Annotated in this window: 91 protein-coding genes, 1 pseudogene and 1 riboswitch; of the genes and pseudogenes, 45 read left to right on the plus strand and 47 right to left on the minus strand. The window is 66.9% G+C overall.

The window, feature by feature from the left end:
• Positions 1-292, minus strand: a 292-nt coding sequence (locus ACFQPB_RS16260) for a transposase (protein ID WP_382225470.1), incomplete at its 3' end; no start/stop codon positions are given.
• Positions 293-374: 82 nt separating this feature from the next.
• Positions 375-1,274, minus strand: coding sequence for a LysR family transcriptional regulator (locus tag ACFQPB_RS16265; protein ID WP_382225473.1), 900 nt, complete (start codon positions 1,272-1,274; stop codon positions 375-377).
• A gap of 114 nt (positions 1,275-1,388) precedes the next feature.
• On the opposite strand from ACFQPB_RS16265, the gene ACFQPB_RS16270 reads away from it, so the two are divergent.
• From ACFQPB_RS16270 to ACFQPB_RS16290, 5 genes are all read left to right on the plus strand, one after another.
• A complete protein-coding gene (locus tag ACFQPB_RS16270) occupies positions 1,389-2,789 on the plus strand; it encodes an MFS transporter (protein WP_382225475.1) in 1,401 nt (466 codons plus the stop codon).
• A gap of 127 nt (positions 2,790-2,916) precedes the next feature.
• On the plus strand, positions 2,917-3,651 hold the full coding sequence (locus ACFQPB_RS16275; RefSeq protein WP_382225477.1) for an ABC transporter ATP-binding protein: 735 nt from the start codon (positions 2,917-2,919) through the stop codon (positions 3,649-3,651).
• A 4-nt stretch (positions 3,652-3,655) separates the two neighbouring features.
• Positions 3,656-6,025 carry an ABC transporter permease gene (locus ACFQPB_RS16280; RefSeq protein WP_382225481.1) on the plus strand — a complete coding sequence of 790 codons (2,370 nt, stop codon included), beginning with the start codon at positions 3,656-3,658 and terminating at the stop codon, positions 6,023-6,025.
• The gene (locus ACFQPB_RS16285) at positions 6,022-7,248 is read left to right on the plus strand and encodes an efflux RND transporter periplasmic adaptor subunit (protein ID WP_382225483.1); all 1,227 of its coding nucleotides are present in this window, start codon (positions 6,022-6,024) and stop codon (positions 7,246-7,248) included. The genes ACFQPB_RS16280 and ACFQPB_RS16285 overlap by 4 nt, the downstream gene beginning before the upstream one ends.
• The gene (locus tag ACFQPB_RS16290) at positions 7,245-7,829 is read left to right on the plus strand and encodes a flavin reductase family protein (RefSeq protein ID WP_382225485.1); all 585 of its coding nucleotides are present in this window, start codon (positions 7,245-7,247) and stop codon (positions 7,827-7,829) included. The genes ACFQPB_RS16285 and ACFQPB_RS16290 overlap by 4 nt, the downstream gene beginning before the upstream one ends.
• On the opposite strand, the gene ACFQPB_RS16295 is transcribed toward ACFQPB_RS16290, so the two are convergent.
• Positions 7,816-10,074: a xanthine dehydrogenase family protein molybdopterin-binding subunit gene (locus tag ACFQPB_RS16295; protein WP_382225488.1), complete on the minus strand. Its 2,259-nt coding sequence runs from the start codon at positions 10,072-10,074 to the stop codon at positions 7,816-7,818. The two genes, ACFQPB_RS16290 and ACFQPB_RS16295, sit on opposite strands and share 14 nt — an antisense overlap.
• Positions 10,075-10,087: 13 nt before the next feature.
• Complete coding sequence (locus tag ACFQPB_RS16300) at positions 10,088-10,561, minus strand: (2Fe-2S)-binding protein (protein ID WP_382225491.1); 474 nt, start codon at positions 10,559-10,561, stop codon at positions 10,088-10,090.
• A 167-nt stretch (positions 10,562-10,728) separates the two neighbouring features.
• Here ACFQPB_RS16300 and ACFQPB_RS16305 point away from each other — a divergent pair, with 167 nt between their 5' ends.
• Together ACFQPB_RS16305 and ACFQPB_RS16310 are read left to right on the plus strand one after the other, a co-directional pair.
• Positions 10,729-11,670, plus strand: a complete 942-nt coding sequence (locus ACFQPB_RS16305) for an AraC family transcriptional regulator (RefSeq protein WP_382225494.1) — start codon at positions 10,729-10,731, stop codon at positions 11,668-11,670.
• A gap of 70 nt (positions 11,671-11,740) precedes the next feature.
• Positions 11,741-12,061, plus strand: a complete 321-nt coding sequence (locus tag ACFQPB_RS16310) for an Mpo1-like protein (protein ID WP_382225497.1) — start codon at positions 11,741-11,743, stop codon at positions 12,059-12,061.
• A 3-nt stretch (positions 12,062-12,064) separates the two neighbouring features.
• On the opposite strand, the gene ACFQPB_RS16315 is transcribed toward ACFQPB_RS16310, so the two are convergent.
• Genes ACFQPB_RS16315 through ACFQPB_RS16325 form a run of 3 tightly spaced genes read right to left on the minus strand, consistent with a single transcriptional unit; the run spans position 12,065 to position 13,616 of the window.
• Entirely contained in the window at positions 12,065-12,235 is a 171-nt protein-coding gene (locus ACFQPB_RS16315; protein WP_382225500.1) for a response regulator, read from the minus strand.
• Complete coding sequence (locus tag ACFQPB_RS16320; protein WP_382225503.1) at positions 12,235-12,369, minus strand: hypothetical protein; 135 nt, start codon at positions 12,367-12,369, stop codon at positions 12,235-12,237. Before ACFQPB_RS16320 ends, ACFQPB_RS16315 begins: the two co-directional genes overlap by 1 nt.
• A 35-nt stretch (positions 12,370-12,404) precedes the next feature.
• Complete coding sequence (locus tag ACFQPB_RS16325) at positions 12,405-13,616, minus strand: YihY family inner membrane protein (protein WP_382225506.1); 1,212 nt, start codon at positions 13,614-13,616, stop codon at positions 12,405-12,407.
• A 22-nt stretch (positions 13,617-13,638) separates the two neighbouring features.
• Between ACFQPB_RS16325 and ACFQPB_RS16330 the strand changes: the two genes are divergently transcribed.
• The 7 genes from ACFQPB_RS16330 (at position 13,639) to ACFQPB_RS16360 (ending at position 18,647) form a co-directional block, all read left to right on the plus strand.
• Positions 13,639-14,076 (plus strand): DUF2069 domain-containing protein, encoded by a 438-nt coding sequence (locus tag ACFQPB_RS16330; RefSeq protein ID WP_382225509.1) that lies wholly within the window; start codon positions 13,639-13,641, stop codon positions 14,074-14,076.
• Positions 14,073-15,491, plus strand: coding sequence for an FAD-binding oxidoreductase (locus ACFQPB_RS16335; RefSeq protein ID WP_382225512.1), 1,419 nt, complete (start codon positions 14,073-14,075; stop codon positions 15,489-15,491). Before ACFQPB_RS16330 ends, ACFQPB_RS16335 begins: the two co-directional genes overlap by 4 nt.
• A 2-nt stretch (positions 15,492-15,493) precedes the next feature.
• Positions 15,494-16,195, plus strand: a complete 702-nt coding sequence (locus ACFQPB_RS16340; RefSeq protein ID WP_382225515.1) for a glutamine amidotransferase — start codon at positions 15,494-15,496, stop codon at positions 16,193-16,195.
• A gap of 107 nt (positions 16,196-16,302) precedes the next feature.
• Positions 16,303-16,602 (plus strand): type II toxin-antitoxin system CcdA family antitoxin, encoded by a 300-nt coding sequence (locus tag ACFQPB_RS16345; RefSeq protein ID WP_382225517.1) that lies wholly within the window; start codon positions 16,303-16,305, stop codon positions 16,600-16,602.
• A gap of 4 nt (positions 16,603-16,606) precedes the next feature.
• Complete coding sequence (locus tag ACFQPB_RS16350) at positions 16,607-16,921, plus strand: CcdB family protein (RefSeq protein WP_382225519.1); 315 nt, start codon at positions 16,607-16,609, stop codon at positions 16,919-16,921.
• Position 16,922: 1 nt separating this feature from the next.
• A complete protein-coding gene (locus tag ACFQPB_RS16355; RefSeq protein WP_382198849.1) occupies positions 16,923-17,741 on the plus strand; it encodes a thymidylate synthase in 819 nt (272 codons plus the stop codon).
• Entirely contained in the window at positions 17,742-18,647 is a 906-nt protein-coding gene (locus ACFQPB_RS16360) for a DMT family transporter (RefSeq protein WP_382225522.1), read from the plus strand.
• Positions 18,648-18,661: 14 nt separating this feature from the next.
• Here the strand turns inward: ACFQPB_RS16360 and ACFQPB_RS16365 are convergent, their stop codons facing one another.
• The 6 genes from ACFQPB_RS16365 to ACFQPB_RS16390 all read right to left on the minus strand — a co-directional run bounded on the left by ACFQPB_RS16365 (position 18,662) and on the right by ACFQPB_RS16390 (position 23,621).
• A complete protein-coding gene (locus ACFQPB_RS16365) occupies positions 18,662-19,696 on the minus strand; it encodes a hypothetical protein (RefSeq protein WP_382225525.1) in 1,035 nt (344 codons plus the stop codon).
• Between the two features lie 48 nt (positions 19,697-19,744).
• Entirely contained in the window at positions 19,745-20,116 is a 372-nt protein-coding gene (locus ACFQPB_RS16370; RefSeq protein ID WP_382225528.1) for a cupin domain-containing protein, read from the minus strand.
• A 3-nt stretch (positions 20,117-20,119) separates the two neighbouring features.
• Entirely contained in the window at positions 20,120-20,692 is a 573-nt protein-coding gene (dcd, locus tag ACFQPB_RS16375) for a dCTP deaminase (RefSeq protein ID WP_382198845.1), read from the minus strand.
• Positions 20,693-20,773: 81 nt separating this feature from the next.
• Positions 20,774-21,391, minus strand: a complete 618-nt coding sequence (locus ACFQPB_RS16380; RefSeq protein ID WP_382198844.1) for a LysE family translocator — start codon at positions 21,389-21,391, stop codon at positions 20,774-20,776.
• Positions 21,392-21,412: 21 nt separating this feature from the next.
• Positions 21,413-22,711, minus strand: a complete 1,299-nt coding sequence (gene guaD / locus ACFQPB_RS16385; RefSeq protein ID WP_382225531.1) for a guanine deaminase — start codon at positions 22,709-22,711, stop codon at positions 21,413-21,415.
• A 55-nt stretch (positions 22,712-22,766) separates the two neighbouring features.
• Complete coding sequence (locus tag ACFQPB_RS16390) at positions 22,767-23,621, minus strand: phytanoyl-CoA dioxygenase family protein (protein WP_382225534.1); 855 nt, start codon at positions 23,619-23,621, stop codon at positions 22,767-22,769.
• A 125-nt stretch (positions 23,622-23,746) separates the two neighbouring features.
• Here ACFQPB_RS16390 and ACFQPB_RS16395 point away from each other — a divergent pair, with 125 nt between their 5' ends.
• Entirely contained in the window at positions 23,747-24,511 is a 765-nt protein-coding gene (locus tag ACFQPB_RS16395; RefSeq protein WP_382225537.1) for an AraC family transcriptional regulator, read from the plus strand.
• Positions 24,512-24,515: 4 nt separating this feature from the next.
• On the opposite strand, the gene ACFQPB_RS16400 is transcribed toward ACFQPB_RS16395, so the two are convergent.
• Complete coding sequence (locus ACFQPB_RS16400; RefSeq protein ID WP_382225540.1) at positions 24,516-25,598, minus strand: BMP family ABC transporter substrate-binding protein; 1,083 nt, start codon at positions 25,596-25,598, stop codon at positions 24,516-24,518.
• A 153-nt stretch (positions 25,599-25,751) separates the two neighbouring features.
• Here ACFQPB_RS16400 and ACFQPB_RS16405 point away from each other — a divergent pair, with 153 nt between their 5' ends.
• Positions 25,752-26,264 carry a MarR family winged helix-turn-helix transcriptional regulator gene (locus ACFQPB_RS16405; protein ID WP_382225543.1) on the plus strand — a complete coding sequence of 171 codons (513 nt, stop codon included), beginning with the start codon at positions 25,752-25,754 and terminating at the stop codon, positions 26,262-26,264.
• Between the two features lie 12 nt (positions 26,265-26,276).
• Here ACFQPB_RS16405 and ACFQPB_RS16410 read toward each other — a convergent pair whose 3' ends face one another.
• Genes ACFQPB_RS16410 through ACFQPB_RS16420 form a run of 3 tightly spaced genes read right to left on the minus strand, consistent with a single transcriptional unit; the run spans position 26,277 to position 29,307 of the window.
• Positions 26,277-27,377: a quaternary amine ABC transporter ATP-binding protein gene (locus ACFQPB_RS16410; RefSeq protein WP_382225546.1), complete on the minus strand. Its 1,101-nt coding sequence runs from the start codon at positions 27,375-27,377 to the stop codon at positions 26,277-26,279.
• The gene (locus tag ACFQPB_RS16415) at positions 27,370-28,257 is read right to left on the minus strand and encodes an ABC transporter permease (protein WP_382198837.1); all 888 of its coding nucleotides are present in this window, start codon (positions 28,255-28,257) and stop codon (positions 27,370-27,372) included. The genes ACFQPB_RS16410 and ACFQPB_RS16415 overlap by 8 nt, the downstream gene beginning before the upstream one ends.
• Before the next feature lie 3 nt (positions 28,258-28,260).
• Positions 28,261-29,307, minus strand: a complete 1,047-nt coding sequence (locus ACFQPB_RS16420; protein WP_382225549.1) for an ABC transporter substrate-binding protein — start codon at positions 29,305-29,307, stop codon at positions 28,261-28,263.
• A 288-nt stretch (positions 29,308-29,595) separates the two neighbouring features.
• Here ACFQPB_RS16420 and add point away from each other — a divergent pair, with 288 nt between their 5' ends.
• Positions 29,596-30,600, plus strand: coding sequence for an adenosine deaminase (gene add / locus ACFQPB_RS16425; protein WP_382225551.1), 1,005 nt, complete (start codon positions 29,596-29,598; stop codon positions 30,598-30,600).
• 3 nt (positions 30,601-30,603) lie between these two features.
• Here add and ACFQPB_RS16430 read toward each other — a convergent pair whose 3' ends face one another.
• The 8 genes from ACFQPB_RS16430 to ACFQPB_RS16465 all read right to left on the minus strand — a co-directional run bounded on the left by ACFQPB_RS16430 (position 30,604) and on the right by ACFQPB_RS16465 (position 39,803).
• The gene (locus tag ACFQPB_RS16430) at positions 30,604-31,638 is read right to left on the minus strand and encodes an adenosine deaminase (protein WP_382225554.1); all 1,035 of its coding nucleotides are present in this window, start codon (positions 31,636-31,638) and stop codon (positions 30,604-30,606) included.
• On the minus strand, positions 31,635-32,609 hold the full coding sequence (locus ACFQPB_RS16435; RefSeq protein ID WP_382225557.1) for a Rieske 2Fe-2S domain-containing protein: 975 nt from the start codon (positions 32,607-32,609) through the stop codon (positions 31,635-31,637). The genes ACFQPB_RS16430 and ACFQPB_RS16435 overlap by 4 nt, the downstream gene beginning before the upstream one ends.
• Positions 32,610-32,682: 73 nt before the next feature.
• Complete coding sequence (locus tag ACFQPB_RS16440) at positions 32,683-33,825, minus strand: BMP family ABC transporter substrate-binding protein (protein WP_382198832.1); 1,143 nt, start codon at positions 33,823-33,825, stop codon at positions 32,683-32,685.
• A 45-nt stretch (positions 33,826-33,870) separates the two neighbouring features.
• Entirely contained in the window at positions 33,871-34,791 is a 921-nt protein-coding gene (locus ACFQPB_RS16445; protein WP_382225560.1) for an ABC transporter permease, read from the minus strand.
• Between the two features lies 1 nt (position 34,792).
• The gene (locus ACFQPB_RS16450) at positions 34,793-35,857 is read right to left on the minus strand and encodes an ABC transporter permease (protein ID WP_382225563.1); all 1,065 of its coding nucleotides are present in this window, start codon (positions 35,855-35,857) and stop codon (positions 34,793-34,795) included.
• Positions 35,844-37,388: an ABC transporter ATP-binding protein gene (locus ACFQPB_RS16455; RefSeq protein WP_382225565.1), complete on the minus strand. Its 1,545-nt coding sequence runs from the start codon at positions 37,386-37,388 to the stop codon at positions 35,844-35,846. The genes ACFQPB_RS16450 and ACFQPB_RS16455 overlap by 14 nt, the downstream gene beginning before the upstream one ends.
• A gap of 106 nt (positions 37,389-37,494) precedes the next feature.
• Positions 37,495-38,796, minus strand: coding sequence for an NCS2 family permease (locus tag ACFQPB_RS16460; protein ID WP_382225568.1), 1,302 nt, complete (start codon positions 38,794-38,796; stop codon positions 37,495-37,497).
• A 56-nt stretch (positions 38,797-38,852) separates the two neighbouring features.
• Positions 38,853-39,803 carry a LysR family transcriptional regulator gene (locus tag ACFQPB_RS16465; protein WP_382225570.1) on the minus strand — a complete coding sequence of 317 codons (951 nt, stop codon included), beginning with the start codon at positions 39,801-39,803 and terminating at the stop codon, positions 38,853-38,855.
• A gap of 95 nt (positions 39,804-39,898) precedes the next feature.
• Here ACFQPB_RS16465 and xdhA point away from each other — a divergent pair, with 95 nt between their 5' ends.
• The gene (gene xdhA / locus ACFQPB_RS16470; RefSeq protein ID WP_382225573.1) at positions 39,899-41,407 is read left to right on the plus strand and encodes a xanthine dehydrogenase small subunit; all 1,509 of its coding nucleotides are present in this window, start codon (positions 39,899-39,901) and stop codon (positions 41,405-41,407) included.
• Positions 41,404-43,710: a xanthine dehydrogenase molybdopterin binding subunit gene (xdhB, locus tag ACFQPB_RS16475; protein ID WP_382225576.1), complete on the plus strand. Its 2,307-nt coding sequence runs from the start codon at positions 41,404-41,406 to the stop codon at positions 43,708-43,710. The genes xdhA and xdhB overlap by 4 nt, the downstream gene beginning before the upstream one ends.
• 14 nt (positions 43,711-43,724) lie before the next feature.
• Here xdhB and ACFQPB_RS16480 read toward each other — a convergent pair whose 3' ends face one another.
• Entirely contained in the window at positions 43,725-44,558 is an 834-nt protein-coding gene (locus tag ACFQPB_RS16480; RefSeq protein ID WP_382225579.1) for an NAD(P)H-binding protein, read from the minus strand.
• Between the two features lie 111 nt (positions 44,559-44,669).
• Here ACFQPB_RS16480 and ACFQPB_RS16485 point away from each other — a divergent pair, with 111 nt between their 5' ends.
• Positions 44,670-45,620, plus strand: a complete 951-nt coding sequence (locus ACFQPB_RS16485; protein WP_382225582.1) for a helix-turn-helix transcriptional regulator — start codon at positions 44,670-44,672, stop codon at positions 45,618-45,620.
• Between the two features lie 10 nt (positions 45,621-45,630).
• Here ACFQPB_RS16485 and ACFQPB_RS16490 read toward each other — a convergent pair whose 3' ends face one another.
• Positions 45,631-46,269 carry a LysE family translocator gene (locus ACFQPB_RS16490; protein WP_382225585.1) on the minus strand — a complete coding sequence of 213 codons (639 nt, stop codon included), beginning with the start codon at positions 46,267-46,269 and terminating at the stop codon, positions 45,631-45,633.
• Positions 46,270-46,318: 49 nt separating this feature from the next.
• Between ACFQPB_RS16490 and ACFQPB_RS16495 the strand changes: the two genes are divergently transcribed.
• The gene (locus ACFQPB_RS16495; RefSeq protein ID WP_382225588.1) at positions 46,319-47,242 is read left to right on the plus strand and encodes a ketopantoate reductase family protein; all 924 of its coding nucleotides are present in this window, start codon (positions 46,319-46,321) and stop codon (positions 47,240-47,242) included.
• Between the two features lie 335 nt (positions 47,243-47,577).
• Here the strand turns inward: ACFQPB_RS16495 and ACFQPB_RS16500 are convergent, their stop codons facing one another.
• Positions 47,578-48,558: a Bug family tripartite tricarboxylate transporter substrate binding protein gene (locus tag ACFQPB_RS16500; protein WP_382225590.1), complete on the minus strand. Its 981-nt coding sequence runs from the start codon at positions 48,556-48,558 to the stop codon at positions 47,578-47,580.
• Positions 48,559-48,656: 98 nt separating this feature from the next.
• On the opposite strand from ACFQPB_RS16500, the gene ACFQPB_RS16505 reads away from it, so the two are divergent.
• On the plus strand, positions 48,657-49,604 hold the full coding sequence (locus tag ACFQPB_RS16505) for a LysR family transcriptional regulator (RefSeq protein WP_382225593.1): 948 nt from the start codon (positions 48,657-48,659) through the stop codon (positions 49,602-49,604).
• A 2-nt stretch (positions 49,605-49,606) separates the two neighbouring features.
• Here ACFQPB_RS16505 and ACFQPB_RS16510 read toward each other — a convergent pair whose 3' ends face one another.
• Both ACFQPB_RS16510 and ACFQPB_RS16515 read right to left on the minus strand, forming a co-directional pair.
• Positions 49,607-51,208 carry a sulfatase family protein gene (locus ACFQPB_RS16510; protein ID WP_382225595.1) on the minus strand — a complete coding sequence of 534 codons (1,602 nt, stop codon included), beginning with the start codon at positions 51,206-51,208 and terminating at the stop codon, positions 49,607-49,609.
• Between the two features lie 5 nt (positions 51,209-51,213).
• Positions 51,214-52,194: a Bug family tripartite tricarboxylate transporter substrate binding protein gene (locus ACFQPB_RS16515; protein WP_382225598.1), complete on the minus strand. Its 981-nt coding sequence runs from the start codon at positions 52,192-52,194 to the stop codon at positions 51,214-51,216.
• Positions 52,195-52,587: 393 nt separating this feature from the next.
• A riboswitch (TPP riboswitch) is annotated at positions 52,588-52,696 on the plus strand.
• A gap of 93 nt (positions 52,697-52,789) precedes the next feature.
• Here ACFQPB_RS16515 and thiC point away from each other — a divergent pair.
• From thiC to ACFQPB_RS16560, 9 genes and pseudogenes are all read left to right on the plus strand, one after another.
• Entirely contained in the window at positions 52,790-54,697 is a 1,908-nt protein-coding gene (gene thiC, locus ACFQPB_RS16520) for a phosphomethylpyrimidine synthase ThiC (RefSeq protein WP_382225601.1), read from the plus strand.
• Between the two features lie 3 nt (positions 54,698-54,700).
• A complete protein-coding gene (locus ACFQPB_RS16525) occupies positions 54,701-55,774 on the plus strand; it encodes an FAD-dependent oxidoreductase (RefSeq protein ID WP_382225604.1) in 1,074 nt (357 codons plus the stop codon).
• Positions 55,767-55,973, plus strand: a complete 207-nt coding sequence (thiS, locus tag ACFQPB_RS16530; RefSeq protein ID WP_382225607.1) for a sulfur carrier protein ThiS — start codon at positions 55,767-55,769, stop codon at positions 55,971-55,973. Before ACFQPB_RS16525 ends, thiS begins: the two co-directional genes overlap by 8 nt.
• A gap of 5 nt (positions 55,974-55,978) precedes the next feature.
• Positions 55,979-56,764 (plus strand): thiazole synthase, encoded by a 786-nt coding sequence (locus tag ACFQPB_RS16535; RefSeq protein ID WP_382225610.1) that lies wholly within the window; start codon positions 55,979-55,981, stop codon positions 56,762-56,764.
• Positions 56,765-56,768: 4 nt separating this feature from the next.
• Positions 56,769-58,337 carry a bifunctional hydroxymethylpyrimidine kinase/phosphomethylpyrimidine kinase gene (gene thiD / locus ACFQPB_RS16540; RefSeq protein WP_382225613.1) on the plus strand — a complete coding sequence of 523 codons (1,569 nt, stop codon included), beginning with the start codon at positions 56,769-56,771 and terminating at the stop codon, positions 58,335-58,337.
• Positions 58,338-58,369: 32 nt separating this feature from the next.
• Positions 58,370-58,981 (plus strand): DNA-3-methyladenine glycosylase I, encoded by a 612-nt coding sequence (locus tag ACFQPB_RS16545; RefSeq protein WP_382225615.1) that lies wholly within the window; start codon positions 58,370-58,372, stop codon positions 58,979-58,981.
• Positions 58,982-59,026: 45 nt separating this feature from the next.
• Positions 59,027-59,251 (plus strand): annotated as a pseudogene (locus tag ACFQPB_RS16550) (DUF1653 domain-containing protein); the annotation flags it as partial.
• 57 nt (positions 59,252-59,308) lie between these two features.
• Positions 59,309-59,509 (plus strand): oxidoreductase-like domain-containing protein, encoded by a 201-nt coding sequence (locus ACFQPB_RS16555; RefSeq protein ID WP_382225695.1) that lies wholly within the window; start codon positions 59,309-59,311, stop codon positions 59,507-59,509.
• 93 nt (positions 59,510-59,602) lie between these two features.
• Positions 59,603-61,294, plus strand: a complete 1,692-nt coding sequence (locus ACFQPB_RS16560; protein WP_382225618.1) for an AMP-binding protein — start codon at positions 59,603-59,605, stop codon at positions 61,292-61,294.
• Between the two features lie 31 nt (positions 61,295-61,325).
• Here ACFQPB_RS16560 and ACFQPB_RS16565 read toward each other — a convergent pair whose 3' ends face one another.
• Positions 61,326-61,985 (minus strand): FMN-dependent NADH-azoreductase, encoded by a 660-nt coding sequence (locus ACFQPB_RS16565; protein WP_382198813.1) that lies wholly within the window; start codon positions 61,983-61,985, stop codon positions 61,326-61,328.
• A 121-nt stretch (positions 61,986-62,106) separates the two neighbouring features.
• On the opposite strand from ACFQPB_RS16565, the gene ACFQPB_RS16570 reads away from it, so the two are divergent.
• The 4 genes from ACFQPB_RS16570 to ACFQPB_RS16585 all read left to right on the plus strand — a co-directional run bounded on the left by ACFQPB_RS16570 (position 62,107) and on the right by ACFQPB_RS16585 (position 68,204).
• Positions 62,107-63,066 (plus strand): LysR substrate-binding domain-containing protein, encoded by a 960-nt coding sequence (locus ACFQPB_RS16570; protein ID WP_382225621.1) that lies wholly within the window; start codon positions 62,107-62,109, stop codon positions 63,064-63,066.
• A 52-nt stretch (positions 63,067-63,118) separates the two neighbouring features.
• A complete protein-coding gene (locus ACFQPB_RS16575; RefSeq protein ID WP_382225624.1) occupies positions 63,119-66,019 on the plus strand; it encodes an HD domain-containing phosphohydrolase in 2,901 nt (966 codons plus the stop codon).
• Positions 66,020-66,085: 66 nt separating this feature from the next.
• Positions 66,086-67,021: a hydroxymethylglutaryl-CoA lyase gene (locus tag ACFQPB_RS16580; protein WP_382225627.1), complete on the plus strand. Its 936-nt coding sequence runs from the start codon at positions 66,086-66,088 to the stop codon at positions 67,019-67,021.
• Entirely contained in the window at positions 67,014-68,204 is a 1,191-nt protein-coding gene (locus tag ACFQPB_RS16585) for a CaiB/BaiF CoA transferase family protein (RefSeq protein ID WP_382225630.1), read from the plus strand. The genes ACFQPB_RS16580 and ACFQPB_RS16585 overlap by 8 nt, the downstream gene beginning before the upstream one ends.
• Before the next feature lie 3 nt (positions 68,205-68,207).
• Here ACFQPB_RS16585 and ACFQPB_RS16590 read toward each other — a convergent pair whose 3' ends face one another.
• The 8 genes from ACFQPB_RS16590 to ACFQPB_RS16625 form a co-directional block, all read right to left on the minus strand.
• On the minus strand, positions 68,208-68,699 hold the full coding sequence (locus tag ACFQPB_RS16590) for a thioesterase family protein (RefSeq protein WP_382198808.1): 492 nt from the start codon (positions 68,697-68,699) through the stop codon (positions 68,208-68,210).
• Positions 68,700-68,965: 266 nt separating this feature from the next.
• Positions 68,966-70,135 (minus strand): acyl-CoA dehydrogenase family protein, encoded by a 1,170-nt coding sequence (locus tag ACFQPB_RS16595; protein ID WP_382225633.1) that lies wholly within the window; start codon positions 70,133-70,135, stop codon positions 68,966-68,968.
• Positions 70,132-72,198 (minus strand): acetyl/propionyl/methylcrotonyl-CoA carboxylase subunit alpha, encoded by a 2,067-nt coding sequence (locus tag ACFQPB_RS16600; RefSeq protein WP_382225636.1) that lies wholly within the window; start codon positions 72,196-72,198, stop codon positions 70,132-70,134. The genes ACFQPB_RS16595 and ACFQPB_RS16600 overlap by 4 nt, the downstream gene beginning before the upstream one ends.
• Positions 72,195-73,367 (minus strand): acyl-CoA dehydrogenase family protein, encoded by a 1,173-nt coding sequence (locus tag ACFQPB_RS16605; protein WP_382225639.1) that lies wholly within the window; start codon positions 73,365-73,367, stop codon positions 72,195-72,197. Before ACFQPB_RS16605 ends, ACFQPB_RS16600 begins: the two co-directional genes overlap by 4 nt.
• A gap of 16 nt (positions 73,368-73,383) precedes the next feature.
• Entirely contained in the window at positions 73,384-74,517 is a 1,134-nt protein-coding gene (locus tag ACFQPB_RS16610) for a DNA alkylation repair protein (RefSeq protein WP_382225642.1), read from the minus strand.
• A 3-nt stretch (positions 74,518-74,520) separates the two neighbouring features.
• The gene (locus ACFQPB_RS16615) at positions 74,521-76,137 is read right to left on the minus strand and encodes an acyl-CoA carboxylase subunit beta (RefSeq protein ID WP_382225644.1); all 1,617 of its coding nucleotides are present in this window, start codon (positions 76,135-76,137) and stop codon (positions 74,521-74,523) included.
• Entirely contained in the window at positions 76,134-77,015 is an 882-nt protein-coding gene (locus ACFQPB_RS16620) for an SDR family oxidoreductase (RefSeq protein ID WP_382198927.1), read from the minus strand. The genes ACFQPB_RS16615 and ACFQPB_RS16620 overlap by 4 nt, the downstream gene beginning before the upstream one ends.
• A gap of 2 nt (positions 77,016-77,017) precedes the next feature.
• Entirely contained in the window at positions 77,018-77,677 is a 660-nt protein-coding gene (locus ACFQPB_RS16625) for a TetR/AcrR family transcriptional regulator (RefSeq protein WP_382225647.1), read from the minus strand.
• 166 nt (positions 77,678-77,843) lie between these two features.
• Between ACFQPB_RS16625 and ACFQPB_RS16630 the strand changes: the two genes are divergently transcribed.
• The 3 genes from ACFQPB_RS16630 to ACFQPB_RS16640 all read left to right on the plus strand — a co-directional run bounded on the left by ACFQPB_RS16630 (position 77,844) and on the right by ACFQPB_RS16640 (position 81,327).
• On the plus strand, positions 77,844-79,271 hold the full coding sequence (locus ACFQPB_RS16630; RefSeq protein WP_382225650.1) for an FAD-binding oxidoreductase: 1,428 nt from the start codon (positions 77,844-77,846) through the stop codon (positions 79,269-79,271).
• Positions 79,272-79,339: 68 nt separating this feature from the next.
• Entirely contained in the window at positions 79,340-80,329 is a 990-nt protein-coding gene (locus ACFQPB_RS16635; protein WP_382225653.1) for a tripartite tricarboxylate transporter substrate-binding protein, read from the plus strand.
• A 5-nt stretch (positions 80,330-80,334) separates the two neighbouring features.
• On the plus strand, positions 80,335-81,327 hold the full coding sequence (locus ACFQPB_RS16640; RefSeq protein WP_382225656.1) for a TauD/TfdA family dioxygenase: 993 nt from the start codon (positions 80,335-80,337) through the stop codon (positions 81,325-81,327).
• 18 nt (positions 81,328-81,345) lie between these two features.
• Here the strand turns inward: ACFQPB_RS16640 and ACFQPB_RS16645 are convergent, their stop codons facing one another.
• Positions 81,346-82,041, minus strand: a complete 696-nt coding sequence (locus tag ACFQPB_RS16645) for a DUF599 domain-containing protein (protein ID WP_382225659.1) — start codon at positions 82,039-82,041, stop codon at positions 81,346-81,348.
• 21 nt (positions 82,042-82,062) lie between these two features.
• Positions 82,063-82,764, minus strand: coding sequence for a pirin family protein (locus ACFQPB_RS16650; RefSeq protein WP_382225662.1), 702 nt, complete (start codon positions 82,762-82,764; stop codon positions 82,063-82,065).
• A 117-nt stretch (positions 82,765-82,881) separates the two neighbouring features.
• Between ACFQPB_RS16650 and ACFQPB_RS16655 the strand changes: the two genes are divergently transcribed.
• Genes ACFQPB_RS16655 through trmB form a run of 4 tightly spaced genes read left to right on the plus strand, consistent with a single transcriptional unit; the run spans position 82,882 to position 86,619 of the window.
• Positions 82,882-83,829: a LysR family transcriptional regulator gene (locus ACFQPB_RS16655; RefSeq protein WP_382225665.1), complete on the plus strand. Its 948-nt coding sequence runs from the start codon at positions 82,882-82,884 to the stop codon at positions 83,827-83,829.
• A 44-nt stretch (positions 83,830-83,873) separates the two neighbouring features.
• Complete coding sequence (locus tag ACFQPB_RS16660) at positions 83,874-84,986, plus strand: NAD(P)/FAD-dependent oxidoreductase (protein ID WP_382225667.1); 1,113 nt, start codon at positions 83,874-83,876, stop codon at positions 84,984-84,986.
• Positions 84,983-85,870 (plus strand): tRNA glutamyl-Q(34) synthetase GluQRS, encoded by an 888-nt coding sequence (gluQRS, locus tag ACFQPB_RS16665; protein WP_382225670.1) that lies wholly within the window; start codon positions 84,983-84,985, stop codon positions 85,868-85,870. Before ACFQPB_RS16660 ends, gluQRS begins: the two co-directional genes overlap by 4 nt.
• Before the next feature lie 35 nt (positions 85,871-85,905).
• A complete protein-coding gene (gene trmB, locus ACFQPB_RS16670; protein WP_382225673.1) occupies positions 85,906-86,619 on the plus strand; it encodes a tRNA (guanosine(46)-N7)-methyltransferase TrmB in 714 nt (237 codons plus the stop codon).
• Between the two features lie 7 nt (positions 86,620-86,626).
• Here the strand turns inward: trmB and ACFQPB_RS16675 are convergent, their stop codons facing one another.
• Entirely contained in the window at positions 86,627-87,871 is a 1,245-nt protein-coding gene (locus tag ACFQPB_RS16675) for a GGDEF domain-containing protein (protein ID WP_382225676.1), read from the minus strand.
• Positions 87,872-87,874: 3 nt separating this feature from the next.
• Positions 87,875-88,981, minus strand: a complete 1,107-nt coding sequence (locus ACFQPB_RS16680; protein ID WP_382225679.1) for an ABC transporter substrate-binding protein — start codon at positions 88,979-88,981, stop codon at positions 87,875-87,877.
• Between the two features lie 112 nt (positions 88,982-89,093).
• Between ACFQPB_RS16680 and ACFQPB_RS16685 the strand changes: the two genes are divergently transcribed.
• Entirely contained in the window at positions 89,094-90,050 is a 957-nt protein-coding gene (locus ACFQPB_RS16685; RefSeq protein ID WP_382225682.1) for a pseudouridine synthase, read from the plus strand.
• Here ACFQPB_RS16685 and ACFQPB_RS16690 read toward each other — a convergent pair.
• The 4 genes from ACFQPB_RS16690 to alaS all read right to left on the minus strand — a co-directional run bounded on the left by ACFQPB_RS16690 (position 90,040) and on the right by alaS (position 95,364).
• The gene (locus ACFQPB_RS16690) at positions 90,040-91,176 is read right to left on the minus strand and encodes a transglutaminase-like domain-containing protein (protein WP_382225685.1); all 1,137 of its coding nucleotides are present in this window, start codon (positions 91,174-91,176) and stop codon (positions 90,040-90,042) included. The two genes, ACFQPB_RS16685 and ACFQPB_RS16690, sit on opposite strands and share 11 nt — an antisense overlap.
• Before the next feature lie 70 nt (positions 91,177-91,246).
• A complete protein-coding gene (locus ACFQPB_RS16695; protein ID WP_382203051.1) occupies positions 91,247-91,765 on the minus strand; it encodes a TlpA family protein disulfide reductase in 519 nt (172 codons plus the stop codon).
• 26 nt (positions 91,766-91,791) lie between these two features.
• A complete protein-coding gene (locus tag ACFQPB_RS16700) occupies positions 91,792-92,673 on the minus strand; it encodes a bile acid:sodium symporter family protein (RefSeq protein WP_382203050.1) in 882 nt (293 codons plus the stop codon).
• A 69-nt stretch (positions 92,674-92,742) separates the two neighbouring features.
• Positions 92,743-95,364 carry an alanine--tRNA ligase gene (alaS, locus tag ACFQPB_RS16705; RefSeq protein WP_382225688.1) on the minus strand — a complete coding sequence of 874 codons (2,622 nt, stop codon included), beginning with the start codon at positions 95,362-95,364 and terminating at the stop codon, positions 92,743-92,745.
• A 110-nt stretch (positions 95,365-95,474) separates the two neighbouring features.
• Here alaS and ACFQPB_RS16710 point away from each other — a divergent pair, with 110 nt between their 5' ends.
• Together ACFQPB_RS16710 and ACFQPB_RS16715 are read left to right on the plus strand one after the other, a co-directional pair.
• Complete coding sequence (locus ACFQPB_RS16710) at positions 95,475-96,287, plus strand: aldolase/citrate lyase family protein (protein WP_382225690.1); 813 nt, start codon at positions 95,475-95,477, stop codon at positions 96,285-96,287.
• Between the two features lie 78 nt (positions 96,288-96,365).
• Positions 96,366-96,584: aldehyde dehydrogenase family protein (locus tag ACFQPB_RS16715; RefSeq protein ID WP_382225692.1), on the plus strand; the 219-nt coding region annotated here is incomplete at its 3' end.

Genomic DNA, 96,584 nt, shown 5'->3' on the forward strand with positions numbered 1-96,584 from the left:
TGTTCAGGCCCACGAACCAGCGGTACAGCAGGTTGTAGTTGACCGCCTCGACCAGCTGGCGTTCGCTGCGGATGGAGAACAGGATTTGCAGCAGCAAGGCCTTGAGCAGCATCTCCGGCGGCACCGAGGGGCGGCCACGGCGGGCGTACACCGCTTCGAACTCGCGGTTCATGCTCGACAGCAGCGCATCCACCACGGCGCGCAACTTGCGCAGCGGGTGTGCCGCTGGCACTCTTTCTTCAAGGCTGATGTAGCTAAACATCGCCCCCTGGAAGTCTTGGTTGCCTCTCATCTTTATCGTCGCAGTTGTTGCGGGATGACTTCAGATCGTAGCGGCCGACGCGGACGCTCGCAGGGGATTTTTCAACGGCCTGTTAGCCCATCACACAAACCTCCCCCACCACCCCCCTAAACCACCCATGCCCCCCATCCCCCTGAAACCGGGGATGCCAGAACATGGCGATGCTGAATTCGGGCGTCGCAAACGGCAGGGCAAAGGTGTGCAGGCCGTCGCGCAAATGCTCGGTGTGCCGCTCGGGCACACAGGCCACCACATCGGTGCCACGCGCCAGCGCCAGGGCAGCAACAAAGCCGCCGGCAATGGCGGCCACGTTGCGCTCCAGGCCGAGTGAGGCCAGGGCTTCGTCCACGGGGCCGCCCAGCACACCCCGGCGCGAGGCGATGACGTGGCGGCTGTGGGCAAACACCTCGGGCGTGAGCGCCGCGCCGGCCTTGGCCAGGGGGTGGCTGGGGCGCACCACGCCCACCCAACGGTCGCGGAACAGGGCCTGGGTGCGCAGTTCGGGGCCCATGTTGGCGCCCAACACGCCGGTTTCCAGGTCCACGGTGCCGTCGCGCAGGGCGGTGCTGTCTTTGTCGGTTTTCTGAACGAAGCGCAGGCGCACGCCGGGGGCCTGGGCGGCGGCGCGTTCAACCAGGGCGGCGCCGAAGTTTTCAACAAAACCTTCGCTGCAGCGCAGGGTGAAGGTGCGTTGGAGTTCGGCCAGGTTGAGGGCTTGCAACGGGCGCAGCACGGCTTCGGCCTCGTGCACCAGGGGGCCTATGCGTTCGCGCAGGGCCAGGGCGCGGGGCGTGGGCACCAGGCCGCGCCCCGCGCGCACCAGCAGCGGGTCGCCGGTGGTTTGGCGCAGGCGGGCCAGGGCGCGGCTCATGGCCGAGGGGCTCAGGCGCAGGCGTTGGGCGGCGCGGGCCACGTTCTGCTCGGTCAGCAGCACGTCCAGCGTGACGAGGAGGTTGAGGTCGGGCATGGTCATCACAACACCATACGCTGGTATGGCGTTTGGTGCACTGATTCATTGCACGCCGTGCGTCTTCCGCCATGGGTGCCGCGTTCCTAGCATCGGCTCATCCCCTCAACGGAGCCATTCATGGACACAACAACCCCCCTTCCCTCCACCCCGGCGCCGCGTGGCGTGCTGGCCGGCCTGGGCCTGGCCATGCTGCTGCCGGCGCTGGGCACCAGCATCGCCAACGTGGCGCTGCCGGCCCTGGCGCGGCAGTTTGTGCTGCCCAGCACCCACGTGCAGTGGGTGGTGATTGCCTACCTGCTCACGCTCACGGCGGCGGTGGTGGCCGCCGGCCGCCTGGGCGATGTGTGGGGCCGGCGCCGGCTGCTGCTGGCCGGGCTGGCGCTGTTTGCCCTGGCCTCGCTGGCGGCGGGCGCGGCGCCCGGCCTGGGCTGGCTGATTGCCGCGCGGGTGGCGCAGGGCCTGGGCGCGGCGGTGATGATGGCGCTGACCCTGGCCCTGGTGGGTGAGGTGGTGCCCAAGGCACAGGCCGGCAGCGCCATGGGGCTGCTGGGCACGCTGTCGGCCGTGGGCACGGCGCTGGGCCCCAGCCTGGGCGGGCTGCTGCTGGCCACCTGGGGCTGGCAGGCGGTGTTCTGGGTGAACGTGCCGCTGGGCCTGGCGGCGCTGGCCCTGGCCTCGTGGCAGTTGCCGCTTGACCGCGCCACCCCGGCGCGCAACGTGCGCTTCGACCACCTGGGCACCGCCCTGCTGGCGCTGAGCCTGACGGCCTACGCCCTGGCCATGACCTTGCAACCGGGCGCCTGGGGCACGCTCAACACCGGCCTGCTGTTGACAGCGGCGCTGGGCCTGGCCGCCTTTGCCTGGGTGGAAACGCGCGCCCCCGCCCCGCTGCTGCGCCTGCAAACCCTGCGCCTACCGGCCGTGGCCACGGGCGTGGCGGTGAACGCGCTCATCACCACGGTGGTGATGGCCACCCTGGTGGTGGGCCCCTTCTACCTGGCCGGTGGCCTGGGGCTGGACGCTGCGCGCATGGGCCTGGTGATGACCACCGGCCCGGCGGTGGCCGCGCTGGCGGGCGCACCCGCCGGCAAGCTGGTAGACCGCCTGGGCGCCACCCGCGTCACCTGGGCGGGCCTGCTGTTGATGCTGGCCGGCAGCGCCGCCCTGCCCTGGGCCTCGGCCACCTGGGGCGCGCTGGGCTACGCCGCCGCGCTGGCCCTCATCACCGCCGGCTACGCCAGCACCCAGGCGGCCAACAACACCGCCGTGATGGCCAGCGCCCCGGCGGACCAGCGGGGCCTGGTGTCGGGCCTGGTCAACCTCTCGCGCAACCTGGGGCTGATCACCGGGGCATCGGCCATGGGCGCGGTGTACCAGTGGGGCGCCACCGCAACCACGGCAGCCGGTGGGCTGGATGCCCTGGCCGGGCTGCGGCTGGCGTTTGGGGTGGCAACAGGCCTGTTGGTGTTGGCCATGGTGGTGGGCGCCATGGGCATGCGGGTGACGCACCGTGGATAAACACCGCCAAACGCTGATACTGCTGCTGCTGGCGCAGTGGTGGCCAAGCCGCCACATGGGTGCATGACACACCACCTTCTTGACGCGCGTCATCCTTCTGAATAGGCAGCCTGCCCATAATGGTCTGATGCCAACCCCGACGCCCGCCACATGCGTTTTCACTGCCCGTTCCCTGACCAAAACCTATGGTGAGGGCGACACGGCGGTGCTGGCGCTGCGGGGCGTGGACCTGGACATCGTGCGCGGCGAATTTGTGGTGCTGCTGGGCGCCTCGGGCAGCGGCAAGTCCACGCTGCTCAACATTCTGGGTGGGCTGGACACCGCCACCAGCGGCTCGGCCCGGTGGACCCACAACGGCCAGACCCATGAGCTGATTGGCGCAGACGACGCCGAGCTCACCCGCTACCGGCGCGAACACGTGGGCTTTGTGTTCCAGTTCTACAACCTGATCCCCAGCCTGACCGCTGAGGAAAACGTGGCCCTGGTGACCGACCTGGCCGACGACCCCATGGACCCGGCCGACGCGTTGGCGCTGGTGGGTTTGACGCCCCGCAAACACCACTTTGTGTCGCAGCTTTCGGGCGGCGAACAGCAACGCGTGGCGATTGCCCGCGCCATTGCCAAGCGCCCAGCGGTGTTGTTGTGCGACGAGCCCACCGGCGCGCTCGACTGCGCCACCGGCATCATGGTGCTGCAGGCCATCGAACGGGTGAACCGCGACATGGGCACCACCACCGTGGTCATCACCCACAACGCGCCCATTGCCGACATGGCCGACCGCGTGCTGCGCCTGGCCGATGGCCGCATCGTCGACAGCCACACCAATGCGCACAGGCAGCCGGCATCGGCGCTTTCATGGTAGCGCCGTGACCGCGTTGCAAACCAAACTCTGGTGCGATGTCGCCCGCCTGCGGGCGCAGGTCATCACCATCGCGGTGGTGGTGGCCATTGGCGTGGCGGGGTTTGTGGGCATGTTTGCGGTGCACGATTCACTGCAAAGCTCGCGCGACGCGTTCTACCGCGACAACCGCCTGGCCGACCTGTTTGCCGGCGTCAAGCGCGCGCCGGCATCGCTGGGCGCGCGCATTGAAGCCCTGCCCGGTGTGGCCGAGGTCAAGCTGGGTGTGGTGTTCGACGCCCAGGTTGACCTGCCCGGCGTGCTGCAGCCAGTCACCGGGCGCTTCATCGGGCTGGACCTGCCCAGCGTGCATGCCAACCGCCAAGGCCTCAACCGGCTGACCCTTCGCGCCGGCCGCTGGCCCGAGCGTGACGGCCAGATCGAGGCGCTGGTGAGCGACAGATTTGCTGCAGCGCGAAACCTCCAGCCCGGCGATGTGGTGCACGCCATCCTCAATGGTCGGCTGCAGCGCATCCACCTGGTGGGCACGGCGGTCACACCCGAGTACGTGTTTGCCTCGCAAGGTGGCGCCCCCGACGACACCAGCTTTGGCATCTGGTGGATAGACAGCCAGCGCATGACCGAGGCCTTTGACATGCAGGGCGCCTTCAACCAGGTGGCGCTGCGCTTGCACGCGGGTGTGCCAGAGCAGGCGGTGCTGAACGCGCTGGACCACCTGCTGGAACCCTACGGCAGCCTGGGCGCCGTTGGCCGCGACCGCCAACTCTCGACCAAGATCGTCACCGACGAACTGGCCCAGCTCCAGGTCATGGGCACGGTGCTCCCGGCCATCTTCCTGGCCGTGGCCATGTTCATCCTCAATGTGGTGCTCAGCCGACAGGTGGCCACCCAGCGCAGCCAGATTGCTGCGCTCAAAGCCCTGGGCTACGGCGACGTCGCCATCGCCTGGCACTACACGCAGCTTGCGCTGCTGATTGCCGGCCTGGGCGTGGCGGTGGGGCTGGCCTTGAGCCAGTTCATTGGTCGCGGCATGCTCAGCCTGTACGACGAGGTGTTCCGCTTCGACCGACTGGCGTACGCCACCGACACCGGGCTGGTGCTGGTATCGGCGCTGGTGGCCGCACTGGCCGCTGCCGCTGGCACCTGGACAGCCATCCACGCGGTGGTGCGGCTGCGCCCTGCGCAGGCCATGTTGCCGCCGGCGCCACCGGCCTACACCGCCACGCTGCTGGAGCGCCTGGGCCTGGGGCGCTTCATGTCCACCGGCGCGCGCATGGTGGTGCGCAACCTGGAGCGCCGACCGCTGCGCGCGGTGTTCACCGTCACCGGCATCGCGTTGGCGGTGGCGCTGCAGATATCGGGGGCCTTCTGGCTCGACGCGATCGCCCACATCGTGGACGTGCAGTTCCGGCAGGTTCAGCAGGGTGACGTGCTGGTCAACTTCCACCGGCCGGTGCCCCTGGACGCGGTGCGAGACCTGCGGCGCCTGCCCGGTGTCATTGACGCCGAAGGCTACCGCACCGAGGCCGTGAAAATCACGCTGCGTGGCACCACCAAAGACACCGCCGTCATGGCACTGCGTGGCGATGCGCGGCTGATGCGACTGGTGGACGAAAAACGTGGCGCGCTGGCGCTGCCTCCCGAAGGGGTGGTGCTTTCGGGCCTGTTGGCGCAGGCGTTGGGCGCGCGTGTGGGCGACCGGGTGCAGATCCGGTTTCGGCTGTGGAGCCAGCGCACGGTGGAGGTGACGGTGGCAGACATCGCCCACACCATGTTTGGCCAGTTGCTGTACATGAACCTGGACACGCTCAACCCCCTGGCAGGTGACGGCAACGGCGTGGCCGACGCCGCCCTGCAAGTGGACCCGCAGGCGATGGACGCTTTCTGGGCTGCGGTGAAGACGGCACCGCTGATCAACTCGGTGTTCGACAAGGCCAGCACACTGACCGAATTCACCCACCGCACCCAGCGCAACATGGGCGTGTTCAGCGGCATCCTCACACTGTTTGCGGTGGCCATGGCAGTGGGCATCATCTACAACGCGGCGCGCATCTCGCTGTCTGAGCGCGCCTGGGAACTGGCCAGCCTGCGCGTGCTGGGCATGACGCGGGCCGAGGTCTCGGTGCTGCTCTTGGCAGAGTTGCTGGCCGAACTGCTGTTGGCCCTGCCTTTGGGCGCGCTGCTGGGCTGGGGCCTGGCATCGCTGATGATGCGGCTGATGGCCAGTGACGCGATCGATTTTCCCGTGGTCATCGAACCCGCCACCTACGCGTCGGCCGCGCTCATCGTGCTGGCCGCCGGCGTGGTGAGTGCCCTGCTGGTGCGCCGCCAGATCGACCGGCTGGACCTGGTTTCCGTCTTGAAAGTGCGTGAATGAACAACAACTCTCACAACGGCGGCGCCAGACGCCGCTGGCTCATCGGTGGCCTGGCCGTGGTGGCCCTGGCCGCAGTGCTCTGGGCCGCCTACCGGCCCCGCCCGCTGGTGGTGGAAACCGCCACCGTGGCCGAGGGCCGGTTTGAACAGGTCATCGAGGAAGACGGCCGCCTGCGCCTGCTGCAACGCTACACCGTCACTGCGCCCACGGCGGCGCAGCTGCAGCGCCCCACGCTCAAGGTGGGCGACGTGGTGCGGGCGGGCGACGTGGTGGCGGTGTTGGCGCCTTCTGCCCCGGCCATGATCGACACGCGCACCCGCAGCGTGTTGCAGGAACGTGTGGGCAGCGCCGACGCGGCGTTGGCAGCCGCAGCCGCCAACGCTCGGCGCCTGCAGGCGGCACTGGCCCAAGCCACACTGGAGGCCGAGCGTGCCAGCCAACTCGCCCGAGACAACTTCATTTCGCCCTCTGCCCGTGACCAGGCCCAACTGGGACGCGAGGCCGCACAGCAAGCACTGCGCGCCGGCCAGGCCCAGCAAGCTGCGGCCGCGCATGCCCTGGGCGAGGCCCGGGCCGCCCTGCAGCGCGCGCAGCCCAGCGCCCCCACAGGCCCCGGCCTGTGGTCACTCACCAGCCCTGTCGCCGGCCGAGTGCTCAAACTGCACAAGGAAAACGCCGAACCGGTGAACGTGGGCCAGCCCCTGCTGGACATTGGTGACACGGCCGCGCTGGAGGCGGTGGTGGACGTGCTCTCGGGCGACGCGCCTCGCGTCGCACCTGGCGCCGCAGTGCAATTGGCCACCGGCCGCAACCAGCCGCCTCTGGTCGGCCGGGTGGCCCGCATCGAACCACAAGCCTTCACCAAAGTGTCGGCGCTGGGCATTGAGGAGCAGCGCGTCAACGTGGTGGTGGCGCTCGATGCCAACCCGGATGCTTTGCAGCGTCTGGGTGACGGCTTTCGGGTGGACGCGCGAATCACTGTGTCGGCCCAGGACGGGGCGCTGCTGGTGCCCTCGGCCGCGCTGGTGCGCCAGGGCGATGGCTGGCGCGTTTTTGTGGTGGAAGGCGGCACGGCACGCGCCCGTGTGGTGCGCTTCAAAGACCGCCACGCCGACAGCGCCTGGGTGCAAGATGGCATCCAGGCGGGAGACACGGTGGTCTTGTACCCCGGCAACACCCTGACCGACGGGCAGCGGGTGCGCGTGCGAGGCCAAACACCATGACCCACTTTGCCCCCGTTGCCCTGCCCCACGCCAACCGCCTCATCAACCACGGCCCCACGGTGCTGATCACCAGCGTGTTTGAGGGCCGGCGCAATGTGATGGCGGCGGCCTGGTCCATGCCGGTGGAGTTTTCACCGCCGCGTGTGGCGGTGGTGATCGACAAAAGCACCTTCACCCGCGAGCTGCTCACCGCCCACGGTGGCTTTGGCCTGTGTGTGCCGGCCACGGCAGCCATTGACCTGACTTACGCGGTGGGCAGTTGCTCAGGGCGCGAGGTAGACAAGTTCGCGCAGTGGGGGATTGAGGCCACGCCCGGCCCGGTGCTGGGCGTGCCGCTGATCGAGGCCAACTGCCTGGCCTGGATGGAATGCCGGCTGATCCGCGAGCCCCACACCGAGGACGCCTACGACACCTGTTTTGCCGAAGTGGTGAGCGCCGCCGCCGACAGCCGCGTGTTTGCCCACGGGCACTGGACGTTGAACGGCAGCAACGCCGCGCTGCGCAGCATCCACCACCTGGGGGGTGGGCTGTTTGCGCGCGCGGGCGAAGGCATTCAGGCGCAGGCCCTCAAGCCAGCTTGAACGGCAGCTCGCGCAGCGGCTTGCCGGTGAGGCGGCTCACGGCGTTGGCAAACGCTGGCGCCAGCGGCGGCAGGCCGGGTTCACCCATGCCGGTGGGCGGCTCGGCGCTGGGCACGGTGTGCACGCTGATGGCCGGCATGTCGGTGATGCGGGCCACGGTGTAGTCGCCAAAGTTTTGCTGCTCAACCACGCCATCTTTCAAGGTGATGGCCGCGCCGGGCAGGCACATGCCCAGCCCCATGAGCGCGGCGCCCTGCACCTGCGCTTCCACCGTGCGCGGGTTGACCACCAGGTTGCAATGCACCCCGGCCGTGACCTGGTGCAGCACCGGCTGGCCGTCCTTCACCGAGGCTTCGACCACATAGGCCACCACCGACTCGAACGACTCGTGCACCGCCACGCCCCAGGCGCGGCCGGCAGGCAGCGTCTTTTTGCCGTAGCCGCTCTGGTCCACCGCCAGTTGCAGCGCGGCGCGGTGGCGCGGGTGGTCGTTGCCAAACAGCTTCATGCGGTAGGCCACGGGGTCTTGGTTGGTCTCGCGGGCGATCTGGTCGATCAGCGTTTCCATGACAAACGCTGTGTGTGTGCTGCCCACGCTGCGCCACCACAACACCGGCACATTCACCTTGGGGTGGTGCACCGTGAGCCGCATGGGCAGCGGGTACGGGGCGCGCATGCCTTCCACGGCGGTGATGTCGATGCCGTTCTTCACCATCATGCCCTCGAAGGGCGAGCCGGCGACGATGGACTGGCCGACGATGACGTGGTCCCACGCCAGCACCTGGCCGCTGGCGTCAAAACCCACCTGCGCGCGGTGCAGGTGCATGGGGCGGTAGTAGCCGCCCTTGATGTCGTCCTCGCGGCTCCACAGCGTGCGGATAGGGGCACGCACACCGGCGGCCTGCGCGGCCTTGGCGATGGTGCAGGCCTCGACCAGGTAGTCGCTGGTGGGAATGGCGCGGCGGCCAAAGCCCCCGCCGGCCGATTGCACCAGCACCTTCACCTGCTCGGGCTTGAGGCCCAGCGTGCGCGCAGCGGCCATGCCGTCCAGCCCCGCCATTTGCGAGCCCACCCACAGCGTGGCGCCCTGCTCGCTCAGCTCCACCGTGCAGTTCAGCGGCTCCATGGGCGCGTGCGCCAGGTAGGGGAAGACGAACTCAGCTTCGATCTTTTTGGGCGCGTTCGCCAGGGGCGCCATGTCGGCGTCGAAGTGTTTGGCACCAGGCTGGCCGGCCAGCGCGCGGTACTGCGCCAGCTGCGCCACGCTGTCCACCTTTTCCACCGCGCCGCTGTCCCATTCCAGCTTGAGCGCATCGCGTGCCGTCTTGGCGGGCCAGTAACCGTCGGCCACGATGGCCACGCCCTCGGCGCCACGGTCCAGCGGCACACGCAGCACCGCCTTCACACCTTTGATCGCGCGGGCCGCCGTGTCGTCCACCGACTTCAGCTTGGCGCCAAACACCGGCGGGCGCGCAATGACGGCGGTGAGCTGGCCGGGGCGGCGCACGTCGATGCCGAAGTCTTGCTGGCCGCTGCTTTTGGCGGCGGCGTCCAGCCGCGTGGTGGGCTGGCCGATGAGGCGGAACTGCTTGGGGTCTTTGAGGGTGACGGTGGCGGGCACCGGCAAGGCCTTGGCGGCATCGGCCAGCTCGCCATAGGCGGCGCGGCGGCCACCGGGGCCGATCACGACGCCGCCTTCGGTGCGCAGGCTGCTGGCGTCCACCCCCCAGCGCGCGGCGGCGGCCTGCACCAGCATGGCGCGGGCGCGGGCGCCCAGTTCGCGGTACTGGGTGAAGCTGTTCTTGATGGAGTTGGAGCCGCCGGTGAGGTGCATGCCAAACAGCGGGTCGGCGTAGGCCATGTCGTTGGTGCCCAGCTGGCTGCGCACTTTGCCCCAGTCGGCGTCCAGCTCCTCGGCCAGCACCATGGGCAGCGCGGTCTGCACGCCCTGGCCAAATTCGAGGCGGTTGACGGTGACGGTGACGGAGCCGTCGGTGGCGATGGCCACAAAGGCACCGGGCAGTTGGGTGGGCTTGAGCGCGGCGGGCACGGCAGCGGCCCCTTGGGCGTGCGACAGTAGCGGGAACACCCCCAGCGCAAAGCCGCTGGCGGCGCCGAGCTTGAGGAAGCTGCGGCGCGGCAGTGCGGCGACGGTTTCGACTTCGAGGGCTTGCTCACGCGCCAGCAGTTGCTGCAGGGCGCGTGGGAGTTCTTGGGCGTGGTCGGTGATGGCGTGGCTGAACATGGTGCGGGCTCCTTCAGGCCAGGGTGCGGGCGGCGTCGGCCACGGCGGCGCGGATGCGGGCGTAGGTGCCACAGCGGCAGACGTTGCCGGCCATGGCGCCGTCGATGTCGGCGGCACTGGGCTGTGTGCCCTTGGGCAGCGATTTGAGGAAGGCGGTGGCGCTCATGATCTGGCCGCTCTGGCAGTAGCCGCACTGGGCCACGTCGTGTTTCACCCAGGCATCGCGCACGGCCTTGCCGACGCGGTCATCGCCGCCGGTGACGGCTTCGATGGTGGTGATCTGCCGGCCTCCCACGCTGCCGATGGGGGTGACGCAGGAGCGGGTGGCCTGGCCGTCCACGTGCACGGTGCAGGCGCCGCACAGGGCCGCGCCGCAGCCGAACTTGGTGCCGGTCAGGCCGAGCGAGTCGCGCAGGGCCCAGAGGATGGGCGTGGAGGGATCGACGTCCAGCCGCTGGGCGCGGCCATTGACTTGCAAGGTGGTCATGGTTTCTCCTGGGGTTTTTGTGGCACCGTGATGGGGCCGAAGTGTCCTGTCAAACGGCCAGCGGCGCTAGCCAAAACATGCGCCATGCTTGCCCAATCCTGCGCGTGCGCCACACAAACAGGCAAGCCCGGCTACCATGCGGCCCCATGCCACCCAGCGCCCAGGCCATGCCCGATCCTTCCGCCCCCGACGCCCTGCGCGACACCCGCACCTCGCTGGCCCGGCGCATTCTGGAGCGCGTGGAAGTGGGTGATGGCGCCCCCCTGCAGCCGCCCGAGATGCCCGGGCTGATGATGATCCGGCTGGACCAGCCCATCCTGAACACCTGCAGCGTCTACGAACCGTGTGTGGCCTTGATCGTGCAAGGGGGCAAGCGTGTGCTGCTGGGCGACGAGACGCTCACCTACGGCGAAGACCGCTACCTGATCGCGTCGATGGACCTGCCGGTCAAAACCGCCGTGATGCAGGCCAGCCCCGAGCGACCGTACCTGGGCGTGGCACTGCGGCTGGACTGGCGCGAAATTGCCTCGTTGATGCTGGAGATGCCGCCCGCCGCGCCACGCAAGGTGGAGCCCGACAGCCGCGCCATGACCACCGGCGCGGTGACGGCACCGCTGCTGCAGGCCTTCGACCGCTTGTTGGCACTGCTGGACCAGCCAGACCACATCGCGGTGCTGGCGCCGCTCATACGGCGCGAGATCCACTACCGGCTGCTGGCGGGCGAGGCCGGCGCACGGCTGCGCCAGATCGCCACGGTGGACACGCAAAGCCACCAGGTGGCCCGCGCCATCGCACAACTCAATGCGCGTTTTGCCGAACCGCTGCGCATCGAGGCGCTGGCGCGCGATTCGAGCATGAGCCTGTCCACCTTCCACCACCACTTCAAAGCCCTCACGGCCATGAGCCCGCTGCAATACCAGAAGCAATTGCGCCTGGCCGAAGCGCGCCGGCTGATGCTGTCGGAGCGGGTGGACGCCTCGACCGCTGCCTTCCGCGTGGGCTACGAAAGCCCTTCGCAGTTCAGCCGCGAATACCGGCGACTGTTCGGCGCGCCGCCATCCAAGGACATCGCCGGCATCCGCCTGGCGCCCACACCGGCGCGGGTGTGAGCGCGCTACAGTGGGGCACCGAGCGTCCCCGCAGAGGCGCCGCAGCAACACCCCACCAGAGGAGACACACATGACACCAACCGCCAACCCCGCGCAAATGCACAGCTTTGCCGAGTTCTACCCCTTTTATCTGAGCGAGCACAGCAACCGCACCTGCCGGCGGCTGCACTTTGTGGGCTCGACGCTGGGGCTGGTGTGCCTGGGCACGGCCCTGGCCACGGGCAACGCCTGGTGGGTGCTGGTGGGCCTGCTGTGTGGCTACGCCTTCGCGTGGATGGGCCACTTCGGCTTTGAGAAGAACAAGCCCGCGTCCTTCAAGCGCCCGCTCTACAGCTTCATGGGCGATTGGGTGATGTACAAGGACATCTGGACCGGGCGCATCCCGTTCTGACACTCAGGACTCGGGCGGCAGCACGTGCAGGCCCGGCGGGGCGTCGCTTTGGTTGAGCACGCGGGTGATGCGTGCCTCAAGCTGTGCGGCCGAAAACGGTTTGAGGATGAAGTCCGTCACGCCGCCGCTGATGGCGCTGTGGACCTGCTTGGTGCTGTTTTCGCCGGTGATCATCACAAACGGCAGGGGCGCCAGTTGCGCACCGCGCGTACCTGCTTGAAGCCCAGCGCCTGCAACAGCCGCACCAGGATGCTGCGCATCTCTTCCATGTCCTCGGCCACCAGCACGCGTATCGAAGCGAAGTCCATGCCCGTCCTGCTGAAAATGATGGGCCGATTGTCGCTCAGACCGCGGCATCCAGGGCGGCATCCAGGGCCTGCTGCAGGCGCATCTGGGGCAGCAAACCCTGGTCCCAGATGAAATCGGTCGAGCGCCCCGGACCCAGCAGCAGGCGGCGCATCAGCGGCTCCAGCGTGGTGTCGACGGGGTCAATCAGCAAAGCGTAGCCGCCGCCGTCCTCCAGCCGCCCCACCCAGCCCAGTGCGGTGAGGGCATCGAACACATCCTGCAGTTGCAGCGACTCCACATGCAGGCGGCGCGCCAGGGTGTCCACCTTCACCACCGCGCGGCCACCGCGTCGCGCGATCGCCAGCTGGCGCAACACCTCCAGCGACAGCTGGAACGCCGCGCCGGGCGTGTCACCCCGCCAGGCGATACCGCCCAGCAGCGTGGGCAGGTAGGCGGCGATCACCGCCCCCAGCAGCAGCACCACCCACATCAGGTAAATCCACAGCAACAGGATGGGCAGGGCCGAAAAGGCACCGTACACCGCCGAAAACGTGGGCACGGCCTTGATGTAGAGCACCAGCAAGCGTTTGGCGATGTCCAGCCCCAGCGCCACAAACAGGCCACCAGCCAGGGCGTGGCGCCAGCGCACCGCCGTGTTCGGCACGTAGTGGTACAGCGCGGCCGCGACCAGCACCGACAGGCCGAAGTCGATCAGGTCCAGCAGCAGTTGCAAGCTGTCGGGCATGGCGGCCACCAAACCGCGCGAGACCGACGCCACATAAGAGGTGAGCGCAATGCTCCCGGCCAATGCCAGCGGCCCCAGGGTGAGCACGCCCCAGTAGATGAGCACGCGCTGCCCGAGCGGGCGTGGCTGGCGCACACGCCAGATGGCGTTGAAGGTGCGGTCGATGGTGAGCACCAGCGACACGGCCGTGACCACCAGCACCCCAAAACCCACCCAGCCCAGGCGGCTGGCCTTGTTGGCAAATTGTGTGAGCGCGCCAATCACCTGTTTGGCGATGGGATCGGGGATGAGGTTGGCCCCCAGCCACTGCTGCAGGCTGACCTGCAATTTGCCGAACATGGGAAAGGCCGAAAACACGGCCAGCACCACGGCAAACAGCGGTACCAGAGAAATCAGGGTGGTGAAGGTGAGGCTGCTGGCGGTGTTGCCCAGGCGGTCTTCGCGGAAGCGCTGCAGCAGCGTGCGCCCGGTGTTGCGCCACGGGAAGTCCTGCAAGGCCCGGATGGCGTCATCGACTTTCATGGGCCGGTATCATGCCACCACGATGATCGAGCCCCCTGCGTCCCCCTCCCCGGCACCCGCCTCTGCCACCCCTCCAACACCCCCTGCCGCCCACGTTGGCCAAAGCCGCACTGCCGCCGTGGCCAGCCTGCTGGGCCTGATCGTGCTGGGCCTGGCCTGGGAGCTGTGGCTGGCGCCGCTGCGCCCGGGCGGCTCGTGGTGGGTCATCAAAATTGTGCCGCTGCTGCCCGCCCTGCCCGGCCTGCTGAAAAACCGCATGTACACCTACCGCTGGCTCAGTCTGATGGTGTGGCTGTATTTCACCGAAGGTGTGGTGCGCGCCACCAGCGAAAGTGGCCTCAGCGCCGGGCTGGCGACCCTTCAAGTGGTGTTGTGTGTGGCGTTGTTTGTGGCCTGCACCCTGCACATCCGCCTGCGCCTGCGCGACGCCAAAGCCTTGAAAACCGACACCGCCGCATGAGCACACTGATCGCCCATCTCCGCAGCACCGTGGGCGCCGCCCACGTGTTGACGCACGACGACCCAACCACCGACCTGAGCGCGTGGGAGCAAGACTGGCGAAAGCGCGCCCATGGCCGCGCGATGGCCGTGGTGCGCCCAGGCAACACCGCTGAGGTGGCGGCGGTGGTGAAGGCCTGCGCGGCGGCCGGTGCGAGCATCGTGCCCCAGGGCGGCAACACCGGCCTGGTGGTGGGCGGCGTGCCCGACAACAGCGGCACCCAGGTGCTGCTGAGCCTGACCCGCCTGAACCGCGTGCGTGCCATCGACGGCGCCAACCTCACCATGACGGTGGACGCCGGCTGCGTGCTGCAAAACCTGCAGACCGCCGCGGCGCAAGCGGGCTTCCTGTTCCCGCTGAGCCTGGCCGCCGAAGGCAGCTGCACCATCGGCGGCAACCTGGCCACCAACGCCGGCGGCACCCAGGTGCTGCGCTACGGCAACACGCGCGACCTCTGCCTGGGCCTGGAGGTGGTGACCGCCCAGGGCGAGGTGTGGGACGGCTTGAGTGGCCTGCGCAAGGACAACACCGGCTACGACCTGCGCGACCTCTTTGTGGGCAGCGAAGGCACGCTGGGCATCATCACCGCCGCCACGCTCAAGCTCTACCCACAGCCGGCCGCCAAACTCACCGCCTGGGCTGCCGTGCCCTCCATGCAAGCGGCGGTGGAATTGCTGGGCCTGGCCCAGCAACGCCTGGCCGCCGGCCTCACCGGCTTCGAGGTCATGGGTCAATTCGCGCTGGGCCTGGTGGACAAACACTTCCCCCAACTGCGCGTGCCGCTGTGGCAGGACACGCCTTACTGCGTTCTCTTGGAAAACAGCGACTTCGAAAGCGAGGCCCATGCGCGAGGCTTGTTCGAGTCGTTGCTGGAAACCGCGTTCGAACAAGGCACCGTGACCGATGCCGTGGTGGCCGAGAACCTGACCCAGGCCAAGGGCCTGTGGCACATCCGCGAGAGCATCCCGCTGGCCCAGGCCGAGGAAGGCCTGAACATCAAGCACGACATCAGTGTGCCGGTGTCAAGCATTCCCGCTTTTTGTGAGGCCACCGACGCCGAGCTGCAGCGCGCCATCCCTGGCATGCGCCTGGTCAACTTCGGCCACCTGGGCGATGGCAACCTGCACTACAACGTGCAGGCGCCTGAAGGCGTGGACGGCAAGGCCTTTTTGCGCGACGAAGAAGAACGCATCAACACCCTGGTGTTCGACGCCGTGGCGCGCTTTGGCGGCTCCATCAGCGCCGAACATGGCGTGGGCTCCCTCAAGGCGACCAAGCTGCCGCACTACAAAAACCCGGTGGCGCTCAGCCTGATGCGCGCCATCAAAACCGCACTCGACCCCCAAGGCCTCATGAACCCCGGCCGGGTCATCTGAACATGACCGCCTCCCTCACCAAGCCGCTGCTCATCCTCAAGGTGGGCAGCACGCACCCCCACATCGCCGCCGAACTGCAGGACTTCGAGCACTGGATTCAGGCCGGCCTGCAAGACCCGGCCCTGCCTGTGACCGTGGTCGATCCACGCGCGGGCCAGGCCTTGCCGGCCCAGGCCGACATTGCCGGCGTGGTCGTCACCGGTTCGCACAGCATGGTCAGCGACCGCGAACCCTGGAGCGAAGCCGCCGCCGCCTGGCTGCGCGACGCTGTGGCCGCCGAGGTACCCGTGTTGGGCATCTGCTACGGCCACCAGTTGCTGGCCCACGCGCTGGGCGGCAAAGTGGGCTACCACCCCCAGGGCATCGAACTGGGCACCGTGCCAGTGAGCTTGCATGACGCTGCGCAGGATGACCCGCTGTTCGCCGGTCTGCCCACCCAGTTCGACGCCCAGGCCGCCCACCGCCAGAGCGTGCGCCGCCTGCCCGACGGCGCCACCCTGCTGGCCGGCAACGATTTTGAACCCCACCATGCGTTTCGTTTTGGCTCGCGTGCCTGGGGCGTGCAGTTCCACCCCGAGTTCGGCGAAGCCGCCACCCGTGCCTACCTCGCGACGCTCAACGACGACGCACCCGAAGGCGCGGTGCGCCCCACCGACGTGGCGGCCTCGGTGTTGCCGCGTTTTGCAAGCATCGTGAGGGGCTGAGGCACAACAAGCCGTGTCGAATGGCCCAACTGGCTGGCCCCGCAACAGACGCGCCACACAGCCGCCATGCGCATAAAATCTGCGCATTCCATCCGCTGGAGCCCGCCATGATCCACTTCGAGAACGCGCCCAAAAAGGCCACCAACCTCACGCTCAACGCCAAGGTGCTGGAGATGGCCAAGTCCATGGGCATGAACATCTCGCAGACGGTGGATGCGTTGTTGGCCAAAGAAGTGGAGAGGCGCTATTGGGAGCGCTGGAACGAGGACAACAAGGAGGCGGTGGCGGCGTACAACGAGCGCATCCGCCGTGATGGCATTTGGGGTTCGCAATACCGCAGCTTTGCCCGCGGCCTGGGCGACGGGCGTGAAACTGACGAAGCCCCTTCCAGCCAGAAGGCGGCCTGAGCCCATGGCGCGCTACGACGTCTACGCCAACCCCGACAAAACCGAACACCGGCACACGCCTTTTGTGCTGGACGTGCAAAACGACCACATCGACGCGGTTGAAACGCGCATCGTGATCCCGTTGCGCGATGCCCGGGTGCACGGTGCCCGGTTGGACCGCATTCACCCGCTGTTCCGCATTCAGGAGCGCGACGTCGTGCTAGACACCCCCACCATGGCCACGTTTCCGCGCGGCTGGCTTCACCAACCCGTGGCCAGCCTGCGCAGCGAACAAAGCCTGGTGCAAGATGCGCTGGACGCCCTTTTTGGCGCTTATTGACATGACCCACCCCCGCCCCATCCGCTCCCAATACGAAGACTTCATGCGCCATGTGCACACACACGGTGTGTTCAAGGCCGACCGCACCGGCACCGGCACACGCAGCGTGTTCGGCCACCAGATGCGGTTTGACCTGAACGAGGGTTTTCCGCTGGTGACGACCAAGAAGGTCCACCTCAAGTCCATCATTCAAGAGTTGTTGTGGTTCCTCACCGGCTCCAGCAACAACCACTGGCTCAAGGAGCGCGGCGTCAGCATCTGGGATGAGTGGGCCGACCCCGAAACCGGCGACCTGGGGCCCGTGTACGGCGTGCAGTGGCGCAGCTGGCCCACGCCAGACGGCGGGCACATCGACCAAATTGCCGAAGTCGTCAAGACGCTCAAGACCAACCCCGATTCACGCCGCATCATCGTGAGCGCCTGGAACGTGGCCGAGCTGAGCAAGATGGCGCTGATGCCTTGCCACGCGTTTTTCCAGTTCTACGTGGCCGACGGCAAGCTCTCTTGCCAGCTCTACCAACGCAGCGCCGACATCTTTTTGGGTGTGCCCTTCAACATCGCCAGTTACGCGCTGCTCACCCACATGCTGGCGCAGCAGTGCGACCTGGCCGTGGGCGATTTCATCTGGACCGGGGGCGATTGCCACATCTACAGCAACCACACCGAACAAGTTGAATTGCAGCTGAGCCGAGCGCCCTACCCCTACCCCACGCTGCACATCAAACGCCGCCCCGATTCCATCTTCGACTACCAGTACGAAGACTTTGAGGTGCTGGACTACCAGTGCCACCCGGCCATCAAGGCACCGGTGGCCGTTTAAGTGCTCACCCGCAAACAACTCTGGGTGCTGGTGGCCCTCACCCTGATGTGGGGTGTCAACTGGCCGATGATGAAGCTCTCGCTGCGGGAGCTGTCACCGCTGTACTTCCGCGCGCTCACCATGACGGGCGGCGCGCTGTGGCTGTTTTTCTTCTTCCGCGCGCGTGGTGTGCGCATGTGGCCACGTTGGTCGGCGGGTGGCGGCGAGTGGCGCAGCGTGGTGTGGCTGGGCCTGCCCAACATCCTGGGCTGGCACACGCTGTCCATTCTGGGTGTGCGGGAGCTGGCCTCGGGCCGCGCGGCGGTGCTGGGTTTCACCATGCCCATCTGGACGGTGTTGCTGGGCGCGGCCTTTTTTGGCCAGACCCTGACGCGGCGCGTGCTGCTGGCCGTGATCGCCGTGAGCGCGGCCATCGCCCTGCTGCTGGCCGACGAGCTGGCCTCGCTTTCGGGCCGGCCCATGGGCATTGTGTGGATGGAGCTGGCCGCCATCTGCTGGGCCTTGGGCACGCTGATGATGCGCCGCGCCCAACTGACGCTGCCGGTGGAGGCGCTCACGGTGTGGATGATGGGCACCTCGGCCGCCGCGCTGTGGGTGATGGCTGCGCTGCTGGAACCTTGGCCCAGTTGGCAATTCAGTCCGGTGATGTGGGCCGCCCTGGCCTTTGGCGTGTTCATCAACTACGGTGTGGCACAAATCATCTGGTTCGGCCTGGCACGTCACCTGCCCGCGTCCACCAGCGCCATGAGCATCATGGCCATCCCGGTGATTGGCACGCTGTCGGCCACCTTCATCACCGGCGAGGTGCCGGGCTGGCAAGACGCGCTGGCGGTGGTGTGTGTGGTGGTGGCCATTGCCGCCGTGCTGGCGCCTGGCCGCACCGCCGAAGCCCGGGCACCGGTTTGACGCGCGCTGGCGCCTCACTGGACCGGTTCAAGCAACCCTGGGTATTGGCGCAAGAGGCGCTCTCGGCCTTCGGCAAGCCCTGCGCACATGCGCAGCGCAGACACCTCCTGCCCAGGCACGTTTTGCCCGGCCTGCGCCGTTGACGTGGGTTCACACGCCACCCGGCGTGCGTGGTAGGCGGTCACCTCCTCCGGCCTGCCCGCAGGTTGGGCGGCGCGCGCCGCCATCAGGCGCTCTTGAAAGCTGAGGTGCCGATCAAAACAAGCTTGCGGTTGGCCGCCACGCAACCACAGCGGCGGGGTGCCGTCTTCATACAGACACAGGGTCTGCCTTGCGCGGACCGTCTCCATGCGTTGGGCCGCTTCATGGCTGTCAGCGAACAGCACCGCCGTGTCGTCCGCGTTCAAGTCCCTGCTGGGGTGGTAACGATCGGCCCAGGCCAATGCGCGGGCCTGAAAGTCAGGCGCCTGCATGTCGAGGCGGGTGTAGATCATCAACACCTCGTCGCCTCTGACATCGCCAGGCCGGCTGTGCCCCATCAAAAACGGCTCGGTCACCAGGCCAGACCGGGCGGTCATGGCAATGGGCGCCACCAGCGGCAAGGCAAGAAGCACGGCGGCCACAGGGTCGCGCAGCAACGACAGGCTTGGCCAGCGCGCCGTGACCAACAAAGCCAGCGTCGCATCACACAACAAGAACAAGCCCATCGGGTTGCTGGCCCACTGCCAGCCCGGCCAATTGCCGCCGGAGCGCCACGAGACCCACATGCCGTCCAGGCGCAGCAGCCACAGCAGCCCCGCCAGCGCCAGGCCCAGCAGCAAGGCCTGCAAGCGTGCAGCGACGCGGTCGCTGGCGCCGGGGATGAGTTTGACCAGCACCGCGCACAACACAAACGAGGGCACATGCAAGGCACCACCCGCCACGGGCAACGGCCACAGCAGATCGGGCAAGGCCGCTCCACCCCACAGGCCCGACCACCCCAGCGCGTGGCCCAGCAGCGCTGGCAGCAACCAGGCCAGCGGCAACCAGATCAACAGGTGGGGGCTCATGCAGCGGTCACGGTGGCCTGTGCGGGGAAAAGCGCCCGGACGACGCGCCTACTCGCAGATGACGTAAATCTTGCTCAAGGTTTCCAGCACCTCGAACGAGCCGGTAAAGCCCGGCGGGATGTGGATGGCCTGGCCCGGCCCGGCCTCCTGCACCTGGCCATCATCGCCATGCACCCGGCAACGCCCTTCGACCACGGTGAACACCTCTTGTTCGGTCGGCCCCATGGCGATGCGCCAGTGGCCGACCTCGCTGCGCCACACGCCCGAGTAGAAACGGCTCGCGCCCGCCAGATCGGTCTCGACCGCGCTCCAGGTGTCGCGGCGGGGGTTGCCACTGATGAGGCGGTCGGTCTGGGGATGGGACACCTCGGGCTCCCCCGTCACCGGCAAACCGAAGCCGCTGAGTTTCAAGCTGGACATGGCTCAGGCCCTCGGCAGCGTGACACCGTGCTGGCCCTGGTACTTGCCACCCCGGTCCTTGTAGCTGACCTCGCACACATCGTCGGCGTCGCTCTCGAAAAACAGCACCTGGGCACAGCCCTCACCCGCGTAAATTTTGGCTGGCAGCGGCGTGGTGTTGCTGAACTCCAGCGTCACATACCCTTCCCACTCGGGCTCGAACGGGGTGACGTTGACGATGATGCCGCAGCGCGCGTAGGTGCTTTTGCCTAGGCAAATGGTCAACACGTTGCGCGGAATGCGGAAATACTCCATGGTGCGCGCCAACGCAAAGCTGTTGGGCGGGATCACACAGACATCCTTGTTGATGTCCACAAAGCTGTTTTCGTCAAAATTCTTCGGGTCCACCACGGTGCTGTGGATGTTGGTAAACACCTTGAATTCGGGCGCGCAGCGGATGTCGTAGCCGTAGCTGCTGGTGCCGTAGCTGATGACCTTCTGGCCGTTCACCTGCCGCACCTGGCCCGGCTCGAACGGCTCGATCATGCCGTGCTGCTCGGCCATGCGGCGTATCCACTTGTCGCTCTTGATGCTCATGGGGTGTCTTTGCGTGTTGCGGTGTGCGGTGGCCACGATTGTAGGCACAGCGCCTGCCTGCCGGCGCCCCGCGCACAGACCTCAGGCCGCGCGTTTGGCCATGGCCAGGCCCAGGCCAAAAGCCACAAACGTGGTCCCTGCGAGCCGGTTCACCTGGCGCCCACCGCGTTCCGTTCGCAACCACCGCTGGGCGCCACGTGCGAACAGCGCGTACCCCGAATGAATCAGCACCACCAGGGCGCTGTAGGTCATTACCAGCGACACGAACTGCGGCGCGTAGGGCTGCGCCGGATCGATGAATTGCGGAAACACAGAGAGAAAAAAGAAGATGGCCTTGGGGTTGGTGAACTGCAAAGACAGCCCCTCGGCAAACCGCCGCCCAAAAGACCCAGCGGGCGACGACGAGGTGGTGAACACAAAGGGCGGTGAACGCCAGAGCTTGATGCCCAGGTAAATCAGGTAGGCAGCACCGACCAGCTTGAGCACAGTGAAGGCCAGCGCAGAGGAGGCCAGCAGCGCACCGGCGCTGGTGGCAGACACTGCCGCCACCACCGAGGCGCCGGTGGCAATGCCCATAATGCCACCCAGCGCCGGCCTGAAGCCAAACCGCAAAGCATTGCTCAGCGTCATCACCACGCCAGGGCCGGGGCTCAAAACGGTCACGGCGGCCATGGCCACAAACAAGGCGTACAGCTTCATGTCGGGAGGCAGGATAAAGTTTCAGCGCCCAGCGATCACCGTGCGCTCGATCAGCCGGTCGTCGCCCAGCACGATCAATGCGAACAGCAATTCCTCCAGCGAGTTGGCCTGCGCCGTCTTGCGCGCCAGCAGCGGCGTGGCGTCGGGGCGGATGACCACGAAGTCGGCCTCGTGCCCGGGCGTGAGGTTGCCCACCACACCACCCAAACCGAGGGCGCGCGCGGCGCCGGCCGTGTGCTGCCACCACAGCTGCGAGGGTTTGAGGCTGATGCCCTGCTTGAAGGCGCCGCCACCGGTGACACCCGCGCGGCCCACGTGGTAGGCCGCCAGCATCGTGTGGAAGGGGCTGAAGCTGGTGCCACCGCCCACGTCGCTGGCCAAGCCGTAACCCATGCCGGCGCGGTCGGCCGCGACAAAATCGAAAAAGCCGCTGCCCAGGAACAGGTTGCTGGTGGGGCTGACAGCCGCCACAGCGCCGGTGTCGCGCATCAGCGCGCGGTCGTTGTCGTCGAAGTGGATGCAGTGGGCGTAGACCGCGCGTTCGCGCAGCAAGCCAAATTCGCGGTACACGTCAAGGTAGGAACGCGCCTGCGGGTACAGCTCGCGCACCCACTTCACTTCGTCCAGGTTCTCGGCCACGTGTGACTGCACCCACACGCTGGGGTGGGCTGCGGCCAGCTCGCCCGCGCCGCGCATCTGCGCATCAGAGCAACTGGGGGCAAAACGCGGTGTGATGGCGTAGCCCAGGCGGTCCACGCCGTGCCACTTGTTGATCAGGGCCTCGGTGTCGAGCAGGCTTTGTTCGGTCTGGTCACGCACACCGTCGGGCGAGTGGCGGTCTTGCAGCACCTTGCCAGCGATCAGGCGCAGGCCACGTGCTTGTGCCTCGGCCATGAGCGCATCGACCGACTGGGGGTGCGAGGTGGCGAAGCTCAGCGGCGTGGTGACACCGTTGCGCGCCAGTTCGTCGAGAAAAAAACGCGCCACATCGGCCGCATAGGTGGGGTCGTGGAAGCGCGATTCGTGTGGGAAGGTGTAGTTCTCAAGCCAAGGCAGCAGGCCCTCGGCGGGCGAGCCGATGACGTCGGTCTGGGGGTAGTGGATGTGCAGGTCCACGAAGCCGGGGGCGATCAGGCGCCCCGGCAGGTGCTCGATGGCGACGCCGGGGAAGCGGTCCTTCAAAGCGTTGAAGTCCCCTGCGGCGCGCACCACCTGTTGGCCCTGGGCGTCGGGGCCGAGCACCAGCAGGCCATCGGCGTCGTACAAGGGGGTGTGGTCGTCGTCGGAAAAGCGCAGCAGCGCGGCACGGTAGGCTTTCATGACGGCGAGCGTAGCGCAAGACCGCCGCGCCGACATGCGCCAGGCGGCATAGTGGCTATAGGGCTGAGGGGCTCGGCACAGGGAACAGCACGGGGAACAGCGGGTGGTCCATGGGCGCGCCGGCGGGCAATTCGGCCTCCAGGCCGGGAAAGGCCGGCGAGGTCTTCCAGGGCCGGGGCGCATGCCGCATGTCATCGCCCAGCATGCGCACCGAGAACACGCGCCGGCGCCGGCCCGGCTCCACGCCCGCCGAGGCGTGCAGCGTCAGCATGTTGAAGGCGATGGCATCGCCCGGCTCCACCGCCCAGCCGACGATGTCATGGGCGCTGCGGTTGGCCTCGATGTCGGGCAAGTCGGCCAGGCTGCCCTCGGGGAACCACTTGGCCTCGTGGGTCATGAAGGAACGCGGCATGAGCCAAGGCCCCTTGTGCGAACCCGCCACAAACTCCAGCGTGGCTGGGCGCGACACCGGATCGACCGGTATCCAGAAGCTCACGTTCTGGCTGCCTTCGACGTTGTAGTAAGGCTGGTCCTGGTGCCAGGGGGTGCGCTGCACCGTGCCGGCTTCCTTGGTCAGCATGTGGTCGTGGTAGAGCCGGACCGTGGCGCTGCCGGTGAGCCGTGCCGCCACGGCGGCCAGGGCGGAGGTGGTGATGACCTCCCGGTAAGCGGCGTTTTCCTGCCAGTTGCAGAAGTCTTCGATGAACAGGCCTGGGTCGTCCGGCCGGCTGGCCACCTTGGCGCGTGGGCTGGGCGCAGCCAGGTTGGCGTCAAGCCCTTCACGCAAGCGCTGCACCTCGTGCGGTTTGAGCACGCCCCGTAGGCACACCACGCCGTCGCGCTCAAAAGCGTGGGCGAGTTCGGGCGATACCACGGCATCGACGAAGGCATTGGGTGGGGAAGTGTTCATGCTACGTGTCTCCTCAGGGTCAAAACGACCGGTTGGCGGCCGGTTGGATCGGATGACGCAGTCTAATTTGTCTGCCTGTATTCAAATACGCCTGTTCAGACAACCCGTGAAGCGATAGCGACAACATGACTCCGCCCGCCCCCGCCCCAGCACTTGAATTCAAGGTCGTCCACGTGCGTGCCGGCCATGAGGATGCGCCCGCCACCCACGACACCGGGCAGTTTGTGCACGCCATCTCGGGCGTGATCGAAGTGGGCATGGGCGGGCGCGTGCTGCTGGCACCGCCGCAATACGGGGTATGGATTCCACCGGGGCTGGAACACGTCTCCAGCAACCGCCACGAGGCCAGCTACGCCACGCTGTACGTGCCGCAGCCGTGGTGCGCCGAACTGCCTGCCCAAGCCTGCACCTTGGCGGTGAACCCGCTGATGTTGGCCCTGCTGGACAGCTTGCGTGAAGGCACGACGACATGGCTGCACGCGGCCAAGGCGCAGCGCCTGTTGTGGGTGCTGCTGGACCAGCTGACCGAGGCGCCGCCGCACGACAGCTACCTGCCCATGTCGCAAGACCCGCTGCTGGCGCAGGTGCTGCACGCGCTGCAGGCCCAGCCTTGGGACACACGCTCACTGGCAGACTGGGCCGGCAGCGTGCACACCACCGAGCGCACCCTGGCCCGGCGCTGCCAGCGCGACCTCAACATGCCCTTCAACGAGTGGCGCCAACGCCTCAAGGTGCTCAAGGGCATCGCCCTGCTGGAGGCGGGCCACGCGGTCAAACGCGTGGCCATGGACCTGGGCTACAGCGCGCCGTCCGCGTTCATCAGCATGTTCCAGCGTCAGGTGGGCCTCACCCCGCAGGCCTACATGCAGCACAAACGCGCGACGCGTTAGGCGCTCACTTGGGCAACTTGCTCAACACGCCTTCGGCCAGCCAGTTCATGTTGAGGATGGCCTCGTCCGTCAGGGTCTGCCCTTTGGCGATCACCACACGGCCCTCGTTGTCCTTCACGTCGATGCGGGCCGCAAACGGGTGCAGCTTGCCGGCGGCGATGTCCTTCTGACGCGCCAACACCTCTTCGCGCACCGCGGCAGGCACCTTGGGGCCGAAGTGATCGACCCGGATCATGCCGTCCTTCACCCCGCCCCACACACGCTCGCTTTTCCAGGTGCCGTCCAGCACCGCCTTCACGCGCCGCGTGTAGTAGTCGCCCCAAAGGTGGGTGACGGCGGCCACTTGCGCGTCGGGCGCCACTTTGCGCATGTCGGAGTGGTAGGCCACGGCCAGCTTGCCGCGCTCCTGCGCGGCCACCATCACCGCCGTGCTGCCGGTGTGAAAGGCCAGCACCTCCGCCCCCTGGTTCATCAGCGTCATGGCCGCGTCGCGCTCGCGCGGCGGGTTGAACCATTCGCCCAGAAACACCACCCGCAATTCCGCCTTGGGGTTGACCGAGCGCATGCCCAGTGTGAACGCGTTGATGCCTTGCAGCACCTCTGGGATGGGGAAACCCGCCACGTAGCCGGCCTTGGACGCCAACCGCCCCGCTGCCACTCCGGCCAAGTAGCGGCCTTCGTAGTAACGCGCGTTGGACACCGCCACGTTGGCCGCCGTTTTGTAGCCGGTGACCGACTCGAACTTCACGTTCGGAAACGACGCTGCCACTTTGAGCGTGGGCTCCATGTAGCCAAAGCTGGGGGTGAAGATGATCTGGTGGCCCTGCTGCGCCAGGTCGCGGATCACACGTTCGGCGTCCGGTCCTTCGGCCACGTTTTCCACATAGGTGGTCGTGACCTGGTTGCCCAGCGCGGCTTGCACGGCCTTGCGCGCCTCGTCGTGCTGGCGCACCCAGCCGGCATCGGTGAGCGGCGCGACATACACAAATGCGGCCTTCAGCGGCGCTTGTGCAGGTGCGGGGGATTGGGCGAAAACGGGGGAGAAACAACAAGCGGCCACGAGTGTGGCTGCGAGGTTTTTGTACATGGTAGTCCTCTACATGGCGCCGAGACAAAGAAAAACCCAGACCACCGGCACAATGGTCTGGGGGCCCACATTCTAAGGCAGTGCCTGTTTTTGCAGACGCGGTGCGGACGCGGGGCTGGCATGATGATGCCCCTGCCCCCACAGCTTTGTCCCGTGCGAAAACCGGTCACACCCCCCTCCACCGCCCCGTCCGAGGCGCCCGCCGCCCAGCGCACCCGCGTGCTGCGCCAATTCCGCGTGGTGTTTGGCGCGGTGCGACAGCACTTCCACCAGATCGAGAAACAGGCCGGTGTGGGCGGCGCCATGGTGGCGGCGCTGGGTTACATCCAGGGTCAACCGGGCATGCGTGTGTCCGAGTTGGCGCAGGCCATGGACGTGCACCAGTCCACCGCCAGCAACCTCATCAAACAGCTGGTGCAGCGCGGTCTGATCAGCTCTGAAAAAGGCGAAGAAGACCGGCGCAGCGTGCGCCTGCAGGTGTTGCCCGCCGGGCAGGCGGTGCTGGCCAAGGTGAGTGGCCCGCGCGAGGGGGTCTTGCCGCGTGCCCTGGGCACCTTGTCCGACGACGCCTTGTCGCACCTGGAACAAGGCCTGGAAGCGCTGCTGGCACAACTGCCGGTGGACCAGGAAACGCCGGCCGCGCGCACGCCGCTGGCCGACTTGTAAGCCCGTCGCGCCTCAGCCGGCGTCGCTGCGCGGCGGCACCATGGCGGCAATGATGTCGGCCATGGCGATGGTGCCCAACACCCGGCCTTTGGCATTGACCACGTTGGCCAGTTCCCTGCCCTCGGCGCTGAGCAGGCGCGCGGCTTCTTCGATCACCAGGCCGCTGTCCACACGCGGGCCTTGCACCGGCGCGCCGGCACGCATCAAGGTGCGGCAGCGGATCACGCGGCCGCGGTTGACGTCGCGCACAAAACTGGCGATGTAGTCGTCCGCCGGTTGCAGCACGATCTGCTGGCCCGTGCCCTGCTGCACCACCTCGCCGTCGCGCAGGATGGCGATGCGGTCGCCCAGGCGCAAGGCTTCGTCCAGGTCGTGGGTGATGAACACGATGGTCTTGCCAATCTCCTGCTGCAGGTCGAGCAACACACTTTGCATGTCGGCGCGGATCAGCGGGTCCAGCGCCGAAAAGGCCTCGTCCATCAACAACACGGGCGCGTCGTTGGTCAGCGCGCGCGCCAGGCCCACACGCTGCTGCATGCCACCCGAAAGCTGGCTCGGATAGTGCGACTCGTAGCCGCTCAGGCCCACGCGCTCGATCCAGCGCATGGCCTGTTCGCGCCGCGCCTTGCGGGCCACGCCCTTGATCTGCAGACCGTATTCGGTGTTCTCCAGCACGGTGAAATGCGGGAACAGCGCGAACTTCTGGAACACCATGGCGGTGCGCTCGCGGCGAAAGGCGCGCAGGCGCTTCTCGTCCATGGCGGTCACGTCGTCCGCACCCACTTGAACCAAGCCAGCGGTGGGATCGATCAGGCGGTTGATGTGGCGGATCAGCGTGCTTTTGCCCGAACCCGACAGACCCATGATGACCTGGATCTGCCCGGCCGGCATGTCCAGATCGATGTGGCGCAGGCCCAGCACGTGGCCGGTCTGCTCCAGCAACTGCGTTTTGCCCATGCCTTCCATCACCAGCGGCAGGCACGATTGGGGGTGGGGGCCAAACACCTTGTACAGCCCCTTGATGGACACACCCACGGCGCTGCTGCTGTGGGCGGTGGTCTCGCTGCCGGCGGGCGCCATCGCGCCCATCGACAAGGTGGCGGCTTCAGACATGGCTTCCCTCCCGGTTTTTTTGCAGGCGCAGGCCGTAGGCTTGCGAGACGCGGTCGAACACAATGGCGATCACCACGATGGCCAGGCCGTTGAGCAGGCCCATGGCAAAGTACTGGTTGGTGATGGCACGCAGCACCGGTTGCCCCAGGCCTTGCACACCGATCATCGAAGCCACCACCACCATGGACAGCGCCAACATGATGGTCTGGTTGACACCGCCCATGATGGTGGGCAAGGCCATGGGCAGCTGCACCTGGCGCAGCTTCTGCCAGGCCGAGGAACCGAACGCGTCGGCGGCTTCCAGCAGGTCGTCGCGCACCATGCGGATGCCCAGATCGGTGAAGCGGATGATGGGCGGCACGGCGTAAATCACCACCGCAATCAGGCCCGGCACGCGCCCAATGCCCAGCAGCATGACCACCGGGATGAGGTACACAAAACTGGGCATGGTCTGCATCACATCCAGCGCCGGGCCAATGATCCGGCGCACGCGGTCCGAGCGGCTCATCAGCACGCCAATCGGCAACCCAAGCACCAGCGCCACCACCGTGCACACGAAGATCATGGAGATGGTCTTCATGGTGTCGTCCCACATACCCAGGGCACCCACACCCAGCAGCGCGAGCATGGAGGCGACCGCAATCTTCCACGAGCGGCTGGCCAGCCAGGCCAGCAGCCCAATGCCGCCCACCACCAGGGGCCAGGGCGAGGTGGTCAGCAGCCGCTCGCTGGCCAGCAGGAAGTCGCGCAGGGGGTTGAACAAGGCCTCCATCGCCTCGCCATGGGTGCGGGTGAAGGCACGGAACTCGCTGTCGATGAACAACCGCAGCGCGCGCAGCTTGTCCTCATCGATGGCGGGAAATTCAAGCAACACGTTCATGGCTCACTCGCCCACGGCCGCACGCACCTTGGCCGCCACCTCGGCGCTGACCCAGGGCTCCCACACGGTTGGCTGGGTTTTGAGGAAGTGGCGCGCGGCGTCGGCACCGTTGGCCTGCTTCTCCGTCATCCAGGCCAACAAGCCGTTGACCGTGTTGTTGGACCAGCCGCGCTGGCTCAGGTAGTCGTAGGCCGGGCCGGCTCGCTTGCGGAACTCATCGGTCACCACGGTAAAAACCTCGGCGCTGGCCCAGTCGGTGCGCACCGGCGCGGCGCAGTCGGCACGTGTATTGCACGCCTCGAACGCGGCCTTGTCGTGGGGCACCCCGGCGTCGAGCTTGACCATCTCGTACCGGCCCAGAATCGCGGTGGGCGCCCAGTAGTAACCCAGCCAGCCCTGCTTGCGCTCGTAGGCCTTGGCAATCGAGCCGTCCAGGCCGGCGGCAGAACCCGTGTCCACCAACACAAAGTTCTTGTCCTTGGCGCCCCAGGCCTTGAAGGCGTTTTCGGTGGTGATCTGGCAGTTCCAGCCCGACGGGCAGTTGTGCACGGCACCTTTGCCCTTGGCCTCGGGGGCGGGGAACAGCTCGGGGCGCTTGAGCACATCGTCGATGGTCTTGATGTCGGGGTGCTGGTCGGCCACGTATTTGGGAATCCACCAGCCCTCCACGCCGCCATCGGGCAGCGAGCGCGCGGCGTAGTGCAGGCGGCCCTCTTGCACCGCCGCATCCAGCGGCTGGCGCACTGCGTTGATCCACGCCTCGGGCGCCACGTCCGGCTGGCCCTTTTCCATCATCGAGGTCAACGTGGGCATGGTGTCGCCCGGCACCAGCTCCACCTCACAACCGTAGCCGGCGCTCAAGATGATCTGATCGACGTTGGCCAGCACCTCGGCCGACTGCCAGTTCATGTTGGCCACCTTCACGCGGCCACAGGTCGGTTCGCTCGTGGCCGCAGCGGTGGTGGCCACCGGCGGCGACTCGGATTTGCTGCAGGCGCTCAGCGCCAACACACAGGCTGCGGTGGTGGTCAGACGGGTGGAAAGTTTCATGGGTCCTCCTGATGAATGAGGTCTGATGCGCCTGCGAACTGCGGCGCCCACCCTGCGTGCCGGGCTGTGCGGCGACGGGGGCAAAGACGGGTATCGGACAAGCCACGCGTGGCGCGCGACCAAGAAAAGCGGTGGCATGGCGCCACCTGAGCGCTGTAATTATATTTGCACAAATGTAATTAAGTCAAGCCAGATGGCAGAAGCGTTGGCATGCTGGACAGGTGAGCACCATGGGTTTCATACGGGTGCGCGTATGTCCTGCCCTTCTCCGGCACCGATGATGGCGCGATGGAAACGATCCCCACACTGCAACGCCTGACGGCCCTGCCTAAAGCGGAGGTCCACGTCCACCTGGAAGGCACCTTCGAGCCCGCCACCCTTGCGCACTGGGCGCGCGAGGCCAAGGTGCCCATGCCGCGCCCGCGCGAGCGGCTGCTGCAGTTCGAAGGGCTGGCCGACTTCCTGTACTTCCTGGACTGGGCTTGTGGTCTGGCCAACACGCCAGAACGCGTGGCCACGCTGGCACGGGCGTTCTGCGAACGCCTGGCCGCCGACGGCACCGGCTACGCCGACCTCATCGTCAACCCCACACACTGGAGCGCCTGGCACGGGCGCCTGCGTGCCTTCATCGATGCGCTGGACGCAGGCTTTCGAGAGGCCGAGCAAATGGGCCTGCCCCGCGTGGGCCTGTGTGTGAGCCTGCTGCGCACCCAGACTGCGGACGAAGCCACCGAACTGGTTGGGCTGCTGGCGGGCTGGCGCCACCCGCGTGTGGTGGCCTTGTCGGTGGACGGCAACGAGGCCACGGCCGGCCGCACCGGCCCGCGTTTCGCCGACGCCTTCCGCCGCGCCGGTGAAGCGGGCCTCAAGCGCACCGTGCACGCGGGCGAATCCAGCGGTGCGGAGGGCGTGCGCGACGCCATCGAACTCTTGCAGGCCGACCGCATCGACCACGGCGTGCGCGCCATCGACGACCCGGCCGTCGTTGGCCTGCTGGTGGACACCGGCATCCCGCTGGGCGTGTGCCCCAGCTCCAACCTGGTGCTCAAGGTCTATCCCTCGCTGGACGCCCACCCGGTGGAGCGCCTGCGCGCGGCCGGGGTGCGGCTCTCGCTCAACACCGACGACCCCAGCCTGCTGGGCACCACACTGCCACACGAATACGCGCTGTGCGCCAAACACTTCGGCTGGGGCGACGACACTCTGCGCGCACTGGCCGGCACGTCAATTGCCGCGAGTTTTGCCGACGCCGACACGAAGGCACGGCTGCACGCGCAGCTCGCGGCCTGGTGAGGCTCAGGCCAGGAAGGCGGCGTCCACCCGGTCCAGCATGGCCCGCTTGGCCGCTGGCGCCAGGAAGCTGGCCTCGAAGCTGTTGCGCATGAGCGTGTAGGCGTGCTGAGCCGTGAGGCCGGTGGCGGCGAAGGTCTGCAGGAAGTTGTCGTTCATGTAGCCGCCGAAGTAGGCCGGGTCGTCGGAATTGACGGTGGCGCACAGACCGGCGTCCAGCAGGCGGCCCAGGTTGTGGTCGGCCAGGTTGGGGAACACACACAGCTTCTGGTTGGACAGCGGGCACACGGTGAGCGGGATGCGCTCGGCCGCGAGTCGCTTCATCAGCGCGGCGTCGTGGGTGGACTGCACGCCGTGGTCGATGCGCTCGACCTTGAGCACGTCCAGCGCGCTCCAGATGTACTCGGGCGGGCCTTCCTCGCCCGCGTGGGCCACCAGGTGCAGGCCCAGCTCGCGGCAGCGCGCGAACACGCGGGCAAACTTTTCGGGCGGATGGCCGAGCTCGCTCGAATCCAGGCCCACGCCGATGAACTGGTCGCGGTGCGGCAGCGCATCTTCCAGCGTGGCGAAGGCGTCTTCTTCGCTCAGGTGGCGCAGGAAACACAGGATCAGGCTGGCGCTGACGCCCAGCTTCGCTTGCGCGTCCTGGCAAGCGCGGTACAGGCCGTCGATCACGGTCTTCATCGCCACACCGCGCGCGGTGTGGGTCTGCGGGTCGAAGAAGATTTCGGTGTGGATGACGTGGTCGGCCTGCGCCTTGAGCAGGTAGGCCCAGGCCATGTCGTAGAAGTCCTGTTCGGTGATCAACACGCTGGCACCGGCGTAGTAGATGTCCAGAAAGCTCTGCAGGTTGCTGAAGGCATAGGCACGGCGCAATTCGTCCACGCTGGCGTAGGGGATGGCGATGCCGTTGCGCTGGCTCAAGGCAAAGATCAGTTCAGGCTCCAGCGAACCTTCGATGTGGATGTGCAACTCGGCCTTGGGCGCGGTGCGCAGCAGGTCCACCAGACGTTCTGCGGAGATGGGGGGCAAGGTGTTCATGCGATGACTCCAAAGGTGATGCCACTGTCGCGCAGGAAGCGGCGGTAGGCAAGCGACACGCGGTCGGCCGTGGTGTGTTGCTCGGCGCGCGGGTCCAGCGGCAGGCACTTGGGGTGTTGCGACTCCAGCACCGGCTGGTCCTGCGTGAAGATGGTGTGCTGGAACGCCCGCAGCGCCTCGTCGCTGGAAGCAAAATCAGCCACAGCCAAACGGAACCAGACCCGGCTGGTCTCGGGCGTGAGCGGGCAGATGAACAGGCCGATGGCCTCACGGTAATCCCCCAGCGCCGGGTCGTCCGGGCGTTTGGTGAGCACCGCGCTGAAGGGGCCGGTCACCTCGTAGGTGTAGTCCACCATGGCGCCGCCGCTGGACAAGCGGTTGGACTGCGGCTGCCAGGCCTGGCAACCGGTGGCGATCAGCCCGGTGGGCGTGCGCTCCACCGGGTGGTCGTGGTGGGCGGCATGGCCACGTTCGCCCAGCCATCCCTCGTGCACAAACGCAAAGTGGGTCATGTCGAGGAAGTTCTCGACGATGCGTGGTGCGCTGGTGGCCACGTCATACGGACCACAGTTCAGCTTGCGCAGGCGGCTGTCGCTTTCGGTGGAAAACGCGGGCAAGTCCCCGCTATCGCCATCCACGCGCACCCAAATCAGGCCGTGCGCTTCTCGCACACCCACGGTGCGCAAACGCTGGCTGGCGGGGGGAACGAAGTCCGGCAGCGCGGGCACATGGCGGCAGGGGCCATCGGCGTCAAAACGCCAGCCGTGGTACGGGCACTCCAACTGACCGTCACACACGCGGCCGAGGGACAGGCGGGCACCCCGGTGTGGGCAACGGTCGTGGGCGGCCGCCAGGTGCCCGTGCCCGTCGCGCCAAAGCACCAGCGCCTGCCCCAACAGGTGCACGGCATGTGGCCGTACTTCAACATCGGTGCTTTGCGCCACGGGCAGCCAATGGGTGTATTCGTTCATGTGAGCCTGGAACAAAAAGGGCCACCCCGAGGTGGCCCGTTCGCGGCAAAGGCGCGCTCGGCGCCCTGCCCGCTTATTGCGGCACCTTGCCTTCCACGCCCTTGACGTAGAACTTGATGCCACCCAGGAAGGCGTCATCGGCCTTGGCGTCCTTGGCCAGCACTTCCTTGCCGTCCTGGCCCACGATCGGGCCGGTCCAGGGGTGGAAGCTGCCGTCCTTCAGGCCGGCCTTGACAGCGTCGACCTTGGCCTTGACCTCGGCGGGCACGTCCTCAGCGACGGACACCATGTCGATGGCGCCTTCCTTCACACCCCACCACACCGAGCCGGTGGACCAGGTGCCGTTGAGTGCATCGCCCACGGCCTTCTTGTAGTAAGGGCCCCAGTTGATGACGGCCGAACCCAGGTGGGCCTTGGGGCCGTAGGCGGTCATGTCCGAGTCCCAGCCAAAGGCGCGTTTGCCCATCTTCTCGGCGGTTTGCAGCACGGCGCTGGAGTCGGTGTTCTGGAACAGCACATCCACCCCCCCGTTGATCAGCGAGGTGGCGGCTTCGGTTTCCTTTGGTGGGTCGAACCAGCTGTTGACCCAGACCACCTTGGTCTTGATCTTGGGGTTGACCGACTGCGCACCCAGCGTGAAGCTGTTGATGTTGCGAATCACTTCCGGGATGGGGATGGAGCCGACCACACCCAGGGTGTTGGTCTTGGTCATGCTGCCCGCGATCACGCCCGCCATGTAGGCACCTTCGTAGGTGCGGCTGTCGTAGGTGCGCATGTTGTCGGCGGTTTTGTAGCCGGTGGCGTGCTCGAACTTCACGTTTTTGAAGTCGGCGGCGACCTTGAGCATGGGCTCCATGTAGCCGAAGGTGGTGCCGAAAATCAGCGTGTTGCCTTGTTGGGCCATGTCGCGGATCACGCGCTCGGCGTCAGCGCTTTCAGGCACGCTCTCGACGAAGCTGGTTTTGACCTTGTCGCCGAACTCGGCTTCCATCGCCTTGCGGCCGTTGTCGTGCGCGAAGGTCCAACCGCCGTCGCCCACCGGGCCGACATAGGCGAATGCAATCTTCAGCGGCTCGGGCTTGGGCGCCTCGGCCACCGGGGCCGGTGCGGGCGCAGGCGCCGGCTCTTCCTTCTTGCCGCAACCGATCAGCACCGCGCTGGTGAGTGCCGAAAGGGCCACCGTTTTGAGGATGGTGCGTTTCTTTTGGTCTGTCATGTCGACTCCTGAGGGACGTGGGTTGAAAAACACAAAAACAGCAGATTATGAGCCTGGGTAGAACGGCTTGCCGATGGAGGTGGGCATGTTGACGCGAATCCACGCCGGGTTGCGCGAAATCAGCACCAGCACCACCACCGTGGCCAGGTAAGGCAACATGGTCAGGAACTGACTGGGCACGTTCACGCCAATGCCTTGCAGGTGGAACTGCAACATGGTCACACCACCGAACAGGTAGGCTCCCAGCAAGACCCGTGCCGGGCGCCAGGTGGCGAAAGTGGTGAGCGCCAACGCGATCCAGCCCTTGCCGGCAATCATGCCCTCCACCCACAGCGGCGTGTAGACGGTGGACACATAGGCCCCCGCCAAGCCGCACAAGGCGCCACCGGCCACCACCGCCATCAGGCGGATGCGGCGCACCGGGTAGCCCAGCGCGTGGGCCGACTCGGGGCTTTCGCCCACGCTGCGCAGCACCAGGCCCGCGCGGGTGCGGTACAGGAACCAGATCAGACCGAGCGTGAGCGCCACCCCGACGTACACCATGGGGTGGTGTTTGAAGAGCGCATTGCCCAGGAAAGGGATGTCGGACAGCAGCGGAATGGCGTGCTGGGCCTGCTCGGGCAACTTGGCCTGCACGTAGTTGATACCGGCAAAGGCCGAAAACCCGCCGCCAAACAGGCTGAGCGCCAAGCCCGTGGCGTACTGGTTGGTGTTGAGCCAGATCACCAGCAGGCCAAAAATGGCCGCCAGCACCGCGCCGGCCGCCATGCCGGCCGCAAAGCCCAGAGCGGTGCTGCCGGTGGTGGCCACCACCGCGAAGCCGGCCAGGGCGGCACACAACATCATGCCTTCGGCCCCGAGGTTGACGATGCCGGCCTTCTCGTTGATGAGCAGCCCCAGGGCCGCAATGGCCAACACGGTGCCGGCGTTGAGCGATGCAGCGATCAAAAGTGCGGTGGATTCCATCTCAGACTTTCTTCGCAATGAACTTGATGCGGTAGGCAATCAACGTGTCGGCCGCCAGCAGCGAGAACAGCAGCAGGCCCTGGAACACGCCAGTGATGGATTTGGGCAGCCCCAGGCGCGACTGCGCCAGTTCGCCACCGATGTAGAACATGCTCATGAGCAGGGCCGAGAACACAATGTCGACCGGGTGCAGCCGCCCCACAAAGGCGACGATGATGGCCGCAAAGCCGTAGCCGGCCGGTATGTAGGGCGTGAGCTGGCCAATGGGCCCGGCCACCTCCAGCGCGCCCGCCAGACCCGCTGCGGCACCCGAGGTGAGCAGCGCAATCCACAGCGCCGTGCGTGACGAAAAACCGGCGTACCGCGCCGCCGCTGGCGCCAGCCCACCCACCTGCTGGGCAAAACCCGAATAGGTGCGGAACAGGAACAGCCAGGCACCTGCGACACCGGCCAGCGCCAGCAGCAGGCCGATGTTGACGCGGGAACCGTCGATCAGGCGCGGGATTTTGGTCACCGCGTCAAAGGTTTTGGTCTGCGGGAAGTTGTAGCCCAATGGGTCTTTCCAGGGGCCGTACACCAGGAAGTTGAGCACCTGCACCGCCACGTAAACCAGCATCAGGCTGACCAGGATTTCGTTGGCGTTGAAGCGGTCGCGCAGCAAGGCGGTGATGCCCGCCCAGAACATGCCACCCAGCACCCCGGCCAGCAAGATGGCAGGCACGATCCAGGGGCCCGTCGTCTTGTCGGCCAGCAAGGCCACACCACCGGCGGTGATGGCGCCGATGATGAACTGGCCTTCGGCGCCGATGTTCCACACGTTGGAGCGGAAACACACGGCCAGGCCCAGGGCGATGATGAGCAGCGGCGTGGCCTTGACCATCAACTCGCCAATGGCGTAGACGTTGCGAATCGGCTCCCAGAAAAACACCTGCAGACCACGCACCGGGTCTTTGCCCAGCGCCACGAACAGGATGACCCCAATGACCACCGTCACCAGCAGGGCCAGGATGGGCGAGGCGTAGCCCCAGAAGCCGGAGGGCTGGGCGCGCGCTTCAAGCTTGATCATGGGCCACCTCCGCTTGCACGGCCGCCGCAGCGCCCTGGTTCCACAATCCCGACATCCATTCCCCGATCTGCGTCACCGACGCCTTGCTGCGGTCCACGCTGGGCGACAGCCGCCCTTTCGCCATCACGTACAGGCGGTCGCAAATTTCGAACAGCTCGTCCAGCTCCTCGCTCACCACCAGCACCGCACAGCCGGCGTCGCGCAGGGCCAGGATTTCACCGCGTATCTGGGCCGACGCGCCCACGTCCACGCCCCAGGTGGGTTGGCTGACGATGAGCAGCTTCGGGCGGGCCTCGATCTCGCGGCCGACGATGAACTTCTGCAGGTTGCCACCCGAAAGCGACTTGGCCGCGGCGTCCGGCCCGGCCGTCTTGACCTTGTAGCGGGTGATGATGTCTTGTGCCTGCTCACGCAACACGCCCAGCTTGAGCCAGCCGCCGGCGCCAATGGCGTCACGGCGCGACAGCAGCAGGTTGTGTGCCAGACCCAGGGTGGGCACCGCGCCACGGCCCAGGCGTTCTTCCGGCACAAAGTGCAGGCCCAGCGAACGGCGCTTGCCCGGCCCGAAACGCGACACGTCCGTGCCGCTCACGCTGATGCTGCCGGCCGGCGCGCGGCGGTCTTCGCCCGACAGGCAAAACAACAGTTCGCCCTGCCCATTGCCCGACACGCCCGCAATGCCCACCACCTCGCCCGCGCACACGGTGAGCTGCACGCCTTCCAGGTCGGTGCCAAACGGATCGTCGCTTTTCAGGCTCAGACCACGCACCTGCATCACGGCGACACCGGGCCGCTGCTCGCGCAAGCCCAAGGCCGGCGGTTCGGCCCCGATCATGAGGCGGCTGAGGGACGCGTTGCTCTCCTGCTGGGGGTTGCACACACCCGTGACCTGGCCACCGCGCAGCACCGTGCAGGCGGTGCACAGCTCGCGGATTTCGTGCAGTTTGTGGCTGATGTAGAGGATGCTGCAGCCCTCGGACGCCAGCTTCTTGAGCACCACAAACAGCTTTTCCACCGCCTGTGGCGTGAGCACCGAGGTGGGTTCGTCAAGAATGAGCAACTGCGGCTGGGTGAGCAGCGCACGGATGATCTCGACCCGCTGCATCTCGCCCACGCTCAGGGTGTGCACCGGGCGCTCGGGCGCGATGTCCAGGCCGTACTCGGCGGCCTTGGCGCGGATGCTTTCGGTCACCTCCTCCAGCGTCAGGCTTTTGTCCAGACCGAGCCACACGTTTTCCGCCACGGTCAGCGTGTCGAACAGGCTGAAGTGCTGGAACACCATGCTGATGCCCAGCGCCCGCGCCTCTTGGGGGTTGCGGATGTGCACCGGTTTGCCGTTGAACAACACAGCGCCTTCGTCGGGTTTGACGGAGCCGTAGATGATCTTCATCAGCGTGGACTTGCCCGCGCCGTTTTCGCCCAGCACGGCGTGGATTTCCCCGGGGGCGACGGTCAGGTGCACGTCCTTGTTGGCCACCACGCCGGGGTAGCGTTTGGTGATGCCCGTCAGTTGCAGTCGCGATGTGGTCAATCAGTTCTCCTCGAACTCAGATTCTGCTCAAAAGTTCAGGGCGGCATTGTCGCCGCCCTGATGGATAGCACCTAGCAAACACCGGGCCGTTGGCAAACGGCCCTGCTCAGTGCCCTCCGATGTAGACGAATTTGAACAGGAACACGCCACCGATGGCCCACACCATCTTGTGCACTTCCTTCGCCTTGCCGGTGAACAGCTTGAGCACGGCGTAGGTGATGAAACCAAAAGCCAGGCCGTTGGCGATGGAGTAGGTGAAGGGCATGACCAGCGCGGTCACGGCGGCGGGGATCACCTCGGTGGTGTCGTCCCAGTCGAGTTCGGTGAGGTCGCGCAGCATCAGGCAAGCGACAAAAAACAGCGCCGGTGCCGTGGCGTAGGCCGGCACCACGCCGGCCAGCGGCGCAATGAACAGACAGGCCAGGAACAGCACCGCCACCGTCAGCGCCGTGAGGCCCGTGCGGCCACCGGCTTGCACACCCGAAGCACTTTCAACGTAGGCCGTGGTGCTCGACGTGCCCAGCAGCGCACCGGCAAAGATGGCACCACTGTCGGCCAGCAGCGACTTGTTCAAGCGCTCCATCTTGCCAGGCACCAGCAAGCCGGCGCGTTTGGCCACGCCCATCAGCGTGCCCGTGGCATCGAACAGCTCGACCAGGAAAAACACCAGCACCACGTTGACCAGCCCCACCGACAGCGCGGCCTTGATGTCCAGTTGCAAAAAGGTGGGCGCGATGGAAGGCGGCATCGAAAACACGCCGCGGAACTCGTTGCCGGCGAAAAAGAACGATGCGACGGTCACCGCCACAATGCCGATCAGGATGGCGCCTGGCACCTTCAGCTTGTCCAGCACCACGATCAACATGAAGCCGAGCACGGCCAGCACCACCGGTGGCTTGTGCAGTTCGCCCAGCGTCACGAAGGTCGCGGGCGATGGGGCCACGATGCCCGCGCTCTTGAGCGCAATCAGGGCCAGGAACAGCCCGATGCCCACCGTGATCGCGTAGCGCAGCGAATGGGGGATGCCTCGGATGATCAACCCGCGCAGCCCCAGCAGCGTGACCAGCAGGAACAGGCAGCCCGACACGAACACCGCGCCCAGCGCCGCCTGCCAGGTGAAGCCCATGTTCACCACCACCACGTAGGCGAAATAGGCGTTGAGCCCCATGCCCGGCGCGAGTGCGATCGGGTAGTTGGCGTACAGGCCCATGATGGTGGTGCCCAGCGCCGCAATCAGGCAGGTGGCCACAAACACGGCGTCCTTGGGCATGCCCGCATCGCCCAGGATGGATGGATTGACGAAGATGATGTAGGCCATCGTCAGGAAGGTGGTCAGGCCCGCCACCAGTTCGGTGCGCACCGTGGTGCCGTGTTCCTGCAGTTTGAACACGCGTTCGGTCCAGTTCATGGGTTGTGTCTCCTCTTTGTTGTATGTTTTTGGTCAGGGGTGCGGCCAGGTGGTGGCTACGCAGCCGCCTCATGCGGCGGCGCGCGCAGCGAGGCCGCCACCGCCTTGATCTGCTCGCGCAGCCAACGCCCGGCCTTGGACGCATGGGTGCGCTCGTGCCAGAGCTGGTAATACATCATGCGAGGGAATTCCACCGGGCAAGGCAGAACGCGCACGGGCAGGCTGGCGGTGAAACGTTCGCAGTACTGGCGGCCCGTCGTCAACACCAGCAGGCTGCCGGCCACCATGGCCGGGATGAGTGCGAAATGGGGGCAGCGCGCGGTGATGTTGCGCGCCAAACCTTGTGCGGCCAGGTGGTCGTCAATGAAGCCCCGTGCACCGGGATGGGTGGGCGTGGGGGCGATGTGTTCGGCGGCGAGCCACGCGGTTTGGTCCCAGCCACGGCGCACCGCCGGGTGGTGTTTGGCCACCAGGCACACCACCTCGTCGCCAAACAGGCTGCCCAGGTGCAGGTCGTCTGGCGGTTTGGGCCAATTGCCAATCACCACTTCGTAGTGCCCCTGGGCCAGGTGGGTGCGGTAGTCGGCGTCGGCCGACAAGGGGTGGATCTCGATCTGGCAACCAGGTGCCAGGGCCTTGATCTGCGTGACCAATTGGGGCAGGAAGGCGGGGTCGAGGTAGTCGCTGGCGGCCAGGCTGAAGGTGTGGCGGGCGGTGGCCGGGTCGAAGGCGCGCGCATCGGAAAACAGCACCTCGGCGCTGCGCAGGATGTCGGCCGCTGGCGCGATCATGCGCAGGCCGGCTTCGGTGGGCACCATGCTGGCGCCGGAACGCACCAGAAGGGGATCACCCGCGAGTTCGCGCAGGCGCTTGAGCGCCGCACTGACCGCCGGCTGGTACATGCCCAGACGCAGCGCCGCACGCGACACGCTGCGCTCGGTGAGCACGGTGTGCAGCACGCGGATCAGGTGCAGGTCAATCTTGTCGAACATGGGCATGTATTTCATACCTGGACACTGTATGCGTTGATCGTGTTCTGAACATTCCCGTCATATGCCTGAGCATATGTTGTGCCACGGAGCGGGACGCTATGCTGGCGTTCATGAAGCCTCAAACCTCCGGACAAACCCTGAGATTCGTGCGCCGCGGCGAGACCGTGACGCTGAATCACGTCGCACCCGACCGCACCCTGCTGGACGTGTTGCGCGAAGACCTGCACCTCAGCGCCACCAAAGAGGGCTGCGGCGAAGGCGACTGCGGCGCCTGCACCGTGGTGCTGGGCGAACTGGTCGATGGCCAGCTGCGGCACAGGGCCATCAACAGCTGCATCCGAATGGCGCATTCGGTGGATGGCATGGCGGTCTATACCGCCGAGGACATCGCAGCGCCCACCGGCGAACTGCACCCGGCACAAGAGGCGATGGTGCAATGCCACGGCAGCCAGTGTGGCTTCTGCACACCGGGCTTCGTGATGAGCCTGTTCGGCATGTACCAGAACACCGACAAGGGCCAAGGCATCACCCGCGAGCAGGCCCAAGTCGATCTCTCGGGCAACCTGTGCCGCTGCACCGGCTACCGCCCCATCCTGGATGCGGCGCAACAGATGGGCGATCTGCCCCTGCCTGCCGGCTGCGCGGTGGATGTTGGCGCCACGGTGGCCGCGCTCAAGGCACTGAAGAAAAAACCGGCCGCCGACACCCCTTACCTGCGCCCCACCACACTGTCCGCTTTGTTGCAGGCGCGCGCCGCCCGCCCCAAGGCGCAGGTGGTGGCCGGCTGCACCGACGTCGGCCTGTGGGTGACCAAACAGCACAAACGTTTTGAGCAGGTGCTGGACGTGACCGCCGCGCGCGAGCTGCAACGCGTCGAAACCTACAAACACCACATCGCCATTGGTGCGGCCGTGTCGCTCACCGACGCCTTCGCCGCGCTGGTGAAGGAACGCCCGCAACTCAAGACCTTCAGCCAGCGCTTCGCCGGCCTGCCGGTGCGCAACTCGGGCACGCTGGGCGGCAACGTGGCCAACGGATCGCCCATCGGCGACTCCATGCCACTGCTCATCGCGCTGGGTGCCAGCGTGGTGCTGATGCGCTGGAAAAAGACCGCCGCCGGCGGCGAGATCGCCCACCGCGAATTGCGCCTGGAAGACCTCTACACCGGCTACCGCACCAACGTCATGCGGCCCGACGAACTGGTGGCCTGGATCAAGGTGCCCCGTCCCACCCAGGACGAAAAACTGGCGGTCTACAAGATCAGCAAACGCTTCGACGACGACATCTCGGCCATCTGCCTGGCCATCCGGCTGGAGATCGCAGGTGGCGTGGTGCGAAGCGCGTCCATCGGCGCCGGCGGCGTGGCCGCCACACCCGCCCGTGCACGGCACACCGAGGCCGCTCTTTTGGGCCAACCCTGGACCGAGGACACGGTGATGGCCGCCATGGACACCCTGCGCGGCGAGTTCCAGCCCATTTCCGACATGCGCGCCAGCGCCGCTTACCGGCACACCGTGCTGGGCAACCTGCTGCGCCGCTTCTGGCTCGAAAGCCAAGGCCAACAGGCCATCAACCTCGAACAACTGAACGGTCTGAAAAGCCTGGAGGTGACGGCATGAACGCCCCCGATCTCAAACTGGTTGCCGACAGCACCCGCGCTGCTGGCGTCTCGCGTTTCCACGAAAGCGCGCGCGCCCAGGTGGCGGGCACCGCCACCTACATCGACGACATCCCGGAGGTGCGCGGCACCCTGCACGCGGCACCGGTGTGCTCGCCCATCGCCCACGGCAAGCTGAAAGGCCTGGACGCGAGCGCGGCCCTGGTCCTGCCCGGCGTGCAAGGCTTCGTCAGTGCGGCCGACATTCCCGGTGACCCCATCCTGGCCGCCTTCGGCCACGACGAGCCCGTGTTCGCGCAGGACAAGGTGTTGTTCATCGGCCAGGTGGGCGGGCTCATCCTGGCCGACGACGCCATGACCGCGCGCCGCGCCGCGCGCCTGGTCAAGTGGGACATCGAGACGCTGCCGCCGGTGCTCACCCCCCAGGAAGCCCACGCCGCGCAGAGCTATGTGCTGCCGCCAGTGCACGTCAAGCGCGGTGATGCCGCCGCCGCGCTGGCGCGTGCACCGCACACGCTGGAAGGCCGTTTCGAGGTCGGTGGGCAGGAACACCTCTACCTCGAAGGCCAGATCGCCTACGTGCTGCCGCTGGAACAAAACCAGTGGTGGGTGTACTCCAGCACCCAACACCCCGGCGAGGTGCAGCACTGGGTGTCGCACGTGCTGGGCTTGCACAACCACGCGGTGAAAGTGGAATGCCGACGCATGGGCGGCGGCTTCGGTGGCAAAGAAACCCAGGCCGGCCACCTGGCGGTGTGGGCCGCCGTGGCGGCGCAAAAGCTCAAGCGCCCGGTCAAGCTGCGGCTGGACCGCGACGACGACTTCATGATCACCGGCAAGCGCCACCCCTTTGCCTACAGCTACCAAGTGGGCTTTGACGACAGCGGCCTGCTGTGTGGCCTGAAACTGGAGATGCTGGCCAACTGCGGCTTCTCGGCCGACCTGTCCGGCCCCGTGGCCGACCGCGCCATCTTCCACGCCGACAACGCCTACTTCCTCGAAGACGTGGCCGTCAGCAGCTACCGCTGCAAGACCAACACACAGAGCCACACCGCCTTCCGTGGCTTCGGTGGCCCGCAGGGTGTGATCGTGATCGAACGCATCATGAGCGACATCGCCCGCCACCTGGGCCTGGACGCACTGGACGTGCGCCTGCGCAACCTGTACGGCATCGAGAACCGCAACGTCACCCACTACCAGATGCAGGTGGAGGACAACATCCTGGAGCCGCTGATGACCACGCTGGCGCAGACCAGCCGCTACCGCGAGCGCCATGAAGCAATAGCCGAGTGGAATGCGAGCAGCTCGGTCATCAAACGCGGCATCGCGCTCACGCCGGTCAAGTTCGGCATCAGCTTCACCGCCACGCTGTTCAACCAGGCCGGCGCGCTGGTGCACGTTTACACGGACGGCAGCGTGCAGGTCAACCACGGTGGCACCGAGATGGGCCAGGGCCTGAACACCAAGGTGGCCGCCATCGTGGCCGACGAGCTGGGCGTGCCCTTCGAGCGCGTGCTCTCCACCGCCAGCGACACCAGCAAGGTGCCCAACGCCAGTGCCACCGCCGCCTCCAGCGGTACCGACCTCAACGGCCGCGCGGCCCAGTTCGCTGCCCGCAACGTGCGCGACAACCTGGCCAGCTTTGTGGCCGGTCTCGACGGCTGCGGCGCGGGTGCGGTGCGCTTCGTCAACGGACAGATCATCAGCCCGAGCAAAACCCGACAGTGGGAGGACGTGGTGGGCGCGGCCTATGCCAACCGCATCCAGCTCTGGAGCGATGGCTTCTACCGCACGCCCAAGATCCACTACGACAAGGTGACCATGCTGGGGCGGCCCTTCTACTACTTCTCGTACGGTGCGGCCTGCACGGAAGTGGCCATCGACACCCTCACCGGCGAATACCGCGTGGTGGCGGTCGACATCCTGCACGACGTGGGCCAGAGCATCAACCCGGCCATCGACATCGGTCAAATCGAGGGCGCGTTTGTGCAGGGCATGGGCTGGCTGACCACCGAGCAACTGGTGTGGAACAACAAGGGCTACCTGCAAACCCACGCACCCAGCACCTACAAAATCCCGGCCACCGGCGACGTGCCCGAGCACTTCAAGGTGGCCCTGTGGCCCGAGCCCAACCGCGAGGACAACGTGTTTGGCAGCAAGGCCGTGGGCGAGCCGCCCTTCATGCTCGGCATCAGCGTGTACGAGGCCCTGCGCGACGCGGTGGCCCAGGCGGGCGGGCAGCCCGATGCGATGAACGCACCCGCCACCGCCGAGGAAGTGCTGCGCGCCGTGCAGGGCTTTTGACGCCCTGCTGAACCTCAGGCCCAGTGGGCCTTGAAGTCCTGTGCGTACCGCTCCAGGCGGATGGGCGCCTGGCCGGTGATGCGCTGGACGGCATCGGTGGTGCGCTCGGCATAACCGGCCTTGAATGCGCCCAGGATCACCAGCAGGAACTCGGCGTAATCGGCTGGCAGGCCCGCGCCCAGCAAGCCTTGGCGCATCGCGTCTTCGGGGATGTCGGTGTAGCCGATGGCGCGGCCCGCTGCCTGCGAAAGGATGGCCGCCACCTGGTGGTGGTCAAACGCCTCGCTGCCCGTGAGGTCGTGGGCCGCGTTCACGAAGCTGTCTGACGACAACAGCTTCGCGGCCACGGCGGCCACGTCACGGGTGTCGATGAAGCTGCCTTTGGCATCACCCACGGGCAAGAAGATCTGGCCCTGGCTCTGGATGCCGTGCAACCAGAAGGTGTGGAAGTTCTGCATGAACCAGTTCGGGCGGATCACGTTCCACGCCAGGCCCGAGCGCTCCAGGTGCAGTTCGGCTCGGCGCAGGGGGATGCTGTCGTCGGCATTGGCCCCCATGGCCGACAACATCAGCAGCTTGCGCACACCGGCGGCCTTGGCGGCATCGATGGCGGGGATCAGCAGCTCGTGTTGGTTGGCGAAACCGGGTGGGCACATCAGGAACAGCTGATCGGCCCCCGCCAGCGCGGCCGCGAGGCCCTCACCCGTGCCCATGTTGACCGTGACTTCACCGGCTTGTGTGGCCACGCGGCTGGTGGCGCGGCGAACGGTCTGGCCTTGGGCCGCGAGCAGGTCGGCCAAGGTCGAACCGATTTGGCCGCTGGCGCCGATCACGAGGGTGGTGGTCATGAAAAAACTCCGTGTGTGGTTGAACGAGCCCTCAGTGTGTCCGGTATCGACAAGAACCTGAATGCATGAAATGCCACCATTCATGTCTGATCGTCCATAAAATATCGATCTATGGACATACTCTCAGACATCTTGCATGTCGCGGGATTGAAGCGCCGCCTGCTCGACCTGCATGCGCTCCAACCCGAGGCCGCCCTGCGTTTTCCTTGCGACCGCAGCTTTGGCCTGCACGCCGTCACGCGCGGCCAGGCCTTTGTGCACGCGCCCAACCTCGACGCGCCCTTGGCCCTGCAGGCCGGTGACCTGGTGCTGATGGCGCGGGGCTGTGTGCACCTCCTGTCGCTGAACGCCGAGCCACCCTCACACAGCACCACCGTGCCCATCGCCACGTTTGTGGGGGCCGAGCCGTCTGCGCTGCCCCGCCACAGCGGCACGCAGGTGGTCAGCGCCGCCTACCAGTTGTGGCACCCGCCGCTGCACCCTTTTCTGCGCAGCCTGCCGCCCTGGTTTGTGGTGCGGGGACACAGCCTGCCACAGCTCTCGCCACTGCCTCTCACCTTGGGGCTGCTGGACCGCGAGCTGGGCGGTAAGGGCCTGGGTGCCACCTCGGCCACGCACGGCCTGCTGGACGCGCTGTTTGCCTTCGCGCTGCGCGAGATCGCCGAACGCGAGAACCCCGGCCAACCCGGCTGGCAACACGCCATCGCCGACCGCCCCATCCGCCAGGTGCTGGGGCTCATGCACGGCAACCTCGCCCACGGCTGGACCTTGGACGAGCTGGGCCAGCAGGTGGGGCTGTCGCGGTCCGCGCTGGCCGAGCGTTTTCGCAGCGCGCTGGGCGACACACCGCTCAACCACCTGCGCACGCTGCGCATGCAAAAAGCCCTGCAACTGTTGGCCGACACCCGCCAGACGCTGGAACAGGTGGCACAGGCGGTGGGTTACCAGGACGCCTTCGGTTTTTCCAAGGTCTTCAAGCGCACGACCGGGCTGTCACCGCGCCAGTTTCGCGAACTGGACGCCAGCGACCGGCTGGCGCCCTTCCGCTTTCAGGAGGCGTGAACGTTGCCCCTCAGGCCGCGTGGCGCCGGTAACCCGCCAACAGCAGCGCCAACAAGCCCATGCCCGCCGCACAACCCCGGTTGAGCCAGCGCAAGCCCGCCTGCGACAACCAACGCACCGCCTGCCGCCCGGCCAGGGCGTAGGCCACCATCACGGCGGTGTCGATGGCAATGAACAGGGCGCCCAGCAACGCGTACTGGGGCGCGAGCGCCTGCGCCGGATCGACAAACTGCGGGAGAAACGCCCCAAAAAACAGCAGGGCTTTGGGGTTGGACAAAGCCACCGTGAGGCTGCGCGTGAAAGCCGCGCGGCCTTGCACCTCACGCCCCGGCACATGGGCCAGCGTGGCCTGCACATCGGCCACCGGGCTGCGCCACAGTTGCACCGCCAGCCACAGAAGGTAGAGCACACCCACAACACGCACCACCTCGAACAGCCAGGCGGACGCCAGCATCAGCGAACCCAGCCCGATGGCCACCACCGCAATGACCACCGCGCTGCCCAGCGTGGCGCCGGCCATGCCCCAGGCCGCCCGGCGCAGGCCACCGCTCATGCCATTGGACAAGGCCAGCAACATGGTCGGGCCGGGAATGACTGCCAGCGCCAGTGACGCGGTGGCAAACATCAACAAGGTCTGAAGGCTGGGCATGGTGGCGGGCTCGGCTTCTTGAGAAAACAGGGCTCCTAGAATACCGCGCATGACCTCCCCCACCCCCTCCCCGTTGCGTGTGGCCGTCATCGGCGCCGGTGCCGTTGGCTGCTTTTATGGTGGCATGTTGGCGCGCGCCGGTCACGCCGTCACGTTGATCGGCCGCGCGCAGCACGTGCAGGTGTTCGAACGCGATGGCCTGCGCATGCAGACCCTGTCCTTCGACGAACAGGTGCCGGTGGCTGCGAGCACCGAAGCGGCGGCCGTGGCCGGGGCCGACGTGGTGCTCTTCGCCGTCAAATCGCCCGACACGGAGGCCACTGGCGAGCAGATGCGCCCCCACCTCAAGGCGGGTGGCTTGGTGCTGTGCCTGCAAAACGGGGTGGACAACGCCGAACGGCTGCGTGCCGTGTTGCCCGACGTGGATGTGGCCGCCGCCGTGGTCTACGTGGCCACCGAAATGGCCGGCCCCGGCCACCTGCGCCACCACGGGCGAGGAGAGCTGGTGATCGAACCCACGGCTGGCAGCGCGCGCCTCGTGCAGGCGCTCATGGCTGCCGGCGTGCCCACCGAGATCAGCGACAACGTGCGCGGCTCGCTCTGGGTCAAGCTCATCCTCAACTGCGCCTACAACGCCTTGTGCGCCCTGGGCAAGCTGCCCTACGGCCCGCTGGTGGAGCGCCCCGGCGTGCGCGAGGTGATGGCCGATGTGGTGGCCGAATGCCGCGCCGTGGCCGCCGCCGATGGCCTGACCCTGCCCGGCGACGTGGACCTGGCGGTGCGCCGCATCGCCGAAACCATGCCGACGCAACACTCGTCAACGGCGCAAGACCTGATGCGTGGCAAGCCCACCGAAATCGACCACCTCAACGGCTACGTGATGCGCCGTGGCGCGGCCCTGGGCGTGCCCACACCGGCCAACCGCGTGTTGTGGACGCTGGTCAAACTGACGGAACCAGAAGGCCCGCGCTGAACCGACCGAACGGAACGGCCACGCCTGCACGACAGAGATCGTTCGGCACGCGGCTGGCGACATCGCCAACGCTGGCACCTTGATTGACAACTATGGGCACGAACTGCCGGGGATGGCTATGCAGCGGTTGCTGTCATTTGGCGGCTTCTGCGCAAAGCACGCATGGAGACCGATAACAGTCATTGAGTACCTAAGTTCACGATCACGAGATGGACGCTTCGAGGACGAATTGCCGCACACTTGATTCGGTCAGGACTGCCTACGGCATATCGCTGGATATGCCAACCCGATTTAACGACAGTCTTTCGATATGAGAAAAACCCAGGAGGCCACACTCAGTCGGCCTTTATGCCGCGCTCTTTGATGACCTTGCTCCACCGAGCGCGTCCAGCGACCAGGTCATCTGCCGCTTGTTGCGTCGTGCTGCCCACCGGATCGATGTCCAGCGTTTTCAACTTGTCGCGCAGAGCAGGCGATGCCAGAGCCTTGCGTACTTCGGCATTGAGCAGCTGGACAACGGCTTCTGGTGTGGCAGATGGCGCCAGCAATACATAGCCAAACTCGGTGGTTCCAGCGGGATAACCCAGCTCCGCAATGGTGGGCACATTGGGCGCCAGCGGCGAGCGCTTGTTTCCAGACACCGCCAGGGCGGTCAGTTTGCCCGTTGACACGTGCTGCGCCACCGATGGTGTGGCCATGAAGCCGGCCTCGACCTGCCCTCCCAGCAAATCGATGACGGCAGGCGCGTTGCCACGGTAGGAAACGTGGTTGAGGTTGCCCTGAATCAGGGACTGCAGCGCCTCTGTCGTTAGGTGCCCTGGGCTGGCATTGCCGGCCGAGGCGTAGTTGAGCCCCTGCCGGGCGCTGTCCACAAACTGTTTGAAGTTGGTGATCTTGCTGGCCGTGCTGGTCACCAGCATCTGGCTGAAACGTGCCACCGTGGCGATGGGCCGCAGATCACGCGCCGGGTCGAATCCCATGCGTTTGCCGTACAACTCGGGGTTGGCGGTGATGCCCGTGTCGAGCGTCAACAGCAAGGTGTGCCCATCTGGCGCGGCTTTGCTTACGCTTTGCGCACCAATGTTCCCAGTAGCACCTGCCTTGTTCTCGATGATGAAGGGCTGTTTCAGCTGATCGGCGAGTCGCTCCCCCAACGTACGGGCAAGGATGTCGTTGGGGCCACCGGCAGGAAACGGGACCACGATGGTCACGGCCTTGCTGGGGTAGGTCTGTGCCACAGCAACCTGGCCGGCCAACCCAAGCGTGAAGGCGAAAAATGCCAGCCCGGCGCGGCGCGTGATGTGGGAAGTCTGCATGCTTGTCTCCTGGATCGGCTGAGTTAGAACAGGTCAATTGTTGGTTCATTCAGACGTGGGCACAATGGCGCCAGCGGCAAAACACATAAGCGATTCTTATGAATTTCAGACAGCTTTGGTATTTGCAACTCATCATCTCGAAAGGCAGCTTTGCCGGCGCTGCCAAAGAAGCAGGCGTATCACAGCCGGCCATCACGCAAGCCATGCAGGCCATGGAGAAGGCGTGGGGCGTCCCCATGTTCAAGAAGGTGGGGCGCGAGAAGCGGCCCACCGATGCGGCCATCGCCATGGCTCAACAAGCGTCCGAATTGCACAGCCGTCTGGAGAAGTTGGCGGGTCCGGCGTCCGTCGAGGGCTTGCAGCTGGGCAAAACCTTGCGCGTGGGCATGGCACCCGCCGCCGCGCTGCTGTACGGGGCCACCATCGAAGGCATCTGGCGGACGTTTGAACCCGAAGGCCTTCTGCAAATCGTCAGTGGCAGCGCGCCTGAACTGCTGACCGCCTTGCAGCAGGGACAGCTCGACCTGGTGGCCGCTCCCCGGCCACGGCGTTATCAGGAAGACGGACTGGGGCAGATTCCATTGCATTTGAGCAGCCCCGTCATCTACGCGCGCAAAGACCACCCCATGCGGGGCGCCACCTCGTTGCAGGACATCCGAAGCGCAAGCTGGGCAGTCTCCGGGCGAGGCGGCACGGCGGGCAATGTGATCGAGGAAGCCTGCCGCGTGCGGCGCCTTCCGCCACCGCGTGTCCTGGTGCAATGCGCTGACTACATGACGGTGCTGGACCTGGTTGCCAACAGCAATCTGCTTTGTGTGGTCCCGCACCCGGTGCTGATACAGCAGCGCCAGCAAGAGAACCTGCGCGCACTGAAGGTCCGCGAGGGCCTGCCGCAATATGAGGTCTGTCTTTTCTGGCGGCTCCATCACCCGTCCACCAACACGCAGGCCATTGCGGCCATTGTCGACAGGCTGGATCATCTCCACCCAGGTCACGCTTCGGCGCCCTCGGTTCACGCACCGACCGCGCGCAAGCGGCGGCACTGAGATCAGGCGATGCGTTTCGGGTTGGGGCTGTTGTCGCTGTGCTCCATGAGGAGCTGAACCAGTTGCTGCATCAGATCGCACTTGAGGACCTGCGCCTGTGGTGTGTCCCACAGGTTGTGTTTCTCCAACGGATCTGACTGCAGGTCATAGAGCTCGCCCCAGTCACCTTCGGCGAAGACACTCATGCGGTGTGTGCGGGTCACGATGGTTCGAACTTTCACCGGCCGCTCGAAGCCAAGGTAGGCGCGCTGCTGGTTTTCCTCGATCAGCACGGCGTCGCGGCCCGTGTGAACGGGCTCACCGTTGGGCGTGAACAAGGGTTTGCCTTGCACCCCATTGGGCGCGGCAATACCGGCACGGTGGATGATGGCCGCCCCCAGGTCGATCGAAGAGGTGAGGTCATCACGGGCCACCGCATCCACCCGAGCTGTCCCTGGTTCGCGCCAGATCATGGGGACGCGCACCAGTCCCTGGTAGTGGAGCGGCCCTTTGAGCACGATGCCGTGGTCACCCATCAAATCGCCGTGGTCCGATGTGAAGATGACCACGGTGTTGCTGTCTGCGCCGCAGTCACGCAATGTTTCCATCACCATGCCGATGCGGTCATCGATGTTGGTGATCATCCCGTAGGTCAGTGCGATCATTTCCTGCACCTCGCGAACGGTGGCTGCAAACAGGCGCGGCCCATCCAGCTTGGCCTGTCCACCCTTGCGCTCTTCCATCAGCCATCGCACGTGGGGCGCCACCTCGCCATCCGCACCCATGGTCTCAGGCACACGGATGTCTTCGGGCTTGTACATGTCCCAGTAACGCCCAGGTGGTGTCCAGGGGTGATGCGGGTCGGGAAACGAACATATCACTGCGAACGGCTGCTCGGGGTGTTCGGCCACATGTCGCTCTATCCACTGGCTGGTCTGTGTCGCGATGAAGTGGGTGGGGTATGTGAACTCGTCAAGCTGCGTTTTCCAGGCCTGCGGCGCGACGTAGCGCGGGTCGCGGTCGCCATGTTCCCGGCCCAGTCGCCCGGCGAGATCGGGGTGCTCCACCTGCAGCCAGCGCAGCCAGTCGCCGAAGCACTCGTCAGCGTGGTGGTTGCACAGAACCACGTCCTGAAACCCGTAGTACGGCAGCGTTATCTGGTGCTGGGGATCCTGCCACCGCGATCGCAGCTCCTGCTCATAGGCCGAGGGATCATCGTTTTCGCGCCGGGCTTCTGAGTAAGCACGCGACTTTTCTGTGCCTGGAAGCTGCACCGCTGGCGGCAGCAAGGGTGGCTTGTCCTCCATGTTCTGCAGGTGGCTTTTACCAATGAAGCCGGTGTGATAACCGAACTCCGCCAGCAGGTCCGCAAAGGTCACCGACTCCAGGGGCAGCGGCACACCATTGCTGCGGGCGCCATGAACCGAAGGCATGCGCGAGGTCATGATGGAACCTCGGTTGGGCATGCACACCGGGTTGGCGACATAGGCCCGTTCAAAACGAGTGCCGCTATGAGCCAGCGCGTCGATGTGGGGCGTCTTCACCTGCGTGTTGCCGTAGCACCCCAGGTGATCGGCTCGGTGCTGGTCTGTGATGAAAATCAGGAAGTTGGGTTGTTTGTTCATCGCGTTCACTCAGCCGATACCTTTTTGGCGCGGATCAACGCTCCCCATTTCGCTTGGTCGCGCGAAATCCACTGGGCTGTGGTTTTTGCGTCCAGATTCAGTACGTCAACACCTTGCGTGGTGAGGTTTTTCTGCACCTGGCCGTCGCTCAGCGCGGTTCGCAGCGCTTCATCCAGTGCCGATTGGACGGCGGCAGGCAGCCCCGCAGGGGCCATCACGGACCACCACACCGCCGTCTCGCTGCCGAGTTGGCTGATGCCCGCTTCCGCAAAGGTGGGCACCTGGGGCAACGAGGGCAAGCGCTTGTCGCCGGTGACGGCCAGCAGAACGAGTTCCTTTCGCGCCGCGTTCTGCAAGGCAACAGGTGTGCCGACAAACATCATGTCAATCTGTCCACCGATCAGATCGGTCATGGCCGGTGCGGCGCCCTTGTACGGCACATGCACCAGATCCACGCCGGCCTGACCCTCAAAGAGCGCGCCAATCAGGTGGGATGGCGAACCGTTGCCTGCAGAGCCAAACGTGAGTTCACCCTGTTTGCCCTTGGCACGGGTCAACAAGGTCTTCACATCCGGTATGCCCTTGGATGCGTTCACCACCAAGACGTTGGACTGCGACGCCACCAGACGCAATGGCGTGAAGTCCTGGCGGGCGTCGTAGCCGGCATTCGCTGTGAGTTGGGGTTGAACCGTCAGTGCTGCGTCGCCCGCGAACAAAAGCGTGTAGCCGTCAGCTTGCGCCTTGACCACCTCCCGTGTGCCGATCGTTCCGCCACCGCCAACGCGGTTTTCCACGATAACCTGTTGCCCCAGCGTTTTGGACATGCCCTGAGCAACGACTCGAGCCAGCACATCGGTCGGCCCACCTGCCGCAAAGGCCACCACCAGTTTCACCGGCCGCGATGGATAGGCCTGGGCTAAGGCCGTTGTGGGCACTACGAACGTCGCAGCCAGTACAAGGGCCACAAATCGGCGATGGGTTTGCATCGATGTCACCTGGGGTATCAAAGATGCAAATTATTTGACCACTGCCAATTTTGACCAACAGCGATCAGGCCTGAAACATAACTAAATGTTATGTGTTTGACCAACCACGCACTGATCACAATTTAGGCTCCACTTGCTCTTGCGGGCGTTGCCAGAGGTGATGGCCACAGATTTACCGCATCGCCAGTCGGTCTGCCAAGCGATCACCGGCAAGGGACAACAAGCGGCTTCGTACCGCCATCCATGTATCCACGGGCATATACGAAGCGACAACGGTCGTTCGACTGCCGATGCTAAAAGGCTGCTCCCCGCCTAAAGCCCCCACCCGGCAAGCAGCTCCCCACGCCCATCTCCGTTCAACCACAGCCCTCCCCCGGATTCCCAAGTACACTCCCACCCGCTCCGGGGTGCACGTATGGCGTGCTGAGATGGCGGACTTGACCGCCGGAACCGCGAACTTGATCTGGTTAGTACCAGCGTAAGAAGAGCTGCAGCGCCGTTGGCGCGTGCGTCCGTCCCTGTGTGGCGGGCGTGCGCGCCTGCACCACCGGCGTCGAGGCGGGGCATTTTTCCAACCACTTTGGAGACTGCCTCAATGAACGCCCCCGACAAGCTGCAGCAACTGCTTTCGCTCACCCGCGAACCCTTCCCCCAGTCCCGCAAGGTCCATGTGCCTGGCACGCAAGACGGCGTGCACGTGCCCATGCGTGAGATCGCGTTGACCAATGGCGAAACCGTCACGGTCTACGACACCTCGGGCCCCTACACCGACCCGCAGGCCGCCATCGACATCCGCCGTGGCCTGGCGCCGCTGCGTGCCGGTTGGATTGCCGCGCGCGGCGACACCGAGGCCTACACCGGTCGCCACCGTGTGGCGTTGGACGACGGCGGCAAACACGGCCCGAACGGCGACGATATGGCGGACGCGCGCATCGAAGCCCTGCGCGCCGAGGCCGCCGCGCTGCAACGCACGCCGCTGCGCGCCAAGCCTGGCGGCAACGTCACACAGATGCACTACGCGCGACAAGGCATCGTCACGCCCGAGATGGAGTTCATCGCCATCCGCGAGAACGGCAAGCGCGAGTGGATGCGCGCCTACCTGGGCGATGCCGAGCGCGAGGCGCGTTTGAAAGGCAACCCGCTGGGCGCGCGCATCCCCGACATCATCACGCCCGAGTTCGTGCGCGACGAGGTGGCGCGCGGCCGCGCGGTGATCCCGGCCAACATCAACCACCCCGAGCTGGAGCCCATGGTCATCGGGCGCAACTTCGGCGTGAAGATCAACGCCAACATCGGCAATTCGGCCGTCACCTCCTCCATCGAGGAAGAGGTGGAAAAACTCGTGTGGTCCATCCGCTGGGGCGGCGACACGGTCATGGACCTGTCCACCGGCAAGAACATCCACACCACACGGGACTGGATCGTGCGCAACGCGCCCGTGCCCATCGGCACCGTGCCCATCTACCAGGCACTGGAAAAAGTGGGCGGCGTGGCCGAGGACCTGAGCTGGGCCATCTTCCGCGACACCCTGATCGAGCAGGCCGAACAGGGCGTGGACTACTTCACCATCCACGCCGGCGTGCGCCTGCCCTTCATCCCCATGACGGTCAAGCGGCGCACCGGCATCGTTTCGCGCGGCGGCTCCATCCTGGCCAAATGGTGCATCACCCACCACAAAGAGAACTTCCTCTACACCCACTTCGAAGAGATCTGCGAGATCATGAAGGCCTACGACGTGAGCTTCTCACTGGGCGATGGCCTGCGCCCCGGCAGCGCCGCCGACGCCAACGACGAGGCCCAGTTCGCCGAGCTGCGCACCCTGGGCGAGCTGACGCAGATCGCCTGGAAACACGATGTGCAGACCATGATCGAGGGCCCCGGCCACGTGCCCATGCACCTGATCCAGGCCAACATGGAAGAGCAGCTCAAACACTGCCACGAGGCGCCCTTCTACACCCTGGGCCCGCTCACCATGGACATCGCGCCGGGCTACGACCACATCGCCTCGGCCATAGGCGCCGCCATGATCGGCTGGATGGGCACGGCCATGCTGTGCTACGTCACGCCCAAAGAACACCTGGGCCTGCCCGACCGCGACGACGTCAAGCAGGGCATCATCGCCTACAAGATCGCCGCCCACGCGGCCGACATCGCCAAGGGCCACCCGGGTGCCCGCGCGCGCGACGACGCCATGAGCAAGGCGCGTTTCGAGTTCCGCTGGCGCGACCAGTTCGCCCTGGGCCTGGACCCGCAGACCGCCGAGGCCTACCACGACGAAACCCTGCCCAAGGACAGCAGCAAGGAGGCCCACTTCTGCTCCATGTGTGGCCCCAAGTTCTGCAGCATGAAGATCACGCAGGATGTGCGGGACTACGCCGAGAACCAGGGCCTGAGCGAGGGTGAAGCCCTCGCCCGTGGCATGGCGCAGAAAAGCGCCGAGTTCAAGGCCACCGGCGGCGAGTTCTACGTGCCGCTGGAAACGCTGACCACCAAGAAGGCCTGAGCCGTGGCGCGCATAGGCATCGCCGGGGCCGGCGTGCTCGGGCGGCTGCTGGCCTGGCGGCTGAGCCACACCGGCCACGCGGTCACGGTGTTTGACCCGGCGCCTGGCCCCCAGGCGCCGGCCACCGGGCAACTGGCCGACACCACCCCACACGCCGCCGGCTTCACCGCCGCCGGCATGCTCAGCCCCCTGGCCGAACTGGACCACAGTGGCCCGGCCATCGCCCGCCTGGGCTGGCGTTCGCTCGCTTTGTGGCGCGATATCGCCCAGGCGCTGCGCGAACAGGGTTGTGGGGCGCCGCTGTTCGCGCAGCATGGCAGCCTGCTGCTGGCGCATGGTGCCGATCTGGGAGCGGCGCGCCGTGTGCTGGCCCGCCTTCAAGCCGCGCCCGACCTGCCCGCGCCTCAGCGGCTGGACCGCGACGCCCTGGCCGCGTTGGAACCAGCGCTTGCGCCTGGGTTGAACGCGTGGCTGCTGCCCGACGAAGGCCAGGTGATGGGCCGCGACATGCTGCATGCCCTGGCCACCCACGCGCCCGGCGTGGACTGGCGCTGGGGCCAACAGGTCCAAACCGTGGGGCCCGGTGCCTTGCACACGGACAACGGCACGCCCAGCCGTTTCGATCTCGCCATCGACGTGCGCGGCCTCGGCGCCCGGCCAGCACTGCCCCTGCGCGGCGTGCGCGGCGAGCTGCTCTGGCTGCACGCGCCCGGCCTGCGCTTGCTGCGCCCGCTGCGCCTGCTGCACCCGCGCCACCGCGTCTACATCGTGCCGCGCCCCGGCAACCTCTTCGTGGTGGGCGCCAGCGAGATTGAGAGCGAGGACCGCTCCCCGGTCAGCCTGCGCAGCGCGGTGGAGCTGATGGCCGCCGCACACAGCGTGCTGCCCGAACTGGCGGAGGCCCGCATCGTGCACATGGAGAGCAACCTGCGCCCCGCCCTGCCCAACAACGAACCCCACACCCACACCGCGCCCGGCCTGCTGCGCATCAACGGCCTGTTCCGCCACGGCTGGCTGCTGGCGCCGGCGCTGGTGGAGGACGCACTCGCCGCCTTGGGAGATCTCAAGCATGTCTGACACCCTGCATCTCAACGACCAACACCTGCCTTGCCCGCACGGCCTCACGGTGGCCGAACTGCTGCGCCAGCAAGGCCTGGACGGCGCCGCACTCGCCACCGCCGTCAACGGCCATTTTGTGCCGCGCGTGCAACGCGAACACCACACGCTGCAGGCCGGTGACCAAGTCCTCACTTTTCAAACCATCGTCGGAGGTTGACGCGCATGACCCCATCCAACTGGGCACCCTACGGCGTCGAACTCGGCAGCCGCTTTCTGCTCGGCAGCGCCGGCTACCCTTCGCCTCAGGTGCTGGGCGAGGCCATCGTGGCCTCGGGCACGCAGGTGGTCACCGTCGGCCTCAGGCGCAGCCTGGCCGGGGCCGGCGACAACGGCTTCATCGCCGGCATCCTGGCCAGCGGCGTGCGCCTGTTGCCCAACACCGCCGGCTGCCGCAGCGCGCGCGAGGCCATCACCCTGGCCCACATGGCGCGCGAGCTGTACGGCACGCACTGGATCAAGCTGGAGGTGGTGGGCGACGAGCACACCCTGCAGCCCGACCCCTGGGGCACGGTGGAGGCCGCCGCCGAGCTGGTGCGCGAAGGCTTTGCCGTGTTTCCCTACTGCACCGACGACCTCGTCACCTGCCGCCGCCTGCTGGACGCCGGGTGCGAACTGCTCATGCCCTGGGGCGCGCCCATCGGCTCGGGCCAGGGCCTGCTCAACCCCTTTGCCCTGCGCACCCTGCGCGCGCGCCTGCCCGGCGTGCCGCTGGTGGTGGACGCCGGTATTGGCGCGCCCTCCCACGCCGCCGCCGCCATGGAGCTGGGCTTCGACGCCGTGCTGCTCAACTCCGCCGTCAGCCAGGCGGTGGACCCGGTGCGCATGGCGCGCGCCTTCGGCCAGGCCATCGCCGCCGGCCGCGCCGCCTTCGAGGCCGGCGTGATGGCGCCACAAGACATGGCCGTTGCCTCCACCCCGGTGCAAGGCCACCCCTTTCTGATCGGATGACCCCATGAACCAGCCCCCCGTGATCTGGAGCGTGGCCGGCACCGACAGCGGCGGCGGTGCCGGCCTTTCGGCCGACCAGCGCGCCGCCGACGCCCTGGGTGTGCACCTGTGCCCGGTGGTGGCCGCCGTGACGGCGCAGAACACCGTGGCCGTCACCCACATCCACACCACGCCGCCCGAACAACTCGACGCGCAACTGGCCGCCCTGGCCGACGACCTGCCCCCGCGCGCCATCAAAACCGGCCTGGTGGGCAGCGCCGCCAACGCGCGCGTGTTGGCCCGCTGGGTGGACAGGCTGCGCCAGCGCGGCCCGCTGGACTTGGTGGTGGACCCGGTGCTGCGCGCCAGCACCGGCGCGGCCTTCGCTGATGCCGAGCTGCTGGCCGTCTACCGCAACGAACTGTTGCCACGCGCGAGCGTCATCACCCCCAACCAGCGCGAAGCCCAGGCCCTGCTGGGCACGGCCGAGCAGGACGTGCCGGCCCAGGCCGGCGCCCTGCGCGCGCTCGGCGCCCAGGCGGTCTGCATCACCGGCGGTGACGCCGCCACCCCGGCGCTCTCGCCCACACTCTCACATGACTGGCTGGACACGCCCCACGCGCGCGGCTGGCTCAGCTTGCCGCGTGTGGACACGCCCCACCACCACGGCACCGGCTGCACCTTCGCCAGTGCCCTGGCCGCCGCCCTGGCGCTGGGTTGGGTGGCTGCCGACGCCGCCGTGCTGGCCAAGATGGCCACCACCCACGCCCTGCGCCACGCGCGCGCCGTGGGCAGCGGCGCCGGGCCGGTGGCGGCACGCGCCGGCTTCGGCAACGACCCCACACTGCTGCCCCGCCTCTCGCTGGGCGAGCAACCGGTCGCGTGGCGTGAAACGCGCCAAGGCCGCGATCCGGGCCTTTACGCCATCGTCGACAGCGCCGAACGCGCCGAGGCCGTGCTGCGTGCACGGCCTGGGGTGGACACGCTGCAGCTGCGCATGAAACGCCCGGCGAACATCGATGACACCCGCTGGAGCCAACAACTGCACGATGCCATCGTTCGCAGCCAGCGCGCGGCCGACGCGGCCGGCGTCACCCTGGTCGTCAATGACCACTGGCACACCGCGCTGCGGGCCGGCGCCCGCGCCCTGCACCTGGGCCAGGAAGACCTGCTGACCCTCACGCCAGTCGACCACGCCACCCTGCAGGCCGCGCGCGACCGAGGCGTCGAACTCGGCCTCAGCTCGCACAGCCTGTGGGAGCTGTGCCGAGCCGCCGCCCTGGCGCCCGACCTGATTGCCTGCGGTCCCGTCTGGCCCACCACCACCAAAAACATGCCGTGGCACCCACAAGGCCTGGACAACCTGGCGTGGTGGGCCCACATGGCCCCCGCACCGGTGGCGGGCATAGGCGGTGTGCTCGCGCCTGAGCAGCTGGCTGACATCGCGGCCACAGGCGCGGCTGGCGGCTGTGTGGTGCGGGGGCTGGGCGCGGACCCGGCCCTCACCCTGCCGGCGTGGCGGGCCGCTTGGCGCGAGGGGCTGGCGCGGCGAAAACCGCCGCCTCCCGAGCTGCCGCACCCGACCTTGGCTTGAAGCCCGGGCGCCAGCCCCCGTAACATCGCCCAATGAACACCACCCTCCCCGGTCCCGATGGCCGCCCGCGCTGCCGCTGGTGCGCCTCGGCGCCCGAGTTCCTGCCCTACCACGACGAGGAATGGGGATTTCCGGTGGCCGACGACCACCGCCTGTTTGAGAAGCTGTGCCTGGAGGGATTTCAGTCGGGTTTGAGTTGGCGCACCATCCTGGCCAAGCGTGAGCACTTTCGCCGCGCCTTCGTGGGCTTCGACTTCGAACAACTGACCCACTTCGGCCCGGCCGATGTCGAGCGCCTGCTGCAGGACCCGGGCATCGTGCGCCACCGGGGCAAGATCGAGGCGGCCATCCACAACGCGGCGCGGGCGTGTGAACTGGTGGCCAGCGAGGGGTCGCTGGCGGCTTACTTCTGGCGCCACGAGCCCGATCCGGCCAGCCTGGCCGAGCCGCAGACCCAATCACAATCGCCGCTGTCGCTGGCGTTGTCCAAGGACCTCAAGAAGCGCGGCTGGAAGTTCGTCGGACCCACCACGGTCTACGCTTTCTTGCAGGCCATGGGTCTGATCAACGACCACGCCAGCGATTGTGTGGTGCGGGCCGAGGCGGCAGCCGCCCGCGCGCACTTCAAAGTGCCACAACGGTGACGCGGCCGGGTGGGGGCGACCTCAGGGCATTGGACAATGCCCCCCATGACGACCGACCAAGACCTTGCCCCACTGAACAGCACGCCACCCGGCCTGTACCGCCACCACAAGGGTGGCTGGTACGAGGTGCTGGACACCGTGCGCTGCAGTGAAACGCTGCAAGGCATGACGCTGTACCGCGCCTTGTACGGCGAGCGCGGTCTGTGGGTACGGCCTGCCGCCATGTTTGCCGAAGAAGGCCTGTGGGGCGGTCGACAGCAGCCCCGCTTCACGCCCATAGCCTGGCGCAGCTTGTTCCCCCAGGACCTGCCCACCGCACAGGCTTTGGTGGCCCACGTCTCGCGCCTGCTGGGGGAGGCCGGGGCCACACACCGCCCGCCCCCGCCCGAACCCGACACCTGCTGTGGCCGTGGCTGCAACGGCTGTGTGTGGGAGGGCTTTTACGCCGCACTCGTGTGCTGGCGTGATGACGCCGCCGCGCTGCTGGGCGCCAGCACACCGCCGGGGCATGTTCACCACCTGGGGTGACAGGGAAAACCCACTGCACGAAACCCGTCCCCCAAGGTAATTTCTCGGTCGGGGGCCTGCATCCCGCAGCCACGTCACAACGAAAGCACCCACATGCGCCCTGTCTCGCCCGACCTGCTTGCCCTGCAGCGGCTGTACCACTGGGAGCAGGCCGACCCATCGCGCATCACCCTGACCCAGCCCATGGGCGACGGCAACACCCAGACCTGGACCTGGGGCCAGGTGGCCGACCAGACGCGGCGCATGGCCGCACACCTGCAGGCGCAGGGCTGGGCGCCGGGCTCCAAGGTGGCCATCCTGTCCAAAAACTGCGCCTGGTGGCTGATGAGCGATCTGGCGATCTGGATGGCCGGTCACGTGTCGGTGCCGCTGTACCCCACGCTGGCGGCCGACACGGTGCACCAGATCCTCACCCACAGCGAGGCCAAGGCCTGCTTCATCGGCAAACTGGATGGCTGGGAGGGCATGAAGCCGGGTGTGCCAGCCGGCCTGCCTTGTTTCAGCTACCCGCTGTCGCCCGCCGATGCCGTGGCCGCCTACGACGGCTGGGACGCCATTGTGGGCCGCACCGCGCCGCTGGCCGGCCGGCCCACCCGCCCCAGCGACGAGCTGGCCACGCTGATCTACACCTCGGGCACCACCGGCAAACCCAAAGGGGTGATGCACAGCTTTGGCAACTTTGCCTGGGCCATCACCAGCGGCCTCCAGCGGGTGCCCATGTCGGCCGACGACCGCATGTTGTCCTACCTGCCGCTGGCGCATGTGGTCGAACGGGTGCTGGTCGAACACGGCTGGCTGCAAACCGGCATGAACCTGTACTTTGCCGAATCGCTGGACACCTTTGCCGCCGACCTGCAACGTGCCCGGCCCACCATCTTCTTCTCGGTACCGCGCCTGTGGGTGAAATTCCAGCAAGGCATTCACCACAAAATGCCGCCGGCGAAGCTGCAGCGGTTGCTGGGCATCCCCCTCATCGGTGGGCTGGTGCGCAAAAAGGTGAAGAAGGCCTTGGGCCTGGACCAATGCCGCTTTGCGGCTGGGGGCGCAGCGCCCATGCCGATGGAGCTGCTGCAGTGGTACAGCCACCTGGGCCTGCACATCAACGAAGGTTATGGCATGACCGAAAACCTGGCGGTCTCGCACATCACCGTGCCAGGCAAAAACCAGCAAGGCAGCGTGGGGCCCACCTACGAGGGGGTGGACCACCGCATCGACCCCCAGAACGGCGAAATCCAGATGCGCAGCCCGGCCTTGATGCTGGGCTATTACAAGGAACCCGAACAAAGCCGCGACGCCTTCACGGCCGATGGCTGGCTGCACACCGGCGACAAGGGCCAGATCGATGGCGAGGGCAACCTGCGCATCACCGGCCGGGTGAAAGACCTGTTCAAAACCGGCAAAGGCAAATACGTGGCGCCGGCCCCGATTGAAGACCGGCTGGTGATGCACGAGGCGGTGGAAGCCTGTGTGGTGACCGGGGCCAACCTGGGCCAGCCGCTGGGCATCGTGATGCTCAATGCGGAGGCCGTGGCCACGTGCCGCCAGGCCAGTGCGCGCGCGGCGCTGGAAACCTCGCTGGCACAGCACCTCCAACACATCAACGCCGCCCTCGACCCCCACGAACAGCTGCAGTGCATTGTCGTGGTCACCACCCCGTGGACGGTGGACAACGACGTGATCACGCCCACCTTCAAGGTCAAGCGCAACCGCATCGAGGACCTGTACGCGCGCCACTACCCGGCGTGGGAAGCAGCCGGCCAGAAGGTGATCTGGGCAGACGGCTAAGCACCCGACCAGGCGGTCGGGTGTGTGGCCGTCAGGCGGTGGCGACCGCCGTGTCGGCCTCAGCCCCGCTGCGGCCGGCGGACACGGCCCGGATGATGTCGGCGCCGGCACTGGCCAGCGCCTGTGCCTTGGCCGCATCGCCCATGGCAACACCTTCAGCGCGCACAAAACGCACGTCGGTGATGCCAAAGAAGCCAAACACCGTGCTCAGGTAGCTTTCCTGGTGCTCCAGGGCACGGCCGCCTTCGCTGGTGGAGTACACACCGCCCCGGCTGGAGGCCACGATCACCGTCTTGCCGCCGGCCAGGCCTTGTGGGCCCTTTTCGGTGTACTTGAAGGTGCGGCCCACCTGCGCCACGCGGTCGATCCAGGCCTTGAGCTGGCTGGGGATGGAGAAGTTGTAGAGCGGTGCACCCACCACCACCACGTCGGCGGCCAGGAACTGCGACACCAGGCGCTCGGACACCACGTTTTCGGCGCGTTGCACCTCGCTCAGTTCGGCGGCGTCCACCGGCAGGCGAAAGCCCAGCGAGTCGGCCGACAGGTGGCTGGGGGCGCTGCTGGCCAGGTCCAGGTGCTCGACCTGGGTGCCCGGGTGGGTGGCCACCCACTGGTCAACGATCTGGGCGGTGAGTTGGCGCGAGACGGAATGGGCGCCGAGCACGCTGGCGTCGATGTGAAGCAGTTTCATGGTCTTGTCCTTGGGTGGATACCGCGTGGTGCGGCGATGGATGAAGTATTCCCTATAGAACAATGTTTGATAAGTTGGAAAAATGAGAACTTATCGTTCTACAAATAGGACAATAAACACCATGCAAGACCTGAACGACCTGATTTATTTCGCCGAAGTGGTGGAGCACGGTGGGTTTGCGGCGGCCGGGCGCAGCCTGGGTGTCCCGAAGTCCAAGCTGTCGCGACGGGTGGCCGATCTGGAAACCCGGCTGGGCGTGCGCCTGCTGCAGCGCACCACCCGCAAGCTCTCGCTCACCGCCGTGGGCGAGCAACTGCACCGCCACTGCGTGGCCCTGCGCGAAAACGCCCAGGCGGCCGAAAACGTGGTGGCCCTGGCCTTGAGCGAACCCAGCGGGCTGCTGCGCATCGCCTGCCCGGTCACGCTGGCGCAAACCACCGTGGGACCGTTGCTGCCGCTGTACCTGGAGCGCTACCCCAAGGTGCGGGTGGACATGCGGGTGAGCAACCGCGTGGTGGACCTGGTGGAAGAAGGCGTGGACGTGGCCTTGCGGGTGCGCCAGACGCTGGACGACAGCGGCAGCCTGGTGGTCAAGCGGCTGGCGCTGTCACAAACCGTGATGGTGGCCAGCCCAGCCCAACTGGCGCGCCAGGGCACACCCAACAGCCTGGACGCGCTGCAGGCCATGGACACGGTGAGCATGTCGGCCCACGACGGCTTGGCCAGCTGGACGCTGGTGGGGCCAGACGGGCAGGCGCGGCCGTTCAACCACCGCCCGCGCGTGGTGGCCGACGACCTGCTGAGCCTGCAGTACGCGGTGCGCATGGGCACCGGCGTGGGCATGCTGCCCGACTACCTCTGCCGCGACGATTTGCGCCAGGGCCATTTGCGGCAGATCCTGCCCGGCTGGTCCACACCGCCCGGCATTTTTCACGCGGTGTTCCCCTCGCGGCGCGGTCTGGTGCCCTCGGTGCGCGCCTTCCTCGACCTGCTGGCCGAGCACGTGGCACGGGGTGGCCTGGACCTCGCGCCCACCACTGCGACGCCCGCGCCACACCCAGAAGCTGGCAGCACAATGTGAACATTAATTAACAGTTATAAGCAGGGCTATCGTCACCACACGCCACCCGCACATGACCACGGGCCCCCACAGCGCGAAAACACCTGTTCTGCCACCGCTTCCCGGCTGGCCCATCCGGTTTTCCATCGCTTCGGTGGTGGTGGTGGCCATGCTGGTGCTGGCCGTGGCGGTGCTGGCGCTGGGCAGCTACGGGTCGCGCCAGAACGCGATTGCCACCGCCACACACACCGCGCGCGATGCCGGCAAGCTGGTCACCGAACAGGCCCGGCGCATGCTGGAACCCGCACAGGCCACCGTGCGCCAGTTGGGCTTCGACCCCATCGCCACCGCCACCACGCTGGAGGAGCGGCTGCAACGCATCTACGTGCTGTCGGAGGAGCTGGCGATCAACGAGCTGGTGTCGGCCATCTACGTGGGCTACGACAACGGCGACTTCGTGCTGGCGCGCCCGCTGGATCGGCCCGAGGTGCGGCGACGGTTCGACGCCCCGCCCATGGCCAACTTCCTGGTCCAGTCGGTCACGCGGCAGCCCGATGGCAGCCGGCGGGGCGAGTACCGCTTTTTCACCGCCAACGGCAAAAACATCGAACGCCGCCCCCAGCCCGACTACCACTTCGACCCGCGCACCCGGCCCTGGTACCAGGCGGTGGCCCACTCGGGCGCGTCCGAACTCTCGCTGCCTTATGTGTTTTTCACCACCCTGCAGGTGGGCATCACGCTGAGCCAGCGCAGCCGCGACGGCGGCGCCGTGATCGGCATCGACGTGGTGCTGGACGACCTGGCCAGCAGCCTGAGCGACCTGCGGGTGACGCCGCGCACCCAGTTGGCCCTGGTGAATGCCCAGAACGAGGTGCTGGCATTCCCCGACATGACCCGGGTGCTCAAACGCGGCGACAGCAGCTTCGACTTCAAGACCCTGCAAGAGCTGGACGAACCCAGCCTGACGCCGCTCAACGACTTGTTGAGCGCGGACAGCCCCACGGCCCTGTACCAGGTGCAGGGCCAGGAGTGGCTGGGGGTGAGCATGGACTTTGACGTCTGGCGCAGCCCAGGCATGCGCCTGCTGGTGGCCATGCCCGGCAGCGAACTGATGGGCGAACTCGAACGCCGGCGCCTGCAGGTGATTGCGCTCATCATCGCGGTTGTGTTGCTGTTGCTGCCTCTGGGCTGGTGGGCGGGCGCAGGCATTGGCCACAGCCTGGACCGGTTGTCATGGCGGGCGCACCGCATTGGCCGCTTCGACTTTGCCCGGCCGGCCCCAACAGAACCGAGCTGGGTGCGCGAAGTCAACCAGCTGTCGACCGCCATGGACGGCATGGGCCGCACCATCGAGACGTTTTTGCGCATCAGCGAAACCATGGCCACCGAACCTCACGTGGAGCGCATGCTGGGTGCGGTGCTGCAACAGTTTCTGGCCGCCACCCGCTGTGACGGCGCGGCCGTCTACCTCTGGAACGAAAGCGCGGGCCACATGACCCGGGCCGCCGCCGAAGGGCAGTTGCCCGTTGCGATGGTGGGGCGCTTCGCTTTTGACGCCCAGCGCACGGTGCGTGCCGGCATCCGCCGGGTGGACGAGGACGTGCACCAGATGGAGCTGGAACTGCGTGGGCGCACCGGGCAACTGCAAGGGCTGCTGGTGCTCAACCACCAGGGCGACGACGAACACGCGGACGAGGCCTTCATCGCTTTCGCCAAACGCCTGTCGGGCATGCTGGCCGTGTCCATCGAAACGCGCCAGCTCATCGACGCGCAGAAAAACCTGCTGGATGCGGTCATCCGACTCATGGCCGACGCCATCGACGCCAAGAGCCCCTACACCGGTGGCCACTGCGAACGGGTGCCCCAATTGGCCACCATGCTGGCCGACCGCATGCACGCCGACCGCGACGGTCCCTACGCCAGCTTTGCCATGACGGAAGACGAGCGCTACGCCTTCTACCTGGCCGCGTGGCTGCACGACTGCGGCAAGGTCACCAGCCCGGAGCACATCGTCGACAAGGCCACCAAGCTGGAGGTGATCTACAACCGCATCCACGAACTGCGGCTGCGCTTTGAGGTGCTGTGGCGCGACGCCGAGATCGCCCACCTGCAGCGTGTGGCGGGCGGGGCAAACACACCAGCGTCGGAAGCCGAACGCGACGCCCGCCACGCCCAGCTGCAAGACGACTTTGCCTTTGTCGCCCAATGCAACGTGGGTGGCGAGTTCATGGCCGATGCCGCCATCGAACGCCTGCACACCATCGCCCGCCAAACCTGGCAGCGCCACTTCGACAACCGCCTGGGCCTGTCCAGCGAAGAGCTCAAGCGTGTGCAGGCCGCCGAACCCCAGGCGCCGACCTTGCCGGTGGCCGAAGCCTTGCTGGCCGACCGGCCCGAACACCTGGTGCCCTGGACCAACGACCGCCCCCCGGTGGAAAAAGGCCATCCGGACAACCACTACGGCTTCGACATGGTGCTGCCGCCCCACAAACAGAACATGGGCGAGCTCCACAACCTTGGCATCCGGCGCGGCACGCTGACCGATGAAGACCGCTTCAAGATCAACGACCACATCGTCCAGACCTACATCATGCTCAAGGGCCTGCCCTGGCCACGGCCGCTGGCGCAGGTGCCCGACATCGCCGCCTCGCACCACGAAAAAATGGACGGCAAGGGCTACCCTCGGCGCCTGTCGGCCGAACAGCTGGGCACCGCCGACCGCATCATGGCCCTGGCCGATATCTTCGAAGCCCTGACCGCCGCCGACCGCCCCTATAAAGCGCCCAAATCACTCTCGGAATCCCTCAAGATCATGGCCTTCATGTGCAAGGACCAGCACCTGGACACCGAACTGTTCCGCTACTTCCTGCACAGCGGCGTCTGGCGCGATTTCGCCTTGCGTTTCATGTTGCCCGGCCAGGTCGATGAGGTGGACATCGCGGCCATCGAAAAGCTGCTACCCGCGTCGGCCTGACGGCCCGGCGGCGCCGCACCTGGGTACCATCGGCGGTCCCGCCCCGCCGATGTTCCACCTGCCCTCATGACACCCGCCCCCTTCAGACCCGACGTGCTGATCAGCGAAGTTGGCCCCCGCGACGGCCTGCAAAGCGTGCAGGCCACCATGCCCACCCCACACAAGTTCGCCTGGATAGACGCCTTGCACGACGCCGGCCTGCGCGAGATCGAGGTCTGCTCCTTTGTGCCTGCGCGCTTGCTGCCACAAATGGCCGACGCGGCAGAGGTGGTGGCCCATGCGCTGACCAAACCGGGTTGGACGGTGATGGCATTGGCGCCCAACCTGCGTGGCGCACAGGCGGCCATGGCGGCCGGCGTGCACAAAGTCACGCTGCCCGTGTCGGCCAGCGAAGCCCACTCCCTGGCCAATGTGCGCAAGACCACCGCACAGATGGTGGACGAAGTGCGCGCCGTGGTGGCGCTGCGCAACAACACCGCGCCCGGCGTGCACATCGAGGTCGGCATCTCCACCGCCTTTGGCTGCACCTTGCAAGGTGAAGTGCCCGAAGACGGCGTGGTGCGCCTGGCCGCCGCGCTGGCGGCCTGTGGCGTGGACGAGATCGGCCTGTCCGACACCACCGGCATGGCCAACCCGGCCCAGGTGCGTCGCCTGTTCCAGCGCGTGTTTGCCGAGATCGGTGAGCGCACCGGCGCGGCCCACATGCACAACACACGCGGCCTGGGCCTGGCCAACTGCCTCGCGGCTTTTGACGTGGGTGTGCGCACCTTCGACAGCTCGCTCGGTGGCCTGGGCGGCTGCCCTTACGCACCGGGTGCATCGGGCAACGTGGTGACCGAAGACCTGGTTTTCATGTTTGAAGCCATGGGTGTGCGCACCGGCGTGGACATCACCCGCCTGATCGCGGCGCGCGAGCCCCTGCGTGCCGGCCTGCCCGGCGAGCCGATCTACGGCATGACGCCCGAAGCCGGGCTGCCCCACGGATGGAGCCAACATGTCTGACACGCCCCACACCCTGCCTTACGCGGGCATACGCGTCGTCGAATTCACGCACATGGTCATGGGCCCCACCTGCGGCATGCTGCTGGCCGATCTGGGGGCCGAGGTCATCAAGATCGAACCCGTGGGCCATGGCCGCGAGGGCGATGCCACCCGCAAGCTCATCGGATCGGGTGCGGGCTTTTTTCCCATGTTCAATCGCAACAAGAAAAGTGTGGCGCTGGACCTGTTGACGCCCGAAGGCAAGGAAGCGGCCCTCAAGCTCATCGCCACCGCCGACGTGGTGAGCGAGAACTTCAAACCCGGCACCATGCAGAAACTGGGGCTGGATCACGCCAGCCTGAAAACCCTGAACCCCCGTCTGATTTACGTCAGCCACAAAGGCTTTCTGCCCGGCCCCTACGAACACCGCACCGCGCTCGACGAGGTGGTGCAAATGATGGGTGGCCTGGCCTACATGACCGGGCGACCTGGCGACCCGCTGCGCGCGGGCACCAGCGTCAACGACATCATGGGTGGCATGTTCGGCGCCATCGGCGCCATGGCGGCGCTGGCGCAGCGCGAAAAAACGGGCCTGGGCCAGGAGGTGCAAAGCGCGCTGTTCGAGAACAACGTGTTCCTCGTGGCCCAACACATGATGCAGTTTGCCGTCACGGGCAAGGCTGCCGCCCCCATGCCCGCGCGCATCTCGGCCTGGGCGGTGTACGACGTGTTCCAGGTCAAGGACGGCGAGCAGATTTTTCTGGCCGTGGTCAGCGACACCGCCTGGAAAACCTTTTGTGAGGCCTTCGGTTTTGCCGACCTGCTGGCCGACGAGCGCCTGCGCAGCAACAACGACCGCGTGCGCGCCCGCGAATGGATGTTGCCCGCGTTGCGCCAACGCCTGGCGCAACACAGCGCTGCCGAACTGGCGGCCGTGTTCGAGGCCAATGCCCTGCCCTTCGCGCCCATCACCCAGCCGCAGGATTTGTTCGACGATCCGCACCTCAACGCGACCGGCGGCCTCGCGCCCATCGCCCTGCCCGACGGCCGGCCCGCCAAGGCGGTGTTGCTGCCCCTCACGCTGGACGGCGAACGCCCGCCGGTGCGGCTGTCGCCGCCCAAGCTGGGCGAACACAACGTGGAAGTGCTGACGGCGCTGGGCTACAGCCCCGCGCAGGCGCGGGCGCTGGGCCTACCCGACTGAGGCTCAGGAAACGATGTAGGCGCCGCTGCCGGTGGACAGCAGCTTGCCGTCTGGCCCGCGCATTTCCATTCGGGTGGAGCACACACGCGAGCCCAGGCGCAGCACTTCGGCATAGACATCGAAGTACTCGCCAATGCCGGGCCGCAGGTAGTCGATGCGCAGATCGATGGTGCCGAGCTTGGCGAAGCGCAGCATACGCTGGGCCGGCGCCTCATCCATGTGGCGCGCTCCAATGGCCGCCATCGACGCCAGCCCGCCCATGCCATCCAGCACAGCGCTGTTGACGCCGCCGTGCAGCCGGTTGTAGGCGTAGTGGCCCACCAGCTCCGGGCGCATGAGGATGCGCCCCTTGCACCACTGCGGCTTGATCTCCGTGATCTTCAGGCCCAGCACCTTGTTGAACACAATCTTCTCTTCGAAGATTTCACGGACGCCTTCGATGAACTCGGGCTCGAAGTCCACGGGCACGGTTTCGATCTTGCTGTTTTTGCTCATTGAACTTATCCGTCAGTTATTTGGGGCCGCGCAAGCGTCTTTTTGGGATGGGATGCCAGGCGCAAAACGCAGCTGGGCTGATGCCCAGCAAGGCTTTGCAACGCCGCAGACCGCCCAATAAGACACCTGCCCTTCGGGTTGGGACGAAATCGGGCGATTTGCACACCCAGCCTCTTGCATGGGCCTCCAGCCCATGCTGCGCGGCCTGGGCGCGCAACTCATCCCGATTGCGTCCCAACGCGGCCTCAAATAACTGACGGATAAGTTCATAGCCCCAATTGTCGTGCGGCGAGGTCTTTCATGATTTCCTCGGCACCGCCGCCAATCATCAGGACCTTGACCTCGCGGTAAATGCGTTCGCTCACCGTGCCGCGCATGAAGCCCATGCCCCCCAGGATTTGCACCGCCTGATCGGCGCAAAACTGCATGGTCTGGGTGGCATGGTTCTTGAGCATGCACACCTCAGCCACCCAGGCCGGCGAGGTGTCGCCCGCATCGGCCCGTGCGGCGATGGCCTGCAGCCAGGCCTCGGTGGACGCGATGCGCATCCACATGTCCACCAGCTTGTGGCGGATGACCTGCCGCTCCACCAGCGCCGCGCCAAAGGTCTTGCGCTGGCGCGCCCAGGCCAGAGCTTCGTCGTAGCAAGCCTGAGCAAACCCCAGCGCACCGGCCGCCAGGCCAAAACGCTCGGCGTTGAAGTTGCTCATGATGATCTTGAAGCCGTCACCCTCGCGACCCAGCAGGTGGCTGGCCGGCACCCGCACACCATCAAAACGCAGGTGGGCCGTGTCCGAGCAATGCCAGCCCATCTTCTGCAAGGGGCTGCGGCTCAGACCGGGCGCATCGCCGGGGATGAGCAGCATGGACACACCCCCGGCGCCCTTGCTGCCAGCTTCGCCCGTCCGCACCGCAGCGGTGATCCAGTCGGCCCGTACGCCCGAGGTGATGAACACCTTCTCGCCGTCCACCACGTAGTGGTCGCCCTCCAGATGCGCCGTGGTGCGCAGCGCGGCCACGTCGGAGCCACCGCCCGGTTCGGTGATGGCCAGCGCCGCAATCTGCTCGCCGCGCAACACACCGGGCACCACCTGGGCTTGCAGTGCAGCCGACCCATGGGCCACCACCGGTGGCAAACCGATGTTGTGCGAGAACAGGCTTGCCAGCACACCCCCGCTGCTGCCGTGGCGGCACAGCGCCACCCACACCGGCAGGCGCATGGCGTAACCGGCGGGCGTGCCGCCCAGGTGTTCGGGGTAGCCGATGGCCAGCAGGCCCAGCTCGGCCGCACGGCGGTACAGCGCACGCGGGAATTCGCCCGCCGCATCCCAGTCGTTCACATGCGGCGCAATCTCTTCGCGGGCGAAACGTGCCACGCTGTCGTAGAGGTCTTGCAGCTCGGCAGCGTTCATCGTGGGGGGTGCGGCGGGGTTCATGCGGTTTCCTTCGCCTGCGCCACCAAGCGCAACAGCACCTGCCCCGGCGCGGCCTGCTGGCCGGGCGACACCAGCACCGCCTCCACCACGCCGCTGCGCGGTGCCGCCAGGCTGTGTTCCAGCTTCATGGATTCGAGCACCAGCACCGGCGCCCCCTGCTCGACCACATCACCTGGCGCCACATGCAGCGCCACCACCTTGCCGTTGAAGGGCGCGCGCAGTTGGTCGGCCGCACCCGCCGCCCCGCCCTGGCGTTGCGGCAGCAGCGACAGGTCGTCCAGCCACAGGGCCACACCATCCACCAGCACCTGCCAGCGGGGTGCGCCGTCCAGCGCGGCGCTGCCAGCGCGCACCACGGCCGCATGGCGGCGCAAGCCATCCGCCTCCAACGCCCAGTGCCCACCCGCATCGCGCTGCCAAGTGATGTGGTGTTCGGTTTCGGTGTCACGCAGACGCGCTTGGGCCGGCCCCGTCGCGGTGAAGCCCCAGTGGCTCACCACCCCTTCGTGCCGCACGCGCACCGGACGCTCGTAGCCGCAGCCCAGGCTCAGTGTCGGCGGCGCGTCGGCCAGCAGCATGGCCAACACGGCGGCGGGTATGGCAGCACGTTCGCGCACCAGCAATTGCGCGCGCAGCACGTCGCCGTGTTCGGCCAGGAAAGGGATCAGCGCCTGACCGGCACGGAACACCGGGTGGTCCAGGCAAGCGCCCAGAAAGTCGCGGTTGGTGGGCAGGCCCAGCAACTGCAACTGGCGCAAAGCCACATGCAACTTCGCGATGGCTTCATCGCGCGTCGGCGCGTGGGCGATGAGTTTGCCCAGCATGGCGTCGTAAAAGGGCGAGACCACCGCGCCGTCTTCCAACGCGTGGTCGAGACGCAGGCCTCTGCGCTCGAAAGCGGCGTGTGGCGGCGCGCGGAAGCGGGACACCACACCGGTGTGCGGGCGGAAGTCAGCGTCCTCGGCGCACAGGCGCAGCTCAATGGCGTGGCCTTGCAGGTGCACCTGGTCTTGCGTCAGCGGCAACGCCTCGCCGCGTGCGATGCGGAGTTGCCACTCGACCAAGTCTTGCCCAATAAGCGCTTCAGTGACAGGGTGCTCCACCTGCAAACGGGTGTTCATCTCCATCAGGAAAAACTGAGCCCCCACGCTCCCCGCTTCGCGTGGTTCGCTGCCCCCCAAGGGGGCTGCCCCGCCTTGGGGCGGCCCGGCGGCGGGCCACTCGCCGCCATCAAGCAGAAACTCCACAGTGCCGGCGCCGACGTAGCCGGCTGCTTGGGCCAACGCAACAGCACACGCGCCCATGCGTTCGCGCAAGGCGGCGTCCACAGCCGGGCTGGGCGCTTCTTCGATGATCTTCTGGTGCCGGCGCTGCACCGAGCAGTCGCGTTCGCCCAGGTGGATGCAGTGGCCGTGGGTGTCGGCAAACACCTGCACCTCCACGTGGCGCGGGTTGAGCAACGCGCGCTCGATCAACAGGTCGCCGTTGCCGAAGGCGCTCACAGCTTCGGAGCGGGCGCTATGCAGGGCCGCCGGCAGTTGCGCCGCATCCAACACCAGCCGCATGCCGCGCCCACCGCCGCCCGCCACGGCCTTCACCATGACCGGGTAACCGATGCGCGCGGCCTCGCGCGCCAGCGTGGCCTCGCTCTGATCGGCGCCGAAGTAGCCCGGCAGGCAAGGCACGCCGTGGGCCAACGCCAGCGCCTTGGCGCCGGATTTGCTGCCCACCGCGTGTATCGCGGCCGGCGGTGGCCCCACCCAGGTGAGCCCCGCATCAATGACGGCCTGCGCGAAGTCCGCGTTTTCGCTCAGGAAACCGTAGCCGGGGTGGATGGCGTCGGCGCCGGTTTTTTGGGCGGCTGCTATCAGCTTGTCCATGCGCAGGTAGCTGTCGCTGGAAGCGCTGCCGCCCAGGGCCACGGCCTCACCGGCCTCGCGCACATGCAGGGCTTTGGCGTCGGGGTCCGAAAACACCGCCACCGTCGCGATGCCCACCTTGTGGGCGGTGTGGATGACACGCCGGGCGATTTCGCCCCGGTTCGCGATCAGCAGCTTTTTCATGCCGACGGCTTCTTGGCGATGCCCATGATCTTGGACAGGATGCCCATCATCACCTCGTCGGCACCGCCGCCGATCGACGCCAGACGCCCGTCGCGGTACATGCGCGATACCTTGTTCTCGTAGGTGAAGCCCATGCCGCCCCAGAACTGCAAGCAGGTGTCGGGCACGGTGCGGTTCAGGCGCCCGGCCTTGAGCTTGGCCATGGTGGCCCATTCGGTCACGTCCTCGCCGGCCACGTAGTGCTCACAGGCCTGGTAGGTGAGCGCGCGCAGGGCTTCGACCTCGGTTTTGAGCTCGGCCAGCTTGAACTGCACCCACTGCTGGTCGGCCAAGGACGCACCAAACAGCTTGCGCTCGTGGGCGTAGTCGATGGTCCACTGGATGCAGTTGTTGAGGCTTTGCAGGCAACTGGCCGCGCACCACAGGCGCTCTTCCTGGAACTGTTGCATCTGGTAGATGAAACCGGCGCCCTCCTTGCCAATCAAGTTGCGCTGCGGCACGCGCACTTCGTCGAAGTAGATCAGGCCGGTGTCGCTGCTGTGCATGCCGATTTTCCTGATCTTCTTGCCTACTTCGATGCCCTTGCGCAGCTTGCCGTTTTCACGCATGGGCACCATCACCAGGCTCTTGTTCTTGTGGATCGGCCCTTCGCCCGTGTTGACCAGCATGCACATCCAGTCGGCCTGCAGGCTGTTGGTGATCCACATCTTGGCGCCGCTGATGACGTAGTCGTCCCCGTCCTTGCGCGCCGTGCTCTTGATGCCCGCCACGTCAGAGCCCGCGTCGGGTTCGCTCACGCCGATGCAGCCCACCATGTCACCCGCGATGGCCGGCGCCAGGAACTCGCGCCGCAGCTCGTCGCTGCCGAAGCGTGCCAGGGCCGGCGTGCACATGTCGGTCTGCACACCAATGGCCATGGGAATGCCACCGCAATCGATGTGGCCCAAGGCCTCGGCCATGGCCACGCTGTAGCTGTAATCCAGCCCCGCCCCGCCAAAGGCCTCGGGCTTGGTGAGGCCCAGCAGCCCGAGATTGCCCATCTTCTTGAAGACCTCGTGCGCGGGGAAAATTTCGGCCGCTTCCCACTCGTCCACGTGGGGGTTGATCTCTTCGTCGATGAAGCGCTTGAGCGTCTTCTGGATCTCGCGGTGCTCGTGGGTGAACTGCATGGTGTGTCTCCTCTGTTTATGCGGTCAGGTCGAAATGGCCCAGCGGCTGGCTGCGACCGTTGAGCAGCAGCGCCACCGCGTGGCGGCCGGGGTAATGGGTGCGGGTGGTCATCTGCGCGAGTGACAGCGTCTTGCCCAGCGTGACCGTTTCGCCGGGGGCAAGCTCCAGCGTGCTGAGCTTGAAGACTTTGGGCGATGCTTCGCCGCTGGCCTTGACGTAGTGCACCTGCAAATCGGCGAGCACACGCTGCGGGCGTTGCGTGGGGTTGTGCAGCTCGACCTCGATGCGCAGTTTGCCGCCGATGAGCACATGCGCGGGCGTGATGCGCGCAGCAGCCACGTCCAGTTGCACCGCGTGGCCCACACCCAGTGTTTCGAGCGCACCCGCATGGCATTGCTTGACGAGGAAGCGCAGGCCATGCCGCACCAAGGCCTCGCGCTCAGCGCTGGCACCACGCAGCCAGTTGCGGGCGGTGTCGGTCGCCACGCCGGGGTGGTCCTTCGCGATATCGCCCAGGTGGTTGGCCACCGAGCGGCGCACGTAGCTCGACGGGTCGTCCTTCAAGGCATCCAGCAGCGGCAGCGCGAACGTGGGGTCCTTCTGGAAAGCGGGCAGGCGCGGTGCCCAAGGCAGGCGCGGGCGCGTGCCTTCGCTGGCGGCGCGGCGCACGTGGGCGTTGTTGTCCTGCGCCCAGGCGTGCAAATGCTTGAGCGTGGCCTCACGGTGGTGCAGCAGGTAAGGCCGCAGGCTGAATTCGGCCGTGAAGCGCTGCGTGAGCGCATGCTGCGCGCGCATCGCGTCATCGAGGTGGGGCAAACCGTGGGCGGCGATGTACATGCTGTGTGGCAAATACAAAAAGGCGCTGTAGGACCGGTCGCCCGCGTCGGGCTCACCCTTGGCATCCAGGCCCATGGGCGGGTCCAGCGATTCGGTGAGCACGGCCAGCGCGCGTGGCACGTCGGTCGGCAGGTGCGCGTGCAAGGCCTCGGCGATGCGCTGGCCGCGCTGCATCAGCTCCAGCCCCTCGTAGCCCGGTTCGATCTGGCGCAGAAAAGCGGCGGTGCCGAAGCCACGCCAAGCCCGCTTGAGCATGGCCGCAATGCGCGGTGGCACGCCGTCGTTCAGCAAGTGTTTGAGCGGCTCAGCCATGGCTTACATGCGGGCGACGCCGAACTGCATGGGACGCACAACGCGTCCATCCGCCTCGGCGCAGATGTGTAGGCACTGCGCCAGCACGGCGCGGGTCTCGCGCGGGTCGATGATGCCGTCGTCCAGGCCCAGGCCGCTGGTGTAGAAGGCGTCGGCCTGGCTCTCGAACAGCTCGACGATGCGGTCGTACTGCTGCTGCATTTCGGCCGGGTCGGGTGTGATGCCTTTGCGCAGCAGGCCGGCCTCGGCCACGGTGCGCATGGTGCTGGCGGCCTGCTCGCCGCCCATCACCGCCGTGCGGGCGTTGGGCCAGCTGAACAGAAAACGCGGCGCGTAGGCGCGGCCACACATGCCGTAGTTGCCGGCGCCATAACTGGCGCCACACTGGAGGGTGATCTGCGGCACGGTGGCGTTGGTCACGGCCTGGATCATCTTGCTGCCGTGTTTGATCATGCCGCCCTGCTCGCTGTCCTTGCCCACCATGTAACCGGTGGTGTTCTGCAGGTAGATCAGCGGGTGGCCCAACTGGCACATCTGCTGGATGAAGTGGGTGGCCTTGTTGGCGCCGGCCACGTCGATGGGGCCGTTGTTGCTGATGAAGCCCACCTCGTGCCCTTCGATGCGGGCCTGCACACACAGGGTTGCGGCGCCGTACAAGGCCTTGAACTCCAACAGCTCGGAGCCATCGGCCAGGCGCGCCATGACCTCGCGCATGTCCACCGGCTCGCGCAGGGTTTCGGGCATGAGGGCCAACAGGTCGTCGGCCGGGTACAGCGGCGCGGGGGCCGCCACCAGCGCTGCCCGGTGGGCGAAGGTGGCGCCCAGCCGCCCCACCACCTCGCGCGCCATGCCCAGCGCCTGCCGGTCGTCCTCCGCCAGGTGCTCGCCCAGACCCGACACGCCTGAGTGCATCTCGGCGCCGCCCAGCTCTTCTTCGGTCGCGATCTCGCCAGTGGCGGCCTTGAGCAGCGGCGGCCCGGCCAGAAAAGCGCGCGAGCGACCGCGCACCATGATGACAACGTCGCTCAGGCCCGGCATGTAAGCGCCACCGGCCGTGCCCGAACCGTGCTGCACGGTGATGACGGGCAAGCCAGCGGCCGACAGCCGCGCCAGGTTGCGAAACAACCCGCCACCCAGCACAAAACCCTCGACGCGGTACTTCATGAGGTTGGCGCCCGCGCTCTCCACCAGGTGGATGAAGGGCAGCTTGTTCTGCAGCGCGATCTCCTGCACGCGCAGGATTTTCTCCAGCCCGCCGGCCCCAATGGCGCCAGCATCGATACCCGAATCGCTGGCCACCACCAAACAGCGCACGCCGCTGATGAAGCCAATGCCCGCCACCATGCCGCCACCGGGCACCGTTTTGCTGGGGTCCTTGTAGTCTTGCAGGTAGCCCGCCAGCGAACACAGCGGCAACCAGGGCGAGCCCGCATCCAGCAGCAGAGCCACGCGCTGGCGCGGCAGCAACTGGCCACGTTTTTCAAACACCGGCAGCGACTTGGCCGAGGCGGCGGCGGCGCGTTCCTCCAGGGCACGCCACTGGCCGATGCGCGCCAGCATGGCGGCGCGGCGGGCTTGGGCCACTGGGGTGGTGGCATCAAAACTGGAGACAAAACTCATTGGAAAACCTTGGGGGTGACGTAGCGGTGAAAGCCGTTGAAAGGCCGCACGGCCTCGCGCTGTTGCGCCTCAAGGGGTGCGGCCACCTGGCCCCAGCCCAAACGCACCTGCGGGCGGGCACCATCGATGCGCAGCACCGTGCCGCTGATGAAGCTGGCGGCCGGGCTGAGCAGGAAGACGATGCCGGCGGCCGTCTCGGCCTCGGTGCCAAAGCGGCCCAGGGGCACGGTCTGCGCCATTTCGCGCAGCATGGGGCCCGCCTCGGGCGGGTAATGGTCCATGCCGCTGGAGGCGATGTAGCCCGGCGCCACCGCGTTGACGCGCACGCCGCTTTTGGCCCATTCCACGGCCGCGGTTTCGGTGAAGCTGACCATGCCTGCGCGCGCCGCGCCGCTGTGGCCCATGCCGGGCATGGAGCCCCAGATGTCGGCCACGATGTTGACCACGGCCCCGCCATGCGCCTGCATCGATTGCAGGTAGCACTCGCGCGCCACCAGAAAACCGCCGGTGAGGTTGGTGTCGATCACCGCCTGCCAGCCTTTGGCGCTGATCTTCTCCAGTGGCGTGATGTACTGGCCGCCGGCGTTGTTCACCAGGCCGTCGATCTGCCCGCGCGCGGCCACGATGCTGGCCACCATGGCTTGCACCGCGGCTTCGTTGCGGATGTCGCAGACGTGGAAGCTGGCGTCGCCGCCATCGGCCTGAATTTCGGTGGTGGTGGCTTGCAACTTTTCGGCGTTGCGGCCCACCAGCACCACATGCGCGCCGAGGGCGGCCAGCTCGTGTGCGGTGCAGCGGCCAATGCCCGAGCCACCGCCGGTGACAACGATGGTGCGGCAGGCGAACAGGCCGTGCGCGAAAACCGATTGGTAGCTCATGCTCATGCGGGCTCTTTCAGAAACAGTTGCAAGGCGGCATCGGCCACGTCGTCCAGCGAGGCGCGGCGCCCGGCTTCAAACCACTGAGCCGTCCAGTTCAAGGCGCCGAACATCAGCAGACGCGCCAGCGCCGGGTCGCCGCGCAGCAGGCCGGCCGCGTGCAGCTCGGCCAGCAACGCGCTCCACGGCGCCTCGTAGGTGTTTTTCAAATCGACCACCGCCTCGCGCTGCGCGGGCGTGAGGCTGCGCCACTCGTAGAGCATCACGGGAATGAAGTCGCTGTCCGGGCCCAGCAACACATCGAGGTGGCTGCGCACCATGGCACGGAAACGCGGCACCAGTGGCTGGCCCGGCGCACCCGCGCCGGCCAGCACCTCGGCTTGCCGCGCAATGGCAAAACGCATGCCCTCGGCCATCACCGCTTCGAGCAAGGCCTCTTTGCTGTCGAAGTGGTAGAAGGGCGAGCCCGAGCGCATGCCACAGGCGGCGGCGATGTCGCGTGTGCTGGTGGCGGCAAAACCCTGCTGGCGAAACAGGTGGGCGGCGGCACGGATCAGCTCCTGGCGGCGGTTGCCGTCGTCACGCGCCTCGGGGGATTTGCGCGGCCGGCCACGTGGCCGACGCTCGGCTGGATGGGTCGAAGAGGGTACCGATGCGGTCATGGAAACGGACCATACCAGCTTGATTTATTTTTGACAAGCAAACGCTTTGCAAAAATAAACACCGTGCGCCGCTGCAACACGGTAGCGCCAACCATAGGAAATAACCTATGGATCAAGGGAGCAGGTCGTATTTGTGGCCGGCGCCATCGGCTCCCATACTGCGTTCATGCCTTTGTCACAAATCCCCACACCGGCTTGTGCCGACTTTTTGAGCGCGCTGACCGACACCCTGGGCGCGGATGCGGTGCGCAGCGGCGACGCCATTCCCACCGACCGCCACACCGACTGGAGCGGCACCGCCCCGCTGGCCCCCCTGGCCTGGCTGCGCCCGGACAGCACCGCCCAGATTTCGGCCGCGCTGCGCATCTGCCACGCCCATCGGGTGCCGGTGGTGCCACAGGGCGGCCTCACCGGCCTGGCCGGCGGCGCGGTGCCCACGCCCGGTGCGGTGGTGCTGTCGCTGGACCGGATGAACGCCATCGAATCGCTGGACCCGGTGGCCCGCGTTGTCACCGTGCAGGCCGGCGCCACGCTGCAGGCGGTGCAAGAGGCGGCGTTGGCCGCCGGCTGCCTGTTCGGTGTGGACCTGGGTGCGCGCGGCAGCTGCCAGATCGGGGGCAACCTGGCCACCAATGCCGGTGGCAATGGCGTGGTGCAGTTCGGCATGATGCGCGAGCAGACCCTGGGCCTGGAGGTGGTGCTGGCCGACGGCAGCGTGCTTGACATGCTGCGCCCCATGGTCAAGAACAACACCGGCTACGACCTCAAACATTGGTTCATTGGCAGCGAGGGCACGCTGGGCGTCATCACCCGCGCCCAACTGCGCCTGCAGCCCGCGCAGCCGGCACGCGCCACCGCCCTGGCCGCGGTGCCCGACGTGGCCAGCGCCCTGGCGCTGCTGGGCCAACTGCAAGCGCGCTGCCCTGGCGGCGTGGCCGCGTTTGAACTGATGTGGGACGACTTCGTGCAGCACGCCCTGGCCTGGACCGGCCAGCCCCGCCCCTTTGACCAAGACCACCCGCTGCTGGTGCTGACCGACCTCAGCGGCGCCGACGAAAGTGCTCTGGCGCAGGCGCTGGAAGCCGTGCTGGGCAGCGCCATGGAAGATGGGCGGGTGTTGGATGCGGTGCTGGCGCAATCGCAAACACAGGCCGCTGGCCTGTGGCGGCTGCGCGAGATCACCGCCGAATTCCCCTCGCGCCTGGCACCGATCAACTTCGACATCAGCCTGCCGCAGGCGGCCATTGGCGACTTTGCCGACCGCTGTATTGACGCGCTCTCAAGCCGTTTTCCGGGGCACCGATCGCTGCGATTTGGCCACCTGGGCGACGGCAACCTGCACCTGAGCACCGATGCACGGTCCTTGGGCAACCTCAGCTTTGCCGAAGCCGAACACGCGGTTGAAGCCATCGTCTACGGCCTGGTGGCCGAGGCCGGGGGCAGCGTGTCGGCCGAACACGGCATTGGGCTGCACAAAAAACCCTACCTGGGTGCCAGCCGCAGCCCAACCGAGCTGGCCACCATGCGGGCCATCAAACACGCGCTGGACCCCTTGAACCAACTCAACCCCGGCAAGGTGTTTGACATGGCATGAGCCCGGCACGCCGCTTGCAACCCATTCGGTCTTCTTTCATTTTCATCCCCCTCCCTGGAGTTCCCACCATGAAACGACGCCCCGCTCTCCAAGCCCTTGTGGCTTCTGCTTCTGCCGCCGCCGCGCTGCTGCTGGCCCACGGCCCGGCCCTGGCCGATGGCCCGCCCATCAAAATCCTGGTGGGCTTTCCGGCCGGCGGCAGCAGCGATGCGATTGCCCGCCACCTGGCCCAGGGCCTGCAGCAAGAGCTGGGCCGCAGCGTGGTGGTGGAAAACAAACCCGGCGCTGGCGGCCAGATCGCGGCCCAGACGCTCAAGGGCGCCAAGCCCGACGGCGGCACGATTTTTCTGTCGAACAGCCACACCGTGGCCATGATCCCGCTGACCATCAACAACCCCGGCTTCGACACCGCCAAGGACTTCATCCCAGTCGCCATGGTGGCGGTCAACCCCGACGTGTTTGTGGTCAACACCACCGTCATCGGCAACCCGAACGCCGGCATGAAGGAATTTGCCGCCTGGGTCAAGGCCAACCCTGGCAAAGGCAATGTGGGCGTGCCCGCCCCCGCCAGCGCGCCTGACTTCGCCGTTGGCGTGGTGGCCAAGGCCCTGGGCCTGGACTTGAAGTCGGCCCCCTACCGGGGCGACGCCCCCATCGTGCAAGACGTGATGGCCGGGCAGATCCCGGCCGGCATCGGCTCGGTGGGCGCCATGTCGCAGCCGGCCAAGGCGGGCAAGCTGCGCATCGTGGCGGTCAACGGCACCCACCGCCTGTCGCTGCTGCCCGACGTGCCCACCTACGCCGAGCTGGGCATCAAAGGCTACGAGGACATGATTTTCAACGGCGTGTTCGCACCGGCTGGCACACCCGCCAACCTGATTGAAAGCTACAACAGCGCGATCACCAAGGTGGTCAAGTCCGCCGACTTCGTCGAGAAACTGTCCAACCTCGGTATCCAGGCCCAGGCGGGCAGCGCCGCCGACCTGAATGCCCGCCTGAAAGCCACGCAGGACTTCTCGGCCACCATGGTCAAAAACGCCGGCTACAAGCCGCAATAAGCGCCATGAACGCCATCATCCAAGCCACACCCATCACCGGCCCGGCGGTCTGGAAAGGCCCGGCCATCGCCAACGACACGGCGTGGGTGCATCACCTCACACCCGACACCATCGCCGTGTTCGACGCCGCGCTGGCACATCTCAAGGCCCGTGGTCTGAGCTTTCCCCACTTTGGCAAGGACGACTTCCCCCTGCACGCACTGGCGCCCGATTTCGCGCGCTACGCCGACGAACTGGAAAACGGCCGTGGCTTTCTGCTGCTGCGTGGGCTGCCGGTGCACCGCTACACCGAAGAAGAGATCAACTGCCTCTACTACGGCCTGGGCCTGCACATGGGCACGCCCGTGCGCCAGAACCCGCGCGGCGAGCTGCTGGGCGCGGTGATGAACGTGGGCGACGTGACCAAGAAGTCCACCCGCGTCTACGAAACCAACCTCTACCTGCCCTACCACTCCGACCCCTCCGACGTGGTCGGCCTGCTGTGCATACGCAGGGCCAAACAGGGTGGCCTGAGCAGCCTGGTCAGCGTGGCCGCGATCTACAACGAAATCCTGGCGCGCCGCCCCGAATTCATCGGCCTGTACTACCGACCGATGTACTTCGAGCACCTGTGCGAGCCCATGCCCAGCCTCTCGCCCATCTTCAGCTTCCACCAAGGCAAGCTCAGCTGCCGCTACCTGCGCCAGTACCTGGAGCTGGGGCACGAGATCATGAAGCAGCCGCTGTCGCGGGTGGAGATCGCCGCACTCGACCTGTTCGACGAGGTCATGCACGACCCCGCCATCCGCCTGGACATGATGCTGGAGCCGGGCGACATCCAGTTCGCCAACAACTACGCGGTGCTGCACTCGCGCAACGGGTTTGAAGACGACGAGGACCTGGCCAAGCGCCGCAAGATGATCCGCCTGTGGCTCAAGATGGGCAACGCCCGCGAACTGGCACCGGAGTTTCCGGGCCGCAACGGGTTTCCGGCGCCGGTAGATGCGGTGGCCGCGTGACGAGGCGCCGCCGCGTGCCTACTCGCGCAGGATGCCCAGCACCTCGGAGTGGAACTCGCGGCGGTAGAGGATGAGCACCACCAGCAAGGTGCCACCCACCATGGCCAACGGTGAAAAGAACCAGGCCAGGGCGGCAAACGAAAAGTAGTAGGCGCGCAAACCGTCGTTGAAGGTTTCGGCGGCGGCGCCCACCATGTCGGCCGCACGCTGGGCAAAACGCTCTCGGTCGAACTTGCCCGACTCAAAATCCTTGGGGTCGGGCAAACCACCGATGAGCAAGGACACAAAGGTGTACTGCCGCATCGACCAGGAGAAGCGGAAGAAGGCGTACACGAACACCGCCAGCAGCACCAGCACCTTCAGTTCGAGCACCGCCAGCGAGGTGGCCTGCGCAAACGGCATTTCGCTGACCATTTCGGCGGCTTTTTCTGTGGTGCCCAGCACCGCAAACAGACCGCCGATGATGAGGATGGAGGTGGAGCAGAAAAACGCCGGTGTCTGCGACAGGCTCTGCGTGATCAGGCCGTCAAGCATGCGCGGGTCGCGCGACGTGGCCTGCAGCATCCAGAAACCCCGGTAGCGGTTGGTGGTGACCAGCAGGGACGGCTTGCGCAGGCCCCAGCTTTTGGCAAACCAGGCGTAACCCGCCCACAAGGCCACAAAACAGACCAGCGCCAGCCAGTCTGCCCAGGGGAGCACGGCGATGAATTTCATGCCGCGAATGTTAAGCGCGGTTCAGGGCGCGAGATCGAACACCAGCACCTCGGCGTCCTGGCCCTGCGCCAGCGCCAGCCGCGATTGGCCCTCGATCAGCGCGGCGTCACCGCCTTGCAGGGTTTCGCCATTGACCGACAGGCTGCCGCGCACCAGGTGCACATAGGCCTTGCGCGCCGGGTCCAGCGCCAGCTCGGCCTGCTCAGCGCCATCGAACAGCCCGGCGTACAGCGCGGCATCGGCGTTCATGCTCACCGAACCCTCGGCGCCGGTGCGCGACGCCACCAACCGCAGGCGACCGCGTTTTTCGGCCTCCGCAAACGCCTTTTGTTCGTAGCCCGGCTTGACGCCGGTGAACTTGGGCTCGATCCAGATCTGCAAGAAGTGCGTCTGCTGGTTGGGCGCGTGGTTGAACTCGCTGTGCATGACGCCGGTGCCGGCGCTCATGCGCTGCACCTCGCCGGGCGGGATGCCCTTGACGTTGCCCATGCTGTCCTTGTGCGCCAGTTCACCCGACAACACGTAGCTGATGATCTCCATGTCGCGGTGGCCGTGGGTGCCAAAGCCGGTGCCGGGGGCGATGCGGTCTTCGTTGATCACCCGCAGGTTGCCCCAGCCCATGTGGGCCGGGTCGTAGTAGCCGGCGAACGAGAAGGAATGGAAGCTCTTGAGCCAGCCGTGGTCGGCGTAGCCACGTTCCTGGGATCGTCTGATTGTCAGCATCTGGGTTCTCCTTCGTGTGGGTGGTCGATGTCCATGACTGTAGGCCTCGCTCGCCCTTGCCGGGGGCTGGGGCTTTGATGCCATCATTCAAAACAATTGAATAGAATTTTGCCCATCATGCAAAACCCACGCAGTGCGCTTTCGCCCGAAAACCTCAAGCTCATCGACACGGTTGCCCGCCAGGGCAGCATGGCTGCAGCGGCGCGCGAACTGGGCCTGGTGCCCAGCGCCCTGACCTACCGCGTGCGCCAGGTGGAGGACGCGCTGGACGTGCTGCTGTTCGACCGCAGCGCCCGCCGCGCCCAGCTCACCCCGGCCGGTGCCGAACTGCTGCGCGCGGGCGAACACCTGCTGCTGGAGCTGGACGCCGTGGCCCAGCGCGTCAAGCGCATTGCCACCGGCTGGGAACCCCAACTCACCATCGCTGCCGACGCCATCATCGCGCGCAGCACCTTGTTTGAGCTGTGCGAGGCCTTTTACGCGCTGGGCGCACCCACCCAGCTCAAGCTGCGCGCCGAAACCCTCACCGGCACCTGGGAAAGCGTGCTCAATGGCAACGCCGACCTGGCCCTGGGCGTGGCCGCCGACCTCACCCCCTCCACCGGCATTGCGCTGGCTGACATGGGCCACCTGCCCTTCATTTTTGTGGTCGCGCCCCACCACCCGCTGGCGGCACTGGAAGGCAAACTCAGCGACGCCCAGTTGCAGCCGCACCGGGTGGTGGCCGTGGCCGACTCCACCCAGCGTGGGCGCAGCGTGAGCCTGGGCATCCTGCCCGGGCAAGAGGTGCTGACCGTGCCCACCATGTTGCACAAGCTCGAAGCGCAGTTGCGTGGGCTCGGCTGTGGCTTCCTGCCACAGCCCCTGGTGCAACCCTACATCGATGCCGGCCTGCTGGTGGTCAAACCGGTGGCCCGCCCCACCCGCGTGGTGCGTGTGGCCTACGCCTGGTGCGTCAGTGGCACCGGCCGCAAAGTCGAAGGGCGTGCGCTGAACTGGTGGCTGGACCAATTGCGCCACCGCAACACCCGCCAGGCCTTGCTGGAAAACCACCACCGCAGCTGACGCGGCGGCTGTTACAGTGGCCTCAACAACTCCCCACGGTGACCATGAACAAGAAGCGCCCTTCCGCCCCCAAAGCCACCCGTCCCCCGGACACCGCTGCCACCACCACACCACAGCGCCATATCGCCGTCATTGGCGCCGGCATGGCCGGTGTGGTGTGCGCCCGCACCCTGGTGCAAGCCGGCCACCGCGTCAGCCTGTTTGAGAAAAGCCGGGGTTTCGGCGGCCGCATGGCCACCCGCCACACCGAGTTTGGCGACTTCGACCACGGCGCCCAGTACTTCACCGTGCGCGACCCGCGTTTTGTGACCCTGCTCAAAACCGTGCCAGCCCTGGCCCGCCCCTGGAGCGCCAACACCGTGCGCGTGCTGGACGAACTGGGCCACGTGCTGGCCAGCGCCCCACCACCCAGCGAGGCCCACTTTGTGGGTACCCCCAGCATGAATGCGCTGGTGCGCCACTGGGCCCAACCGCTGAGCGACGGCAGCCTGAGCGCCGACACCCTGCTTGAAACACGCGTCACCCACATCGAACGCGACGCGCTGGATGCCACCCGTTGGCAACTGCGCACCGAAGGCCCGGCCGACGCCCAGCATGTGTACGGCGGGTTCGACCAGGTGTTGCTGGCCCTGCCCAACGTGCAGGCCGACAGCCTGCTGCGCGCCAGCGGCCTTCTGCCCGCGCTGCGCGAAGCCATGGCCCACGTGACGGTGGCCCCCTGCTGGACGCTGATGGTGGCCTACCCCAACGCCATGCAGCCCGGCCTGAGCCACCTGGGGCCGCACTGGAACGCCGCGCGCAGCACCCACCACCGCATCAGCTGGCTGGCGCGTGAATCGAGCAAGCCTGGGCGCAGCCCCATCGAGCGCTGGACCATTCAGGCCAGCCCTGCCTGGTCGGCCGAGCACCTGGAAGACGACGCCGAACGCGTCAAGGCCAAGATGCTCAAGGGCTTTGCCCAGATCACCGGCATCCGCGCCGAACCTGGCCACGCCGTCACCCACCTGTGGCGCTACGCCCAGACGCAGCAGCCCCTGGGCCAGCCTTTCCTGTGGAACGCAGAAGCCGGCATTGGCCTGTGTGGCGACTGGTGTCTGGGCCACCGGGTCGAAAACGCCTTCGTGTCGGGTCTTGAGTTGGCTTTGAAAGTCGCTTGACCAGTAGCTACATCGGTCGGTTTGCGCCCTCCCCCACGGGCGCGCTGCATGCGGGCTCGCTGGTCGCGGCCCTGGCCAGCTGGCTGGATGCCCGCGCCCACGGCGGCGCATGGCTGGTGCGCATCGAAGACGTGGACACGCCGCGCTGTGTGCCCGGTGCCGACCGCCTGATCCTGCAGCAGTTGGCCGCCTGTGGCCTGGTGAGTGACGGGCCGGTGCTGTGGCAGTCCCAGCGAGGCCCTGCCTACCAACAGGCCCTGGACACGCTGATCGCGCGGCAACACGCCTACCCCTGCGCGTGCTCGCGCAAAGACATCGCTGCGGCGCAGACCAACGCCCACAAAGCCCGGCATGGCGAACTCGTCTACCCCGGCACCTGCCGACCTGAAAACGGCGGATTGCGGGGGCATGCCGCGCGGGCCTGGCGGTTTTTCATCCCTTCGGCCCAAGCCCCTGTGCATTGGCACGACCGGCGCTTGGGCGCACAGCAACAAGACGTGGCCCACGATGTGGGCGACTTCGTGCTCCAACGCGCCGATGGCCTGTGGGCCTACCAGCTCGCGGTGGTGGTGGACGACGCCGCCCAAGGCGTGACCCACGTGGTGCGTGGCGCCGACCTGGCCGACAACACGCCACGGCAGATGCTGCTGCAACGGGCACTGGGCCTGCCCACGCCGACCTACCTCCACACCCCGCTGGTGTTGGCGGCCGACGGACACAAGCTGAGCAAACAGACCGGCGCCGCCGCCCTCGACCTGAGCGAACCGCTGGCCGCCCTGAACCGCGCGGCCCAGGTGTTGGACCTGCCCTCTGCCACAGGCGGTGTGGCCGAGGCACTGGCCACCTGGACCACCCAATGGGCCAGCGTTTGGGCACTGGCCTGAGGCCGATAGAATCGGTGCCCCAAACAGGCACCCCCATGACCGACACCCCAGACCCCAGCGACGCCGTCCCGTTCCGGCGCGTCATCAAAAGCTACGTGCTGCGCGCCGGGCGCACCGGCCCCGGCCAGCAACGTGCTTACGAGCAGTTTGGCCCGCGCTTTCTGCTGCCCTACCGGCCCGAGCCGCTGGACACCACGGCCGCCTTTGGCCGCAGCGCGCCGCTCATCATGGAAATCGGTTTTGGCATGGGTGGGGCCACGGCGCACATCGCCCAGGTGCGGCCCGACGACAACTTTTTGTGTTGCGAGGTGCATGAGCCCGGCGTGGGCGCCCTGCTCAAGCTGTGTGGCGAACAAGGCATTGAGAACATCCGCATCTTCCGCCACGACGCGGTGGAGGTGCTGGACCACATGCTGCCGGAGCAGAGTTTGGATGGCGTGCACATCTTCTTCCCCGATCCGTGGCACAAAACCCGCCACCACAAGCGCCGGCTGATCCAGGGGCCTTTTGTGCAGCGCCTGGCACGCCACCTCAAGCCCGACGGCTACCTGCACCTGGCCACCGACTGGGAGCCCTACGCACAACAGATGCTGGAGGTGCTGAGTGCCGAACCGCTGCTCGTCAACACGGTGACCTCCAACAGCAGCGGTTTCGCGCCCAAACCCGCCTACCGGCCACTGACCAAGTTCGAGAACCGCGGCCTCAAGCTGGGCCACGGCGTGTGGGACCTGGTTTTCAAACGCCGCTGAGGCGGCCTCAGGTGCTGGACGCCACGCGGTTGCGCCCCGCCAGCTTGGCCTCATAGAGCAAGGCGTCGGCGCGCGCCAGCAAGGTGCTGCTGTCGTCGCCTTCGCGGCAAGCGGTCACGCCAAAGCTGGCCGTGATGCTCAGGTTCAAGCCGCCGTCCAACACGATCAGCTCGGCCGCGATGCGCTCGCGCAAGCGTTCCGCTGTGGCCACCGCCGAGTCCAGCGGCGTCTCGGGCAAGACCACCAGAAACTCCTCGCCGCCGTAGCGAGCGATCCAGTCCACCCCGCTGCGCAACCGCTCGCGCACGCAGTTGGCCATGTGGCGCAGCACCACGTCGCCCACCGGGTGGCCGTGGCTGTCGTTGATCTGCTTGAAGTGGTCCAGGTCAAGGAACAGCACCGACAGGTCGCGTCCATAGCGGTGCGCCCGCTCCACCTCGGACGGCAGGCGGTCGTCTATGGTGCGGCGGTTGTAGGCACCCGTCAGCGCGTCGGTCATGGACAGGCGGTGGATCTCCTCCACCAGCAGTTCCAGCTTCTCGGTGCGCTCGGCCACCAGGTCGTCCAGGTTGGCGATGTGGCCCCGCAAACCGGCCTGCAATTTGCTGATGCCATCGGCCAGCACGTCGATTTCGTCGACCCGCCCCTGGCGCGTGGGCCGCTCGATCTGCAAGGGTTTCGTCAATTGCTCCGGGGTGAGTTCGGCTGCAAAACGCGCCATGCTTTCCAGCGGTGTTTGCAACTCGCGGCGCAACATCACCGCGATCAGCACACACAAGGCGGTCACCAGCACGCCGTAGCCCATCAACATCTGCAGCGCGTTGCGACCCACCACCGAGTGCAAATGGGCCGGGTCGGCCACCAGTTCCAGCTGCCCCACGGGCGGGCCACCGCGTGGCGCGCTGATCTCGACCACATGCGAATGGGGCGCACCCGCCAGCGACGCGTCACCCCCTTCGAACACCTGGCCAGTGGCGGCCCGCACGCGCACATGGCCCACCTCCGGCCAGCTGGCGATGGCGCGCACCTGCAGTTGCACGGCCTGCGGCTCGATGTCCCACAAGGCCACCCCCAACAAAGGCACATGGGTGCTGCCCACGGTTTCCACCACCTCCACCAGACGCTGCCGGTGTTGTTGCCACAACAACCAGGTCTGCAAGGCCAACACCACGGCCACACACAGCGCCGACAACACGATGGTGCGGCGGATCAGGCGGGCCGCAATGGGGCGGAACAGCGGCGAGTCGGTCATGGTTCAGCGCAGCAACTGCGCGAAGCCAAATTCATAGCGCCGCACCTGAGGGTTGAGCACCTTGCTGTAGCGTCGGTAGTCCACTGGCTCGGCGCTCGGACCGAAGCGCGCCAGAAAAACATCCGCCGTGCGCTCATTGAACAGCGTGAACATGGAACGCTCCAGCGCCAGCCCTTCGTCGGCGAAATCGTGGCCGTGGTGGTGGTCATGGATCATGACCAGGGCCCAGGCGCCCGTGATGAAATGCCCACCGGCCAACGCCGCCAGCCGACCCGACTTCAGCGCCGCCATGGCTTCGCTGGAGGTGTTGATGCCACTGAACCAAGCGGTTTTGCCCGGCGTGCCACCCCGTTGCTCCCAGGCCGCCATGGCGCCAAAAGCCATCAAATCGTTGCCAGCCCACACCAGCTTGGCATGGGGGTGGCGTTGCCACAACCAGGTCGCCTGCTCGGTGGCTTTTTCGCGCGACCAGTCGGCGTACACCTCCTGCACCAGCAGCACATCGCCGGCCTCGCGCACGGCGCGGCGCATGCCTTCGTTGCGCAGCACCGAGGCGGTGGTGCTGCGGTCGCCCGCGATGGCCAGCAGGTGCAGTTTGCCATCGGGCGCCTGGGCGCGGGCCGCGCGCCCTTTCTCGATCAAGGCGCGGGCCGTGAGGTAACCCGCATCCTCGGCCCGGGGTTCCAGCGAACCCACCCAGTGCTTGAAATGTTCACGTGGCCGGCCGGCGCCGCTCGGGCCGTCGGGTGGTGGCTTGCTGAAGGCGAGGAAACATCGGATGCCGCTGCCTTCGAATATGCGCAGCAATTCGGCGCCGGTGCCGTAGTCGTTGGAAAACACCGCGTAGTCCGGGCGCTCGCTCGGCGCACGGGCCACCAGTTCGCGCGCGAACGCCAACGCGCGCAGATGCTCACGCTCGGCGTAGAACACCTCCAGCGACTGACCCAGACTGCGCGCCGCCGCCTGCATGGATTGCGCCGCGGCGGCCCAATAGGCCTCGTCCTTTTTGCCCGGATTGATGAAGACCACCCGCTGCGCCCACAGTGGCCCGGCCATCAGCGCCAGCCACACCCCCAGCACACACCACAGTCCCAGTTTCGTTTTTTTCATTTTTTTCACTGCGCCGCGCCCAGCGGACGGATTGTGAAACTGTATCAAATTGGCGCCGACAACACCATGGTGACAATACCGCCTGCACCCCGCACCCGACCCGCCCCACACCATGACCCGCGCCCCCCGCCCCGCCCACATACCCGCCCGAGGTGGCCTGGATGCGAGCGCCGTCGCCTTGCCAGGCGCTGGCCCCTGGCCCGGTGTGGTGGACTACCTGGCGTGGCGGCTGCCGGCGCTGGACCGCATGGGCTGGGCCACGCGCATGGCTGCGGGCGAGGTGTTGGACGAAAACGGGCGCCCGCTGCCCCCGGACACACCGTTCTTGCGCAACACCCGCATCTGGTACTACCGGCACGTGGCCACCGAGCCACCGTTGCACGACAGCGAAACCTTGCTGTTTCAGGACAACTGGCTGGTGGTGGCCGACAAGCCCCACCACATGCCGGTGGTGCCGGGTGGGCGGTATGTGCGCCACAGCCTGCTGGTGCGCCTGCGCGAGCGCCTGGGCCTGCCGGAACTGAGCCCCTTGCACCGCATCGACCGCGAAACCGCTGGCCTGGTGGTGTTTGCGGTGCAGGCCCACACCCGTGCGGCCTACCAAAACCTCTTCCGCGAGCGCGCGGTGCACAAGGTCTACGAAGCCCTGGGCCCGTGGCGCGCCGACCTGCCCCTGCCCCATGTGCAGCGCAGCCGCCTGGCGCCGGTGGAGGGCTTTTTCACCATGCAGGAAGTGGCCGGCGAGCCCAACAGCGAAACCCGCATCGAAATGGTGGAACACGTTGCCGGGCTGGCCCGCTACCGGTTGACGCCGGTGACGGGCAAACGCCACCAACTCCGTGTCCACATGAACGCGCTGGGCCTGCCGCTGCTGGGCGACCGCTTCTATCCTCGCGTGTTGCCGGCCGACCTGGCGGACGACACCGAACGCCCGCTGCAGTTGCTGGCCCAGGCGCTGGCGTTTGACGACCCCTTCACCGGCGAGGCGCGGCACTTCACAAGCCAGCGCCGTTTGCTGCCCTTGAACGCCTGGGCCGATGCAAAAGACGCTCAGCCTGTCAGGCCTTGATCTCGGTGGCCGTGATCTGGTACTTGAAATCGTCGGGCGCGTAGGGGTCCACGCGCTCGCCACCGGTTTCGGCCATGGGGTACATCAAGAAGCCCAGCTCCGGGCCTGCCGAGCCAGGCAGCTTCAGGTCGTGGCCCATGTTCCAGGCCAGCCAGTTGCCCTCCCAGCCACCAAACAGGCGCTGGTTCACCGGGGCCACCACCGGGTGCCGGGTGGTTTTGATCCACTCCGGGGTTTCCAGGCGCATGACCTTGGCCACGTCGGCCGGGTCCATGGCCACCCAGCCGTGGCCGGCCAGGTGCACCTCGGCGCGGCAGTGCTGCGCGCCCTTGAGGCTGCTCGGGTTGCCACTGAGTTCCTTGTAGCCAAAGGCCGAGGGTGCCAGGCGGATGCCATACACATCGCGCGCCGGCAGACCGGCCGCGCGGCACAAGCCCACGAAAATGGCGTTGAGGTCGGCGCACTTGCCGCCCAGGTTGCCGGTTTCCAGCATGGTCTTGATGTCGCCTTCGCCGCAGCCGCGCACCTTGGGTTCGCGGTAGGTGTTGGCCACCACCCAGTCGTAGATGGCCTGGGCTTTTTGCACGTCGGTGCGCGCGCCTTTCGTGGCCTCGCGTGCGGTCTCGCGCACGATGCCGTCGGTGGGCAGCAGGCGGGTGGGCTGGGTCCAGAAGCGCAGCGAGGCCGCATCTTCGGTGGCGGCGGCGGCAACGGTGGTTTTGTGCGACCAGTCGGTGGCGCGGTTGCGGGTGCTCACGCGGCTGCTGAGTTCCACAAAAGGCTGCGACACACCGGCGTCGAACTGCACGTGCAGCATCTTCACGCCATAACGGCCGTCCTCGGTCAGGCGGGCTTGCCCGTTGGTGTGGAAACCGCTGGTCAGCGAACGTTGCCAATCGCTTTCCACCGAGGGCAGCGGCAACCAGACCTGGGTGGCGCCCGAAGGCATGAGCAAATCCACGCGGGTGGTGACGTCAAACGTGCGCCAGTCGCCCGGCACGGGCTTGAACTCGCTGCGGGAGGGCGCCGTCTGGGCCAGTGCAGATGAAAACGGGACAGCGGGCAGCACAACAGCCACGGACGTGGCTGCCGTGCGCCGCAGAAAAGCGCGGCGATCGGTGGTCATCAAAAGAACTCCGGAGTAGGAAAAAACGACCGGCACGTCTGTCAAGGGACACGCCGAAGTCGGGCGCCGATTATCGCCGCAGCAACGCTTCGATCCAGCCCAGCGCCTGGTGGCTGCTCCAGTCCACCTCGCCACGGATGCGCTGGCGCGCCCGGCCACTGGGGTCGATCAACACCGTGGTGGGAAACACCTTGACCCCCCAGGCGCGGGTCACGTCGCCCTGCGGGTCCAACGCCACCGGCAACGTGACACCCGCCGCCTGCGTGAACTGCGCGATGCGCCGGGGCCCTTCCTTGAAGTTGACTGCGAGCACCGCCACCCGGTCTTCGCCCAGCACCTGAGGCAGTTGCTGCAGGGTGGGCATTTCGGCGCGGCAAGGCTCACACCAACTGGCCCAGAAGTTGAGCACCAGCACACGGCCCTTGAAGTCGGCCAGCGTCACGCGCCGGCCCGCCATGTCCAGGGCATCAAGCTGGGGCGTGGGTGTCTGGCGGGGCCACTCGGCGATCTCGTGGGACTGGGCGCGCGCGCTGGCCCAGCCGCCCAGGCCGCCCAACAAGGCCAGCCCCATACAACGTCGTCTGATCATGGGACGGGATTGTCCCCGAAGCGGGCTCAGCCGCCGGCCACGGCGGGCGCCGCCAACACGCGGCGCATGGTCACGGCAAACACCAGCCCACCCAGGTACATCAGCACGCCATACACCGCGCCGGGCACGCCCAGCGCGTCGTTGCCCAGCACGGAGCTGGCGATCAGCAGTGCCAGGGTGGCGTTTTGCACGCCGGTTTCGATGGCCACGGTCACGGCCTGGCGCCGACTCAGGCGGGTCAGCCAGGCCATCACAAAGCCGCCCACCATGGCCGCCAGGTTGAGGGCCACGGCAAACACGGCCAGCGTGGAGAAGTTTTCCACCAGCAAGGCCCAGTTCTTGGCCACGGCGGCGGCCACCACCAGAATGAACAAGACGGTGGCCAGCTTGGTGGCCACGGGTTCGAAGCGCAAGGCCAGCGCCGGCTTGAGATGGCGCGTGAGCATGCCCAGCAGCACCGGCAAGCCCACCACCACAAACACCTGCCCCATCATGGCGCCCACCGGCACCTGCACGGTGGCGGCGGCACCTGTGTAGTGGTTCATGGCCCAGACGACCACCAGCGGCAAGGTGACGATGGTCAACACGCTGGCCACCGCCGTGAAACTCAGCGCCAGCGCCACGTCGCCGCGCGCCATGTAGGTCAGCAGGTTGGAGGTGGTGCCGGTGGGGCAAGCCGCCAGGATCATGAAGCCGACGGCGAAGGTGCCAGTCAGGCCAAACAGCTGGATCAGCCCCACACACAGCAGCGGCAGCAGCACAAACTGGCTCAGCACGCCCACCACCAGCGCACGGGGTTGTTGCAGGATGCGCCGGAAATCCAAGTGGGTGAGCCCCAGGCCCAGCGCGTACATGATGAACGCGAGAATCAGGGGCAGCAGCAGCCCTGAAACGATATCTCCCTGCATGGCGGGGTCTCCTTGTTCGTGAGGATGGGCGGGTTCAGGCCCGCCACACCTTACACGAAACAGGCCCCGTCACACGCGCTCGGAAACCCAGCCCCGCACCGCAGCCAGGGCCTGTGGCAGTGCAGCCGCATCGGTGCCGCCAGCCATGGCCATGTCGGGTTTGCCGCCGCCCTTGCCACCCACTTGGCTGGCCACAAAATTCACCAGCTCACCGGCCTTGACCTTGCCCATGCTGTCGGCGGTCACGCCGGCGGCCAGCTGCACCTTGCCACCGTCCACGGCGGCCAACACGATGGCGGCGGTCTTGAGTTTGTCCTTGAGCTTGTCCAGGGTGTCGCGCAGGGTCTTGGCGTCGGCGCCGTTCAGCACGGCGGCCAGCACCTTGATGCCTTTGACGTCCACCGCCTGGTTCACCAGCTCGTCGCCCTGGCTGGACGCCAGCTTGCCCTTGAGCGCAGCCACCTCTTTTTCCAGCGCCTTGATTTGCTCCAAGGTCTGGCCAATGCGCGTGTTCAGCTCGGCCGTGGGGGCCTTGAGCGCACCGGCGGCCTGGGCCACGGTGTCTTCCAGCGATTGCAGATAGGCCAGCGCGCCGGCGCCAGTGATGGCTTCGATGCGGCGCACGCCCGCCGCCACGCCGCCTTCAGCCACCACCTTGAACAGGCCAATGTCACCCGTGCGTTGCACGTGGGTGCCACCGCAGAGTTCGCGGCTGGAGCCGATGTCGAGCACGCGAACGGTGTCGCCGTACTTCTCGCCGAACAGCATCATGGCGCCCGTTTTTTGAGCCGATTCGATGTCCATGACCCGCGCCTGGGCGGCCGCGTTGGCCAGGATTTCGGCGTTCACCTTGGCTTCGATCTGGCGGATTTCGGCGTCGGTGACGGGCGCGTTGTGCGCGAAGTCGAAACGGGTGCGCTCGGCGTTGACCAGCGAGCCCTTTTGCTGCACGTGGGCGCCCAGCACCTCGCGCAAGGCCTTGTGCATCAGGTGGGTGGCGCTGTGGTTGCGCACGGTGGCCGCGCGCAGGTCGAGGTTGACCGAAGCGGTGACGGCGTCGCCCACCGCCAGGGTGCCCTGCGCCACCGTGCCATGGTGACCAAACACGTCGGACTTGATCTTCTGGGTGTCGCCCACGGCAAAGGTGGCCGAAGCCGTGCTGATCACGCCTTCGTCGCCCACCTGGCCGCCGCTTTCGGCGTAGAAGGGGGTGGTGTCGAGCACCACCACACCTTGCTGGCCCGCTTTGAGTTCGGCCACGGGCGTGCCGTCAAGGTACAAGGCCACCACCTTGGCGGAGGCCTCCAGCTGCTCGTAACCCACGAAGGTGTTGCCGGCGCCGGTGTATTCCAGCGCCTTGTCCATCTTGAACTTGCCGGCCGCGCGGCCCTTGGCCTTTTGCGCCTCCATGGCGGCGTGGAAGCCGGCTTCGTCCACCGTGAGGCCACGCTCGCGGCACACATCGGCCGAGAGGTCGAGCGGGAAGCCGTAGGTGTCGTGCAGCTTGAAGGCCACCTCGCCGGGCAGCACCTTGGCACCGTCGGCCAGGGCGGCGTCCAGGATCTCCATGCCGTTGGCCAAGGTTTCGTAGAAACGCTCTTCCTCGGCCTTGAGCACCTCGGTGATGCGCTGCGCCTGCGACGCCATGTTGGGGTAGGCATCGCCCATCATCTTGACCAGATCGGGCACCAGTTTGTGGAAGAACGGCGTCTTCTGGCCCAGCTTGTAGCCATGGCGGATGGCGCGGCGCACGATGCGGCGCTGCACGTAGCCCCGGCCTTCGTTGCTGGGGATCACACCGTCGCTGATGAGGAAGGACGTGGCGCGGATGTGGTCGGCAATCACCTTGAGCGAGGGGTTGCTCAGGTCGGTCGTGCCGGTCTCGCGGCCAGCGGCCTTGATCAGCGCATCGAAGATGTCGATTTCGTAGTTGCTGTGCACGTGCTGCAGGATGGCGGCCAGGCGCTCCAGGCCCATGCCGGTGTCCACACAGGGTGCGGGCAGCGGGGTGACGGAACCGTCTTCGTGCATGTTGAACTGCATGAACACGTTGTTCCAGATCTCGATGAAACGGTCCCCGTCTTCCTCGGGGCTGCCCGGGGGGCCGCCAGGGATGTGGTCGCCGTGGTCGTAGAAGATCTCACTGCAAGGGCCGCAGGGGCCGGTGTCGGCCATCATCCAGAAGTTGTCGCTCTTGTAGCGGCCGCCCTTGTTGTCGCCAATGCGGATCACGCGCTCGGGCGGCAAGCCGATTTCCTTGGTCCAGATGTCAAAAGCCTCGTCGTCCTCGGCGTACACCGTGGCCAGCAGGCGCTCCTTCGGCAGCTTGTAAACCTCGGTCAGCAACTCCCAGGCCCACTTCAGGCTCTCGCGCTTGAAGTAGTCGCCAAACGACCAGTTGCCCAGCATCTCGAAGAAGGTGTGGTGGCGGGCGGTGTAGCCCACGTTTTCCAGGTCGTTGTGTTTACCGCCCGCGCGCAGGCAGGCCTGCACCGAAGCCGCGCGCACGTAGTTGCGCTTGTCGGTGCCCAGGAAGACGTCCTTGAACTGCACCATGCCCGAGTTGGTGAACATCAGCGTGGGGTCGTTGCCCGGCACCAGCGGGCTGGACGCGACCACGGTGTGGCCCTTGGAAGCAAAAAAATCCAGAAAGGACTTGCGGATGTCGGCAACGGTGAATTGGGTGGTCATGGTGTGAGGGCCAGGGTAAGCAACCCGCCATTTTATCGGCTTGGCCGGGGCCGCCCCGGGTGGCTTTGGGTATAACCCGAAGCTCACGCTTCACCGACGGACAGCTTTTCATGCACACCCCCACCAACCCCTTCAAACAGGCCATGCGCGAGCAGCGTGCCCAGATCGGCCTGTGGGTCGGCCTGGCCGACGCCTACGTGGCCGAGCTGCTGGCCACTGCCGGCTTCGACTGGCTGTTGCTCGACGCCGAACACGGCCCCAACGACATCCGCACGCTGCTGGCGCAACTGCAGGCGGTGCAGGCCTACCCCTCCCACCCCATCGTGCGTGTGCCCGTGGGCGACGTGGCGCTGATCAAGCGCGTGCTCGACATCGGCGCACAAACGGTGCTGGTGCCCATGGTGGACACGGCCGAGCAAGCCGACCTGATGGCGCGCGCCATGCACTACCCGCAACCCGAGGATCCGGATGGCATCGCGGGCATACGCGGTATGGCGGGCGCACGCGGTTCACGCTGGGGCCTGTACCCACGTTATGTGCACGAGGCTAACGCCCAGGCCTGCCTGCTGGTGCAGGCCGAAACGGTGCTCGCCATGGACAACCTTGATGCCATCGCTGCCACCCCCGGCGTGGACGGCGTGTTCATCGGCCCGGCCGATCTCTCGGCCTCCATGCGCCACCCGGGCAACCCCAACCACCCCGCCGTCAAAGCCGCCATAGACGACGGCATCCAGCGCATCCTCAAAGCCGGCAAGGCGCCGGGCATTCTGAGCCTGGACGAAGGCCAGGCGCAACATTGGCTGGATCGGGGCGCGCGTTTTGTGGCCGTGGGCATGGACACCGTGATGCTGGCCAACGCCGCTCGTCAGTTGCGCCAGCGGTTTGCAGGCGCAGCGCCCGTGCCGGTTGTCACCGGTTACTGACCCGCAGACCGACGCGCGGTAAGCTCGCTTTTTTCCATTGGGGTGTGGCCACCCCCCCACACACACAGGACTAGCAACATGGACATGAAGACCTCGCCACTGGCCTTGCTCAAAGACCCCAGCCTGCTCAAGACCGACGCCCTGATCAACGGCCAATGGGTGGCCGGCAGCGCCCGCTTTGACGTGCACGACCCCGCCACCGGTTTGAAGCTGGCCGATGTGGCCAACCTGGGCCCGGCCGACGCCGAGGCGGCCATCGCCGCCGCAGATGCGGCATGGGCGGCCTGGCGCAACAAA

It is taken from the genome of Hydrogenophaga atypica (assembly GCF_042665215.1).
Classification (GTDB): domain Bacteria; phylum Pseudomonadota; class Gammaproteobacteria; order Burkholderiales; family Burkholderiaceae_C; genus Hydrogenophaga; species Hydrogenophaga defluvii_A.

Excerpts from the sequence above, each read along its gene's own strand:
- ACFQPB_RS16265 (WP_382225473.1), bottom strand. The coding sequence starts at position 1,274 with ATGACCATGCCCGACCTCAACCTCCTCGTCACGCTGGACGTGCTGCTG.
- ACFQPB_RS16270 (WP_382225475.1), top strand. The coding sequence starts at position 1,389 with ATGGACACAACAACCCCCCTTCCCTCCACCCCGGCGCCGCGTGGCGTG.
- ACFQPB_RS16275 (WP_382225477.1), top strand. The coding sequence starts at position 2,917 with ATGCCAACCCCGACGCCCGCCACATGCGTTTTCACTGCCCGTTCCCTG.
- ACFQPB_RS16285 (WP_382225483.1), top strand. The coding sequence starts at position 6,022 with ATGAACAACAACTCTCACAACGGCGGCGCCAGACGCCGCTGGCTCATC.
- ACFQPB_RS16290 (WP_382225485.1), top strand. The coding sequence starts at position 7,245 with ATGACCCACTTTGCCCCCGTTGCCCTGCCCCACGCCAACCGCCTCATC.
- ACFQPB_RS16295 (WP_382225488.1), bottom strand. The coding sequence starts at position 10,074 with ATGTTCAGCCACGCCATCACCGACCACGCCCAAGAACTCCCACGCGCC.
- ACFQPB_RS16300 (WP_382225491.1), bottom strand. The coding sequence starts at position 10,561 with ATGACCACCTTGCAAGTCAATGGCCGCGCCCAGCGGCTGGACGTCGAT.
- ACFQPB_RS16305 (WP_382225494.1), top strand. The coding sequence starts at position 10,729 with ATGCCCGATCCTTCCGCCCCCGACGCCCTGCGCGACACCCGCACCTCG.
- ACFQPB_RS16310 (WP_382225497.1), top strand. The coding sequence starts at position 11,741 with ATGACACCAACCGCCAACCCCGCGCAAATGCACAGCTTTGCCGAGTTC.
- ACFQPB_RS16315 (WP_382225500.1), bottom strand. The coding sequence starts at position 12,235 with ATGATCACCGGCGAAAACAGCACCAAGCAGGTCCACAGCGCCATCAGC.
- ACFQPB_RS16320 (WP_382225503.1), bottom strand. The coding sequence starts at position 12,369 with ATGGACTTCGCTTCGATACGCGTGCTGGTGGCCGAGGACATGGAAGAG.
- ACFQPB_RS16325 (WP_382225506.1), bottom strand. The coding sequence starts at position 13,616 with ATGAAAGTCGATGACGCCATCCGGGCCTTGCAGGACTTCCCGTGGCGC.
- ACFQPB_RS16330 (WP_382225509.1), top strand. The coding sequence starts at position 13,639 with ATGATCGAGCCCCCTGCGTCCCCCTCCCCGGCACCCGCCTCTGCCACC.
- ACFQPB_RS16335 (WP_382225512.1), top strand. The coding sequence starts at position 14,073 with ATGAGCACACTGATCGCCCATCTCCGCAGCACCGTGGGCGCCGCCCAC.
- ACFQPB_RS16340 (WP_382225515.1), top strand. The coding sequence starts at position 15,494 with ATGACCGCCTCCCTCACCAAGCCGCTGCTCATCCTCAAGGTGGGCAGC.
- ACFQPB_RS16345 (WP_382225517.1), top strand. The coding sequence starts at position 16,303 with ATGATCCACTTCGAGAACGCGCCCAAAAAGGCCACCAACCTCACGCTC.
- ACFQPB_RS16350 (WP_382225519.1), top strand. The coding sequence starts at position 16,607 with ATGGCGCGCTACGACGTCTACGCCAACCCCGACAAAACCGAACACCGG.
- ACFQPB_RS16355 (WP_382198849.1), top strand. The coding sequence starts at position 16,923 with ATGACCCACCCCCGCCCCATCCGCTCCCAATACGAAGACTTCATGCGC.
- ACFQPB_RS16365 (WP_382225525.1), bottom strand. The coding sequence starts at position 19,696 with ATGAGCCCCCACCTGTTGATCTGGTTGCCGCTGGCCTGGTTGCTGCCA.
- ACFQPB_RS16370 (WP_382225528.1), bottom strand. The coding sequence starts at position 20,116 with ATGTCCAGCTTGAAACTCAGCGGCTTCGGTTTGCCGGTGACGGGGGAG.
- dcd (WP_382198845.1), bottom strand. The coding sequence starts at position 20,692 with ATGAGCATCAAGAGCGACAAGTGGATACGCCGCATGGCCGAGCAGCAC.
- ACFQPB_RS16380 (WP_382198844.1), bottom strand. The coding sequence starts at position 21,391 with ATGAAGCTGTACGCCTTGTTTGTGGCCATGGCCGCCGTGACCGTTTTG.
- guaD (WP_382225531.1), bottom strand. The coding sequence starts at position 22,711 with ATGAAAGCCTACCGTGCCGCGCTGCTGCGCTTTTCCGACGACGACCAC.
- ACFQPB_RS16390 (WP_382225534.1), bottom strand. The coding sequence starts at position 23,621 with ATGAACACTTCCCCACCCAATGCCTTCGTCGATGCCGTGGTATCGCCC.
- ACFQPB_RS16395 (WP_382225537.1), top strand. The coding sequence starts at position 23,747 with ATGACTCCGCCCGCCCCCGCCCCAGCACTTGAATTCAAGGTCGTCCAC.
- ACFQPB_RS16400 (WP_382225540.1), bottom strand. The coding sequence starts at position 25,598 with ATGTACAAAAACCTCGCAGCCACACTCGTGGCCGCTTGTTGTTTCTCC.
- ACFQPB_RS16410 (WP_382225546.1), bottom strand. The coding sequence starts at position 27,377 with ATGTCTGAAGCCGCCACCTTGTCGATGGGCGCGATGGCGCCCGCCGGC.
- ACFQPB_RS16415 (WP_382198837.1), bottom strand. The coding sequence starts at position 28,257 with ATGAACGTGTTGCTTGAATTTCCCGCCATCGATGAGGACAAGCTGCGC.
- ACFQPB_RS16420 (WP_382225549.1), bottom strand. The coding sequence starts at position 29,307 with ATGAAACTTTCCACCCGTCTGACCACCACCGCAGCCTGTGTGTTGGCG.
- add (WP_382225551.1), top strand. The coding sequence starts at position 29,596 with ATGGAAACGATCCCCACACTGCAACGCCTGACGGCCCTGCCTAAAGCG.
- ACFQPB_RS16430 (WP_382225554.1), bottom strand. The coding sequence starts at position 31,638 with ATGAACACCTTGCCCCCCATCTCCGCAGAACGTCTGGTGGACCTGCTG.
- ACFQPB_RS16435 (WP_382225557.1), bottom strand. The coding sequence starts at position 32,609 with ATGAACGAATACACCCATTGGCTGCCCGTGGCGCAAAGCACCGATGTT.
- ACFQPB_RS16440 (WP_382198832.1), bottom strand. The coding sequence starts at position 33,825 with ATGACAGACCAAAAGAAACGCACCATCCTCAAAACGGTGGCCCTTTCG.
- ACFQPB_RS16445 (WP_382225560.1), bottom strand. The coding sequence starts at position 34,791 with ATGGAATCCACCGCACTTTTGATCGCTGCATCGCTCAACGCCGGCACC.
- ACFQPB_RS16450 (WP_382225563.1), bottom strand. The coding sequence starts at position 35,857 with ATGATCAAGCTTGAAGCGCGCGCCCAGCCCTCCGGCTTCTGGGGCTAC.
- ACFQPB_RS16460 (WP_382225568.1), bottom strand. The coding sequence starts at position 38,796 with ATGAACTGGACCGAACGCGTGTTCAAACTGCAGGAACACGGCACCACG.
- ACFQPB_RS16465 (WP_382225570.1), bottom strand. The coding sequence starts at position 39,803 with ATGAAATACATGCCCATGTTCGACAAGATTGACCTGCACCTGATCCGC.
- xdhA (WP_382225573.1), top strand. The coding sequence starts at position 39,899 with ATGAAGCCTCAAACCTCCGGACAAACCCTGAGATTCGTGCGCCGCGGC.
- xdhB (WP_382225576.1), top strand. The coding sequence starts at position 41,404 with ATGAACGCCCCCGATCTCAAACTGGTTGCCGACAGCACCCGCGCTGCT.
- ACFQPB_RS16480 (WP_382225579.1), bottom strand. The coding sequence starts at position 44,558 with ATGACCACCACCCTCGTGATCGGCGCCAGCGGCCAAATCGGTTCGACC.
- ACFQPB_RS16485 (WP_382225582.1), top strand. The coding sequence starts at position 44,670 with ATGGACATACTCTCAGACATCTTGCATGTCGCGGGATTGAAGCGCCGC.
- ACFQPB_RS16490 (WP_382225585.1), bottom strand. The coding sequence starts at position 46,269 with ATGCCCAGCCTTCAGACCTTGTTGATGTTTGCCACCGCGTCACTGGCG.
- ACFQPB_RS16495 (WP_382225588.1), top strand. The coding sequence starts at position 46,319 with ATGACCTCCCCCACCCCCTCCCCGTTGCGTGTGGCCGTCATCGGCGCC.
- ACFQPB_RS16500 (WP_382225590.1), bottom strand. The coding sequence starts at position 48,558 with ATGCAGACTTCCCACATCACGCGCCGCGCCGGGCTGGCATTTTTCGCC.
- ACFQPB_RS16505 (WP_382225593.1), top strand. The coding sequence starts at position 48,657 with ATGAATTTCAGACAGCTTTGGTATTTGCAACTCATCATCTCGAAAGGC.
- ACFQPB_RS16510 (WP_382225595.1), bottom strand. The coding sequence starts at position 51,208 with ATGAACAAACAACCCAACTTCCTGATTTTCATCACAGACCAGCACCGA.
- ACFQPB_RS16515 (WP_382225598.1), bottom strand. The coding sequence starts at position 52,194 with ATGCAAACCCATCGCCGATTTGTGGCCCTTGTACTGGCTGCGACGTTC.
- thiC (WP_382225601.1), top strand. The coding sequence starts at position 52,790 with ATGAACGCCCCCGACAAGCTGCAGCAACTGCTTTCGCTCACCCGCGAA.
- thiS (WP_382225607.1), top strand. The coding sequence starts at position 55,767 with ATGTCTGACACCCTGCATCTCAACGACCAACACCTGCCTTGCCCGCAC.
- ACFQPB_RS16535 (WP_382225610.1), top strand. The coding sequence starts at position 55,979 with ATGACCCCATCCAACTGGGCACCCTACGGCGTCGAACTCGGCAGCCGC.
- thiD (WP_382225613.1), top strand. The coding sequence starts at position 56,769 with ATGAACCAGCCCCCCGTGATCTGGAGCGTGGCCGGCACCGACAGCGGC.
- ACFQPB_RS16545 (WP_382225615.1), top strand. The coding sequence starts at position 58,370 with ATGAACACCACCCTCCCCGGTCCCGATGGCCGCCCGCGCTGCCGCTGG.
- ACFQPB_RS16560 (WP_382225618.1), top strand. The coding sequence starts at position 59,603 with ATGCGCCCTGTCTCGCCCGACCTGCTTGCCCTGCAGCGGCTGTACCAC.
- ACFQPB_RS16565 (WP_382198813.1), bottom strand. The coding sequence starts at position 61,985 with ATGAAACTGCTTCACATCGACGCCAGCGTGCTCGGCGCCCATTCCGTC.
- ACFQPB_RS16570 (WP_382225621.1), top strand. The coding sequence starts at position 62,107 with ATGCAAGACCTGAACGACCTGATTTATTTCGCCGAAGTGGTGGAGCAC.
- ACFQPB_RS16575 (WP_382225624.1), top strand. The coding sequence starts at position 63,119 with ATGACCACGGGCCCCCACAGCGCGAAAACACCTGTTCTGCCACCGCTT.
- ACFQPB_RS16580 (WP_382225627.1), top strand. The coding sequence starts at position 66,086 with ATGACACCCGCCCCCTTCAGACCCGACGTGCTGATCAGCGAAGTTGGC.
- ACFQPB_RS16585 (WP_382225630.1), top strand. The coding sequence starts at position 67,014 with ATGTCTGACACGCCCCACACCCTGCCTTACGCGGGCATACGCGTCGTC.
- ACFQPB_RS16590 (WP_382198808.1), bottom strand. The coding sequence starts at position 68,699 with ATGAGCAAAAACAGCAAGATCGAAACCGTGCCCGTGGACTTCGAGCCC.
- ACFQPB_RS16595 (WP_382225633.1), bottom strand. The coding sequence starts at position 70,135 with ATGAACCCCGCCGCACCCCCCACGATGAACGCTGCCGAGCTGCAAGAC.
- ACFQPB_RS16600 (WP_382225636.1), bottom strand. The coding sequence starts at position 72,198 with ATGAAAAAGCTGCTGATCGCGAACCGGGGCGAAATCGCCCGGCGTGTC.
- ACFQPB_RS16605 (WP_382225639.1), bottom strand. The coding sequence starts at position 73,367 with ATGCAGTTCACCCACGAGCACCGCGAGATCCAGAAGACGCTCAAGCGC.
- ACFQPB_RS16610 (WP_382225642.1), bottom strand. The coding sequence starts at position 74,517 with ATGGCTGAGCCGCTCAAACACTTGCTGAACGACGGCGTGCCACCGCGC.
- ACFQPB_RS16615 (WP_382225644.1), bottom strand. The coding sequence starts at position 76,137 with ATGAGTTTTGTCTCCAGTTTTGATGCCACCACCCCAGTGGCCCAAGCC.
- ACFQPB_RS16620 (WP_382198927.1), bottom strand. The coding sequence starts at position 77,015 with ATGAGCTACCAATCGGTTTTCGCGCACGGCCTGTTCGCCTGCCGCACC.
- ACFQPB_RS16625 (WP_382225647.1), bottom strand. The coding sequence starts at position 77,677 with ATGACCGCATCGGTACCCTCTTCGACCCATCCAGCCGAGCGTCGGCCA.
- ACFQPB_RS16630 (WP_382225650.1), top strand. The coding sequence starts at position 77,844 with ATGCCTTTGTCACAAATCCCCACACCGGCTTGTGCCGACTTTTTGAGC.
- ACFQPB_RS16635 (WP_382225653.1), top strand. The coding sequence starts at position 79,340 with ATGAAACGACGCCCCGCTCTCCAAGCCCTTGTGGCTTCTGCTTCTGCC.
- ACFQPB_RS16640 (WP_382225656.1), top strand. The coding sequence starts at position 80,335 with ATGAACGCCATCATCCAAGCCACACCCATCACCGGCCCGGCGGTCTGG.
- ACFQPB_RS16645 (WP_382225659.1), bottom strand. The coding sequence starts at position 82,041 with ATGAAATTCATCGCCGTGCTCCCCTGGGCAGACTGGCTGGCGCTGGTC.
- ACFQPB_RS16650 (WP_382225662.1), bottom strand. The coding sequence starts at position 82,764 with ATGCTGACAATCAGACGATCCCAGGAACGTGGCTACGCCGACCACGGC.
- ACFQPB_RS16655 (WP_382225665.1), top strand. The coding sequence starts at position 82,882 with ATGCAAAACCCACGCAGTGCGCTTTCGCCCGAAAACCTCAAGCTCATC.
- ACFQPB_RS16660 (WP_382225667.1), top strand. The coding sequence starts at position 83,874 with ATGAACAAGAAGCGCCCTTCCGCCCCCAAAGCCACCCGTCCCCCGGAC.
- trmB (WP_382225673.1), top strand. The coding sequence starts at position 85,906 with ATGACCGACACCCCAGACCCCAGCGACGCCGTCCCGTTCCGGCGCGTC.
- ACFQPB_RS16675 (WP_382225676.1), bottom strand. The coding sequence starts at position 87,871 with ATGACCGACTCGCCGCTGTTCCGCCCCATTGCGGCCCGCCTGATCCGC.
- ACFQPB_RS16680 (WP_382225679.1), bottom strand. The coding sequence starts at position 88,981 with ATGAAAAAAACGAAACTGGGACTGTGGTGTGTGCTGGGGGTGTGGCTG.
- ACFQPB_RS16685 (WP_382225682.1), top strand. The coding sequence starts at position 89,094 with ATGACCCGCGCCCCCCGCCCCGCCCACATACCCGCCCGAGGTGGCCTG.
- ACFQPB_RS16690 (WP_382225685.1), bottom strand. The coding sequence starts at position 91,176 with ATGACCACCGATCGCCGCGCTTTTCTGCGGCGCACGGCAGCCACGTCC.
- ACFQPB_RS16695 (WP_382203051.1), bottom strand. The coding sequence starts at position 91,765 with ATGATCAGACGACGTTGTATGGGGCTGGCCTTGTTGGGCGGCCTGGGC.
- ACFQPB_RS16700 (WP_382203050.1), bottom strand. The coding sequence starts at position 92,673 with ATGCAGGGAGATATCGTTTCAGGGCTGCTGCTGCCCCTGATTCTCGCG.
- alaS (WP_382225688.1), bottom strand. The coding sequence starts at position 95,364 with ATGACCACCCAATTCACCGTTGCCGACATCCGCAAGTCCTTTCTGGAT.
- ACFQPB_RS16710 (WP_382225690.1), top strand. The coding sequence starts at position 95,475 with ATGCACACCCCCACCAACCCCTTCAAACAGGCCATGCGCGAGCAGCGT.